Here is a 114094-nt window from a genome sequence, read left to right on the forward strand (position 1 = left end):
GACGCCTTCGGAACCAACCTTCTGCATGGCAGAAGCGATCATCTCGCCGATTTCGGTCTCGCCGTTGGCGGAAATCGTTCCGACCTGAGCGATCTCTTCTGGAGACGTAATCTTCTTGGTGTTGTTCTTCAGCTCTTCAACAACAACGCCGACAGCCTTGTCGATGCCGCGCTTGAGATCCATCGGGTTCATGCCAGCAGCAACAGCCTTGGCGCCCTCACGGATGATGGCCTGGGCCAGCACGGTTGCGGTCGTGGTGCCGTCGCCTGCGATGTCGTTCGTCTTGGACGCGACTTCGCGGACCATCTGGGCGCCCATGTTCTCGAACTTGTCAGCCAGTTCGATTTCCTTGGCAACCGACACACCGTCCTTGGTGATGCGCGGTGCGCCAAAGCTCTTGTCGAGAACAACATTACGACCCTTCGGGCCGAGCGTGACCTTGACGGCATTTGCGAGGATATCAACGCCACGCAGCATACGCTCGCGGGCATCAGCGCCGAACTTTACGTCCTTGGCAGCCATAATTCTTACTCCTGAATGAGGTTTTTACGAGAGGAAACGGGGACGGCTGATCAGCCGATCACACCCATAATGTCGCTCTCTTTCATGATCAGCAGCTCTTCGCCGTCGATCTTGACCTCGGTGCCGGACCACTTGCCGAACAGCACCTTGTCACCAGCCTTGACGTCCAGAGCCACGATCTGGCCCTGCTCGTTGCGGGCACCCGGGCCGACGGAAACGACTTCGCCTTCGGTCGGCTTGTCCTTGGCGGTGTCAGGAATGATGATGCCGCCGGCGGTCTTCTCTTCGCCCGTCAGGCGACGGACCACCACGCGGTCGTGAAGGGGACGAAACTTCGTCATGGATCGCTCCATTATTGGTCACACCCTTGTAAAAAGCAGCATGACCGGGTTGCTGCACTCAATGACTGCAGTGCATTTGGCACTCTCGTATGGAGAGTGCCAATGACATAGGCGCCCAACCCGTTTCCGTCAAGGATTCTCGCTGTCACTCCCAGACGGTCCAGAAGAAAGTTTCCGCCCGTCGAGCAGGCTTTTCAGCCGCTGTTTTTCCATGTTTTCCGTCAGTTTCTGGCGCTTGGTCCGTCCATACAAACGACGATTGGCATCCGCAACCTTGGCATCCTCAACGCCCTTGCGGCGTTTGCGTTCCCGGCGGAGATTGATGACGTCGCTCATGATTCATGGCCTTTCGGGCATGACAAGACTGGATAGACAGACATGAAACACAGCCCATCGGACAAGAAAACCCCCGCATCAGGCCAGATGGTCAAGCTGACAGCCACGGACGGACACAGCTTCGACGCGTGGGAATCCGGCTCGGCGGAGTCGCCTCTCGCCCTTATTGTCGTGCAGGAAATTTTCGGCCTCACCGACCATATCCGCAATGTCTGCAACGACTTCGCAGCAGAAGACTTCCACGTCATTGCCCCGGCCGTTTTCGACCGTGCAAAAGCCAATGTGGCCCTGCCTTACTCACAGGCTGGCGTGACGGAAGGCCTCGAACTTCGCAGCCAGATCCCATCCGACAAGACGCTTGCCGATATTGCTGCCTGCGCGAAGGTCCTGCGTGATGCCGGACACAGGAAAGTCGGCATCATCGGCTTTTGCTGGGGTGGTCTGCTTGCCTGGCTGACGGCAACCCAGACCCATGACGTGGACGCGGCCGTCAGCTGGTATGGTGGTAGCATCGGCAACCATGTCGATACCGCACCGCATTGTCCGGTCGAGCTGCATTTTGGCGGCGAGGATTCCTCCATCCCCCACACCGAAATCCAGAAGATCCGCGACGCTCGTCCCGAGGTCGAGGAATATGTCTATGACGACGCCGGTCACGGGTTCGGCTGCCCCGAACGCCCGAGCTTCAACAAGGACGCCCGTGACCTCGCATGGTCCCGCAGCGTCGATTTTCTGAAAACACATCTCGCGTGAAGCGCGTCCCTTCCACGGTGACACAGACTGTCGCAAAACCGTGGAAGGGGTCTATAATGATTGTAACCCCGGCGAATACCGCACCGGATCAGACAGGAGTTTCAAGATGAGCACCAATCCGCTCAAAGACGACCCCAAGCACGACGCCGCGATCCGTCACGAAGCGCGTCTTCTGTGGGAAGCCGATGGCAAGCCGGACTGTGGCCCCGAAGGTTATCTCGAAAAAGCCGCCGACCTGATCGCAATCAAGGGAGTGCCGCAGGGCACTCCGGTTAAGGACCTGCCGCCGGTGGAACTGGACGGCGTGGAAATTGATGATGCACGGGCAGGCATCGACCTGAACGCAGACCCGAACCATAATTTCGATTGATTATGGTTTCCGCCGCGCTCGTTTTACGCAGGCGCGGCGTTCAGGGCTTCAGCCCTGTTTCAGAACACGTCCGGCTACCGTATCGAGCTTGGCCAGCAGCTTCGGATCGCGTGCAGCCGGAGCCGTGATGATTGCATGATCCAGAGCGCGCTCTGCACTGGCGTCGACCGGACGCTTCTTACCCAGCACCGGAATGACAGCCTTCACAAGGCGACGCGCATTCTCCGCATTGCCCGTCATGACCTTCACGACAGCCTCAACCGTCACGCTGTCATGCTCGCTGTGCCAGCAGTCGAAATCCGTGACCATCGCAACGGTCGCGTAGTTCATCTCCGCTTCGCGGGCGAGCTTGGCTTCCGGCATGTTCGTCATGCCCACGACCGAACAGCCCCAGGACCGGTACAGCTCGCTCTCGGCACGCGTGGAGAACTGCGGACCTTCCATCACCAGATATGTCCCGCCCCGCGTGAACGGAATACCGAGCGAAGCCGCTTCACCCTGCACCACATCCAGCACGCGCGCCGAAACCGGGTCCGCCATCCCGACATGCGCCACGCAGCCGGTGTCGAAGAAGCTCTTCTCACGCGCAAAGCTGCGGTCGATGAACTGGTCCACCAGCACGAAATGCCCCGGGGGCAATTCTTCCTTGAGCGACCCCACAGCCGAAAGCGACAGAATATCTGTCACGCCAGCGCGCTTGAGCGCATCGATATTGGCGCGGAAATTCAGGCGTGACGGCGGAATGGGATGACCCCGCCCGTGACGCGGCAGGAATACGCACTGCACGCCCTCGAACGTCCCGAACAGCAGTTCGTCGGACGGCTCACCCCAAGGCGTTTCAACCTTGCGCCATTCCTTGTTTTCGAGTCCGTCGATATCGTACAGCCCCGAACCACCGATCACACCGATGACGGGCTGGATTTCCTGTTCCGAAGACATGTCTGTTCCTGACTGTTGTTTGGTCCGCTCGCCCGTTCTGGACCACGAGAACGCCCGGCGCGCAAGCCTCCTGCGCCGGACATGCCCCTTTCCCGCGTTCAGCAAAATATTTTCACAAAACCCAGCGTTTTTACGAAATGAAAACGTCTTTGCGCCATCGTCCCGCCACGGATGCCCGCCACCAATGAGCGTCAGTCATGCATCAGCCAACTGTTCGACGACGGCACGATTTGCTAGGACACTGCGCGTAACGAAGTTTTGTCCTGTATAGACGGGGGAAGAAAAAATGGACCAGATCAGCCCCGGTTTCGCCGAAACCGTTCGTCCAGACGTACCTCACGACGCCCTCAAGCAGGACGCCAAAGCCTGGTTCGAAACCCTCCGTGACCGCATCTGCGCGTCCTACGAAAAGCTCGAAGACGAAGCATCCGAAGGTGGTTCGCAGGTCCTGCGCGACCGCACCGCCCCCGGCCGCTTCGAACGCACGGCCTGGAGCCGCCCGGAAGGCGGTTCAGGTGTCATGTCCGTCATGCGCGGCCGCGTATTCGAGAAAGTCGGCGTCAATGTCTCGACCGTCTGGGGTGAGTTCTCCCCCGAATTCCGCAAAAACATCCAAGGTGCCGAAGAAGACCCGCGTTTCTTTGCAACCGGCGTCTCCCTCGTCGCCCATCCGTGCAATCCGCATGTCAGTGCCGCGCATTTCAACACGCGCATGATCATCACGACGAAAGGCTGGTTCGGCGGCGGCGGGGACATCACGCCCATGTTCCCTGACAGCGCAGAAGCGCGGTCGGACGCGGACTATTTCCACAAATCGTTCGAAGATGCCTGCAACCGGCACGATCCGGAGCATTACCCCCGCTTCAAGGAATGGTGCGACCGGTACTTCCACCTGTCCCACCGCAATGAGCCACGCGGTCTGGGTGGCATTTTCTACGACCAGTTCTCTACCGGAAATGTGGATCAGGACTTCGCCTTCACGAAGGATGTCGGCATGGCCTTCCATGATGCCTACCCCGCTGTCGTGCGCCGCCGGATGTTCACCCCATGGACCGAAGCGGACCGCGATGCCCAGCTCATCCGCCGTGGCCGGTATGTGGAGTTCAACCTGCTGCATGACCGTGGCACGCTGTTCGGTCTCAAGACAGGGGGCAACACCGAAGCGATCCTCATGAGCATGCCGCCGGAAGTCCGCTGGCCGTGAGACTCACCCGACGTGCCGCCCTGAAAGGGCTGGCGGCCCTTGGCGGAACCGCTCCCTTCCTGAACACCCCGGCCCGCGCCGGGACGCTGACGGATGTTCAGCTCCTTCTGGGCGGCACGCTCGCCTCCATCCCCGGCCAGTTCGCAGAACTGGCAAGTGGCGCCATTTCCCGCACACTGGGTCTGGCGACGCCTCTCGAACTGACCCCCGATATCGGACAGGACGGCGTTCGCGCCGCAAATCTGTTCGATGCCAACAGCGCGCCTGACGGCAATACGGCGCTGGCCTTTCCCGGCGCCACACTTCTGGCATCCCTGACAGGCGATTCCCGCGTCCATTACGATTTCGGACGCTGGACTCCCGTTTTGGTGGCTTCCACCACAACCGTCGTCATTGCCCGCGCCGAACTGCACAAAACCCTGCGCAGCCGCCTGACGGGTTTCTTCCACGATCATCCCGTCCGCCTTGCCGTCTCCCGCATTGGCGGCCCGGAACTGAATGCCCTGATGGGCCTCTCGCTGCTAGGTCTGCGCCCTATTCCCGTGCCCGGTTATGTGGACTCATCAAACGCCCTGACCGCCCTGCACGAAGGCACCGTCGATGCCGTGCAGATTTCTCCCTACACGCTCGACCGACCGCTTGATGACGTCCTCGCCAACCTGCCGGAAGGCACGAGCGCGATCTATTACACCGGCGACCTGACCGACACGCATTCGACGAGCATCCCCATTTTCATGGAAGCCTATCAGCAGGCCCGGCACCGCGCGCCCGAAGGGCCGTTCTATCACGCCTGGCAGGCCGTCTCCGCCGCCGCAGATACGGCCATGGCCATTGCCCTCCCCATGCTGACCCCGCCTGAGATCGTCGCGCAATGGAACCGCGCCTGCACGGCTGCCACGGCGGATACCGGTGTGAGGCGCTGGGCCGAGACGCATCATTTCAAGCTGGTCACGGGCGACAACGCGGCCCCGTTCCTCTCACGTGCCGTTCCCGATCTGGGCGCCACGCTGGCCCTGCGCCGCTGGCTCTCCGTCAATACACCGCGCTGGCGCGAGGGGCAGGAAACACGCCATCTCTGACAGCGTCAGCGACGGCGTGTTTTCAGCAAAATCCGGACCGATCCGTGATTGGCCGCATGGGGATGCACAACGGCCAGAACCATCGACCGCAGATCCCCGCGCTGAAGCCACATTGGAAGCTCACGACGGATCAACCCGCTGGTCTGTCCACTTCCAAGCCCCGTCACCACTTCTACGCAGCGCCAATTCCGCACTCGCGCGCGCTGCATGAAATCATACAGCCGCTCGAAGGCCTCCTGCACGACATAGCCATGCAGATCGAGCCGCGCATCCACCTTCATCTGCCCGCGTGACAGACGCTTCCAGCTCGTATCATCCAGCCCCGGCGCACGGACACCTACCGAAAGCTCCACAGGACGCGGTTTCGTCTTCTCAGACTGTACAGGCAGGAAAGAGCGTCCCGTCACGACGGGCATGGAGCGCGGTGCCTCCGATATGGACGCAGGAGGCTCGACCTTGGCCGCAGGCACCAGACGACGCGGGGAGCGTGGAGACCGCAACGGCTTGATATCGCGAACAACCATCCACCACAACGTCGCTTCCTCCTTCCTCAGATCCCGCTTCGCCACACTATCCTCACTTCCTGTCCGGCCACCCTTGTCCATCAGACAGTTCAGGCCCCGAGCATGTAACGGCTTCGGGCATCATTGAACAATGTTCTTTCGGGACTTTCCGCCTGCGGATGCGTTTACGCCTCACGTTCCATTTTCCGAAAGAACAGGGCCATGAGCCATCTGACACAGGAAGAGCGCGACAACCTCCCCGACAGCGCCTTCGCCCTGCCTGAAAAACGCGCCTATCCGATCGATACCCGCGCTCGCGCCAGCAACGCCAAGGCCCGCGCCACACAGGAATACGAACGCGGCCTGCTGACGGCGGAAGAGCGTGAACGGATCGACAAGGCCGCTGACCGCCGCCTCGCGCAGGACGATTGAACTGCCCACATCACTTCAGGCGCCGTCTCTTACATAAAGCCATTTTAAATTCACTTGACGTTAAGGACCATGCCGTCAGTCTCGCTTGCAACGCCAGACCGGCCCAAGACCGACTTAGGATCTTCCATGCCCCTGCCTCTCCTGCGCAAATTCGCCCCCCTTCTCGCCAGCACCGCCCTTTGTTTCAGCGCGGCACAGGCCGCAGCCCCATCCGGCGCCCAGAAACCCGGAACCATCACAGCCTCGGCGCCGCTGGCCGCAGCCCTCAGCCTGCCGGATGCCGGACGCGCCCTGCGTATCACCTATCTTTCGACGAACGGCATTACCGGCAAGGGCCTCGTTCCCGTCACGGCCGAAATCATCCTTCCCCCCGGCCCTGCGCCAAAAGGCGGCTGGCCGATCGTCGCCTGGGCACACGGCACTGTCGGCGTGGACGATAGCTGCGCGCCCTCTCTCAATCCCTATAACGATCGCAACAGCACCTATCTTTCAACATGGATGAAACGCGGTTTCGCCATCGTCGCAACGGACTATCAGGGCCTCGGCGGCCCCGGCACGCATGCCTATCTGGACACCCGCGTCGAAGCCTATAGCGTCCTCGACAGCATCCGCGCCGCACTGGCCAACGTGCCGGACCTGCAAAACAAAATCATGATTGTCGGCCAGTCTCAGGGCGGTGGCGCCGCCGTCGCTACGGCGGCCTATGCGCCGACCTACGCCCCCGAACTGGACATCCGCGGCACCGTGGCCACCGGAGCCCCCTACGTCACGCCCGAACTTCTTGGGGATCTGCTCAAGAATGCCGCCCATCCCGACGCAGGCTACAGCCCGCTCGTCGATTATGTCCTCTACCTTGCCACCGGACTGGCAGGATACGACCCGCATTTCCGTCCCGAAGAAGCCTTCACCCCCAAAGCGCTGCCCTTCTATCGCAAGGCGGCGCATGAATGCCTGACGTCCCTGTCCCAGCAGACGCAGGCCGCTGGCCTGACATTGCACAACACGCTCCAGCCGACCTTTCTCAAGGCTATCAGCCCGGCTCTGAAGGGCATGGAGTTCCCAACCCTCAAGCTGGCCCAGCCTCTTTTCACCGGGACAGGCACAGAAGACCGTGACGTCCCTCCTGCACTCCAGCTCGGACTGGTCAAAGCGGCCTGCGCCGCCGGATCGCTTGTTCAGGCACATCTCTACAAGGGTCTGAACCACAGTGAGACGGTCAACGGCTCTCTGGCCGATTCCGCGATCTTCACCAACGAAGTCATGACCGGCCAGCCCGTCCCGCCGCAGTGCAACCCCGTGTCGCAGCAATAAGCCCTTACAGACACAGCCCATAAGAAAACGGCCCCGGATGATCCGGGGCCGTTTTTTATTTCCGCAGGTTCCGCAGACTTTAGTTCGAAGCCGGAGCCTGTAGCGGCTGATCAGCGGGCACATCCTTCAGAGGAATGCCTTCATATTTGCCTGTCAGCGTCTTGAGGAACGCCACGATATCCGTGACATCCTGATCGGCAATGTCCCGATCCGGTGTCTCGTAACGCGCCATTTCCCGTACGACCTGCTCCAGCGTGGTGGCCGAGCCATCATGCAGCCACGGTCCGGTCAGTTCGACATTGCGCAGGTTCGGAACCTTGAACCGCGCCCGATCGCCTTCCGCATGGGTCACAGACAGACGCCCTTCGTCGGCAGCTGTCAGCTTCGTGTGACGGTTTTCGAAATACGGGCCTTCCAACCCAAGAATCTCGTAAGCGTCACCGCCCACGGCAATACCGCTATGGCAGCCTGAGCAGCCGATTTCCTTGAAGCGCTCATAGCCGCGCTTTTCCTGCGCCGTGATCGCCTTCGCATCGCCCTTCAGATACAGATCGAAACGGCTGTCCGGCGTGATCAGCGTCTTTTCATATTCCGCAATCGCCCCCGTGATCGTGTCCTTGTCGATCTGATCGGAACCGAATGCCGCCTCGAACTGCCCGGCATAGGCGGGAGTGCTCCGAACATGCTCAGCCACTGTCGCCCAATCATGCGAACCCATTTCGAGCGGGTTCATGACCGGCCCTGCTGCCTGCTCCGCCAGATCCTTCGCACGACCGTTCCAGAACTGGGACATGCTGAACACGGAATTATAGACGCTGGGTACATTGATCGGCCCCTTTTGGCCCCCAATACCCGTCGCGGTCGTCAGATTGTCCACGCCACCCTTGTCCAGACCATGACAGCTTGCACAGTTGAGCGTTCCGTCACCCGACAAGCCCTTGTCGAAGAACAGCGCCCGGCCGAGTTCGGCCTTCTTCCAGTCCACTCCCACGCTCTCGGGAATTGGCTGGATCGGCTCGCCACGGAACTGCGCTGCCACGCCCGGCGTCGCATAATAACGCTCGCGCTGTTCACGCACCCAATTCAGGATGTCCACGCGCTGCTTTTCGTTCAGATGGGCATGCGGATGCATCAGCAAATAGGCCGCCGGCGGCATACGGTTTTGGGTGATGACTTCCTCGATGCGGGAAAGCTGCTCGACCGAAGGCGGCTTGCCCTGCTGCAACGCGGCCAGAACCGGTGCATATTCAAAATGACGCTGTCCCTGCACCAAGTCGCGCTTCATGATCTGGTTGGCCAGCGGCAGGCTGAAATAGAACGGCAGGTTCGCATTCTGCGTGTGGCAGTAATCGCAGCGCACTTCGCGCAGAGCCGCAAAAGCCGCCATGGCCGTCGGGTCCTGTCGCGTCGGGCTGCTGGCAGGAAGCTGCGGTGCTCCAGCATGATCGAAATGCTCGAGATAAGTGACAGTCCCGCCCCAAGCGACAACGCCCAGCGCCACCAGACCGGCAATTCCCTTTGTAATCGTGCTGGAACGCACCACTTTTCTCCTCATACTCACGGTGTCGTGATAATGTCGAAAAGTGACACGCAAAGTCAAAGTGATTGAACCTGTCAGAAAAACAGGTGTCGTCGATTAATCTTCGTCCTCGTGATCGATCGCAGCCCGCACCCTCTTGCGCGCCACGTTCACATAAGACGTATCGGTATCAATCCCGATCCCCACACACCCCATCCGCTCCGCCGCCACCAGCGTCGTCCCGGAGCCCATAAACGGGTCCAGCAACACGCCACCGGGCCGCAGCCCGTGCAGCCGGATGCAGGCTTCGGGAAGCGCCACCGGGAACGTCCCCGGATGGCTGAACTTCTCCTTGCGGCTGCGCACGGTCTCGTAGGGAATAAACCATGTATCGCCCCGGCAACGCCGGTCCGTAATGTGCTGCCGCCGCACGATATTGCTCTTGTCCGTAAACGGCACACCCGCATCCAGCCGCTGCACAGGCACGTTTCCCGTCTTGGTCAGATGGAACACATGCTCATGGTTGCGGTTGACGAAACGCGCAGAATTCAGTGGCTTGAAATGTCCGTAGGTGATCTCACCGACCGAAATCGACTTGATCCAGGTGATGTGGTTCTGGAGCACGAACAGCTTGCGCAGCCGCGTCATCAGCTCGAACGGCAGCCAGGGCTGGGACGACGATCCTGCAATATTCAGGAAAAACGACCCATCATCTTTCATCACACGACACAAACTGGTGCAGACATCCTCCAGCCAGTCCAGATACGCGTCTTCCGGCAGCCGGTCCTGATATGTCCGGTACGACACACCCAGATTATAGGGCGGCGACGTCACCACCACGTCCACGCTCTGCGACGGCATCCGCTTGAGAACCGTCGTGCAGTCTCCCCGGATCAGCGTATGAACACCGAGTTTTTCCCGGCGACTGCGGATCATTGCGCCCCGGAATCCGCAGGTGGGCGCGGCAGAAACAGCACCATCCGGCCATGTGCATGCAGGTTCCCAGCGATGGACTGCGCGCTCGCACCCCACCCTGTGAACAGATCGGCGCGTCCCGCACCTTTGATATCCGTCCCGATATCCTGCGCGAACACCAGATGATCCCAGGTCGCGGGCTGGCCCGCGCCATAGGGCAACTTCGTTTCGATCCAGAGCGGCATCGCAAATGGCACCAGAGACCGGTCAATCGCCACGGAACGTCCAGCCGTCAGCGGCGTCCCAAACGCGCCTTTCGGCCCCTGCGCCAGATTACCGTCGTCACGACGGAAAAAGACATAGTTCGGATTGCGCTCCAGCACAGACATCATCTGGTCCGGGTGGGTTTCCAGCCAGTTCCGGATGCTGTCCATGCTGACACCATCCGCAGGCAGTTCGCCCTGCTGCACAAGCACACGCCCCAGCGGCACATAAGCCTGCCCGTTGCGCCCGTCATAGCTCACACGCACCTGTCCGCCATCCGGCAGGATCAACCGCCCTGAGCCCTGAATCTGCAAAAACGACAGATCGATCGGGTTTTTCAGCCAGGCGACCTCAAGCCCCTGCCCTTCCAGTGCGCCGCCATCAATCGCGGCCCGGTCGTAATAGGGTGCGAACTGTCCGTTCACCCATCGACCGCTGACCATCTGGCCATTGGTCGCCTTCGCCCGGACGAGATCATGCGGACGGCCATAGACCGGCGTCTGATACTCCCCGCCACGTGTCAGGGACGCAGGGATCTGTGGCTCGAAATAACCGGTATAGAAAGCTTCAGTGCCGGTCTCGTAAGGCTGGAACCATGTTTCGAGATATGTTCTGGCGTCCGTTGCCGTCGCCAGCGCCGTACAGGCATTGCTCCAATCGGCAGCATGGCGCCCGTAACTGATGGCGTCGCTTCCGCCAAGAAGCGTCTCAGGCGGCAACTGTGCCAGTCGATGGCACTCCTCCCGAAGCAGCGGCATCAGCGATGCAAAATCCTCCTGCCCCCATCCGGCAAGCGAATCATATCCTACGGGAGAAAGCGAAAATGACGACGGCACCTCTTGCGGCGTACAGCCGCACAACACACCGAGAGTCAGCAGAGTCAGCAGTTTTTTCATCGGACAGGCAGAAAACTCGAACAGAAAAAATAACGATCAGGCCGGGCAGGACGCTGCGAGACGCCATTGTGCATCGGATTGTCCTGCCACACGCTCGAACAGCCACAGATCATGGAACTCGGTGACGGCTTCGGTTCCGACCACGGGCTCGCCCTGACGATCGGTCAGGATATTTACCTGCCGTGATACGATCCGCACCTCGATTCGGCCTGTCCGCTGCCCGTCGTCCGCAGACACCAGCATCGCATCCAGAATGGAGAGGCTTTCAACGCCGCGAAGATCACTCCGCTGTGTCTCACCAGCCTGCGTCCGCGCGTCGATCGCAGCCGAAAAGCTCTCCAGCGCAGCGGGCGTCAGTAGTTTTTCAAGCGCGGCACGGTCCCCGACTGCGAAGGCTGGAACGACCTGCCGGAACGTGTCTTCAGCGTCTTTCAGAAAACCTGAGGGTGAGAAGCCGGGGAAAGTCGTTCCAATTTCAGCCAGAACGCCACCGACACGGGTTACGGGTGCGGGAATTTCATAGTCCACATCCGGCACTGTGGCGGCGAACGCACCGTTATCGCCCTTGCCCGAAGCCTGTCCCGGGAGCGGAGGCGGCGCGCCTGGACGCGTTGCATCAGGAGCAGCGCCCTTCTGCGGTCCGAAACCGAACCGGCCACCGCCCGGACGTTCCTGCCGCACACCCTGCATTCCGACGCGACGGCCGAGCACACGGTACAGCCTCACACCCAGCACTACTGCGAGCACGAACAAGACCACGAGGTCCCAGGGGAAAGAATGGCCAGCATGTGCCATGAGGCCTGCGGGGAGGTGAATGTCGTCAGAAGACATGAAGCTCTGTTTCTCACTGTCCGGACTTTGCAGTGCCCGGTTTAAAGATCCGTTGCCCTACAGATAGGGTGCAATCCCTCTGATCTCAACCATCTGTCGGCCAGAAGCGTGTCTTGGCGTTCAGCAGACATCATGCTACCGCCGAGGGATCGCAATCGTTTCAATCGATGTCCGCCATGGGGTTTGCCCCTGCGGAACCGGAGACCGCATGTCAGAGAACACCGCCGACAACACCGTGATGGGTCAGGAAAACGTGCCGGCAATGCCGCTCGCCATCAACCTGCAATATACGAAGGATCTTTCCTTCGAAGTTCCGGCTGGCGCGTCCATTTTCGCAACGCTGCGCTCTGCCCCGCAGATTTCCGTCAACATCGACGTCCAGGCCAACCGCCTGGAAGAAGACCAGGCTGTCTATGAAGTCGCTCTGGCCGTCCGCGCCGAAGCCGCTGAACCGCCTGCACAGGAAGGTGGGCAGGCCGGTCGTACGGTGTTCATCGCCGAACTGACCTATGCTGCCGTTGTGACACTGACCAACCCGCCGCAGGAGCTGGTCGAGCCGATCCTGCTGGTTGAAGTTCCGCGCCTGATTTTCCCGTATGTCCGCGCCATCGTCAGCGATGTCACGCGTGACGGCGGCTTCCCGCCCGTCGTGCTTCAGCCGATCGACTTCGTGGCCCTGTGGCAGGCCAAGCGCGCCCAGCAGTTCCCGGAGCCCGCCGGCGAAGCCTGATCTCAGGTAACTGGCCCGAGCTGCTTTAGCGGATCGGGCCACATCACCGCGCGCCATTCCTTATGGTTCAGGCGCGCAGCTATGGCCTCTGACAGACAGAGCGCCCGCACGGCAGACAGTGCCGTCACGTCTTCGGCCCCAAGTGCTCCTCGAAACGCTTCCGCCGTTTTCCCGGAATACAGCAGCACAGCTTCGACTCGTCGCTCCCGCAGAGCCGCCGCCGCATCATCCGGCAACGTCATACACTTGCTGACTGCGTAAACTTCCGCCCGCTGCACCTCCAGATCTCTCGCCAGATCCAGACCGTAGCCTTCGCCGCTAGCCAAAAGCACATCCGCGCCCGTAATGCCCCGCATCCGGCAGAATGCGGTCAAAGCCCGGGCATCTCCGTCTGCCGCTTCAACATGGATGAACCCGGCCTGACGCGCCCGCGCCGCCGTCTGTGCACCCACGGCAAAGAGCGGCCGATCCCTCGGCCAGTCCCGCAACGCAGGCAGCGCATTCGCGCTTGTCACCAGAACTGCGCGGAAGTTTTCAGGAGCAACCGGCGCCAGCGCAGTGATGTCCAGCATCGGACACGCTATCGCCTGCCAGCCCAGCGCCCCGACTTCCGCCATGGTAGCGGGTAGTCCGGGCTCCGGCCGGGTCACCAGAACGACGCGGTCCGAGAGAAGCGTCAGGGACGCCTCATGTCTTCGAAAATGTTGGACGGCGTATCACGACGCAGTTCGTCCGCAAGTTCCGTTCCCATACGGGCGGCTTCGAGCGGCGCGCCTTCGATGTGGCGCTGCAACAGGAACGTCCCGTCCTCGCTTGCAATCATGCCCGTCAGCTTCAACACGCCCTTCTCGATGCGGGCATAGCCGCCGATCGGCGTCCGGCAGGAGCCATCAAGCTCCGCCAGAAGCGCGCGCTCTGCTGTCGAAACGGCCCGGGCTTCCGGATCTTCGATCGCGGACAGCAGTTCGCGCAGTTCCAGATCGCTCTCACGAACCGTCACGCCCACGATGCCCTGACCCGAGGCCGGGAGCATCTGATGCGGCTCGAACACCACATCCACACGATCTTCCATGCCCAGACGACGCAGCCCTGCCAGCGCCAGAAGCGTCGCATCGCACGCTCCGGCCCGCAGCTTGTCCAGTCGCGTCTGCACGTTGCCCCGCAGCAGCCCGAACCGCAGATCGGGACGGACATGCAGCATCTGCGCCTGACGCCGCACGGACGCACATCCGATCAGCGCGCCTTCGGGCAAGCAGTCATACGGGCGTTCGGGATCGATCTTTACGGTCCGGTCCCGCAGGATCAGCGCATCGCGCGCGTCCTCACGCTTGAGCGTGCAGGCCAGCACGAGGCCCGGCGGCAGATTGGTTTCCAGATCCTTGAGGCTGTGCACGGCAAAATCAATCCGCCCTGCCACCAGTGCCTCGTGGATTTCCTTAGCGAACAGTCCCTTACCGCCAATTTCTGCCAGACGCTGAACCTGATTGCGGTCGCCTTCTGTGCTGATCTGGTATTCCTGAAACGCGCCCATGTCGCGCAGGACCGGGCAGAAGCGCGTCAGACGCGTCAGAAAATTGCGCGTCTGGACCAGCGCCAGCGGCGATGCCCGCGACCCGACACGAAGAGGGAGCTTGCGGCCAGTCGGCGGCTCAGCGGCATGGGAACGGCGGACGGCTTCCGCTGCAACTCGCTGGAGCGCATCGGAAGGCAGGACGGGAGCATTCATGAACGGCAGCTTTAGCCCATTCACACGGGACTGTCATGATATGACAGACTCGGCCATAATAAGGGGATGTCAGCCCCCGTTACTCATTCTCCCACACCTGCGCGTCCCCTTCTCGCAATCGAGACGTCCTGCGACGATACGGCCTGCGCCATTCTCGCTTATGACGGCACCATTCTGGCCGAAAGCGTGCTGTCCCAGATCGATCATGCCATTCTTGGTGGCGTCGTCCCGGAAATCGCGGCCCGTGCGCATCTGGACGCGCTGCCCGCTCTGGTGGCGGAAGTCCTGAAAAAAGCCTCTCTGACGCTCGCAGAGATTGATATTTTCGCTGGCACGACCGGTCCGGGCCTGATTGGCGGCCTGATTGTTGGCAGTTCCTACGCCAAGGGACTGGCCATGGCGCTGAAGCGTCCTTTCATGGCCGTGAACCATATCGAAGCCCATATTCTCACGCCCCGACTCCCCAGTCTCGGAGCGGAGCTTCACTTTCCCTACCTGACGATGCTCGTCTCAGGTGGTCATTGCCAGTGCGTGTCGGTCGAACAGACGGGCCACTATGTCCGCCTAGGCGGTACGATCGACGATGCCGCCGGTGAAGCCTTCGACAAGGTGGCCAAGATGCTTGGTCTTGGCTGGCCCGGCGGCCCTGCGCTGGAAAAACTTGCCACCGAAGGCCGGGACGATGCCTATGCACTTCCCCGTCCGCTCAAAGGCCGCGAAGGCTGCGATTTCTCTTTTTCGGGCCTGAAAACCGCTGTCAGCCGCCTGATCGACACGCAGGATCCGACCGGAACGCGCAATGCCCTTCCGCGCCAGTTCGCCGCAGACGTCGCCGCCTCCTTCCAGCGCGCCGTCGCGGATGTGATGGCTGATCGTGCCGAGCATGCTCTTGCCCTCAGCCCGAATGCCACGGCGCTCGTCGTAGCAGGTGGCGTGGCGGCCAACAAAACCCTGCGTCATGCGCTCGAACAGGTCGCCGCCAATCACGGCATCCCTTTCTTCGCTCCGCCCCTGCGGCTGTGTACGGATAATGCGGTGATGGTTGCGTGGGCTGCGCTTGAGCGTCTTCATGCAGGCGAAACACCCAACGACATCGACACCGCCGCCCGCCCCCGCTGGCCGCTCTCTGAACGCACTCCCGCTCACGCCTGAACAGGAAGCCTCATGACCGCCATCCTCATCCGCGACGAGACCGGAACCGGCATCAGCAGACCCGCCCTGCGCTTTGACTGGAAAGCCCGCAGACATCTGCGCGTGCGGGACCTGATCGCAGAACGCGTCCGTCTCGAATGGGACAACGGCGGCAAAACAGAGAACGAAGAAACCGCCCTCGTTCCGCAGGGCGCACCCTGTATCGAAACCGTGGAAGCCGCCATCGACCATGCCCTGAAGGCTTTTGAACGCCGGGCCTATCTGGTCATCATCAATGACCATCAGATCCCGCATCTGGATGACGGCATCACCCTCAGCCCGGACATGACCATCACCTTTATGCGCCTCATCCCGCTGGTCGGAGGCTGAGATGCAGCAGCGTGATCCAGTGCTTGTCGCCTCCCTGCCCGGTGGTCCGCTCTATCGCCTCCTGTCAAAAGTCGGCGACATGGAACAGGCCTTCATTGAGTGGCGCGCCCTGATGCGTTCCCGCTGCCCTACGGTTTTCGAAGACGCCAGAAAAAAATGGGTCGAACTCTACGAACAGCAGAGATGCGACTACAAAGGCTACGCCTTTAGGGAGCATGCCAACCAGTACCAGAGCGATAACATCCCTCTCGCCGCCTATTTCCTACCCGAGACGATGGGCACAGCACCGCGCCCTGCATCTCCAAAATGGCTCGAGCGTCTCTCTCGTGAAACCCTTGATCCCGACGCCCCCATTCCACTGGTGAAACGCCATTCCTACTGGACCCGATTCGAAATATTCGGCTCGGGTCCAGCCCCGTCCGTGAATACCGAATCACAGCGCATCATAGATCTGAAATGGCTAGCCCAGGCCCGAGCAGATTATGTCCGGGTTCCGGTCGAACGCCCTGGGGCGTTCCGCCTCATCCGCCAGTACATCATTCGCCTGACCCTGTATCCGAGCAATGTGGACGATCCCGTCTTTGATCGCCTCTCCACCCCCGATAATGTTACACCCTCGGTCAGAACCCTGCACGACCGAGCTGCCATTCTCGCCGCCCCTGACGGACAGGACGTTTTGACCCTGGCCCGTACTATTCTTCGCGATTTCGATACGGCGGACGGTCGCTGGATCGACGGTCCGCTCTATCGGGCAACCATTCTTCCCATCCTCATCCTGCATGCAAACAACCGCATCAAGGCCACAGGCTCCGTTCGGGAAGCGGCCTACGAACTAATCGCCAAGCCAGACGCTTTCATACCGGAACAAGAGACCCTCTGGCGAATGGACACTGCGGCACTGGGACTACAAAACCTTGGCAAACGCCCTCCAACGGAACTGCTCAAGCTCAATAAAATCCTGTGCGGCTGCCTCTGGCTCGTCGCTGTCAGTGGCAAGCCTGAAGATGTGCAACTCCTCAGCACACTGGCAAAAAACTGCCAGAAGAACGAGAAAGTCTTCGAGTTCAATCGCATCATCCGCGCCCTGGGCATTACCGCAGACCGCGACGCCATCAACGAACAAATCGCCCTGCGCCAGAAGACCCGTCATTCCATGATGCTCGGTCAGATTAACGCTGCCCTCGCCGACTCCGCCCGCAAATCCGGCACTAGCATCACCGAACTCGAAGAACGCTCCGCCTACACTCACGACCTCGACGACCATCATGAACGGACCGTCCCGCTTCCCAACAACCTGACCACAACGCTGTCCCTCAAAACCAACGGGGCCGGGACGGTCACACTGTTCTACGCCGACGGCACCGAACTGCGCCCGGTCCCTTCTGCTATCCGCACAGAACTCAAAACCATTCGCGTCTATGAAAAACTCAAAGAAGAAGCCCGCGACCTGACAAAGGAAATGCAGGCCCACCGCCTGCGCCTCGAACGCTCCTGGATCACACAGGAACGCTGGACCACCGAACGCTTCCGCACGAACTATCTGGCCCATCCCGTCCTGTCTTGGCTTGCCCATCGCCAGATCTGGACCCTCACCGCGCCTGACGGCGCCCAGCGTACCGTCCTCTTTCCAAACGGCGTACCCACCGCCCCAGACGGCACCCCGACCGCTCCCCTGCGCGACGACGAAACCATTACTCTCTGGCACCCGCTGGACGCCGATATGGCCCTCGTCAACCAGTGGCGCGACACGCTGGAAGCCATCGCCCTCATCCAGCCCATCCGTCAGGCCTGGCGCGAAACATATGTCCTGACCGATGCCGAACGCGCCACATCCCCGGCCTCCCTCCGCTACGCAAGGCAGGTCCTGCGTCAGGCACAGTCCGTCGAACTCGGCCGCCAGCGTGGCTGGCGCGTGCGCACCTTGAGCATGCACATGCCCTCAAGCGAGGGCGCCCCCACCAGCCTGACTATTCCCTCCGCTGGTCTGCATGCCGAAATCTGGACTGCCGGCGTCGATGGTCAGGCCGCTTTCCATCACGGAACGTTCACCCATATCCTCACCGACCGTGTCCAGTTTCGCACCGTCACGGACAACGGCTCCTGGCGCCAGGACGGCGGTAAGAAACTCACCATTGGCAAGGACACCGTAGCGCTCGAAGACGTCCCATCGCTGATCTTTTCGGAAGTCATGCGGGATCTGGATCTCTTCGTCAGCGTGGCCTCCATCGGCCTCGAAGTCACCTATCTTGACGGAGCGGAGGGCCGTTCTATCGGCGAATGGCGCCGCCTGAGTGATCTCGCCATATGGAAGCAGGACGAAACCACATCCCTCAACGGCCGCGCCCGCATCCGCTACGAGACGCTCGAACGGCTCCTCCCCCGTCTTACCATCGCGGACCGCCTCGAACTTACCGACACGCATGTTCACGTCCGCGGCGTCCTGCACAGTTATAAGATCCATATCGGAACGGGAAACATCTTCCTCGATCCCGACCAGCGCTATATCTGCATCGTACCTGACATTCGCAAAAAGAAATCCAGCATCGCCCTGCCTTTCGACGACGACCAAACCCTCTCGGTCATCCTATCGAAACTCTTCCTTCTTGCCACCGATGACAAAATTACCGATCCCGTCATCCTCCGGCAGTTCCCCGCATCCACCCCGGAACAAACATCTTGAACTACCGTCACATCTATCACGCCGGAAACTTCGCCGACTGCATGAAGCATGCTCTGCTTCTGGCGCTCATCAAGGCGCTCAAGCGGAAACCCGCAGGTTTTCTCGTCCTCGACACCCATGCCGGATGCGGCCGGTACGATCTGACGTCCGAAGAAGCTGAAAAAACTGGCGAATGGCGCGCAGGCATCGGCCAGCTTCTGAACAGTCCGACCGCAGCACCACTTGCGGATTATCTCAACGCCGTCCGCCCCAACGTGCAGGACCGGCATCGCTACCCCGGCTCCCCGGCCTTCGCTCGTGCCGAACTGCGTCCGCAAGACCAGCTCATCGCCTGCGAACTGCACCCCGAAGACGTCCGGCCCCTTCGCCGCCTCTTCCATGCGGACCCGCAGGCCGCCGTTCATCACCGTGACGGTTACGAGGCCCTGCGCGCGCTCCTGCCGCCAAAGGATTTCAAGCGCGGCCTCATTCTCATTGATCCGCCGTTTGAAAAACCGGACGATTTCGCGCGCTGTGCAGAGGCCATCGCCCTGATCCGCAATCGTTTCCGCGCCGGCATCGTCGCCGTCTGGTACCCGATCAAGCACCGTACACCTGTCCGCGCCTTCTATACGGCCCTTCAGGACGCGGGCATCCGGGATATGCTCGCCTGCGAGTTTCTGCTGCATCCGCCTGTCGATCCGTCCCGCCTGAACGGTTGTGGTCTGCTGGTCGTCAACGCCCCGTTCGGCTTCGAGGACGAGGCGCGCAATATTCTTGAAGCCCTTGCTGTCAGCCTGCATTCTCCGGACGCAGAAGATATCAAGATCACGATCGAACGGCTGGCAGAGGAATAATGATGAGCAGACGTCCGCATATCGCCGTCATCGGCGCTGGAGCCTGGGGAACCGCGCTCGCCTGCGCCATGGCGGCTACCGGCGCGGACGTCACGCTCTGGATGCGAAACCCGGTCCCGCCCGGAACCCGCACCCTGCCGCGTTTGCCTGACATCACCCTGCCCGACACCGTCACCATTACCGGTGATTTCCCGCGCACCGCCGATGTCGTGTTGCTCGTAACCCCGATGCAGACCGCCCGCGATGTCTCAACGCGGCTTCAGACCGTGCTCGACCCGGCCGTTCCGGTCGTGACCTGCTGCAAGGGGCTGGAACAGGCCACCGCCCTCCTGCCGCTCGATGTACTGGCCCAGACCATGCCGAACCGTCCGACAGGTGTCCTTTCCGGTCCGAATTTCGCCATCGAAATCGCCAGGGGCCTCCCTGCCGCCGCAACGCTGGCCTGCGCGGACCTTGCGCTTGCACAGACCCTCACGGCGCTCCTCAACACATCCAGCTTTCGTCTTTATGCCAGCGATGACGCCGCCGGCGTTCAGCTTGCAGGAGCCGCCAAGAACGTCATTGCTATCGGCGCAGGCATCACGATCGGCGCTGGACTGGGCGAAAACGCCCGCGCTGCTCTTATCACCCGCGCGGTGGCTGAAATCGGCCGCCTCGCCGAAGCCATTGGAGGGCGTGCCAGCACGCTTGCGGGCCTCTCGGGCATGGGGGATCTTATTCTGACCTGCACTGGTCGCGGTTCACGCAACTACAGTGTTGGGCTCGAACTCGGTGAAGGTCGTCCGCTCGCGGATATTCTCGCTTCACGCACGACAGTTGCGGAAGGCGTTCTGACCGCGCCCGCCATGCTCGCGCTCGCCCGCAAACACAACGTGCGGGTGCCGATTATCGAGACCGTCACCCGTCTCCTCAACGAAGGCGTTTCGATCGAGGAAGCGCGTCATCTTCTGCTGGACCGCCCCCCGACCCGGGAATAACGCCGCGCCTTAGTGAAGAACGGCGCAGGCTACCCGGTCTCCCGAACCGCCAATCGGCTGGGTCTGATAATCATCCGGCTTGGCATGCACCACCACAGATGCGCCGTCGGCATCCATCAGCGCAGGCAGGGCTTTGCCACCCTTCAGCGAAACCAGTGTGGAATAAAGCTCTACCGTCGCGGTCCCGTCTGGTGCGACATACAGATTCGGCAGATCACCGGCGTCATTCGCATCCGCTTTCAGCAGACCATGCACCACCGGCGTTGTCGCATGAACATGCGCGCCTGCACTGGTGAATTTCGGGGCCGCGCAATTGCCCTTTTCATGAAAATGGATGCCGTGCCATCCCGGCGTCAGCCCCTGCACCTGAAGGCGCAGCAGAACGCCCTTTGGCGCATCCGTCACGGTCACGATTCCATGAGACGCGCCATCCGTCCCTTTCAGTTCTCCCGAAACACTGTCTGCCGCACAGGCCAGAGAAGGGATGGCTATGGCGGAGGCCAGAAGAAGGGTCAGAAATCCGGAACGACGCATGGGCACTCACAGTCTTTGTAAAGTCAGATGATAACTATTCTCATCTTAACTCAGGTAAGGCAAATCTTCCGATCAGAGATTCGTGATCTGCCGAAAATCAGACGAACAGCCCTGCAATGACCGCGCTCATCGCATTGGACAGCGTTCCCGCCACAACGGCTCGCACCGCAAGCGACGCCACATCCGTCCGCCGACGCGGCTCCGCACTTCCGAACGCACCAATAAGAATGCCGATCGTCGAAATATTCGCAAATCCGCACAGGGCAAAGGACAGGATCGTGATTGTCCGCTGAGACAGCGCATGGGCATGGATCAGCGGCGACAGGTTCACATAGGCCACGAACTCATTGAATGCGATCTTCTGCCCCAACAGCCCCCCCGCCACGACACACTCGCTCCACGGCACGCCAAGCAGCCAGGCAAAGGGCGCAAAGACCATGCCCAGAATCCACGACAACGACAGCCCGACCGCACCGAGAAGCCCATTTGCCAACGCAATCAGCCCCACGAAGGCAATCAGAACAGACCCCACCGCCACCGCGATCTTCGCACCATTCATCGCACCATCGGCGATGGCCTCAAACATGCTGTGATGCCCGTGATCCGCCCCCGCAATCTGCGCGCCAGAGCGGCGCGGCCCCGGAAACAGAATGCGTGAAAACAGCAAGCCGCCCGGGATAGCCATGAAAGACGCCGCCAGCAGGTTCTCCATCGGCACACCCAATGACGCATATCCCGCCAGCACCGACCCCGCGATGGACGACGTTCCACTGCACAGAACCGTCGCCAGTTCTCCCTCCGACATTTCTGCAAGACAGGTCTGAAGCGCGATCGGTATCTCGCTCTGCCCCAGAAAGATCGTCAGCACCGCTGCAAACGATTCCAGCCCTGTCGTTCCCAGGATCCGCGAGAGCGCTCCACCAATCAGCTTCGAGAGGAACTGCAACACGCCCCAGTGCTGTAAAAGCCCGAGAAGTGCAGCGACATAGACGATCTCCGGCAGCACCTTCAGCGCAAAAACGAAGCCGCCATTGCCGAACAATCCATCCATTTTCGGGCCAACAAGACCACCAAACAGAAACGCACTGCCCACATCCCCGAAGGACAGAACCTTCGTCACCGCATCGGACACGACATGCAGTCCATGTGCGCCTGCCGGAATCCACAGCACGACCGCCGCAATCAGCACCTGCAACAGCAGGGCCCGCCCCACCAGAGCCCAGTCGATGGCCCGGCGGTTGGTAGACAGGAGCGCCCCCAGAAACAGAAGCCCGGCCATGCCGAAAAGGACGCGCAGGATCACTCAGGCAAACTCCTCATGAAAAACAGGTAGAACTGAACCTGAAACGATCTGAACCTGTCCATCATGTCACGTTCTGTCCACCCCTCCTCTCTCGCCTGCACGCGCCTGACCCGCTAGGATGCCGCCCGACTGATAGGGAAACGCCCCATGACCTGTGCCTATGATTTCAGCCTCCCCGGCCTGTCCGGCGATACGATCGACCTTTCGACCTATCGCGGACGACCACTGCTGATTGTCAACACGGCTTCAAAATGCGGCTTCACCCCGCAATATGAAGACCTCCAGCATGTCTGGTCCCGTTATGGCCGCGACACATCGGATGGTCTGATGGTCATTGGTATTCCGTCAAACGATTTCGGCGAGCAGGAACCCGGCTCTGCGGCAGATATCAAGACTTTCTGTTACCGCAACTACGGCGTTTCTTTTCCCATGACAGCCAAACAGCATGTCCGCGGCCCTGAAATTACGCCGATTTTTCAGTGGCTTGATAAGCAGGGCGGCTTCCTCGCCCGCCCACGCTGGAATTTCTACAAATACCTGATCGACCGCGACGGCAATCTTGCGAACTGGTTCACCCCGCTGGCCAAACCGGCCTCCAACCGGGTCGAGGAAGCCATCCGCAGGGTTATCCTGAGCAACTGACGGGCTGCCCTCACACAGGAGAGATGTGGGCTATCGTCTTTTTTCCTTGAATATCCGTATCGAAATCCGTCACAGTTCAAGTCAGAAATGTGACAGGAGATTCGTTATGAAGGACTCAGTACTCCGTCCGATCCTGCCTCTTCTGGTGGTTGCGGCTCTTGGCGCCCTGACCCCGGCCGTGGCCCATCACGTCACGACTTTCCTTGGCCTGTCCGGTATTTTCTGGGCCAGCGCCATGCTGATGCTGGAAGTCACGCTTCTCTGCATCGGTCTTGCTGCCGTCCGCCCGAGCATGGCCCCCTCGCAGCGCACCACGACGACCCCGTACAACCGCGAAACGATCCTGCGCTGAGGCCGATCCGCCACGGCGTGTTTTTCCTGTCACGGAGCATATGTCGCGGCGCTGAATGATAGGCTAGGATCAGGAAATGCTTCGCAATTTCCTGACAGTCGGCAGCTGGACCATGCTTTCGCGTGTCCTCGGCCTCGTTCGTGACCAGCTTCTCGCCGCGTTCCTTGGTGCCGGCCCCGTTCAGGACGCCTACCTGATCGCGCTGAGGCTGCCCAACATGTTCCGGCGTCTTTTCGGCGAAGGCGCGTTCAACGCGGCGTTCGTGCCGATGTTCACCGAGCGTTACGAAACAAAAGGCCCGCAGCCCGCGCTGCGCTTCGCCGGTCAGGCGCTTTCCGGCCTGATGCTGTGGCTTGCGCTGCTGACGATCCTTGCCGAAATTTTCATGCCGCTGGTTGTGAGCTTCATCGGTTCGGGCCTCACCGGCACCCGTTTCGAAATCGCGGTGCACCTTTCACGAATCACTTTCCCTTACATGCTCCTGATCTGCGGCGCGGCTCTCGTTTCGGGCATTCTCAACGGGCTTGGGAAATTCACTGCCGCAGCCGCTGCGTACGTCACCTTCAACATCATCGGCATCGCGGCGATTCTCCTCGGCGCTCTGGTCTGGCACAATACGGCCGTCGTGAGTGCCTGGGGCGTGACGCTCTCAGGCATCGTGCAGTTTGGCGCTCTCTACTGGGCTGCCCATCGCGCAGGGATGGGACCACATCTGACATGGCCCAGCCTGTCGGCAGACATGCGGGCGCTTTTGCGCCGCATGGGGCCGGGCCTTGTCGGCTCCGGCGTCACGCAGATCAACCTGACCGTGGACATGATCATCGCAACCCACCTGCCTGTGGGAACGCCTTCGATCCTGTATTTCGCGGACCGTATCAACCAGCTTCCCCTCGGCGTTCTGGGCTCGGCGGCGGGAACAGCCCTCCTGCCGCTCCTGACCCGCCATATCGCCAATAACGACCGTGCCGCCGTTCATTCCAGCGTCAACCGCGCCATCGACTACACGCTGCTGCTGACCCTGCCGGCCATGATTGGCATGATCGTCCTCGCCTTCCCCATCATGGCCGCTCTTTTCAGTTACGGTCATTTCACCGTCGCAGATGCTCTCCTTTCCGGCCAGTGCCTTCAGGCCTATGCGCTCGGCCTGCCTGCCTTCGTTCTCATCAAGGTTCTCTCCCCGGCCTTTTTCGCGGAAGGCGACACCGTCACGCCCGTCCGTATCGGTTTCTTCACACTGGGGCTGAACCTTGTCCTCAACCTGCTGCTGTATCGCCCGCTGGGCCATATCGGGCCGCCGCTGGCCAGCACGATTGCCGCTTTCGCCAACTGCACCCTCCTCGCCATCATTCTGCACCGGCGCGGACTGTTCATCGCAGACCCGCTCCTCAAAGGCCGCGCGCTCCGCATTATGGGGGCCGCCGTCATGATGGCGCTCTGGGTCGCGGCTTCAGAAAAACTCGCAGCGCCCGACCTGCCTTCCTGGCATGGCGTGTGGCGCTTCAGCATGCTCATGGCTCTGATTATCTTCGGCATGCTGGTCTATGTCATGACGCTCGATGCCTTGAAGGTGGTGCGCCTGCGTGACGTCGCCGTGGCTTTCCAGTCACGCCTGAACCGCAGACGCACCCGCTGACCCCGCCCTGCCGGTTCACACACCGGCAGGAAGACGGTATTGCCAAGGCATTGTTTTCCCCTTCCCCGACCTGACAACCCGGAGACCGGACCCATCGGCACCTTCATGCCCCTGCCTACCGCCGAAAACGCCAGCCCTGCGATGGCCCAGTGGTTCGATCTCAAACACCGCGAACCCGATGCCCTGCTGTTTTTCCGCATGGGCGATTTCTACGAGCTGTTCTTTGCCGACGCACAGGCGGCCGCCATGGCGCTCGACATCGCACTGACAGCCCGCGGCACACATCAGGGCGAGCCGATCCCCATGTGTGGCGTCCCGGTCGCGGCTGCCCCGGCCTATCTCTCGCGGCTGATCCGCCGCGGCTTTCGCGTCGCTGTCGCCGAGCAGACGCAAACCCCGCCGAAAAAGGGCGAAAAGCCTCAGAAAGGCCCGCTGGCCCGTGCCATCGTTCGCGTCGTCACCCCCGGCACCCTGACCGAAGACGAACTGCTCGAAGCCGGACGCGCCAATCTCCTGCTCGCCCTCGCCCGCAGTCCTGAAAAACGCGCGAAAACGATCGGCGCGGCCTGGATCGATATTTCCACTGGCGCCTTCGAAACGGCTTCGGTCAGCGATGCCGCTTTGCCGGAACTTCTGGCGCGGCTGGACCCCGCCGAAATCCTGTCCGAACCCAACCTCATCCCGCCCGACTATGCGAACCGACTGGCCCCCGTCGCCGTCCCGCCCACGCTCGACAGCGCCCGCACCCTCGTCGCCCGCGCCTATGGCGTTGCCCAGATCGATGCCCTCGGGGACTTTCCGCCCGAACAGGCCGTTGCCTGCGCCATTGCCCTGAACTACGTCCAACGCAGTCAGGCCGGAGCGCTCCCGCGCCTGTCGCGTCCCATTCCGCAAGGCACGGACGGTGTGCTGGGCATTGATCCCGCCACCCGCGCCAGCCTCGATATTCTCCGCACCCGTGACGGCGAAACGAAACACAGCCTTCTCGGCGCTGTCACCCGCACCGCTACAGCCGCAGGTTCGCGCCTTCTGGCCCAGTGGCTCGCCTCTCCGCTGACGGATGCCACCACCATCACGGATCGCCAGAATGGCTGGCTCTGGCTCCAGTCTATTCCCGACCTGTCCAGTGCGTTAGGCGATATTCTGCGCCGCACGCCCGATCCTGCCCGTGCCCTTGGCCGCATCTCCGCTGGGCGCGGGCAGCCGCGCGATCTCGCCGCGATCCGCGACACGCTGATCGCCGCCAACGACATAACGGCCCTGTTCCAGCCCGTCTGCGATGCGTCAACGCCCACGCTGATCCGTACACTCACCGCTGGTCTGTACGGCCGCGCCGATACCTTACTGGAGCAGCTTCAGGCTGCTGTCGCCGACACCCTGCCCGCCCGCATCGAAGACGGCGGCTTCATCGCACCCGGCTACAATACGGAACTGGACCGTTATCGTGGCCTGCGTGACGAAAGCCGCCGCATCATCGCCGCCATGCAGGGCGAACTGTCCGAAAAATTCGGCGTCACGACGTTGAAAATCAAACACCACGCCCAGCTTGGCTACGTCATCGAAGTCCCGTCCGCGGCTGGCGCGAAACTGCGCGACAACCCCGAACTCTCGTTCCGCCAAGGGACTGCCAGTCTCGCCCGCTTCTCCACCGAAGAGCTTGCCGGTCTGGATCGTGCGATCCTCGAAGCCGCCGACAGAGCCTCTGCGCTGGAACGCCGCATCTTCTCCGAACTCTGCGCCCGCATTCTCCAAACCCCGGCCCTTGATGAGGTGGCGGAGTTCCTCGCCCTCGCCGACGTGTTGCGCTCCTGCGGTCTGCTCGCCGAAGGTGGATCATGGTGCCGCCCCGTTGTCACGGATGGCACGGAGTTCAGTCTTGTCGCCTGCCGACATCCGGTTGTGGAAGCTGCGCTGGCCGAGTCGGGAAGCGCGGACGCCCGCTTCATCCCCAATGACTGTGCCCTGCCCCCCGAACACCGCGCCATGTTGCTGACGGGGCCGAACATGGCGGGTAAATCGACCTTCCTGCGCCAGACGGCACTGGCCGTGATCCTGGCTCAGGCGGGGTTGCCTGTCCCGGCAAAATCCGCGCAGATCGGTGTCGTGGACCGTCTGTTCTCCCGCGTTGGCGGAGCGGATGATCTTGCCCGGGGCCGCTCCACCTTCATGGTCGAAATGACCGAGACGGCCGCGATTCTCAATCAGGCCGGACCGAAATCGCTTGTCGTCGTGGACGAGATCGGACGGGGCACCGCAACCCTCGACGGTCTGTCCATCGCATGGGCCACGCTCGAAGCCCTGCACACACAGCTTGGCTCGCGGACAATCTTTGCCACACATTTCCATGAACTCGGCGCGCTGACCGACTTCCTGCCCCGCCTCGCGCCTTACACGATGGCCGTGAAGGAATGGCGCGGCGAGGTCATCTTCCAGCACGAAGTCCGCCCCGGTGCCGCTCGCAAGAGCTGGGGCCTGCATGTCGCAAAACTGGCGGGAATCCCGCCCTCCGTCATCACACGTGCCAACCGTCTTCTGACCCAGTTCGAGCGCGAACAGGCCGATTCCCGCTCGTCTCTGCCGCTGTTTGAAGCCGTTGCGGAGCCAGAGTCGGCGGCACCTGCCACACCTCCCGCCTCCACTCCGCTGGAGGACGCACTCTACGCCCTGAACCCCGACGATCTCTCTCCCCGGGACGCGCTGGATGCGTTATACTCTTTGAAACGCCTTGCCTCAGGAAACGGCACTTGAAAGAAAACTCTTTCTGGGGCGAAACTCTCCCTCTTTCCTTCGCTGACGATACGGATAAGCCCCTGTCTGACCGAACCGCCCCCCTCCCGTATGACCCGGCCTCCTCCCTGCAGAGCGCTCTCGATACGGCTGCGGAACAGGGCCAGACAAGCCGCGAAGCCGTGCTCTCCATCCTGCGGCGGCATCTCGGCAGCGGAAACGCTTCCGTCCGCTATCAGTTTGAAAAGCGCCGGATCTCGGGAATCGATGCCGCCCGTGCGCTCGCCCGTCAGGCCGACGACATGGTCTGCGCTCTGGCCGATCTCGCAGCGCAGAAACACGGTGCTCCCGGCGAAACGCTCTGTCTTTGCGCCACCGGCGGCTACGGCGCGGGCCTACTCGCCCCCTTCAGCGACATCGACATCCTGTTTCTGATCCCCGGCGATCCCTCAGCCGCCATGACGGCCCGGATCGAGTTCATTCTTTACGCCCTGTGGGATCTCGGTCTGCGCGTCGGTCATGCCACGCGCTCCATCACAGAATGCGTCCGCGACGCCGATACCGACCTGACGATCCGCACGGCTCTGCTGGACCTGCGCTTCCTCCACGGCGACCGCGCCCTCGCCCGCAATCTGCGATGCGCCTTGGGTGCTGACCTCCAAAACGATCGTCTGTGCGACTTCGTCATGGGCAAGATCGGCGAGCGCGAACAGCGTCACCGCCGCTTCGGCGACAATCCCTACATGGTTGAGCCGAACATCAAGGAGGGCCGCGGTGGCCTGCGGGACCTGCAAACCCTGAACTGGATGGGTCGTGCAGCTCTAGGCTGTGCCGTCTCGACACCGGACCGCAACGGTGCACCCGCCGAAGCACCCCAGACCCCCTCCTTCGCGTCTTTCGGCCTGCTGACGGAACGTGAAGCACACCGTGCTCGCCGCTCGTGGGACTTCCTGTGGACCGTTCGTCTGCATCTGCACTACATCACCGGCCGCGCAGAAGAACGCCTGACCTTCGATGTCCAGCCCGTCATCGGCGGTCGTATGGGGTATGCAACGCACGGCCGACAGCGCGGTGTTGAACGCTTCATGCGGCATTACTTCCTGACCGCCCGCGACGTCATGCGCCTGACCAGCGTGCTGCAACCCGTTGTGCTGATGCATCTTCAGGATCAGACCACCGGCGAGCCGCCCAAAATCGTTCCCGGACCCGAAGAGTTCCAGACCATCGCCGGGCGCATCTGTCCGATCGAGCCCGTCACTTTCGCAGACGAGCCCCGCGAGATGTTTCGCCTGCTCGATTGCGGGCGTCGTCACGACCTGCCGCTGCATCCCATCGCAATGCAGCAGATCATCCGCAACGAACGCCATGCCGTGACCCTGCGTGACGATCCCGAGACTGCAAAAATCTTTCTGGATCTGCTCTGCGAGCCGAGTGCGGACGACACCAAAGCCGTACCGTTCTGGCTCCCGATCCTGAATGAAACCGGCCTTCTCGGTCGTCTTCTACCGGACTGGTCCCGCGTTGTCGGGCAGATGCAGTTCGACAGCTATCATATCTATACGGTCGATGAGCACATCGTCGAAGCTGTGCGGATGATGGGTCAGATCGAAGCCGGTCGCATGGCGGACGAGATCCCGCTGGCCTATACGCTGGCCAGCGACCTCCGCTCCCGCCGCGCGCTCTACGTCGCGGTTCTGCTCCACGATATTGGCAAGGGACGCGGCGGCGACCATTCCGAAATCGGTGCCGATCTTGCGTTGACGATCTGTCCACAACTCGGACTCGACCCTGAAGAAACCGACACCGTCTCCTGGCTGGTCCTGCACCACCTTCTGCTTTCCCAGACCGCCTTCACCCGCGACATCGACGATCCTCGCACGATTCTCGACCTCGCCGACACCATTCAGTCTCCCGAACGCCTGCGCCTGCTGCTTCTGCTGACCATCGCCGACATGCGCGCCGTCAGCCCAAAAGTCTGGAACGCCTGGAAAGCAACGCTTCTGCGCGAGCTTTTCTCCCGCGTTGCCGAGGTTCTGGAAGGCGGACTGGCTGCCACCGAACGCGACAGCCGCGTCAACCATGCCCGGGACCTGGCCCGGGATGGCCTCACTGGCACGCTGCCTGAAAGTAGCATCGAACGCTTTCTGGAACTCGGCTACCCGAGCTACTGGCTCGGCTTCGACACCGATACCCAGATGCGCCACGCCCGCATGGTCCACGATTCGGACCGATATCGCTCTCCTGTGACGGTCGAAGCCTTCCCGATCCCCGAACGCGGCGTTACCGAACTCACCGTCCTCTGCGCCGACCATCCGGGCCTGTTCTCACAGATTGCGGGAGCCCTCGCGGTCGCCGGGGCCTCCATCGTGGACGCCCGTATTCACACGCTGAGCGATGGTATGGCGCTCGACACATTCTGGGTGCAGGACGGCGAAGGCTGTTCCTTCGAGGAGCCCCATCAACTCGGGCGCCTCAACCATCTCGTGGAACAGGCACTGTCGGGCCGCCTCGACATCCGCAAGGGCATTGAAGACGCCAGCCATCACAGCACTTCGCGCCGGATGCGCGCGATTCACGTCCCACCCCGCGTCGTCATCGACAACACGGCTTCGGACCGTCATACCGTCATCGAGGTCAACGGACGCGACCGCCCCGGCCTGCTGCACGACATCACATCAACGCTTAGCAGCCAGTCCCTCCAGATTTCCTCGGCCCATATCACGACCTACGGCATGCGCGCCGTGGACGTCTTCTATGTGCGGGACCTGCTGGGCCTGAAAATTACCGATCCGGTCCGTCTTGCCCGTCTGCGCGAAACCCTGCTGGCATCCCTCACAAGTCCTCCGGTCACCGCTTCCGCAAACTGAGCGCCGCTGTCACGTCCTCCAGCACAACCGACCATCCTTCAGCGATGCCCGCTCCAGCGGGCGGGCGGAACTGACGGACATCGCGGTACCAGTTTACGTCTTTCCAGCGCCAGTCCCCGCCTTCACGGTTCAGCAGCCAGAGCGGACGCCCCAATGCTCCTGCCATATGCGCCACCAGCGTATCCACACTGATCACCAGCGCACACCGCCCCACTTCCCGCGCCAGATCTTCAGAAGTTTCAAGTGATACGCGCTCCATCCATTCCGGTGCATCGCCGGGCTGAAGCGCCACAAACCGTATCCCGGGAACCTGTCGCAAAATTTCCAGACATCCGATGGGAACCGAGCGTCTGCGATCAAAGCGATAAGACGGATTTCCCGACCAGCAGAGTCCGATCCGCCCCGCCTCAGACTTTTCTTCAACCGCAAGATAGGGCTCAATAGAAGGTGGCGCTTCAAGCCCCAGAACAGCCGGTAGACTTAACAGGCTGATCTCCGCCGCCACAGGCCCTTCCGCTGGCAAAATCCGCTCCTGTTCCAGCTCTGGCATCAGTCCCACCAGCGCGGCCGTGCGGAACCGCAGACGCAACGGACGGAGCCGCGCCGCCTGTCTCAAAAACCGCAGGAACTGAACCTCATCGCCCAGTCCCTGCTCTCCCACGACTGCAACAGGCTCCTCTCCCGCCGAGCCATCCCACTGCGGGCTGTCCGAAACCAGTCCCAGAAGCAAGCGACGGCTTTCAAAGCACGGCCAGCCCTCCGCAAACCGTCCCTGCCCCAATAAAACGGTCGCCCGGTTGAAGCGCGCCCGCTCGGCTTCTTCTCCCGCTTCACGGACCATGATTATTTGGAACAGAGCCTCCGCATCCTCCACGCGCCCGATTTCCATTAGAATCGTGCCAAGATTGTTGGCAATCCGCGCATCCGAAGGACGTAACTCCAACGCCCGGCCTAATGTGCCACACGCCGCCGCAAGCTCGCCCCGCGCCATCTGCACAAGACCCAGACTGTTGAGCGTCTCCGCAGTCCCAGCACCGAGTTCACAGGCCTGCAACAGAACGTCTCCTGCTTCATCGAGAGCATTTCCAGCGAAAAGAGCGGCACCCAGATTGGCCAGCGCTGCGCCGTCACCGGGCCTGTCGCGCACGACCTGCCGGAACTCTTCGACCGCCTGCATCACCAAACCGTCATCGAGAAAAAGTTCCCCGATTCGGGTTCTCACATTACTTTTATCTGCCAGCAGAGCAGCTGCTTTCTGCAAAGCCTTCCGCGCTTCGCCTCGACGCCCCAGCCCTGCAAGGGCCTCCGCAAGCGCAGCGTGGGCACGCGGATCGGCAGGCTGTAATAGTACGGACACATGCAATGCTGCCCGCGCCGCCTCAGTATGACCCTGTTCAAGCAAGGCCAGGCCCAGCGTTATGTGCATCCTTGCCCTACGATCGGGAGAAACAGCCGATTTCTGCAAGGCACGCCCCACCAAGGCGACTGCTGTAGCACTTTGCCCGCGGGCTCGGGCGAGACACGCCATACCGTGCAGAGCATCCGGCTGTCCCGGTTCGACGATCAGAATGGCGCGAAAGCCCTCCTCCGCGCCTGAGAGGTCTCCTGCGTCGAAACAAGCGAAAGCGGTTTCTGTGGGATCAGGAGAAAATAGCACTGTCATCAATTCTTCGTGCTCCGGAAAATCCTAAAAATTCCCAAAGATAGTGTTAACGAAGTTTTCACGATTCTCTGGTCAATATTGTAAGTCCGAGACAGAAGCAGAGGTTTTTCAGCAATGCATCTTGAGCAACGAACCGGTCCTGTGCCGGGCTTGGTGTACGCGACTGTCCGGCAGGGAATGACCACCCGCACATTCCCCATCGAAGTACGCCGTACAGCTTCCGGCCACTATATCTCCCGTATGCCAGACAATCGCTGGTCCATCGAATGCCTGACCGTCGAAGCCGCGCTGCTCATGCATGCCGCAGTCCTGTTCCCGATTGAACAGGAACTCTCTCCCTGGCTCTCCAATCCCAAGCCCGCCCCGTCCGCACTTAGCAATGCTGCTGGACCGATAAAGAGCCCGATTTCTGATGGTCAGGGGCCCCTTCCGACGCCTCAGAAAACTCTCAAACAAAAAACCGAAGCGAACTCCTGAGTCCACTTCATCCTTGCCAAATGCGTCCGGCAAGGCAATGTCAGTCCTATGAAAACCCGTCTCCTGCACGTCGCCGCCGCAACAGGGCTGGCGGCACTGGCCTTGAGCGCCTCTCCCGCCAGAGCGGATCACCCCTGGCAGGCTTCTCCCACTCAGGCTTCCATCACAGCCGACGCAGCACTCCCCGGCCTTCGATCCACCGTGCTGCTTGCAGGTAAGAACGGAACCTATCTCGCGCTTGATGCCAGCGGACATCCCGTTCGGATCGATGCCACCAACACGCCGGCTCCCTTGTCCGGCCCCGACGTTCCCACCGAACCACTGAGCGCACTTACGACCTCAGGCGACGATTTGTGGGGTCTTTCGACAGAGAAAACTCCCACCCTAATCCGCATGTCCCCGGATGGAGCGGCCCAGTCCCGCCTCCCACTGACAGGTGCCGCGATTGCGGGCAGCAATCTTGTCGCGCTTCAGGTTCACGGTACGCAGGCCTATCTGGCCGACGAAGGCAAACCTGCTCTCGTCGCGGTTGATCTCAAGACTGGCAACGCAAAGCGTTTCCTGTCCTATGATCCTTCTCTCACCGGGCGTCATCCGCTCCTGCGCGCCGGTCAGCCCCGGATGGGACCAGACGGACGCCCCATTGCGGGTGGCAATGTGCGCTTCCTGCTTCTGGATGCAAAAGGCCAATGGCTGTTCTATCAGCCCGCCTGCGGCCCGATGTCCCGCATCGACACCGCTCTGCTGACCGACACGGAATTCACGCCCGTCGAGCAGCTTGACGGCATTACTGAATGGCGGACAACCCCTGGCATTGGCGGCGAAACCCTGACGCCGGACAACATATTTTACCTCTCCGACATTACCGTCGGCAGCATCCTGAAATTCGGCACTGACCGTATTCCTCTGCGGATCCTCACAGACCCTCGTCTTTATGATGCAGGCGCGCCCGCAGTCTCCGACAGCCACCAGATGGCCGTGCTCGCCACGGAAGATGGCAAAACGCACATTCTTCGCATCGCCTTGCCCTGACAGGACGTGATATAAAATCCCCCATGCGCTACCGATCGACCCGCGGCGAGCTGACCGCCGACGCCCCGAATTTCTCTGACATCCTTCTCGCTGGCCTTGCGGGAGACGGCGGTCTCTACATGCCGGAGAGCTGGCCAAAGATCAGCCCGCAGACCCTGCGTGAATGGCGCGCGCTCTCCTATCCGGACCTCGCAGCCGAAGTCATCGCCCTCTTCACGGAAGGCGCAATCGACGTCGACACCCTGCGCGACATGACACGGGACGCCTATGCCGGTTTCGACCATGCCGCTGTCGTCCCGCTGGTCGAAGTTGAGCAGGACCTCTACTCCCTCGAACTGTTCCACGGTCCCACGCTCGCCTTTAAAGACATGGCGATGCAGATGCTCGGCCGTCTATTCGATCACGTCCTGACCCAGCGCAACCGCCATGTTACGATCGTCGGCGCGACCTCCGGCGACACGGGCTCGGCCGCCATCGAAGCCTGCCGTGGCCGCGAACGCCTCTCCGTCGTCATCCTGCATCCCAAGGGCCGCACCTCGGACGTCCAGCGGCGCCAGATGACGACCGTTCAGGACGACAACATCCTCAATATTGCCGTCGAAGGCGATTTCGATACCTGTCAGGATCTGGTCAAGGCGATGTTCGCCGACCACGCTTTCCGTGACGAAGTCTCGCTCTCAGCGGTTAATTCGATTAACTGGGCCCGTATCGCCGCCCAGATCCCGTATTATGTCCGCGCAGCTCTCGCGCTTGGCGCTCCGGACCGCGAAGTCTCCTTCTCGGTCCCGACCGGCAATTTCGGCAATGTCCTCGCCGCATGGGCCGCAAAGCAGATGGGCATTCCCATCAAAAAGCTCTGCATCGGCTCCAACCGCAACGACATTCTGACGCGCTTCGTCATCGACAACGATATGAGCGTGCGTAGTGTCGAACCAAGCCTGTCACCATCGATGGACATTCAGGTCTCGTCCAATTTCGAGCGCCTGCTGTTCGAACTGCTGGACCGCAATTCCACGCGTTGCGCCGCCATCATGCGCGAGTTCCGCGAGACTGGTCGCATGGCCGTCCCGCACGACGCCTGGACCCGTATGAAGGACGTCTTCGAGGGCATGACCCTCACTGACGAACAGACCAGCGAGGCCATGCGACTATTCTACAACGAGAGCCTCTATCTCGCAGACCCACATAGTGCGATCGGCCTCGCCGTCGGCAAGCGCTTTCAGGAGCCCGGCATCCCCATGGTGGCGGCTGCCACGGCTCATCCTGCCAAGTTCCCGGATGCCGTCACTGCTGCTACCGGCATTCATCCCAAACTGCCGCCGCACCTGTCCGACCTGTTCGAGCGCACCGAGCGTTACGAGTGCATGGACAGTCAGATCGCTGGTCTTCAGGACGCTGTCCGCGCTCACATCAAACGCGCCTGATCTTCAGAAAAACACAGGCTCTCCATCCGGGGAGCCTGCCTTCCTTCGACATTACGGAACCTCATGCCCGATACGATTGAAGTCACCAGACTCGATAACGGCCTGACCATCATCACCGAACGGATGGACCGCGTTGAAACCGTGTCTTTCGGAGCCTATGTCTCCATCGGCACACGCGACGAGACCGCTGCCAATAACGGCGTCTCCCACTTCCTCGAACATATGGCCTTCAAGGGCACCGAGCGTCGTTCCGCCGCGCAGATCGCAGAAGATATCGAGAACGTGGGCGGCTACATCAACGCCTACACGGCCCGCGAAACCACGGCCTATTACGTCAAGCTGCTCAAGAACGATCTGGCTCTGGGCGTGGACATCATCGGTGACATCCTGACCCACAGCACGTTCCTCGATGCCGAAATCGAGCGCGAACGCGGCGTGATCCTTCAGGAAATCGGTCAGGCCAACGACACCCCCGACGACATTATTTTCGACCAGTTTCAGGAACGCGCCTTCCCCGAACAGCCCATGGGCCGCCCCACACTGGGCTCGGAAGAGCTCGTGTCGAGCATGACGCGCGACACGCTCATGTCCTACATGCGCGAGCACTACACGACCCACAACATCACGATTGCTGCTGCCGGAAACCTGCACCATCAGGACGTTGTGGACTTAGTGAAGGAGCATTTCCGCGACCTGCCATCCCATCAGACGCCCCGCCCCCGCGCCGCGGCCTATGAGGGCGGCGAACTCCGCACGACGCGAGAACTGGATCAGGCCCATCTCGTCATGGGCTTCCCCTCGGTCAGCTACCTGCACCCCGACCATTACGCGGTCATGATCCTCTCGACCCTGCTTGGCGGCGGTATGTCTTCTCGCCTGTTTCAGGAAATCCGCGAGCGCCGCGGGCTGGTTTACAGCGTCTATTCCTTCGCCTCCCCTTTCAGCGACAGCGGCCTGTTCGGCCTCTATGCTGGCACGGGCGAGGATCAGGCTGCCGAACTCGTCCCCGTCATGATCGACGAACTCAAGCGCCTTCAGGACGGCCTGAGCGAAGCGGAACTCTCCCGCGCCCGCGCCCAGCTCAAATCCTCGCTTCTGATGTCGCTGGAAAGCACCGGCAGCCGCTGCGAACAGCTTGCCCGCCAGATCCAGGTCCATAACCGCCCGGTTCCGACTTCCGAGACCGTTGCGAAAATCGACGCTGTAACAGAAGCCGACATCCTGCGCGTCGCCCAGACCATTTTCTCCGGCACGCCGACCTTTACCGCAATCGGCCCCGTCGGCACCATGCCCTCCCTGGAGGACATCACAGCAAGGCTTGCCGCATGACCACAACGCCCGTCGAAGCCCTCCTCGCCGCGGCCCGCCGCCACGGCGCAGATCACGCGGATGCCATTTTCATCCGTGATGAATCTGAATCCGCCCTGATCCGCAAAGGCGTTCCCGAAGGCATCGAGCGCTCCGAAAGCGTCGCGCTCGGGCTGCGCGTCTTTCGCGGCAAACGGGCTGCCACGGTTTCGACAAGCGTTCTGAACGAGGCTGAATTTGACCGTCTGGCCGAACAGGCCTGCGCCATGGCTCTCGTCATCCCCGAAGACCAGTATGCCGGACTGGCCGAATCCGCCCTTCAGGGCCGTTTCGATGCCGCCGGACTGGATCTGGAATGCAGTTCCTCGCCCAGCATGGACGACCTCCTCGTCCGCGCCCGTGAAGCCGAGGACACTGCACTGTCCTTTGAGGGGATTACCAACACCAACGGCGCCTCCGCCGGACATGGTCGCACTTCGGTCGCACTCGGCACTTCGGCAGGGTTCTTCGGCGCTTACAGCCGCACTGCTCATTCCACCAGCGCCAGCGTTCTTGCTGGCGAAGGGGCAACGATGCAGCGCGACTATGCTTATCGCAGTGCCGTACATCTGGAAGACCTCGAAAGCCCGACCATCATCGGCCGCGAAGCTGCCGAGCGGGTTCTGGCTCGCATCAATCCCGGCCGCCCCCGTACAGGCACTTACAGCGTCATCTACGACCCGCGCGTCTCCGCATCACTGCTTGGTCATCTGGTTGGCGCCATCAACGGCGCGGCCATCGCTCGCGGAACGTCCTTCCTCAAGGACAGCCTTGGCAAGCAGATCCTCTCCGCTGGCCTCATTGTGCATGACGATCCGCGCCGCATCCGGGGTGCGGCGTCCCGTCCGTTCGATGCTGAGGGCTGTGCCGCCCTGCCGCTGGACCTGATCGCAGATGGCGTCCTTCAGACGTGGCTGCTCGATTCCCGCAGCGGTCGCCAGCTCAACATGCCTACAAATGGCCGTGCCAGCCGTGGGGTCGCGTCTCCGCCTTCCCCGAGTGTGACAAATCTTCATCTCGCAGCCGGAACCCTTTCTTCCGAAGCCCTGCGTTCCGATATCAGTGAAGGGATCCTGATCACCGAACTCATGGGCTCATCGGTCAACGTGCTGACCGGCGATTACAGCCGAGGGGCTTCGGGTTTCATGATCCGCAACGGCGAGATTGCCGAACCCGTCGCCGAACTCACGGTTGCGGGCAATCTGAAAGACATGTTTGCCCGCATGGTTCCGGGCAGTGACCTGATGTTCCGGCAAAGCGTGAATGCGCCGAGTATCCGGATCGACGGCATGAACATTGCAGGACTTTGATGCGTAATTTTCGACTTCTCCCTATCGCCTTCGCGGTCTTCTGCCTTTTCGGAACGGCAGATGCGCGCCCGGGCGGCGGCAGTTCTATCGGAAGCCGCGGCTCCCATACCTGGAGCGCCCCGCCGCGCACCTCCATCACGCCCGGCTGGGCGCGCCCGATGGATCAGTCCGCAACCCCGCGTCCCTCGCCCAATTACGGCGGCGCACCCGGCTATGCTGCTCCGGCCCGTCCGATGCCGGGTTACGGTGCTCCGGCCTACAGACCGTCCTATCCGGTCCGGCATCCGTTCCTGAGCGGCTTTGCGGGCGGTTTTCTGGGTGCGGGGCTTTTCGGTCTCCTGAGCGGCCACGGCATGATGGGCGGCATGACAGGCGGAACATCGTTCTTCGGCTTCCTGTTTCAGGTCCTGATCATCGGCGGCCTGATTGCTTTTGTGCTGCGTCTGTTCGGCAATCGCCGTCAGAACCAGATGAGCGCCAGTTCCACAGGAATGCCCGCAGGGGCCTCGCCTTTCGGCAATAACGGCGGCAGCACACCCGTGACGCTCACGAATGACGACTATACGAGCTTCCAGAGGCTTCTGCTCGACATTCAGGCGGCCTGGAGCGCACAGAACATGCGCGCGCTTGCCAGCATGGCCACTCCGGAAATGACGGGCTATTTCAACGCACAGCTTTCCGAACTCGCCAGCCGTGGCGCACGGAACATCGTGTCCAACGTCCAGTTCCAGCGCGGTGACCTCTCCGAAGCCTGGCGTGAAGGCAATCTGACCTACGCCACCGTTGCCATGCGTTACGCCATGACGGATGTTACGACGGACTCCATGGGCAATGTCATTGACGGCAGTTCCACCGAACCCGTGATCGTAACGGAGCTCTGGACCTTCGTCCGGGCTGATGGACGGGGCAACTGGATCCTCTCCGCTATCCAGCAGGCGGGCTGAAAAAGCTCCTCAAACAAAAAAGGCCCGGAGCAAAACTCCGGGCCTTTTTATTGCCTGAACGCTTCTTAAAGCCGTGTCAGCGTAATCACGTAAAAAATCACGGCCAGCAGCACCACGCCGCTGACAATCCCCGTAATCCGGCTGAGCCGGCGCTTGCGGGCAAGATCAACATCCGTCGTCATGGTCATCCGATCAGAACCCGGTCAACAAGAAGTCCGCAGAACAGCAGGAACAGATAAGCCAGCGAGTAACGGAATGCGAAGCGCGCGGGCTTGTCCTTCGTCAGGCTCACGCCTGTTGCATCCTGCTTGTCCATCAGCACGCGAAACGCGCAGAGAATGAAGCCCAGATCCAGCAGGCTGGTCACGATCGTATAGGTCAGCCCGACTTCATGAACGAACGTCGGCACTAACGATACCGCCGTAAGAATGAACGTATAGATCAGGATCTGCCACCGCGTATGGCGCGCGCCCTTCACGACCGGCAGCATCGGAATGCCAGCCTTGTCGTAATCCTTGCAGGCATAAAGCGACAGCGACCAGAAATGCGGCGGCGTCCACAGGAACACGATCGCAAACATTGCGACCGGCAGAACCGCCATGGAATTCATGCTTGCAGCCCAGCCGATCATCGGCGGGAACGCGCCCGCAGCCCCACCGATTACGATGTTCTGCGGCGTGCTCCGCTTGAGCCACATCGTATAAATGACGCTGTAGAAAAAGATCGAAAACGCCAGAATACCGGCTGCCAGCGCATTCGTCGCGAGCCAGAGCACAACGACAGACAGAACCGACAGCACGATCCCGTAAACCAGCGCCGCCTGTTCCGGCATCCGCCCGTCCGGGATAGGCCGCACGACCGTCCGCTTCATGATCGCGTCGATGTCGCGGTCGTACCACATGTTGATGGCGCCTGCGGCCCCTGCCCCGATGCAAATGCACAGGATGGTAATCAGTCCGATGGGAATGGACGGCCAACGCGGCGCCACGGCCATACCCGCGGCCCCGGTAAACACCACCAGAGAAATCACACGCGGTTTAAGAAGTGCCAGCCACTCGCGCAGGGACGGATCATTATCCTTCCCCGGAACGGAAAAAACCCCCGAAGGGGCCAGAGGTGTTGTCGTATCGCTCATGCCGAGACCCGGGCACGCCCGGTCTCCCTCAGCAAGAACAGCCCCACCAGCCCAAAGGCCAGGAGACTGAGCCCCATCAGAACCTCACCATAAATCATCACGCTCGGCACGATTGAACAAAACGCGCCCACAAGCATGAGACCCGCATGACCTCGGCTGAGCAGCGTAGGCACCCGACCGGGGAGAAGCCCCTCAACCCAGGCATAGAACCCGCCACACAGCGCCATGATCCCACCAAATGCCACGGCCGTATGGTCGCCTGAATGACCCGGCAGAGCGTCAGACAGCCATCCCGCCGCAAACAGAAGAATGCTGCCAATCGCCCACAGCGCAGTTCCATCCAGATCACGCTTCTGCTGCCACACATCCCGGCACAGCGCCCCGATCAGCACCACTGACGGCACGATCTGCGTCACCAGAACAAGACTGGCCCCTAGTCCGGATGCCAAAGACCCATACAGCCCATCCATCCAGAACAGCGGTCCGCCAATCCCCATCACGCCGAACACATAAGGTGCAACCGTCCATGATGCCCCGCCACGGGCAGAACGTGACAGAAGGGCTGACGTAACCAGCCCGAGTGCCGGGGTCAGCATCAGTGCCATTTCAGGCAGATGAAGGGTCTCGATCAAGGCGTCGGTAGTCAGCCCGTCCGTCATGCCGCGCGTTACGACAGCCGCCAGAACCGGTGCCACCAGAACGACACTGCATGCCGTTGCAAGAAGCGACCACGCCAGGGGGGCCATGTCCCTGAAGCGGCAGATCCGTCCTTCGAGGCAGGTTGTAATCACATCAATCGCTACGGCCAGAATACCGGCAGACCAGAGCAGCATCGCGACGAACGGCAGGAGGGGCAGAAGGACAACGCCTGCCGAAAGAAAACCGAATCCCGCCAGCGTCAGTCCGCGAAGTACCGTTCGGTCAGTCCCGAGCGCTGCCGGGAGAAGCCACTGCCCAAACCCGCCCAGCGCGGCAGGACACATGACGAAAAACGTCATGAGAATACCGTGGCAGAAAGCCTGTCCGCTTGTGGGGTGTGTCTGGAGAATTGGCAGGGCCAGGGACCCACCCAGCAGGCCTGCAAACAGGGCCAGCAGAATGAAGGATGTTCCGACTCGGCGGCTTGAGCGGTCCGAGCCAGTATCCGGAGCAGTATCGACGGCCTGATAAGTCATGATCGCGTAGTCGGTCCCTGAACTTAGGAATACCGCAGCGAGCGTCGGAATACTCGGCGCCGACACACATGCGGAACCAAACGCCGATCAGGCGACCAGGGCTGCTGTGTCGCTTTTACTCTCGCATTGCGGCAATGTCACGAGTGTAAACAGCCCCGCAGGCGGAACCGGCGTCAGCGTTGCACGACGCAGATCTTCCGGCGGCAGGAGCGACTCAATGGCGAAATCCGGATGCCAGCCCAGCGACCGCGACGCCCGGGCCATGCCACGCTCCACCGACAGACGCACCCCACCTGTTGCCAGAAAATGGTTCACGAAAAGAATGTGCCCACCTGGCTTCACGACGCGCTTGAGTTCGGCCAGCAGCCGGTCAGGGTGCGGGACAACGGAGGCCACGAACATCGCCACCGCAATATCGAAGCTGTCATCTTCGAACGTTGTGGCTTCCGCATCCATTTCCAGCAGATCGTCCACATTCGTCAGATGCTCCTGAAGCACCCGCATCCGTGCACGCTCAAGCATGTCTTCGGAAAGATCGATTCCCGTGATGCGTTTGCTCTGGGAGTAGGACGGCAGGGCCAGCCCCGTTCCGACACCGACTTCCAGAACCCTCTCGCCTGGCAGAGCATTGACCGCAGCCACTGCTCTCTTGCGCCCGTAACCCGAAATACCGCCAAAAACAGTATCATAAACACGGGCCCAACGACGATAAGCCGTCTTGACGGCTTCCGCGTCCAGTGCCGAACGCGGGGAAAGGGTTGAGGACATCGTAATATGCGACCTTCTTTGTCCGCCCGGCCTTCGCAGACCAGAGCTATCCGGAACATGTTCAATTCGCACCTTCTTGCCCTCCCCGATAGGCATCTGGCAAGACACGCAGTGTGCATGACCCTTCAAACCCGTGCCATGAACAAGACCAGGGAGGACAAACGTGCTGATCTATTTCCTTGTGGCGTTCACTTGCGTGGCCTGGGGCAGCATCTTTTTCATGTATTTCCGCAAACATCTTGAGGAGTGGTTCGGCAACCGTTTCGGCCGGGACCAGCCACCCAAGGTGAAAGAACTTCCGCCGGAGGAACCGCGGACGTCTTTCGCTCACAGGCTTCCTTCAGAGGACGGACAGCCCTGACCGGCAGCCCGTCCCCGACAGACTTCACGCCAGAACGCGTCTCTCGATCGCATCCCAGATCAGCCCCGCACTGTTGATGCCATCAAAGCGGTCCAGTTCCTGCAAACCGGTTGGGGACGTGACGTTGATTTCCGTCAGCCAGTTCCCGATCACGTCGATTCCTGTAAAAATCAGCCCATGGTCGCGCAGATATGGCCCGATCGACTCACAGATTTCCCGATCACGCGCCGTCAGTTCCACACTCATGGCCCGGCCGCCGACATGCATGTTCGAGCGCGCCTCTCCCGTTGCCGGAACCCGGTTGATCGCACCGATCGGCTCGCCATCCACCAGAATGATGCGCTTGTCTCCCTGACGCACGGCCGGCTCGTAACGCTGGATCATGAGCGGTTCACGCGAACGTGCGAAATGCATCTCCAGTAGCGCGCCCAGATTTTCATCATCCGGCTTGATCCGGAAAATCCCGGCCCCACCATTGCCGAACAGCGGCTTTACGATCAGGTCGTGATATTTTTCGCGGAACGCCAGAATCTCGCGCGTATCCCATGTCACGAGGGTCGGGGGCATCAGATGCGGAAAATGAGTCACCAGCAGCTTCTCCGGCGCGTTCCGCACCGCTACCGGATCGTTCACCACGAGCGAGCGTCCCTCCCCCACACCATGCACATGCTCCAGCATATGCGTAGCCGTGATGTAGCCCATGTCGAACGGCGGATCCTGACGCATCAGGATCACATCCGTCTGCCCCAGATCCAGAACCTGCTCTTCGCCGAACGTCGCATGATTGCCACGTTCGCGCCGCACTTCAACTCGCCGTGCCCGCGCCTGAACACGCCCGCCCCGTCCCTGTCCTTCGACAAGGCTCAGCGTCGTCACCGGATAGACCCACAGTTCATAGCCGCGCGCCTGAGCCTCAAGCATCATCGCAAACGTGGAGTCGCCGTCAATATTGACGGACTCCAGGGGGTCCATCTGAACAGCAACGCGAAGAGAACGGGACATCAGGAAACTCCGGTCCGGGGAAATGGGAGTGGAACAGTCTGTGTAAACGCAGGTCGTACTTTTTCAAAGCCACACCCCTGCCGCGCGTTCATACGTCAGGCCGCTACCGCCACGGGATAGGCGATCTTCAGGATTTCGATCTCGACCGGCCCGCGCGGCGTCTGTAACATCGCCACGTCCCCGACCCGCGTCCGCATCAGTGCCCGCGCCACCGGCGAGACCAGACTGACCTCGCCACGCGCCAGATCGGACTCGTCCACACCGAGGATCGTCACCGTGTGCTCGACGTCATCCTCGTCCACATAGGTCACAGTCGCGCCGAAAAACACACGATCTCGCGTCGTCTGGGCCGCAGGATCGACAATCACCGCGTTTTCCAGCCGCTTACCCAGAAACCGCATCCGCCGGTCGATTTCCCGCAGTCGGCGTTTACCATATTGGTAATCTGCGTTCTCCGAACGATCGCCATTGCTGGCCGCCCAGGATACGATTTCCACTATGCGTGGCCGTTCCTTCTGAGCCAGTTCCTTCAGTTCAGCCCGCATGACAGCCGCGCCTTTCGGCGACAGATAATGCGACAACGGCGTTTTCTCAGCCATCTCAGCGACCTCCCCGACCGCGTTTTTTCTTGGCCGGATCATACCCTCCCCCGCCCGGTCCCAGAGGAACAGGCGTCTTCGGAGCCTTTCGGGCACCCGGACGTCCAGCAGTCGAGTTGGCAATCGGCGGCGGCTCCAGCCCCATATCGATCGCTTCCAGACGCTTGACCTCGTCGCGCAACCGGGCTGCCTGTTCGAAGTCCAGATTGGCCGCAGCCTCGCGCATCCGTTTTTCCAGATCCTGAATCGTCGCGGGCAGCGATTTGCCAACAAACTGCTCCGTATCGCCAGAGCCGTCTGGTGCTACCGTCACATAATCCTGCTCGAACACCGAGGACAGCGCATCGCCGATCTTCGACCGCACCGTCATCGGCGTAATTCCGTGCGCCTCGTTCCATTCCGTTTGCTTGGCCCGGCGCCGCGCCGTCTCCTCGATCGCGTATTTCAGACTGTCCGTCATCTTGTCCGCATAAAGCAGCACACGCCCATCGACGTTACGCGCCGCACGCCCGATCGTCTGGATCAGCGATGTTTTGGACCGTAGGAATCCTTCCTTATCGGCGTCGAGAATGGCCACAACCGAACATTCCGGAATATCCAGCCCCTCACGCAGCAGGTTAATCCCCACCAGCACATCGAAGGCCCCAAGACGCAGATCACGGATGATCTCGATCCGCTCCAGCGTATCCACGTCCGAGTGCAGATACCGGACCTTGACGCCCGCCTCACCCAGATAATCCGTCAAATCCTCGGCCATCCGCTTGGTCAGCGTCGTGACCAGAACCCGCCCGCCCTTGCTGATCGCGTCCCGACATTCATGCAGCAGATCATCGACCTGCCCCTCGACCGGACGCACAACCGTCACCGGATCGATCAGTCCCGTCGGACGAATGATCTGCTCGGCAAACACGCCGCCAGTCTGTTCCATTTCCCACGGCCCCGGCGTCGCGGAGACGAAAATCGACTGCGGTCGGAATGCGTTCCATTCCCCGAAAGCCAGTGGGCGGTTGTCGATACAGGACGGCAGACGGAACCCGTAATCTGACAGCACGCTTTTCCGCGCCCTGTCCCCACGCTCCATCCCGCCGATCTGCGGCACCGTGACATGACTTTCATCCACGATCAGCAGCGCATCTTCCGGCAGATATTCGAACAATGTCGGCGGAGGATCGCCCGGACCACGCCCGGACAGATAGCGCGAGTAGTTCTCGATCCCCTTACACGCACCCGTCGTCTCGATCATTTCCAGATCGAACGTGGTGCGCTGCGACAGACGCTCCGCCTCCAGCAGCTTTCCGTCCTCGGTGAACTGCTGGAGACGCCCGCGAAGTTCGTTCTTGATCCCGATCATCGCCTGATTGAGCGTGGGACGCGGCGTTACGTAATGCGAGTTCGCATAGACGCTGATTTCCGCCAGATCCGCCGTCTTGTTTCCCGTCAGCGGATCGAACTCCACGATCTGATCGATCTCGTCGCCAAAAAGCGACACGCGCCAGGCCCGGTCCTCGTTCTGCACCGGAAAAATGTCGATCTGCTCACCCCGCACCCGGAACGTCCCGCGCTCGAACGCCGCATCATTGCGCCGGTACTGCAACTCCACCAATGCCTTGATCAGCCGCTCGCGATCGATAGAACCGCCAACCTCAAGCCGCACCACCATTTTCGAATATGTCTCGACCGACCCGATACCGTAAATACAGGACACAGACGCCACGATGATAACGTCATTGCGCTCCAGCAGCGCCTGCGTGGCCGCATGGCGCATCCGGTCGATCTGCTCATTAATCTGGCTGTCTTTTTCAATATACGTATCCGACCGCGGCACGTAGGCCTCCGGCTGATAGTAATCGTAGTACGACACGAAATATTCGACCGCATTATCCGGAAAGAACTGCTTCATCTCCCCATAAAGCTGCGCCGCGAGCGTCTTATTCGGAGCCAGAATAAGCGTCGGCTTCTGCGTCGCCTCAATGACTTTCGCCATGCTGAACGTCTTGCCCGAGCCCGTGACACCCAGCAGGACCTGATCCCGCTCGCCGCCCTCAACGCCCTGCACAAGCTCCGAAATCGCCGTCGGCTGATCGCCCGCGGGCTCGTAATCCGACTTAACGACAAGCCTGCGCGTTTTGGGTTTGACGGGCTGCCTCTCAGGGAGAAACTGCGTCAGAGGCATGGAGGCAGCATTGCGAATGGAAGAGGTCGGTTTTTTGGCCATCATCGCAAGATGGGAAACCGCGCGACACAGGGCAAGGGGCATCTGCACAGAGGCCTCTCCGGACAACATTTCGCCCGCATATCTTTATGACATTTTATTGCTGAAAGGGATGGAGAGACTCGCCGTCCGGCGTTATCAACGCCCATGTCTCTTTGAAGGAAAAGCCGTCATGGACGTCCAAACGATCGAACAGACCTATATCCAGCTCCAGCAGCAGGCCCAGCAGACCGCGCAGGCACTTCAGGCTCTCGGGTCCAAGATGCAGACTGCTGTCCAGAGCGGTGACATGCAGGCCCGGGAATGGTCTCTCGACCTGCGTGAACTCGCCCTCGCCTTTCAGGCGGAACAGCAGCAGGTCACGAATCTTCTGCAGCAGCTTCACGCAGCCCTGTCCAACGCGCAGCCCGATGACGGCACATCAACGACCTATCAAGCCCCGACGCAGCAGATCCCCGTCCAACCGGTTCAGGCCCTGCCCGACAACAATTTCATTTCCGATATCCTCAATTCCGGCTTTGCCCGCTCGGTCGAAGCTGGCGCAGGGTTCAGCATTGGCAACGACCTTATCAAGGAAATCTTCTGATTTTCCGTACATTCTGACACGCTCTATTGCGCAAAGTCATGATCAGGCCCGACTTGCTAACGGGCCAGACTCTAGCAATCTTTAAAACGAAAAGCTTTTTACCGACCGCTCCAACATATAATGAGTGAAAAATATCCAATAAGCTAATAATATAATTTGTCTCTTACGATATTTGATAATTATATTCCGAATTGTTTTTTATTTATAAAATTCTCTCCGGAATCTTCGGCGCAACAATTCGTTTCATATGTGATGTATTTGCCAGCCCCACTGGAATTATGACTTATTGTTTAATAAACATATTGCAGTGTTTCAATTCGATGACATAGCGTGAATTCCAGAATTTTCATGAACAGGAACTGGAACCCGCTCGTGCAGTCAGCCTTGGGACGATATCTTTTATCCGGTGTCGCATTGATCGGCCTTCTGGTCAGCCCGACGCGGGCCGCCAGCACTACGCACAAAACACATCCGCATCATGCAAACCACGCCAGGACCACGACGCCTGCACACCGCGCACTCCCGACGCATAAACATGCAACAGTGGCATCCGGCACTGAAGACATGACGGTTCATGCACAGCGCAGAGGCTCGCATAGTGCGGTGGAAGTCGTCACACGTGAGACAATGGATCATTTCGTCGCCGGCACAAGCCCGATGCAGATCCTTGCTCTGACGACACCTGGCGCAAACTTTGCCTCCGATGATGCTTTCGGACTCGATACAGTCGCCAATACCCTCTATGTCCGGGGCTTCAATCAAACCCAGCTCGGTGTCTCGCTCGACGGGATCCCGATGGGTGGACAGGGCTTCCACAACTGGAACGGCCTCGGTGTCGACCAGATGGAAATTCAGGAAAACATCACCAGCCTGACCATGTCTCAGGGCGCAGGCGCACTGGACACGCCATCAGCCCAGACGCTTGGCGGTGCCATTACCTTTACTTCTGCAGACCCTTCCGACAAGGCAGGCGGTCAGATCAGCCAGCTTTTCGGCAGTTATAACGGCTTCAGAACTTTCGGGCGTGTAGATAGTGGCAAGCTGAATTCCAGCGGCACCAAATTTTACGCTGCCTATGCCCGAACCGATCAGGATCTCTGGAAAGGATATGGCGATCAGCAGGAACAGCAGGCCAATTTCAAACTGGTCCAGCCCGTTGGCGATCGCGGCAAAATTACGGCAGTTTTCGACTATTCAAACTTTGAACAGTACAATTATCTCAGCCTGACCAAGAACATGTGGCAGAAGATGGGGCGCAATACGACCTATCTGAAACCCAACTATGCTCTTGCCAAAGAATACGCCTATTATGCCCAGAATGGCGGCGTCCCGGCTGGTCTTGAAGGCGTTCTGTCCAACGATGAAATTGGCGATTACGCTTACGACGGCACCCAGACCCAGCGGAACTATCTCTCTGCCATCACGGGTGAGTTCCAGCTGTTCCCCAACGTCACATCCAAGACAATCGCTTACGCCCACGTCTCGAACGGCGATTACAGCGCCACGAACCCGTTCCTGACCTCCCCGACCTCACAGGTTCCCATGGCGATGGAAACCGGCCATCCCGACGTTCGACGTCTCGGTTTTGTCCAGAATTTTGATATCCATGCCGGTCATAACAACGATATCAAAACCGGCATCTGGTACGAAAACGACCGCTTTAACTACCCGATGATGATGTATGAAGACGGCGTCGATACACCGCATTCCTCCATCTCCAACTTCAAGAACGGAACAACCTGGTGGGCAGACTCCTTTAACACCAATACATTTCAGTTCTATTTGCAGGATACATACCACATCATCCCGGGCATGACCGTTGAGGCAGGCTTCCGCTCCCTGCTGCAAACGACGCATGGCGGAACCAGCGTCGACAACACAAGCACGCTGTCCTCATGGGGCGTCTATTACAGCCATCCTGCTTCCGGTAATCTGACGGCAGCGAATGCGTTCCTTCCGCATTTCAACTTCGACTATCATTTCCTGAATCAGCACGAAGTCTATTTCGATATTGCTGAAAACATGCGCGCTTATGATTACTCCGCCCAGAGTTCCAGCGGATCGCCCTGGTCCGGTCTTGGAAGCGCGGCCAACCCGGCACAGACCGTCTTTGACGAGAACAAGAAATCCCTGCGTCCGGAGCGGACCTGGAACTATGTGGTCGGCTACCGTTTCAACTCCCACTTCTTCTCCGGAAGTGCCGATTTCTACCACACCGATTATTATAACCGCCTTGCCGCCATCACCAGCGGATCAACCGGCAACACCTACAGCGCATTCATGAATGTGGGTCGTGAAACCATGAATGGCGCAGACGTCGCAGGTACGTTCCGCCCGCTGCCCGGTCTGGCCATCACCAACAGCTTCAGCTGGAACGATGCCACCTACGAAGACACGCATCTGCCGTATAATGGCGGTTATGTCAGCATCAAGGGCAAGCAGCAGGTCTATTACCCGAAGTTCATGTACAAGGCTGACGTGAGCTACACATGGCATCACGCAACCTTCAACTTCAACACGACGTACACCAGCGCACGTCAGATGACCTACACCAACGACGAGCAGATCCCTGCTTACTGGACATCAAACCTCAACGTTGCCTACGATTTCGGAAAGGTGGGCTTTGCCCAGAACCTGAAAACGTCGTTTGGCATCACCAATCTCTACAATCAGAACTATATCGGCGGCGTGTACGGCGCAGCCTCGGTTGCTGGCGATGACAACGCAAACCTGTTTGTCGCAGCGCCGCGCGAATTCTTCGGAACGATTGCAGCCCAGTTCTGAACCGTTATCAGCACTCCAGAAACAGAAAGGGCGCTTCCTGCAAAGGAAGCGCCCTTTCTGTTGGCTGAACCCCTTAAAGTGAAGACAATGCCGGGGGCACCTTCGCTTTTTCCAGAGCTTCTTTCTGACGCGCGGCCAGAACATTCACATCGAAGCCCTCAATCAGTTCCTCAAACATATTGTGCCAGTTCAACCGTGCCTCCAGACGCAGGAACGCGCTGCCTAGCCCGATCGCGGACCGGTCCATCAGCACGAACTCACGCGGCAGCTTCACACCGCCCGTGCGCTTGAGACCATCATAGACTTTCTCAAGAACCTGACGCGCTTCCGCCGGATCGTTGCTTTCCTGCATGGAGCAGACACGGTCTGTCATGAGTGGACGGTAGAAGAACCGTGCCCATTCATTCAGAATACCCGCCGTCTCACGCGAGATCCCGACGAAGCCCCACTTGCTGTAAGCATGGAACGCCAGCTCTTCGTTGTTCTCACGCAGCGCCGTGAACAGGTCGATGATCCCTTCCACAAAGCGCGGCGAGAAAATCCGAACGGCTCCGAAATCCAGCAGGTTCAGACCATAATCATCCCGCACGGTGAAATTGCCCATATGCGGATCGCCATGAATGACACCGTAGCGATACACCGGCGTGTACCAGGCCTTGAACAGCGCCGTGGCCATCGCATTGCGATCTTCCAACGGCAGGTTCTCGCCCAGAACAGTCCGCATACTCCGGCCGCTTACCCAGTCCATCGTCAGCAACCGCCCGGTGGACAGTTCCTCTACCGGAGCGGGAACCGTGACTTCGGGCGTTTCCGAGAGCATGTCCCGATAGAGCCGCAAGTGGCTCGCTTCCCGCCGGTAATCCAGCTCTTCGCGCAGTCGGTCCGCAAGTTCGGTGTAAACCTCGTCCTGCCGGATCGTCGTCTCGAACTGCTTGTAGATACCCAGTGCGGCGCGGAACTGCCGCAAATCTGAATCCACAGCCGCCTGCATGTCCGGATACTGCAATTTGCACGCCACTTCGCGCCCATCAACCAGACGCGCCCGGTGCACCTGCCCGAGCGACGCCGCTGCCACGGCTTCATGGCTGAAGGAGCGGAAATGCTTTTCCCAACCCGCACCCAGTTCCGCCTGCATCCGACGGCGCACAAAGCTCCAGCCCATCGGCGGCGCGTTGGACTGCAAATGCGCCAGCTCTTCCGCATATTCGTCCGGCAGCGCGCCGGGAATGGTGGAGAGAAGCTGGGCCGCCTTCATCAGCGGCCCTTTGAGGTTCCCCAACGCCGACTTCAGGCCCTCTGCATGAACGCCCTTGTCTGTCTTGAAGCCCAGACGGTTACCCGCCATCCGCGCTGCAATACCGCCGACCGCGCCGGAAGTCCGCGCCATGCGACGCAGTTCCCCCATAAGGCCGGTGTTGTCGAGATCCCTCGCCATGATGCTCCTCAGTCCTCCTGCTCGAGCTGATCGATCAGCCCCGAGATCACATCCAGTCCTTTACGCCAGAAACCCGGATCTGTCGCATCAAGTCCGAACGGCGCGAGCAAGTCCTTGTGCCGTAGCGTTCCGCCGGCTTCGAGCATGGTGCGATATTTCGCAGCAAAACCCTCGGGTTTTTCCTGATAAACGCCATACAGCGCATTCACCAGACAATCCCCGAAAGCATACGCATAAACATAGAACGGGGAATGCACGAAATGCGGAATGTAAGACCAGTACAGGTCATAATCTGGTGTGAAGTGGAACACGGGCCCCAGACTCCGCACCTGAACCTCACGCCAGATTTCTCCCAGACGCTCCGACGAAAGCTCACCCTTCGCCCGCTCGTCATGGACCTTCACTTCGAACTGATAGAACGCGATCTGCCTGACGACCGTGTTCAGCATGTCCTCGACCTTCGCCGCCAGCATATGACGACGACGCTTCGGATCACTCTCCGCATCCAGCAGGGACTGGAACGTCAGCATTTCGCCAAATACCGATGCCGTCTCGGCCAGCGTTAGAGGCGTATCGGCATTCAGATAACCCTGTTTTTTCCCGGCCAGCGTCTGATGCACGCCATGCCCCAGTTCATGCGCCAGCGTCATGACATCACGCGGCTGCCCGCGATAATTCATCAGAATATACGGATGCACGGACGGGACGCAGGAATGGGAGAACGCCCCCGAAGACTTCCCGGCCACGGGTGCGGCATCAATCCACGGATTGGTCAGGAAGTTCTGGACGATCTCGCCCAGAGCCGGATCGAACCCGGCATAGGCCGTCCGCACGATCTCCTTGCCCTGCTCCCAGTCGATCTGGCGCGTCTCCACACCTGGCAGCGGGGCATTGCGGTCCCAGTGCTCCAGCTTTTCCAGCCCGAGCCACTTCGCCTTGAGCGCATAATACCGGTGCGCCAGACGCGGATAAGCCTCGTCCACCGCGCCCACCAGCGCATCGACAACCTCGTCCTCGACCATATTTGCCAGATTGCGCGAACTCGTCGGGCGCGGATAGCCGCGCAGTTTGTCCCCGATCGCCTTATCCTTGGCGAGCGTGTTGGTAATCATCGTCAGCAGACGCGAATTCTCGCCCAGAACCGCACTGATCTGCTGCGCCGCAGCCTCGCGCTTCGTACGATCCGCATTCGTCAGCAGGTTGAACGCCTCGCCCAGCGGCTTTTCCTCGCCGTCGATCGTGACACTCAGCGTCGCCATGGTCTCATCGAACAGCCGGTTCCAGGCATTGCGCCCCGTCACCGACTTGTCCATCAGCACCTGCTCGACCTCGTCAGAAAGCTGATAGGGCCGGTACATCCGCAGATCCCGCAGATACGCATCCCATTTTCGCATCTCCGGCGCCTCGCAGATCCGTGCCAGATCCGCATCCGCAATCCGGTTCAGTTCCAGCGTGAAGAACATCAGATCGGAGGCCACCTCCGTCATGCGCTCCTGCACGCCCTGCGCGAACCGCCCCCAGACCGGATCAGTCGTATGCGCCGCAAAGCCAAGGCTGGAGAAAGACCCGATCTTCCCGAGACCTTCTTCAATCGCTTCATATTCGGCAAAGGCCGCTGCGAGTCCGACACCATTCAGGCTGCCCAGACGCCCTTTGTACGTCTCACAGAAACGGCGCGCCTCCCCCGCCCAGCGATCAAAATCCGCCGCCAGCACCGGATCTTCCGGCGAGGCATAGAGATCGGACAGGTCCCAGCGGGGCGGCATCTGCTCCCCGGAGGATGAATTGGGCGTGCCGTCAGCGGCAGAAAAGAGCATGGTCATACCTTGACCTTAGAGCCACAATCCGCGCCGTCAAACGGGATGTTGATGACAAATCTGTAGTATAAAATCGCCTCTCGGAGCCTAATGGAGCCACACTCCGGGATCTTCCGCCATTTCATGAAAAAATACCCCCCCCAGGCATTAATTACTCTGACATCCTTTGAAAATCTGCAGCAGCGAATCGCAGGCCCCGATCTGCTGCGTTCGGTCGCCATCCTCGATGTCCTGATCTGCCATGACGGAAGCCTGTTTCTGGACTGGTGGCACCGCGTGCTTCCGTTCCATCTGGTGATCCTCGGCTTTTATGGCGTGATGCTGTTCTTCGTCCTCAGCGGCTTTCTGATCGGCACGATCATGCTGGATCTGCTGGAACGCGGAACCTCCCTCAAAGGCTGGGGAATTTTTCTCGTCCGCCGATGGATGCGCACCCTCCCGGCCTATTATGTCTGGCTGTTCGCACTGCTGATCCCGCTCGCCCGTTTCGGCCCCTACGGCGTGACATGGGATGAAGCCCGACGCGTCCTGCCGTGGTTCCTGACCCTGACGCAAAATCTCGGCTGGCCCATGGTTTCGAACTGGTATGGCGTTACATGGTCGCTTTGCGTGGAAGAATGGTTCTACATCACCTTTCCCGCCCTGCTACTCACGCTTCTTGCCTGCCGGATCAGACCCACTCGGGCTCTCGGACTCACACTTGCGGCTTTCTTCATCGTTCCGGTCTGCTGGCGCCTGTCGCTGCCCACAGACCTCAACTGGGAGGAAGCCATCAGCAAAATCGTACCCTGCCGCCTTGACTCCATCGCATGGGGCGTCGTCGCCGCATACCTGAACCGATATTCGAAAAGCATCCCCTGCCTGTACAGACCACTGGCCATTCTTGGCACAGTGATCGTCCTCACGACATGGCTGGGGGATCTTTTGCCCATCCCGCTCTGGCCGCCACGATTTAGCGCCATCATTTCATTTGATACTGTAGGCTTCGGTTATGCGCTCTGCATGCCTGCGATGATGCGCCTGCGAACCCTGCCGCGTGTGATCGGCCCGGCGGTCCGTAGCCTCAGCACCCATAGTTACGGGCTTTATCTGTGCCATCTCCCGCTGGTGATGATGGCCGGAGACCTTCACATCCGCTACGGCCTCAGCCGCCGAAACGCCGTACTTCTCACGATCCTCACCACGATCGTCGGCGCAATCCTGTCATGGCGCCTCGTGGAGCGCCCCTGCCTGAAACTCCGTCCCAGGCAGGGATAACGTGCTTCAAGCCGAAAGCTGCGACAGGTCTTCCTGCACGTAGCCAATGATCCGCGCATAATCGCGCGGCACGACATGCCAGAAGCGCTCCAGCGTCCGCTCCCAGCAATGCAGCAGATCTTCGGCATAGGTGCTGCCCGTCTCCGCCACATGCCGCTCCACCAACGCCCGAAGCTCCTGATCCCAGCGGCTGCCAGCCTGCACACGGCTCCAGATCACCGTATCGGGATTAATCTGCGCCTCGAACCGTCCCTTCACGTCCAGCACATAAGCCATGCCCCCCGTGAAACCGGCGCCGAAATTATCGCCTGTCTCTCCAAGGATCACGACCGTGCCGCCGGTCATGTATTCGCAGGCATTCGAACCGCAGCCCTCGACCACCGCCGTCGCCCCCGAATTCCGGACCGCAAAGCGCTCACCGGCCTGTCCAGCCGCAAACAGCGTGCCTGCCGTCGCGCCGTACAGAACGGTGTTGCCGATGATCGCGCTCTGCTCGGACGCCCACTGCGCGGCCGGTGACTTGCGGACAACGATCGTCGCGCCCGAAAGTCCCTTACCGACATAGTCGTTAGCATCGCCCTCGACCTCGATCTTGAGCCCCTGCACACCGAACGCACCCAGAGACTGCCCGGCAGACCCACGAAGCGACAGCGTGAGCTGGCCTTCCGGAAGCTCCTTCATGCCGAACTTGCGCGTAATCAGCCCCGAAACCCGCGTGCCGATCGCACGATGGGTATTCTGCACCGTGTAATGCAGGTGCAGCTTTTCGCGACGCTCGAACAGCGCGGTCGCATCCGGGATAATCTGCCCGTCCAGCGTCTCCGGTACTTCGTTACGCCCTTCACGGGTGCAGTAACGCGCATGCTCGCCCGGATCGGCCTGAACCAGCAGGGAATTCAGATCCAGATCATCCAGATAATCCGCACCACGCGACACCTGACGCAACATATCCGTCCGCCCGATCACTTCTTCAAGCGACCGCACACCCAGCTCTGCGAGAATATGCCGAATGTCTTCCGCAATCAGCGTGAACAGGTTGATGACCTTCTCCGGCGATCCCCCGAACTTCTCGCGCAGCTTCTCGTCCTGCACACACACGCCCACCGGACAGGTGTTGGAATGGCACTGGCGCACCATGATGCAACCCATCGCCACAAGTGCGGCCGTACCAATGCCGAACTCTTCCGCACCCAGCATCGCCGCCATAACAACGTCGCGGCCAGTCTTGATGCCGCCATCCGTCCGCAGCACCAGACGATGACGTAGCCGGTTCAGCATCAGCACCTGATGCGCCTCCGACAACCCCATTTCCCACGGCAGACCCGCATAATGGATCGAAGACTGCGGGCTTGCCCCCGTGCCGCCCGAATGGCCGGAAATCAGGATCGCATCTGCCTTGGCCTTCGCCACACCGGCCGCAATCGTGCCAATGCCCGTCCGCGCCACCAGTTTGACCGTCACGGTCGCCGTCGGGTTGATCTGCTTGAGATCGTAAATGAGCTGCGCCAGATCCTCGATCGAATAGATGTCGTGATGCGGCGGCGGCGAAATCAGTGTGACCCCCGGCGTCGCATGACGCAGACGCCCGATCAGTTCAGTCACCTTGAAGCCCGGAAGCTGCCCGCCCTCGCCGGGCTTCGCGCCCTGCGCCATCTTGATTTCGATCTCGCGGCAGTCATTCAGATACTGCGCGGTCACGCCAAAACGCCCGGACGCCACCTGCTTGATGGCCGAAGACGCATTGTCCCCGTTCGGACGCGGCTTGGACCGCTCGGCATCCTCGCCACCCTCGCCAGAATCGGACTTCGCCCCGATCCGGTTCATGGCAATCGCCAGCGTCTCATGCGCCTCAGGGCTCAGAGCGCCGAGCGAAATTCCCGGCGCCACCAGACGACGACGGATCTGCGTGATGCTCTCGACCTCATCCACCGGAACCGGCGCATGAAGCGGCTTGAAATCCAGCAGATCCCGCAGCGCCACAGGCGGCATCTGACGCACCGCATCCGCATAACGCCGGTACAGCGTGAAGCTGTTCGCCGTCACTGCGCTCTGGAGCATGTGTACAAGCTGCCCCGAGAACGCATGCGTCTCACCCTGACGGCGCAGCTTGTAACGCCCACCGACCGGAAGTGCCTCGACCTTCCGGTTCCACGCGGCCGCATGCGCGCCAAGAATGTTGCGCGCAATACCCGGCAGACCAATCCCCGAAATCCGCGAGGGCATACCGGGGAAGAACTCCGCCACCAGTGCGCGAGACAGTCCGATCGCCTCGAAATTATACCCGCCACGATAAGCCGAGATGATCGAAATGCCCGACTTGGACATGATCTTGAGCAGACCCTTGTCCACGGCCTTACGATAGCGCTCCATCGCCTCACGCAGCGACATCTTGCCGAACAGACCGCGCCGCAGCCGGTCCGCCACACAATGCTGCGCCAGAGCCGGGTTCACCGTCGTCGCACCCACCCCAATCGTGACGGCAATCGCATGAACATCAATCGCCCCAGACGTCCGCACGTTCAGCGACGTGAACGTCCGCAGCGAATTGCGCACCAGATGGATATGCACGGCTGCTGTGGCGAGGATCATCGGGATCGCAACCCGCGCCGCATCCGTATTGTCGTCCGTCAGGAATAGATGCGTGCATCCGCCGCGAACATGATCTTCCGCCTGCACGCGGATGGACGCAATCGCCGCCCGTAGACCTTCCTCGCCCTCTTCAGCAGGGAAGGTGCAGTCGATCACGCCCGCGTTCTCGCCGCAGACTTTTCGCAGTTCGTCGAACTCACCAATCGTCAGGACGGGGCTCGGCAGTTGCAACAGATCGCACTGCTCCGGCGCCTGATCGAGAATATTCCCCAGATTGCCCAGCCGCGTGATCAGACTCATCACCCGCGTCTCACGCAGGGAATCGATCGGCGGATTCGTGACCTGACTGAACCCCTGACGGAAATAATGCGCCAGCCCACGATAAATCTTCGACAGCACCTGAAGCGGCGTATCATCGCCCATGGAGCCCAGAGCCTCAGCCGCCGTCTCCACCATCGGATGCAGGATCGTCTCCAGCTCCTCATGCGTCAGACTGACCGCCACCTGATGCCGCCGCAGCACATCCGGGTCCAGCGCCTCGGGTTCCACCACATCGCGCACGATCGGCTCGATATCGCGGATCCGCTTCACCCAGCCCTGAAAATCCTGACGCGAGGCCAGCATTTCCAGTAGTTCTTCAGACTGGTAGAGCCGCCCTTCCTTCAGATCGAGCGCCAGCGTCTGCCCCGGACCAAGCCGCCCACGGCTTTTGACGCGCGCATCCGGCACCCGGACCATCCCGGTCTCAGACCCTACGATGAGCAGCCCGTCCTGCGTGATGCTGTAGCGCAGCGGCCGTAGCCCGGCGCGATCCAGACCCGCCACAACCCAGCGCCCATCCGTCGCGCACAAAGCTGCCGGACCATCCCACGGCTCGATCACCGCATTGCAGTACCGGAACAGCGCACGCGCCGCGTCGGACATTGCCGAGTTCGCACCGCCAGAGGCCGGTACCAGCATCGTCTTCGCCATCGGCGCGTCACGCCCGGCGAAGGTCAGCAGTTCGAATACATTGTCCAGAACCGCCGTGTCCGAACCCGCAGCCTGCACGACAGGCTTCAGATCCGCCATATACGGGTCCAGATCCGGATGGGCGAGCCGCGTTTCATGCGAACGCATCCAGTTCGTATTGCCCGAAATCGTATTGATCTCGCCGTTATGCGCCACCTTGCGGAACGGCTGGGCGAGTTTCCAGGTCGGGAACGTATTGGTCGAATAGCGCTGATGATAGATCGCAAACCGCGAGACGAACCGTTCATCCAGCAGATCCGGATAGAAATCCGTCAGGTTCTCTGCAAGGAACATGCCCTTGTAGATCACCGAGCGGCAGGACATCGAACACACATACAGATCGACCTGCTGCGCCGTCGCCTGCTTCTCGATCCGCCGACGCAACACATACAGGTCGCGCTCGAACGCGTCCTCGGACCGGCCAAGCCGGTTGCGGATCATGATCTGCTCGATTTCCGGGCGCGTCTGGTTGGCCTTCTCGCCAATGCACGCCGTATCGATCGGCACCTGACGCCAGCCATAGATCCCGTACCCGAAGTTCAGGATCTCCGTTTCGATGATCTGTCGGCCCCGCTCCTGCGATCCCAGATCGGTCTTGGGCAGGAACACCATGCCGACCGCAATGCGCCCATCAATCGTATCGTCGCTGGAACTGTTATGGATCGCCTCGGCAAAGAAATCCTGCGGGATCTCAACATGGATGCCCGCGCCATCGCCGGTCTTGCCATCGGCATCGACCGCACCGCGATGCCAGATATTGCCCAGCGCCTCGATGCTCGCCAGAACCACGCTGCGCGACGGCTTGCCATCCAGCGACGCGACCAGACCCACACCGCAGGAATCGCGCTCCTGCGACGGGTCATACAGCCCCTTCAGCCGTTCGACGTTCTCAGCATACTCGCGGATGAAATCGTTATTGTGTGTCATTCCGCGGCCTCCAGAGAACCGGTTACTGTTTCAGTCAGATGGTGATGGATCGCATCGGCCGCATCCCGGCCATCCTTGATCGCCCAGACGACAAGGCTCGCCCCGCGCACGATGTCGCCACCGGCGAACACGCCCGGCAGACTCGTCTCAAAACCGCCCGGCGGCACGGTCAGCGTGCCCCAGCGCGTCACGGCCAGATCGGGGGCCGCGAACTGCTCCGGCAGATCCTCGGGATCGAAGCCCAGAGCCTTGATGACCAGATCGCCCTCAATCACGTCATGCTGCCCCGTACCCTCGATGGACCGGCGCCCCGACGCATCCGGAGACCCCAAACGCATCTTCAGCACCCGCACGCCCGACACACTGCCATCGCCCAGAAACGCTTCCGGTGAGCCCAGCCATTCGAACTGCGCGCCTTCTTCCTCGGCATTGTAAACTTCCTGTCGCGATCCCGGCATATTCGCCCGGTCCCGACGGTAAACGCAGGTCACACGCTCGGCCCCCTGACGGATCGACGTGCGTACGCAGTCCATGGCCGTGTCACCACCACCAATGACCACGACCCGACGCCCCTTCGCATGAAGTGCCGCATCCTCGCCCGGATCTTCATCGTAACCGCGGCGGTTCGACGCCGTCAGGAAGTCAATCGCATCGACCACGCCCTCAAGCCCGGCTCCCGGCACCTTCACATCGCGCGAGCGGTACACACCCGTCGCCAGAAAAACCGCATCATGCCGCGCCCGCAGATCCTCAAGCGCCGTCTCGCCTTGGCCCGAACCAACAGGCGTGGAGAGATGGAACACGATCCCCTGCTCCTCCAGCAGCGCATGACGCCGCGCCACCACATGCTTTTCCAACTTGAAGCTCGGAATCCCGTAAGTCAGCAGCCCGCCCACACGATCCTGACGCTCATAGACATGAACCTCATAACCCTGCGCCCGCAGCCGCTCCGCACAGGCCAGACCCGCCGGACCGGACCCCACGATCCCGACACTCAGCCCAAGCTCCCGGTCCGGAAGCGATGGCTTCACCCAGCCCTGCTCAAACGCATTTTCGGTAATGAAGCGCTCGACAGCGCCGATCGTGACGCTTTCGAAGCCCTTATTGATGACGCAGTTGCCTTCGCACAGCCGGTCCTGCGGACAGATTCGACCGCAGATCTCCGGAAACGTATTCGTCGCGGACGACATCTCATACGCTTCCTCAAGCCGGTCTTCCGCCGTCAGCTTCAGCCAGTCGGGAATGTTGTTCCCCAGAGGACAATGCACGGAGCAGAACGGAATCCCGCACTGCGAACACCGCGACGCCTGTTCTTCCGCCCGGCTGCGCGCGAACCCACGATAAATCTCCCCGAAATCCTGACGGCGTTCGGCCGCGTCGCGCTTCTCCGGAAGCACCTGGGGGTGGGTGACGAACTGCAACATCCGTTCGGCCATGCGTCGTGTCTCCTGCAAACATGCGAGTAGGAATGCAGCTATTCCGTCATTTTATCCAATAACAGTCAGCAATGCTGACCTTTCGTGCGAAATGGCCCATCTTCTTATCGTATGAGCCATTTTTCACACAGATTTTTAGGTCCGAAACGGATCAATCACTTCCGGAACCGCCGCCAGCTCTCACAAACACTCCCCTTCAGATAGTCTGGCACGATACTCCGCATCGCCGCAGGCCTGATCCCAAGCGCTTGAAGATCGACCGCTCCCTGCTGCACCACATTATCCACGCCCATCATCGCAACCTGATCGCGCGTCAGCAGATGTCCCGGCAGCGTCTCAAGAATATCGGCTTCCAGTTTCGCCGCCCATCCCGGCACAGACACCAGAATCCGATGACGCCCCGACGCCTCCAGAACGAACGCCATCAAGTCCTTCATACTCAGAACATCCGGTCCACCTGCTTCGACAGTCAGACCTTCGTGCCCCGGCTCAGTCAGTGTGACGATCGCCCGCGCCACATCACCAACATAGACCGGCTGAAACCGCGTCTTTGGCGCAAACACCGGCAGAACCAGGGAGAGCTTCGCAATCAGCGCGAACATGTTGAAGAAACTATCCTGCGGCCCGAAAATCACCGAAGGTCGCAACAGCACCGCTTCGGGAAAGACCTCCCGTACCATCCTTTCGGCCAGTCCCTTGCTGCGCCCGTAATTCCCCGGCGACGTCAGCAACGCGCCGATGGCAGACATATGCAGGTATTGCCCCACGCCCTCACGCCGCGCCACGAGCGCCGCCAGCCGCGCACCTACCACATTGACCCGATGCATCGCCTGCACGTCCGGCGACATGATGGACACCAGATTGATCCCCACATCCGCCCCGGCAAACACACGCTCCAGCGCAGCCACGTCATTCACGGATGCCTTAATGAACTCCACACGCCCGTCACCCGGAAACCGCGCCAGTCCCTGATCGTCTTCGGGGTTTCGGCTCCCCACCCGCACGACGTGCCCCAAGGCCACGAGCCGGCCGACAAGTTCGCGCCCGACAAAGCCTCCTCCCCCCAGAACCGCCACAACCCTTGGACTGCGGCCTGTTCCCTCTCCACTCGACATCCCGTCCACGGAAAAATTTCTACGCATTTGCATTTTTCTTTCAGTTGGCTGTTGACGCCCCATACGTGGAGGGGTAAACGCCTCTTCACCGAGCCGGGATGCTTCAGGAAACTGAAAAAACTCCGGTGCTTTCTGAGCCCAGATGGCGGAATTGGTAGACGCGCAGGTTTCAGGTACCTGTGTCCGAAAGGACGTGGAAGTTCGAGTCTTCTTCTGGGCACCACAGACGATCAGGCGATAAATCGCCTCGATCCTCTGGTGATCAAAAAAATTTGGTGACGACAAATGAGTTCGCAAGACGCCATCCATCTTCATGACGGCGATCTGCCGGATGACTTTGATCTTGGCCCTGTCGTTGCCATCGATACCGAGACCATGGGTCTCAATCCCCATCGTGACCGCCTCTGCCTCATCCAGCTCTCAGCCGGCGATGGCGAAGCCCATCTTGTGCAGATCAAACCGGTCTCCATGGGCGGCCGGGGCTATGACTGCCCAAACCTTAAAGCGCTCCTGACAGACGATTCCGTCACCAAGCTGATGCATTACGCACGCTTTGACGTCGCAGTCCTGCAGAACGCCTTCAATATTACGATCCCATCTGTCATCTGCACCAAAATCGCCGCCCGGCTGGTCTATACCTTCACGGACCGTCATGGCTTGGCCTATCTGTGCCGGGACCTCCTTGGCGTCGAAATCTCCAAACACCAGCAGAGCTCTGACTGGGGTGCCGAGACCCTCACCCCCGATCAGCTTCGCTATGCTGCATCGGACGTGCTGCATCTTCACGCATTGTGGGATAAGCTCGAAGCCATGCTGATCCGTGAAAACCGACGCGACCTCGCGCAATCCTGCTACGATTTCCTCCCGGCCCGCTGCCGCCTCGACCTGCTGGGCTACGACGAGTCCGACATTTTCTCGCACCGCGCCTGAATTCCGGCCCGACTGATCATGCACCGCCCGTCGCCCGGTTTTTCCCGCACCGCTCTGGAATCGGCCCGTCAGACCGTCTCCATCGAACGCAAAGGGCTGGAAGCGCTCGAACAGGCCCTCTCTGGCCCGCTCGGAGTTGCGTTCAGCGAAGCCGTTGACCGCATCGCAGAAAGTCGCGCGCGTCTGATCGTGACCGGAATCGGGAAATCCGGCCATATTGCCCGCAAAATTCAGGCAACCCTCGCCTCTACCGGCACACCGTCGTTGTTTCTGCACCCCGCTGAAGCCGCACATGGCGACCTTGGGATGGTAGCGCCCGGCGATCTGATCCTCGCTTTCTCCAATTCGGGCGAAACCGCAGAACTTGCCGCGATTCTGGCCTATGCCACCCGACAGAATCACTGCGTGATCGCTGTGACCGCCGTCGGCACCTCGGCCCTCGCCCGCGCCGCACAGATCCCGCTGGTCCTGCCCACCAGCGCAGAAGCCTGCCCGATGGGGCTGGCGCCAACGACGAGCACCCTGCTGCAACTGGCTCTGGGCGACGCGCTCGCCATCGCACTGTTGGAAAAGCGCGGTTTCACCGCCCGCGATTTCGGCGCTTTTCACCCCGGAGGGCTTCTCGGGGCGCGCCTGCGCCCGATCAGCGACCTCATGCATACCGGCGACGCCCTGCCCCTCGGACAGGGCAGCCTCCCGCTCCGCTCCGTCATTCTCGAGATGACACGCAAGTCATTCGGGTGCATGGGTGTCATTGATGACAATGGTGAACTTCAGGGCCTCATCACAGACGCCGATCTGCGCCGCGCCCTCTCCGGCGACCTCGACGCGACCACGGCCGCGGACGTCATGAATCCCGCCCCCATCACTGCACGTGCCGACACGCTGGCACAGGACGTGCTGCATCTTATGAATCAGCGCGAACGCCCCATCACCAGCCTCTTCATCGTGGACACGGCACACCGCCCTGCGGGAATCGTCCATATTCACGACCTCCTGCGAAGCGGCCTGTCATGAGCGACCCCACGCCCGATAATGGCGAACACCGCATCCGCCGGGAAGATTTCGACCCGAACCGGACAGAGAGTCTCGCCCGTCTCGACAACCTGCGCCGCGCCGCCTTCCAGCGGATCCGCCAAGCCCCCAATGCGCAGGAACTCGCCCGACGCCGCTCGCTTCTGGGATTTGCCAAATGGGCACTGCCAGGGCTCGCTCTCGTCCTCCTCAGTTCCATCGCGGCCTGGCCCGAGATTTCCCATCTCATGAACCAGAACCGCGCCGCCCTGAAGGAAATGGCCCGCCTGCGCGTGGAAAGCGGCAATATGGAACAGGCCACCTATCGCGGCCTCGACGCCCATGACCATCTCTACATGATCACGGCCCGCACCACCCACCAGCAGGGCCCGGACCGCGTGGACCTGGTCGATCCGGTTGCCGACATCCAGCTTTCGGGCAATTCCTGGGCACATATCAAGGCTGATCGCGGCGTCTATATGCAGCACGAACAGACGCTCGATCTTGACGACAACGTCGTGCTCTACCGCGACGATGGTTTTCTCCTGAATGGCCCCTCCGCCGATCTGGACCTCAAGGCGGACGTCATCGCCTCGCGGGACTGGGTCCATGCGGAAGGTCCGTTCGGCACGCAGGATGCCCAAGGCTATTTTCTGGACCAGCATGCGGGTATCATGCAGTTTACGGGACCCGGACTGACGGTCCGCAACGATGACAACGGCCCTCCGAGTGCGGCGGCCCGCCTGCACCTGCAAGGACTGAAGACAGAGAAATGACCCGCCGTTCCGCAGCCTTCCTTCCCCTCCTGATTGCCCTTCCTCTGGCTCTCCCCTCCGCTCCTGCCTATGCAGACGGGCTGGACATGTCTCACGGTGAAGCCGTGCAGCTTTTCTGGAAAAAGGAAGAAGTCTACGACCGCAATGCCCAGACCGTGACGCTCACGGGCGGAGCGCGGGCCGTACGCGGGGATACGACGGTCGATGCGGACACGCTGATCGGATATCTGCGCAAGAAAGCACCTACTCCCGGTCAGCCCGCACCTGCGCCCACACCGGCCGACGGCAAAAGCGCCAACAGCAATGATCCGATGGGCGGTTCGCTTGAACTGTATCGGATCGAGGCGCGCGGCAACGTCCATATCTACAACCAGACCGATCAGGGCTGGGGCGATCATGCGCTGTACGACATGGATCAGGGCGTCATGGTCATGACCGGCAAACATCTGAAACTGACGACGCCTCAGGACGTTCTGACGGCCCGCGACGTCATGGAATATCATTCTAAAACGCGCATGTCGGTTGGCCGGGGCGATGCGACCGTCACGACCAATGACGGCAAGCAGGTCAAGGCGGATGTGCTGGTCTCGTTCAGCAAACCTAACGACGCGCCTGCTCCGGGACAGTCTGCAAAACCGGGACAGGCGGCCGCAGATTCGTCCAACCCGATGGGTGGCGGTTCCTCGAAGCTCGACCGGGCCTATGGCTGGGGGCATGTCGTTCTGCGGACACCGACCCAGACCGCCACGGGCGATCGTGGCGTCTATGTTTTCGATACCCAGATCGCCCGCCTGATCGGCCATGTGCATGTCACGCAGGGGCAGAACCAGAACAATGGCTCGCAGGCCATCGTGAACATGAAGACCGGCATCGCAACCATGCTGCCGGGCACGGATTCTCCCATTCAGGGGCTCGTCGTGCCAAACGAGGCCAACAGCAGCCAGGCACCCAAGTGACAGACAGCCATATCCCCTCTCAGCCGCCCGCAACCGGTCTGGTCGCAAGCGGTATCGGCAAGTCCTACAAGAAGCGCGCCGTCGTCAAAAACGTTTCGCTTCAAGTGCAGCGCGGCGAGGCAGTCGGCCTCCTCGGCCCAAACGGCGCGGGTAAAACGACCAGCTTTTACATGATCGTCGGTCTCGTTCAGCCCGATACCGGCACCATCACGCTGGACGGCGCGGACATCACGCAGCTTCCGATGTATCGCCGCGCGCGCCTCGGCGTTGGCTATCTGCCCCAGGAAGCCAGTATTTTCCGTGGCCTGAATGTCGAGCAGAACATCATGGCCGCCCTTGAGGTCGTCGAGCCCGATCCGGAAAAGCGGGACCTGATGCTCAACGGCCTTCTGGCTGAATTCGGTATCACCCATCTGCGCCGCTCCCCTTCGCTGGCCCTGTCCGGTGGTGAGCGCCGTCGTCTGGAAATCGCCCGTGCGCTGGCCAGTCAGCCGAACTACATCCTGCTCGACGAACCGCTCGCCGGTATCGATCCGATCGCAGTCGGTGAAATCCGCGATCTTGTTTCGCATCTGAAGGATCGTGGCATCGGTGTGCTGATTACGGACCATAACGTCCGCGAAACGCTCGAAGTTATCGACCGCGCCTATATCATGCACGGTGGACAGGTGCTAATGGAAGGTACGCCGGAAGCCATCGTTGCGAACGAAGATGTCCGCCGGGTCTATCTCGGAGAGAATTTCTCGCTGTAACATGCCGGGATGCTTGTCCCGGGTCTGATCCAGCGTCAGTCGCAGTCTCTCGTCATGACGCCCCAGCTGCGTCAGGCGATTGCCCTGCTGCAATACACGCAGATCGATCTCGCCCAGCATCTGCGACAGGTCTGCGAAACCAATCCGCTCCTCATTCTGGAGCGCGGCGACACAGCGCCCGAACCTGCACCGTCTTCGGAAGAGTTTCACGACGACGACCCGGACCGCTTCACCACGGCCTCTGATCGCCCGGAAGCCGCAGCCCCGCTTCCATCTGCCCGGGACGATCTGATCCTCCAGATTCGCCTCTCTTTTCCTGCGGACGAACAGGATGCGGCACTGCATCTTCTGGACAGTCTGGATGAAAGTGGTCGCCTTCCCGTTTCGGTAGCGGATCTTGCAGGCGACCTTCGCATGGAGGCGACAAGGCTCGAAGCCATCCGTCAGAGTCTCATGCATTTTGAACCTGTCGGGCTTTTCGCCAGATCGCTTGAAGAATGTCTGGCGGCGCAGCTCCGCGTCCGCAATCGCCTTGATCCCGCGATGCAGGTTTTGCTCGATAATCTGGACCTCCTCGCACGGCGGGACTGGCGCAGGCTGCGCGAGAAATGCGCTCTTGAGCAGGACGATCTGCTGGAGATGCTCACCGAGATTCAGGCGCTCGACCCGCGTCCCGGCCTGACCCTGCCACCGCCCGAGCCCCCCATCGAACCCGATCTGATCGTCCGGCCTAACGGCGCTGGCTTCCGTCTGACCCTCAACACGCGCCTGCTGCCGAAACTCCGCTTTGATGACACGATGCGCGCGCAGCTCGACGGGCGTACGGACGCTGGTAAGACGCTCCTTGCCTGTGCGGCAGAGGCCACGGCCCTGATCCGCGCGCTGGACAGCCGCAAGCAGTCCTTGCTTACGGTTGGCCGCGCCATTGTGCAGCATCAGGCCGATTTCCTGCGCGATGGTCCCAGCGCTCTGCGCCCGCTGACCATGCGCGACATCGCCGAGCGCACGGATCTGCACGAAAGCACCATCAGCCGCATCGTGAGCAGCAAATATATCGACACGCCACAGGGCACCGTCCCGCTCAAGCTATTTTTTTCTACAGCCCTGACGTCCGAAGACGGCACGTCCCAGAGCGCCCATGCGATCCAGCATCGTCTTCAGGCTCTAGTCTCGGCGGAAGGGGACAATGTTCTGTCCGACGATGCCCTGACGACCCTTCTGCAAAAAGAAGGCTTCTCCATTCAACGCCGCACCGTTGCGAAATATCGTGAGGGGCTTGGCATTGCGAAGTCCAGCCAGCGCAAGCGACTGCGACGCACGTCCTGACACTTCAAGCAGAACTGCAAGGCTTTGACAGGCTGGCAGGACTTCCCTTACGGAGCCTGAATGTCTCGCGTTTCGCTGCCGCTCACTGAAATCCCCTGGAGACCTCCCGAACAGGCGCTTTCTGCCATGAAGGCTGCCCCCTGGGCCGCGTTTCTCGATAGCGGAGGCCCGGACACGGACGAACGGGCGCGTTGGTCCTTTCTGTGTCTGTCCCCTGCCGAGACCCTCGACTGGCAGGGGGAAAACCTGTGCAGGAACGGCGTGTCCGTAGAGGACGATGTCTGGACACATCTGCGCAGTATGGCCGCTGCCGCGCCCCGTTACCCAAAAGCGGAGGGCATCATTCCCTTTACGGGGGGGATGATCGGGATGGTAAGCTACGAAACAGGCATGGCACTTGAAAACGTCCCGTCCCGTCATGTTTCTTCTGCGCCCAGACTGGTTGCGGCCTCCTTTACGGACGTACTGGCTTTCGATCGATATGAAGAACGCTGCTGGTGGATCAGCCAGACTGGAAACCCGGTCCCTGATCTGACCCAACCCGTTGTCCGCCCCACAGCACCCTCCCTGCACTTTGCGCCTGAACAGGCTCGGGATGTCTGGACGGATGCGGTTCGCAGTATCGTCGGCTTCATTCGGGCCGGGGATATTTTTCAGGCCAATCTGACAATGCGCTGGGTTGCGAACTGTGCGGACGATTTCGATGAACTGGCTGCCTATCGGACACTGCGCCAGACCTCCCCGGCTCCCTTCGGGGCGTATCTGAAAACACCGGATTTTTCGCTGCTCAGTGCGTCTGTGGAACGGTTCATTTCACTCTCACAAAGTGGCCTGATCGAGACGCGCCCTATTAAGGGCACCATTGCCCTCGGACAAACTCTGGAAGACACAGCCTGGAACAGCCGGATACTGGCTGCGGACGAAAAGGAACGCGCCGAAAACCTGATGATTACGGATCTGATGCGGAACGACATTGGTCGTGTCTCGCAGATCGGCTCCGTCCGTGTTCCGCAACTCTCGAAGGTTGAGCAGTTTCCCCACGTCCTGCATTTGGTCTCGGCCGTTCAGGGACAGCTTCGACCCGAGCTGGACGCCATTGATCTGCTTCAGGCCACGCTTCCGCCGGGTTCCGTCACGGGGGCACCGAAAAAACGGGCCATGGAGATCATCGACCTGCTGGAATCCTCGGCCCGTGAGGCCTATTGCGGCAGCCTGTTCCGTATCGGGAATGACGGTGCGATGGACAGTTCCGTCATTATCCGCAGTCTGGCGAGATCGGGCGATACCGTCTCCGTCGGCGCAGGCGGCGGTATTACCGTGCTGTCAGATCCGATGCGGGAATATGAGGAAATGCTTCTGAAAGTCGCCCCGATCCTGAAGGCGTTTGAAGCATGAGTGCTATAGTCTGGCTCAACGGGCGCCTTCTGGACATTGCAGATGCCCATATTGCCCCGAATGACCGGGGTTTTCTGCTCTCTGATGGTCTGTTTGAAACAATCCGCGTTGCTAGCGGGCAGACGCCTCATCTGGCACAGCATCTGGCACGACTTGAAGAAGGGTGCGCAATTCTTCGCCTGTCTGCGCCGGATCGGACGCTGCTGGCACAGGCCATATCCGACCTGCTCCGTGCTACGAATCTGTCAGACGGATCGCTGCGCCTGACGGTCACGCGCGGCACCGGACCGCGTGGCCTTGTGCCACCCGCCACGCCGCATCCGACAGTTCTCATTCAGGGCACGGCTTCTACAATGAGTGTGCCTGCTCCGGTCCGGCTGGGTCTCAGCCGCTACCGGCGGGACGGGGCTTCTCAACTGGCGCGTGTCAAATCGCTGGCCTGCCTGCCCTCCGTCATGAGCCGCATGGAAGCCGCCGCAGCAGGACTGGACGATGCGCTTCTTCTGGGAACGACAGGGGCTGTTGCAGAAGCCAGTGCTGCGAACGTCCTGTTCTTGCGGAAGGGATGCTTGCAAACGCCCCCCATCACTGACGGCGCCCTGCCCGGAACGTCCCGTGCCCGACTTCTGGACGGCGGCTTCTGCATGGAGGCCCGGCTTCTGCCGCAGGACCTCAAAACGGTGACGGGGGCTTGGCTGGTCAATGCGTTGTCACTAACCGCCGTTTCGAGCATCGACGGCCATGATCTGCCCCTGCACGCAGAACTGGACCGTCGATTGAGAGCGTTTCTGTTTCCTGCCTGAACCGCCCCCGCTGATTGCTCTTATTTCAGCGCAGCAATCGCCGTCATTTCCACGCGCCATTCCGGAACGGCCAGCTTTGCTTCAACCGTGGCACGGGCTGGTTTGCTGTCCGTGTCTAGCCACGCATCCCAAGCGCGGTTCATCGCCCCGATTTCCGAAATATCCGTCAGGAAGATCTGCACCGACAGGATCCGGCTCTTATCCGTTCCCAGCGAGGCCAGAAGCGCGTCGATTTGGCGCAGGATATCAACCGTCTGCCCTTCCGTATCGAGCGTGGCATCGTCCGCGACCTGACCGGCCAGATAGGCCAGCCCGTTATGGACGACGACGCCTGCAAGGCGCTGTTCTTCAAGGTGACGGGAAATATCGGCGTTTTTGCTCATGGGTGCGGATCTTCTGAAAGAGGTTACTGAAGAAGTGTCGGGATCATTTCATGCTCAAGGATGGCGTCGAGTGCGCTTTCCTCGTCTTCCGCAACGGCCATGGGTGTGCCGTCGGCAGCATGGATGGCCACGAGCATTTCACCCTCATGCATGACGGATCTGACATAGGCGAGACGGGACATACCCAGCGTCAGAAGCTGCGGCCCCGTGATGCGGCGCAGATCCGCAGGGAGTTTTTCGTCCGAACGATCACCGTTTTCGAAGGGATTGTTCAATTCAGGTTCCTTTTGGAGCCGCAGCGGCTTCTGCCACTCGGCCTTGGGTTCAGTCTGTAAAAATTGTAAGCGCGCGGCCGGTCCTATTCGTCGTCGATATCGCGCGCAGGACGCGTTGCGCGCCGGGTTTTCACGACAGGCGGCACCACTTCGTGGTGAACCGTCGGAGCAGGTGCCGGACTCCTCCGCCCCTGCGAAATCGCAATCCGCTTGACCCGAACTTCGGGCTCGGGACGCAGAAGATCGATATGCAACAGGCCATTATCAAGCCATGCCCCGCCAATTTCGATGCCTTCTGCCAGCACGAAGGCTTTATGGAACTGCCGCGCCGCAATGCCACGATGCAGGAAAATGCGCCCCTGACTGTCATCCGTCTGACGCCCACGGATCACGAGCTGGTTGTCTTCCTGCGTGATCTGAAGATCGTCCATGACGAAGCCCGCAACCGCCAGCGTAATCCGCAGGGCCGTGGAGCTGAGCTGCTCGATATTGTAGGGGGGATAGCCATCCGACGTCGACTTGGCAGCACGCTCAAGCATCTGCTCGAGGTGATCGAAGCCGAGGAACATCGGGGACGTGAACAGGCGACCGGACATAGGGCGAGAGCCTCCTCCATGAGCGAGACGTAAAACAGAGCCAGTCCCATTCTGCGGCAACTGGCTGGTCCTACGATATGGTGACCACCCCTACGGATGCAAGCTCTGCTCTCAACCAAGCACGTGCAAAACCGACGTTAATGACATGTTGCTCTGCATGTTGCACTGGCATTTGACGCCCGTGCTCGCTACATCGCAGGGCATGAGCGAATTCGATTTCCTGTCCGGCATCGACGATGTGCCGCCCACCCCGATCCTGATCGCCCCCCAGCCCGTGCTGCGGGAGGTCGCCCGTGAGGTCCGCCCCGAGGATATGGCCTTCATCCGCGATCAACTTCCGGGCATGTTTTCCGCCATGTACAAAGCTCCCGGCATCGGCCTCGCCGCACCGCAGGTCGGTCTTGGCATGCGCTTTGCTCTGGTGGACGTGGCCGAAGAAGACGCGCCGCGTGAGCCCATGCTGCTCATCAATCCGGAAATCGTTACGGATTCAGAGCAGATGGCGGCTCGCGAGGAAGGCTGCCTTTCGTTGCCGAACCAGTATGCCGAAGTCGTCCGCCCCGAATCGATCCGCGTGCGCTATCGCAACCTCGCGGGAGAGACGATCGAGCGTGATGCATCCGGCCTGCTCGCCACCTGCATCCAGCATGAGATGGACCATCTCGATGGCATCCTGTTCGTCGATCACCTCTCGACGCTCAAGCGCAACATGATCATGCGTCGCCTGGCCAAAGAGCAGAAACTCGGAAGGCGCTGACCCACAATGCGGCTGATTTTCATGGGAACGCCGGACTTCTCGGTCCCGGCGCTGCATGCTCTGCTCGACGCTGGTCACGAGGTGGTTGCGGTCTACACACAACCACCTCGTCCGGCAGGTCGTGGCAAGGCACTGCGTCGCTCGCCGGTTCATGAAGCCGCTGAAGCCGCCGGGATCGACGTGCGGACACCCGCTCGCGTTCGTCGGGACGCGACGGAGCACGCCGCTTTTGCTGCCCTGAATGCCGACGCCGCCGTGGTCGCCGCCTACGGCCTCATTCTACCCAAGGAAATGCTGGACGCCCCGCGTCTGGGGTGTCTGAACATCCATGCCAGCCTTCTGCCGCGCTGGCGTGGGGCCTCGCCCATCCAGTCCTCCATCCTCGCAGGCGACACCCAAAGCGGCGTTTCCATCATGCAGATGGATGAAGGCCTCGACACCGGCGCGGTCCTGCTGGAAGAGGCCACGCCCATCAGCGCGACCGATACGGCCAGCACGTTGCATGACCGTTTGTCCGAAATCGGGGGACGTCTGGTCGTCCGTGCGCTTGCCGAGCGGCCGACACCCGTGCCACAGCCCGCAGACGGCGTCACCTATGCCGAACGCCTGACCCGCGACGATGGCCGTATCGACTGGACGCGCACGGCAGCCGAGATCGACCGCCAGATTCGCGGCCTCACGCCTTGGCCCGGCGCGTTTACGACGCTCGATGGTGTTGTGCTAAAAATCGGCACGGCCACTCCGCTGCCGGACACAGCCCACAACGCCTCCCCCGGCACTACGCTCGACGACGCTCTGACGATCGCCTGTGGCACCAGTGCGATTCGCATCGACCGCCTTCAGAAACCGGGCCGCAGCATGATGTCTGCCGCCGATTTTCTGCGCGGTCAGCCCGTGCCGAAAGGGACGGGACTTGTCTGACGCACAGGCTCAGGAGCATGAGCCTTCCGGCCTGAACCGCTGGGCCTTACGCATCGAATATGACGGCACCGGCTATCTGGGCTGGCAGAAGCAGAATGACGGCGTCTCCATTCAGAGCCTGATCGAAGCTGCCGCGTCGAAACTGGTCCGCAATCGTCCCGTGCCCAGCATCACTGCCGGTCGCACAGATGCCGGGGTCCATGCCGCAGGCATGGTCATCCATCTCGACTTCCCGGATGACGCCCCGATCGACGCCCGCCAGATCCGTGACGGCATGGGATATCATCTCAAGCCCCACCGCGTTGTCGTACTCGAAGCCGCGCAAGTCGGGCCGGAGTGGAATGCGCGTTTCTCCGCCACATGGCGCAGCTATCGCTACACGATCCTCAACCGCCCTGCCCGTCCGGGTCTGATGGAAAACCGGGTGTGGCACATCAAACGTCCGCTGGATGTGAGTCTCATGCAGCAGGCCGCAAACCATCTTCTCGGCCCGCATGATTTCACATCCTTTCGTGCGGTCGCCTGTCAGGCCAGAAGTCCCGTCCGAACGCTGGACGTTCTGACCATCCGTCGCGATGGCGAACTGGTCATGATCGACACGAAGGCGCGCTCCTTTCTGCATCATCAGGTCCGCAACATGGCCGGCACCCTGATGATGATCGGCGCGGGGCTGTGGCCGGTCGAAAAAATGATTGAGATTCTGGAAGCGAAAGACCGCTGCGCCGCAGGGCAGACGGCGCCGCCGGAAGGGCTTTGTCTGATGGATGTCGGCTATCCCGACAATCCGTTCAGCAGGACCTAAAGCGAGATCCCGAGCAGGTCCACCACCGCATTGTAATGCGGCGGCAGAAGCCACAAAACCCAGAGAAATGCGGCAACCGGCAGGGTCTGAAGAAGCGTCATGACAAAGGCCTGCCATCCCGTCGTCACAAGCCCGACTTTCGTGACATACCAGGTCAGCCACAGCGTATAAAGCTGTGCCCCGAAGGCGAGGCCCGCCAGCGCCTGACCGGAGGCCGCAGCCCCCGGGAACACGAGATGCAGCACGCCTTGGGCCACGATGAGCATGACCAGCGGCAGCCAGCCACACCATAAAGAGGCTGTTGCATAGCGTGTCCACAGCCCCTTACGGCTCAGGAAACCCGCATAAAGCTCCGACACCACAAGCTGCAGAAGCGTGCAGGCCAGTGGCACAACAGCCCTCACCAGACCCATGATCTGTTCGGCAGGAGGCAGCATGAAGGCCATCCACACCCCGATAAGCGCCAGCGCGATCGTGGGCGCCAGAGCCGCGAACAGCGCCCCGGCTCCCGGAGCGAAGCAGTTGATCCCTTCGGAACGCCCACGCCCCAGCAACCACACGCCCAGCGGGATGGCCATGTTTCCGGAGGGAGGAAACGAACCCTGCCGTCCGGAATTCACAGCCCGTATCCTTCCATAAACGCCAGATAGATCCGCGTCAGATCCTCCAGAGTTTCAAGCTCCACATGCTCGTCCCGTTTGTGCATGGTCGCCCCTACGAGACCGAATTCCGCAACCGCGCAGTAGCGCGAAATGAAGCGCGCATCGGACGTGCCGCCGCCAGTATCGAGCCGAGGTGTACGACCCGTCACATGACGCACGGCATCCGAAAGACACGTTACGGCCTCTCCGGGCTGCGTCAGAAAAGCCTCGCCACTGATGGACACCTGCACCTCTGCTGAAGGCGCGTGACACCGGACGACATCCTCGATCCACGCGGTCAGTTCAGCCCCCGTGTGAAGGTCATTGAAACGAATGTTCAGCCGCCCGATGGCCTGTGCCGGAATAACATTGGTCGCGGGATTGCCGACGTCTATGCTCGTGACCTGAAGCAAAGACGGACCAAACCATTTGCTGCCCGCGTCCAGCTCACGCGCCGTCAGTTCGGAAAAAGCTGCCAGAAGACGATGAACCGGGTTATCCGCCAGATGCGGATACGCCACATGCCCCTGAATGCCATGAATAGTCACGACGGCATTCATGCTGCCACGTCGGCCGATCTTGATGACATCGCCCAGAACCTCGGGATTCGTGGGTTCACCCAGCAGACAGAAATCCGGAAGCTCTTTGCGTTCCGCCAGCCATTCGATGACTGGCTTCGTCCCGAAATGCGCGGGGCCCTCCTCATCTCCCGTAATCAGCAGGGAGATGGAGCCGTTCAGCGGCCCCTGCTCCAGACGCCGGGCTACGGCAGCCACGAAACAGGCCACGCCGCCCTTCATGTCCGCAATGCCGCGCCCATAAAGCCGATCGTCCTGAACCACGGCCGCAAACGGATCATGCGCCCAGCCTTCGCCGGGAGGCACGACATCGGTATGGCCTGCAAAACAGAGCGCGGGATGTCCCGACCCCAGCCGCGCATACAGATTGGGCGTCGGCGCCTCAGCAGGGCCGAAAGGAAGATGGACTGTCTCAAAACCCATCCCTTCCAGCACACCTGCCAGAAGCGCCTGTGCGCCCCCATCGGCCGGGGTCACGGACGGGCAACGCAGCAGATCCCGCGCCAGTGTCACGGGATCTGTCGGCAGGTGTGATCCGCTCACGACACTCAGTCGCGCAAAAGATCGTTGATGGAGGTCTTGGAGCGCGTCCGCTCATCCACGCGCTTGACGATCACCGCGCAGGCCAAAGACGGCATGCTCGGCTCTTTCGGCGGCAGCGTACCCGGAATGACGACGGAATAGGCCGGGACGCGGCCCATGAAAATCTCACCTGTCGCACGGTCCACAATCTTGGTGGACGCACCAAGGAACACGCCCATGGACAGGACGGAACCCTTCTCGACCACGACTCCTTCGGCGACTTCAGAGCGTGCACCGATGAAGCAGTCGTCCTCGATGATAACCGGAGCAGCCTGCAACGGCTCCAGAACGCCGCCGATCCCCGCACCACCGCTGATGTGGCAGTTCTTGCCGATCTGGGCACAGGAGCCGACTGTGGCCCAGGTGTCGATCATCGTGCCACTATCGACGCGTGCGCCTACGTTTACGAAACTCGGCATCAGCACCACATTCGGTGCGATGAAGGCGGAGCGGCGCACGATCGCACCTGGAACGGCGCGGAAACCGGCTTCTGCGAAACGGAACTGGTCCCAGCCGTCAAACTTCAGTGGAACCTTGTCGAAGGCCGGCTCACCACCGCAACCGCGTTCCATGACGCGGCTGTCGTTCAGACGGAACGACAAAAGAACGGCTTTCTTCAGCCATTCGTGAACGACCCAGCCGTTTTCGGAAGGCTCGGCGACACGCAGGGTTCCGGCATCAAGCCCGGACAGGGCTTTTTCCACGACGTCGCGGTCTTCGCCTTCCGTACGGGCGCTGAGAGTCGTACGACGCTCCCACAGGGCTTCGATGGCAGTACGAAGGGGTGCATTCGGCATCAGGTCGTTCCGGTCAGAAAAGCAGAAAATCCGCCGGACCATGCGGTTCCCGACGGTGCATGTCAACGGATCTTTACCCCGGAGTTCACCTTACACACATTCGCGCGTTGTTCATGAATCCTTAATCCGTCAAGCTTATGAAAGCGAGGGGCTTTGACTGGCTGGCCCGACCTAGAGCTTTCTGCGGGATATGTCACTCTTGCCTGATATACGTTCCTTGATGTCCCAGTTCGTGAATCCATCTGCGGCAGGCAAAACGCAGCAGGATCTGCGGAACATGCTGGCGTCCACGCTGGAAAGCCGCGAACGATGGCGCTCCCTGCTTTATCAGGCGGTAGATCTGGTCTTCGAGACAGACAGCCGCGGTCGGATCATTCTCATTTCCCCGGACACATGGCTCGGGCAGCCGACCACTCCTCTGATCGGGCATCCTTTCAGCGCATTATGCGATTCTGTAGATATTCTTCAGCCCCATACGGGCACGCCCGCTTCCATCACGCCCCCGCAAGGGCCGCCTCTGACCGCGATCTTGTCTTCCTGCCCATTTCATGACAGCGAAGGACGCATTACAGGAACACGCGGCACACTCACAGCCGTTTCCGCGCCCCTTTCCAGCCTTACAAACGAATCCGTCCCTGTTCCCGAACACGATGGAATCGCCATCCTTGCTGCCGTGACGACAGCTTTGCGCAAGGCGATCGTACCCCGACTGGCCGCTGCTTCCGCCATGGAGGCTCTGCTGGAGCCACTCGCCGCCGAGGGCGCCCTGCTGGATACGGCAGCTCCCGAAACACTTCTGTTCAGTTCCTCAAGTCTGACAGACGACATTCAGGCCGTTCTCTCCGCCACTCCCGCACAGACAGGGACAATCGTTTTCAGAGCTGGTACCCGCTATGCCATGATCTGTCGCGAAAACATCCGCAGTCTCGAACAGATGTGTCTGGTTGTCTGGCGCGCGACCTCATGGTCACTGCCGGAACAACAACTCTGTCAGGCCGTCTGTTCCCTGCTGGCTGGTTTTTGGGAACTGGACAGCATTCATCGCCGGATCCTGCTCGATTCCGACTATGATGTTTCCTCCAATCTGCTGAACTGGCAGGGTTTGAAAGCGGAAATAGACCGCCGCACCCGCCGCCTGGATCAGGAGGTTATGCCCGCCACCCTGATCATCGCGCGCGTTCCCGGCCTGACGGAACTCTCAAAAACACGGGGGTTTGAAGCAGGCGAAGAAGCCCTCAGGCAATGCGTCGCACTGCTCCGCAAAGCGGTTCGTCCCACGGACGCAATAGGCCGCATCAGTAATAATATTTTCGGGCTCTGGATGGATGGCGGCGATCGTTTCGCAGCGGCCGAACGGGCCGAACGCATGACGGCGCACGGCATTCCCATCCTGATCGACCCTCCCGTTCATCTTCCACTACAACTCGGGCTCGTCTCCCGTGAGGCCAATGCTGAGGAAACGCCGGAAAGCCTGCTGGAGCGCGGGATGCTGGCTTTACAGGAAGGACTGGCCGAAAACAGAAAATGGCGCTTCTCACACGAAGCGCCATAATCTCCAGGCCAATTTAAACGTCAGGCCGCTTATGCCTTGATGAGCGTTCCCGGGCCTGCCCGTGTGAAAAGCTCCAGAAGACAGCTATGCGGCACACGGCCGTCAAGAATGACAGCCGCCTTAGCCCCCTGACGAACGGCTTCAAGGCAGGTTTCGACCTTCGGAATCATGCCTCCCGAAATCGAACCATCTGCAATCCGGCGCAGGGCCTCTTCCGCGCTCAGTTCCTCAATAAGCTTGCCGTTCTCATCCAGCACACCCGGAACATCCGTCAGCATCAGCAGACGCGAGGCATGGACCGCACCGGCAATCGCACCCGCTGCCGTATCGGCGTTGATGTTATAGGTTTCGCCGTCCGCACCCACGCCAACCGGAGCAATCACAGGGATCAGCCCGGCCCCGAGCAGCGCATAGAGGACCCGCGGATCAATCTTTTCCGGCTGCCCGACGAAACCAAGATCAATGACCTTTTCGATCTCACTGTCCGGATCGCGCTTTGTCCGTGTCAGGCGGCGCGCCTGCAGCAGACCACCATCCTTGCCGGAAATACCGACAGCCAGTGCGCCAGCCCGGTTAATCAGTTCGGCGACCTGTTTGTTGACGCTGCCTGACAGAACCATCTCGATCACGTCAACCATCGACTGGTCCGTAACCCGAAGGCCGTCAATGAATTCGGAGCGGATTTTGAGACGGTCCAGCATTGCGCTGATCTGCGGTCCGCCACCATGAACCACGATCGGATTGATCCCGACCAGCTTGAGCAGAGCGATATCATAACCGAACGCATGCGCCAGCTTGCCCTCACCCATGGCATGGCCGCCATATTTGACGACAATCGTGTCCCCGGCATAACGCCGCAGGAACGGCAGGGCACTCGACAGGATGGCTGCCTGTGCCTGCGCTTCTTCCGCATTCACAACCGGAGGCACATCCGGCAGTTTGTCGCTGTGGGTCTTGCTGGTCATGATCCGGACTGTCCTTCCCCTGACGTCTCGAGTGGCACGGCAAAACGGGCGATTTCCGCCCGCAGATCCTCGATCCCGAAACCGGTCTCGCTGCTTGTGGAGATGATCCGCGGATAGGCGGCGGCATGCTTGAGCGCCAGCGCTTCGACTTCAGCGGTCTTCGCTGCGAGCGCTTTGGGGCGTACCTGATCGCATTTGGTCAGCACGATCTGGAACACCACGGCAGCACGATCCAGCAATTCCATGACATCCTTGTCGGACGCCTTGAGCTCGATCCGCGCATCCAGAAGCAGAATGACCCGCTCCAACGTGGTGCGTCCCCGAAGATAGGCGAACATCATGTCCTGCCAGTCTTCCTTGACCGATTTCGCAGCCTTGGCAAACCCGTAGCCCGGCATATCCACAAGAGATATCCGGTCAGCTAGATTGAAGAAGTTGAGCTGCTTGGTCCGCCCCGGCTCGGAAGAGGCCCGTGCCAGCGCACGACGCCCCGTCAGCGCATTGATGAGGCTCGATTTACCGACATTGGAGCGGCCCGCAAAAGCCACTTCAGGTCGACCGATGGGAGGAAGCTGGTCGATCTTCTGCGAGCCGAAGAAGAATTCACATTCTCCCGCGAACAGAAGCCGCCCATCCTCGATCTGGGCCTCGGTCGGAGGCCCGGGTATTTCTTTCATCATGTCTCAGGCCCGGGATACCGGAACGGGAAGAGCAGTCCGGCGCTGGATGAACATCTGCTGCGCGACAGTCAGCAGGTTGTTCCATGTGTAATAGACCAGAAGGCTGGCCGGGAAGCCGGACATGAAGAACACATAGGCCAACGGCATGAACTGCATCACGCGTGCCTGTGCCGGATCAAGACTCGCCGTCGAGCTGGTCTGACGCTGCAACAGCCAGAACGTCAGGCCGAGCGCCGCTCCCCAGATGCTAACATGCAGAAATGAGGAATAATGCGTCGGATCGAAGGGCAGCAGTCCGAACAGGTTAAAGACGTTCGTCGGGTCCGGCATCGACAGATCGCGGATCCAGCCGAAGAACGGCGCATGACGGGCGTCAATACTGATGTTCAGAATTTTGTAGAGGCAGAAGAAGATCGGAGCCTGGATCAGCATCGGCAGACAGCCGCTAGCCGGGCTGACCTTCTCTTCACGATACAACGCCATGACCTTCTGGTTCATGGCCATCGGATCGTCCTTGTTCTTCTCCCGGATTTCCTTGACCTTGGGTGCCAGCAGACGCATCCGCGCCGAAGACTGGGCCGCCTTGGAGGCCAGCGGGAAGAGAACGATCTTGACGATCAGCGTCAGCGCCATCAGCGCGAGACCGAAATTGCCGATATGCAGATACAACCAGTGCAGAAGCGTCAGCAGCGGACGGGTCAGGAAGCTGAACCAGCCGAAGTCGATCGCCTTGTCCAGATCAGGAATCCCAAGCTGTTTGCTATAAGCCTGTAACAGGCTGAGAACCTTGGCCCCGGCGAAAACATGGCTTTTCTCGGTAATGGAGCCGTTCGGCATGATCTGCTGGGGAGCCTGTGTGGACATCCCAACCTGATAAGATGCCGGCGCTCCCGGGACGTAAGCAAAGCTCGCCGTAACGGGCGTACCGTCCGCAGGTGCCACGGCCGTCAGCCAGAACTTGTCACTGATACCATCCCAGCCGCTCGTTCCCGTCGAAGACCAGGAGACATGGTCCGGGTGGTCAGCACCCTTGCGGAGGTTCTTATAGCTCTCGTCCTGCATCCGGCCACCGACGACCGCGATCGGACCTTCATGCGCGGTGAAAGCCCCTTCCGGCGCGTCATAGTCCCGCTGCACGCGCTGGAACGGCACAAGCGCCACGGGCTGCCCGGAATGGTTCTCGACCGTCTGGTTGATCGCGAACATGTAATGGTCGTCCAGCCCGATCTGGATGGAGAACACCAGCCCCTGCCCGTTATCCCAGTGCAGCGTCACCGGATGGTCCGGCGTCAGCGTTTCGTCCGCGCTGTCCCAGACCGTGTTCAGGTTCGGCACATGGGCGTTGGAGCCGGGAGCATTCGTCCAGCCGATCATAACGAAATTTGGATGCGCGCTTCCCGCTTTGTCCAGCAACCGCACGAGCGGGCTGTTTTTGGCAAGCGTCTCGCGATATTTCGTGAGGATCAGATCATCCAGAACAGCGCCCTTCAGATTGACGGATCCCTGCACGTCCGGCCCGGATAGTGGGATACGTCGTGCAGCAACCTGCGTCTCCGCAGATGTGGCAGACGTAGCAGCAGGCGTGCTGGACTGAACCTGCGCAGCGGGCGCATGAGGAACGGAATGGGGATCGTCCTGATGGGGCTTCGGCATGAAATAGTCGAAACCGATCAGGATAAGGGCCGAGAGAAGTGTGGCCGCAATAATGCGCTTGATGTCCATCGGGCGGATGCCGGTCTTTCGTCTCACTGAATGGGGCTTGCGCTTCAAGTGGCCGAAAACCGCATCCAAAACAATAGGTGGCGGGTGTTTTTAATGCCGGTGTGGCTTTGGAGGCAGATCCGTACCCCCTTCCGACCAGGGATGGCAGCGCCCGATCCGGCGCATGGCCAGCCAGCCACCACGAATGGGGCCATGCTCGCGGATCACCGTCAGCGCGTAAGTGCTGCATGTCGGATCGAACCGGCAGTTGGTGCCGATGAATGGACTGATGAAGAGCTTGTAGGCGTCAATGAGCGACAGCATCAGGGCCGTGACGGCTTTCCTGATGAGGGACGCAATCATTTCGTCCGATTCCGGGCATGATTGGGATTTCCAGAAGGTTTTTCCCGGAAATTGACATCCAGACCTTTGCGAAGGGCCTGCCGCAGATCGTCTTTGAGGAGGGAGAACTCGCGCCCCCGGGTCTTGTCACGCCCGATGAGGACGAAATCGCCGGAAGGCAGACCGTCTTCCCGAGCAACGAGGCGAAGAGCCTCGCGGAGACGACGGCGGGTGCGGTTACGGATGACAGAATTACCGACTTTTTTCGTGACCGTGAAACCAACGCGGGTTTCGGTCGCTGTGTCATCCGGCAGGATCTGCACAACCATACCGGGAGTGGCGACCTTGCGCCCTTTCCCGGCTACACGCAGAAACTGCGGCCGTTTTTTAAGACGGCTCGGTGTATGGGTCGTACCGATCTGGGTCGAACTCAGGCGGAGAGCTTCTTGCGACCCTTGGTGCGACGGTTGGCCAGTACGCGGCGGCCGCCGACGGTTTCGCTACGCGTACGGAAACCGTGACGACGCTTGCGAACCAGCTTGGAGGGTTGATACGTGCGCTTCATGACGTTGATCCTTAAAAACCAGGCGGACGCCTCAACTGCTGGACATCCGCGTCGATCGGGCGCACGAAACGCCCGGTGATTGAGACCCGGGCTTGTAAGCACGCAGGCCCTTCATGTCAATGCCAGAGCTACAGGAACTTGACCCTATGACCGAGTCCAGTAACAACCCGTCTTCTGGCACAGCGCTTCAGGACGCCGCCACCTTTCGCCACGACCTGCGCAATGCTCTGGCCCCTGCCCTCCTCTGTGCCGATATTCTCAGCAGCCACAAGGACGGGACCGTCCAGCAGAACGCGCAAACCATCATCGAGGCACTGGAAAAAGCCCTAAAACTGCTTAAAAACTCTACTTTTTCTCGATAAGCTCGATTTTGTAGCCGTCGGGGTCTTCAACAAAGGCGATGATGATCGTTCCGAATTTCAACGGACCGGCTTCCCGTGTCACCTTGCCGCCACCAGTACGGACTGTTTCAACAAGAGCTGCCACGTCCGGAACACCAATCGCAAAATGTCCGAAGCCGGTTCCGACCTCGTAGTCGGATTCCTGATCCCAGTTATAGGTGAGTTCGATTTCGGCCTGACCGTGTTCGTTATCATCGAATCCGATGAAAACAAGCGTGTAGCGCCCTTCCCGGACTTCCTTGCGACGAAGCTCCTTCATGCCAAGGAGCTTGTAGAATGCCAGACTCCGGTCGATATCCCGGATTCTCACCATCGTATGCAGAAACGTACTCATCACTTGTCCTTCAGATCTTCCGGTGTCAGCCCATACAGAAACAGCCCGTAACGATCCGCCAGCTTCACGCAGCCGTCAGGGTCCGTCATGAGCGTTACTCCCGGCTGGAACGCAACGCCCCGCAATCCGTTCCGGGCTGCGTTTTCCAGTGTCTCCGGCCCGATCGTCGGCATATCCGCTCGAAGATCCTGTCCGGTTTTGGGCATCTTCACCAGAACGCCACCACTTCCTGCCTGCATCAGGCGCCCGCAACGACCCAACATGGCATCGGTGCCCTCCAGAGCCTCGACCGCCAAAACAAGTCCGTTCTGGACCACACATCCCTGACCGATATCAAGGACAGCCATCGCTTTGAGGACATCGACACCACGAGCAATGTCCTGTCTGGCCTGCGCGTCAGGCAAAACACGCCCCAATGTCCCTGAACGACCCGTAGCGTGTTCGAGAAATTCGTGCGCGCCCCGGACAAGAAAGCCCTCTTCGCCAAGGACACGGACGATTGCGCCGAGAAGCCCGTCATCGCCGGAAAAAATCGCCCGACCGAGACGTGCCAGAATGCGTGCTCCCTCAGCGTCGGGACGCAGATCCCGCCATGCGGGGCGACGGACCGGCCCAATCAGGACCAGTTCGCGGCAGTTGTTTTTCTTCAGAGCACCAAGGATGTCGCCGGCGGCTGCAAGGCGAATGATCTCGTGCGGGTAAGGGCCAAGAAGCGTACGATCGGCGAAATCACGGAAGCCAATGACGAAAACCTTGCGACCCTTGGCAATGGCGGCGGCGGCGACCTGCGCGGGAAGTGGTCCCGAACCAGCCAGAATACCGATGCAGCCCCGATCGCCCACGATCAGGCGCCTTCGGTTTCGGACTGCCCTTCCTGACGCGCAACACGTGTCAGGCCCCGACGGCTTGGCGCTTCCATGAAGTCCAGCATCTCGGCGATGCGCGGAAGATGCCCGTATTCCGCCCTGACTTCAGCGATGCGGCTTTCCAGAACGGCTTCCGTCGCACCATGACGCGGATAAAGCGTGCGGAACGCACGGCGCATGGCCTGCATTTCCTCCGGCCCAACCCCTGAACGTTTCAGGCCGATCCAGTTCAACCCGACCAGACGGGCACGATTGCCCAGAACGCTTCCGTAAGGAATAACGTCCATTTCCACACCGCAGACGCCACCGACGACAGCCCCGCGCCCGATGCGGACAAACTGGTGCAATGCTGCCGATCCCATAACCTTGGCATCATCATCGATCTCAACATGGCCGCCCATGACGACGTTGTTGACGATGATGACACGGTCACCGATGACGCAGTCATGCGCCACATGGGAGTTGGCCATGATCAAACAGTTCGCGCCGATGCGCGTAAGAGCATGACCCTGCGCCGTACCACGATGGATCGTCACATTTTCACGGATGACCGTATTGGCGCCCACTTCGCAGAGTGTGGGTTCGCCAGCATATTTCAGGTCCTGCGGAGCCAGCCCGATCGTCACGAACGGATAGACCTCCACGTTTTCACGCAGGGTCGTATAGCCGTCCACGATAACCGATGCGTGCAGACAGACCCCGTCACCAATCGTGACGTTGGGGCCAACCAGACACCAGGGCCCGATGCGCACGTTTTCGCCGATGCGCGCACGCGGATCAACGAGAGCGGTCGCATGGATTTCGGCGGTTTCGGGACGCTTCCCTGCCATCTGCATCAACGTCAACCCATGATCATTGCACTGAAGGTCGCTTCGGCCACGGCCACGCCATCAACGCGGGCCACCCCCTTAAACTTCCAGACATTGGCGCGGGAACGCTCCTTGTCCACATGAATGCGGAGCTGGTCTCCGGGGCCAACAGGGCGGCGGAATTTCGCGTTTTCGATCGTCATGAAATAGACCAGCTTACCTTCAAAGGCTTCCCCCAAAGTCATCACAACCAGCGTAGCTGCGGTCTGGGCCATGGCTTCCACGATGAGGACGCCCGGCATGACGGGATGAGAAGGGAAATGCCCCTGAAAGAACGGCTCGTTGACCGTCACGTTCTTGATGCCGATGGCGGACTGCCCGGCATGGATCTCGACCATCTTGTCGATCAGCAGGAACGGATACCGATGTGGGATCGACTGCATGATCTTGAGAATGTCGATGCTCTGCGGAAGCTGATGGCCTGCAGCGGCGGCGTCTGTCGCGGGAGTCATCTGTTCGGCTGGAGCGTCCACTCGGTCCATCGTTTCACCATGCCCTTCAAGCGGTGTTGTCTGTCAATTGCTGCTCTATGGCAGCGCGAATGGCTTCCCTTAGCAAACCTGAGGGGGAGTTACCATCTGCGCCACAGGGCGGCTAGTCACTGCTTTTGCGAGAAAGCTTCCGCAAGGTGGCGACATTCCGGAAAAACTCGCGGAACGGCATGGCAGGGCTGCCAATGACATCGGCCCCAGCATCCACGTCCGACATGACACCACACTGGGCGCCAATCCGGGCCTTGGAACCAATCTTGATATGTCCGATCAGACCAGCCTGCGCGGCAATAGTGACAAAATCACCCAGTTCCGTGGAACCGGAAATCCCCGCCTGCGACACCACGATGCAGCACCGTCCCAGACGGGCATTATGTCCAATCTGCACAAGATTATCGATGCGGGTGCCTGCACCGATCAGCGTATCCCGCATGGAGCCACGGTCAATCGTGGAGTTGGCGCCGACTTCCACGCCGTCTTCGAGAACAACCAGACCGAGCTGTGGAACGGTTTCAAACCCTTCCGGCCCGACGGCGAACCCGAAACCATCCTGTCCAATACGGACGCCGGGATAGAGCGTAACGCGATCGCCGATACGCGCATGAGAAATGGCGGCATGCGCACCGATACGGCACCGAGAGCCAATTTCAACGCTCTGACCAATGCTGACATGGCTGGCCACGATGGTGTCACGACCAATACGGGCTCCGCTTCCGATAACGGCAAAGGGACCGATTTCAACATTGTCGCCAATGTCTGCATCATCTGCGATGCAAGCTGTCGGATGGCGGATTCCGGTAGATTGCGGATTGGGATGGAACAGCGTGGCGACACGAGCCCAGGCGAGATAGGGCGCTTTGCAGACCAATCCAGCCGTATCCGGCGGCAGCTTGTCGGAAAACGCAGGCGACAGAATGACAGCGCCCGCTTTCGTTTCGGCCAGAAGCGGCAGGTACCGACGATTATCGAGAAAGCTGACCTCGTCAGGTCCAGCTACATGCAGGGGAGCCACGCCCCGAAACGCTGCTACATTTTTGCCTGAGGCTGACGCAACGATCTCGCTACCAGAGGCCTCAGCCAGTTGTTCCAGACCAAAAGGTCCAGAACGCTGGAAAAAACGGCTATCGCCGGGACGGGTCTCGTTTGCTGTCATCTCAGACACGGTCACTCGCTTCAGTGATGCTGACGAAGAACGGACTCGCTCGGTGCAGAGGCCGGAGCCTGCTGGGCTTGCGCGCCCTGAGCCTGTGGCCCTTGAGCCTGCCGCTGTTCGTCAGCGGTTGTCGGCATTTTGCCGGAACGAGCGAGTTGTTCCGGATCCACACCGTCGTCGGGAATGAAAACATGCGGCAGCGTCTTGTTAAGCTGCGCACCGACTTCCTCGGTAATGTCCTGACCACCCACATGCAACACGACCTGCTCGGCATGCAGGATCAGGTTCATGTTATGCGCAGCGGCAACGGCAGCGATAATGCCGTTGGGCTCCTCCAGTTCACGCTCGATCTGGTGCATGGCGACTTGAGCCGCTTCCTGAATAATCCGGGCCTGACCGCCGAAATCATGCTGGTCCTTGGCGCGACGTTCCTGAAGGTGACGCTCCCGCAGCTGGATCTGGTCGGATGTCAGGGTCCGAGCCTGAGCCTGCAGTTTTTGCTGCTCACCACGCCACGCAGCCTCTTCACGCTGGACAGCCTGCGCCAGACGATCCCGACGCGCACCCAGAACCTGCTGGATTTCCTGCCATGCACTGGAAATCTGCATGACGGCCTGAACATTGATCACACCGATAATGGCAGCCGGAGGCGGAGCGCCCTTGGCAATGCTCGGAGGAGCCGGGATTGGAGGCAGAGGCAGGACGGGAGGAGCCTGCTGCTGATCGGAAGGAGCGGCTTCTTCTTCCTCTTCAGGAGCGGCTTCGGGAACGCGACGCTGAACGGGGCGCGGCGGCGGAGCATCAGGATGAGCGGCTTTGGGAACGAACCAGCCACCATTGCCGCTAGCAGCCTGAGCGTGGGCGCCCGGAGTAGAGACAAAAAGGGACGCGGCCAGAAGCGCGCCGGCCGAAACCGTGCGCATCAGGGAATTGAGGGTCATGACCACCTCTTGGCAAGGGGTTGGAAAACAGGATGGCAAAAGGTTTAGGCAGATCAGAACTGCTGGCCAAAACCAAAACGCAGCGGATACAGACGGTCGCCATGTTCTTTACGGATCGGCACGGCGCCATCAATGTTGACGAGGCCAAATGGGCTCTTCCACGACACACCAAGACCGCCAGAAACGCGCGGGATCAGATTGTCACCGGTGATCGGGGTATAGTTGTCCCCGTCATTCGTACGGTTCGTGTAAAGATGCTTGACGCGCACACCCGCGAGACTACCGGCATCAATGAAGCCACGACCGGAAATCCCGAGATCGTCCCCCATGGGCAGCGGGAAGTTAAGCTGTGCGGAGGCCGTATACATGAAACGACCACCCAGAAGATCTTCCTGTCCCTGAGCCGGAATATAAACGCCGTTGATTTTAAGATGGCCTGAACGCGGCCCAACACCACCCTGAAGGAAGCCTCGCAGGTTTTCACCACCAAGATAGAAGTTATCAATGATGTTGCGGTTTCCGCTGGAGCTCCAGTCTCCCATGTAACCGACGCCACCTTTGAACTGGAAGGTCCAGTCATGGTTTCCGGTCAGGTCATCAAGCGGCAGGTAATAGGCGCCGTCAGCCTTAACGCGGGCATATTTGGAGTTACCGCCTAGACCCGCAAAGTCACCACCAACCTTAAACATATAACCGGAGTGCGGCTTTGCCCGCTGGTCACGACGATCATAGGTTATGGACGTGCTGAGCTGCGACAGCAACGACCAGCCAGCAGATTGCTGGACATAGATCGAGGGGACCCACTGGATCAGGCTCGGATCAGAAGCAACCGCAGAAGCATCGTAGAAATTACCGACCTGACGATCAACGAGGGTATAGTTCCACGACTGCGACAGATAGCGGTTATAGGCATAACCCAGACGCAGGCTCATGCCGTACTGGGATTCCTTATAGCTCTGATACGTCTGGTAGTTGTTCTGGATGAAGTAGAAATCCGCGCCCGCCACAAGATTGCGGTTCAGGAAGTACGGATCCGTGATCGAGATGTCGGCCTGTTTTTCGTAATAGGCGACCGTACCGGAAATACCGGCATCCACACCCGTTCCGAGCAGATTGTGCTGCTTGATCGAGGCGTTACCAAGGATACCAACGTCCGTCGAATAACCACCACCCAGCGAGAATTCGCCAGTCGGTTTTTCGACCACGTTTGCGGAAACGTTGACGCGGTCGGGCGCGGAGCCCTGCGTCTGATCAACGGAAACGGAGCTGAAATATCCCAGATCCTGAAGACCCAGCTTGGAATATTTGCGATCGAACGGGGTGTACGGGTCCCCTTCCGCCATCGGCAGGTTCCGGCGGATTACGTCGTCATGTGTGATGGTGTTGCCATTGATATCAATGCGCTCGACATAGACATGCGGGCCCTCGGTCACATCGAACAGCAGATCGACAACACGCTTTTCCGGGTTCCGGGCGATTTCCGAACGGACCATGGCAAACGGATGACCCGTAGCCTGCAGCCATTCCTGCATGTTCTTGGTGTTGTTCTGGATCGCCGTGCCGTCATAAATCTGGTGCTGGAACAGCTCGATATGCGGGCGGAGCATTTCCGGCGTCACATGGCGCACGCTGGAACGGACGTCCATCTTGCCCAGACGATACCGGTCACCTTCATGGACAGTGAAGGTGATGTAAAAAGATTTGTGATCGGGAGAAAGCTCACCCGTTGCATCGACCATGTGGAAATCCACAAAGCCGTTATGCAGATAGAAACGACGCAGCAGCTCGGCATCGTACTTGATGCGCTCGGGATTGTATTCATCCGAAGACGAGAAGAAGCGGTACCAGATCGATTCTTTGGACGAGATGACCTGTGCCAGACGCGCTTCGCTGAAGGCGTGATTGCCGACAAAGACAATCTTCTTGATCAACGTCTGCTGGGCTTCGTTGATGTTGAACACCACATCGACGCGATTATGAGACAGCTTGACGATCTGCGGCGTGACAGTCGCGCCAAAGCGGGCTTTGCCGGCATACTGGTTCAGGATCTTCTGACGGTCGGCCGCCGTGGTTTCCGCCGAAAACACCGCGCGAGGACGCAGGCTGATTTCCTTGCGGAGATCCTCGTCCTTCAGCGCATGATTGCCTTCGAAAACGATGCGATTGACGATCGGGTTCTCGACGAGATCCACGAGCAGCGTGTTGCCGTCGCGGTGCAGCGTGACGTCCTTGAACAGACCAGTGGCGTAAAGCGTCTTCAGAGAACGGTCGAGGTCGTCCTGATTGAACGTGTCACCCGGCTGGGCGACCATGTAGGACAGCACCGTGCTCGTCTCGATCCGGGTGTTTCCCTTGACCGAGATCGCCTGGATGATGTTTCCGCCGGGGGCTGATGCCGGGGCCTGATGACGAACGGAACGCGCCTGAGCTGTTCCGAGGACGACCGGCAGCAGACAGGCTGATGCAAGAAGCATCAGACGCGTGTTCGAAGACCGGGAACCTCTTGACCGTGATCCTGACAAACCGGCTTTCCTTGTAACATATTTTTTGCAGGCGACTGACACGTTACGCCACTGGCCGAGGTATCCGATAACCCCTGCCCCGCGCAAGATGCCCTGACGTGTTCAACTGTATCACAAGTCTTTTCAGAATATTTAGCTTACTGCGTGAAAGATCCAGTGAAACAGTCCGATGTTGGTCAGATCGTTGAATGTCGAAAAGAGGAAAAGAGCGCCGATCAGCGCCATTCCGACCTGCATGCTGATCTCCTGGACACGGCGCGAAACCGGGCGACCGCGGACGAGTTCGCAAGCATAAAAGACCAGACGCCCCCCATCGAGCACGGGAATTGGAAAGAGATTGATCAGGCCAAGATTGATCGAAAGCAGGGCCATAAAGGAGATGATGCTGGCCAGACCGTAGCTGGCGACCTGTCCTGAGAGCTGTGCGATGCGAATCGTACCTCCCAGTTCCTTGGCGCTCCGCTGGCCGCTGACGATCTGCCAGACGCCCTGCAAGGTCATGATCGATTTGTCCCAGGTTTCCTCAATGCCCATAATGAAAGCTGAGGGAAGCGAGACCGGACGTCCGCGGGAAATGGCAAAAGCAACCCCGAGGCTACCCATCTCATGACCCCCATTTTTCACGGTATCAAATGTGACAGGTAAACTGAGATTCTCAGCACCACGATGGATCCCGAGAACTGTCTGCTGACCTGGATGGGAAGAGACGGTGTTCATCACATCCTCGGCGCCGAGGATGTGGGTCTCTCCAATCCGGGTAATCACGTCGCCCGGCTTGATTCCGGCACGGTCCGCAGGACTTCCCACGACAACCTGTGAGATATCGCCATGAAGCTCCGGCTTGCCCACGACTGCGAACAGCACCGTGAACGCCAGAATGGCGAAGAGGAAATTGAAGACCGGCCCCATAAGAATGACGATCGCCCGCGATCCCACGGGTTTGTCATGGAATGTTCGCCCTGGAATCCACGCAGCTTTCTGTTCTTCGGTCGCATCTTCCGGACCTTCAAAGCCGTGCGGCTTGACGAAACCGCCCAGAGGAATGGCGCTGACCCGCCACTCGGTCCCGGACTTGTCATGCCAACGATAGAGTGCGGGGCCGAAGCCGATCGAAAATGTATCGACCTTCACACCACGCCAGCGCGCCGCCAGATAATGCCCGAGTTCGTGGATGAAAACGAGAATGCCCAGAATCAGGACATAGGCCAGAATGGTCCGCAGAAGATCATGCATTCAGAGCGGCCTCGCTGAGGTGGTTTCGCAGATGTCCGCTGGTTCGCAGGATATGAGCCTCGGCAAGCTCCCGGCCTCGCGCGTCCCAGTGCAGGACATCATCCAGACTTTTGAGTTCGGGATTTTCAGTCATGGCCTGAAGGGCAGCGTCGATCGTCTCACCAATACCGAGGAACCCGATACGGCGGTTCAGAAAGGCCTCGACGGCGATTTCGTTGGCAGCAGAGAACACGGCTGGGGCCGCACCGCCTGCCCGCAGAACCTGCCGGGCAAGGCGAAGCGGGGCAAACCGCACTTCATCCGGCGCTTCAAACTCCAGACGGCCATAGGCGGCCAGATCCAGACGTCCGCAAGGCGTCTCCATCCGCTTGGGCCAGGCGAGCGTGTGGGCAATGGGAATACGCATATCGGCAGAGCCCATCTGCGAGACGAGGCTGCCGTCCCGGAACTGCACGAGACCATGCACGACAGACTGCGGATGAACCAGAACATCGATCCGGTCTTCAGTCAGGCCGAACAGGCGTGCAGCTTCAATGACTTCCAGACCTTTGTTGGCCATGGACGCCGAATCGATCGTGATTTTGGCGCCCATCGACCATGTCGGATGCTTCAGAGCTTTTTCCGGCGTGGCTGCACGCATGTCTTCAAGCGTCGATTGACGAAACGGACCACCGGACGCCGTCAGGATAATCTTTTCAACGGTTTCCATATCGCAGCCGCCCAGAGACTGGGCGATGGCGTTATGTTCCGAATCGACGGGCAGAAGGGTGGCTCCGGCTTCAGACACGGCACGCAGCATGACATCGCCCGCGCAAACGAGCGCTTCCTTGTTGGCCAGAGCCACAGCATGTCCGTTGCGAACGGAAGCCAGTGTGGGCTCCAGACCCGCAGCACCCGTAATCGCAGCCATGGTCCAGTCGGCTTCCATGGCCCCCGCTTCGATCACAGCCTGACGACCGGCGGCCGTCCGGATGCCAGTGCCTGCCAGCAGCGATTTCAGTTCGTCGTGACGGCTTTCGTCATGCAGAACAGCCACTTCGGCATTCAAAAGACGGGCCTGTTCTGCCAGAAGCGACGCGTTGCAGCCTCCAACCAGCGCCCGCACTTCGATCTCATCCGGAATTCGGGCGAGGAGATCGACCGTGGAGGTTCCGATACTGCCGGTGCTGCCCAGCACTGTGATGCGACGGCGTGTGGACCGTGCAGAACCGTCAGTCATGCGAAGAACTCCCGTAAGAAGTAGGTAAATGTGCAGGAAGGATGGACCAGAAAGGCTGCGTTGCCACCGCAAGAGATAACAGGGCCGCCGCAGGAGCCGCTGCGAGAAGACCGTCGAAGCGATCCAGAAGGCCGCCATGTCCGGGGATGAGGCGTCCTGAATCTTTCACGCCCAACCGACGTTTGGCCGCGCTTTCCAGAAGATCCCCGCTTTGGGAAAAAATTCCCAAGACCGCACCGCAGATCAGACCACCGATCTGCGTCCCCGGTACGGCCAGCCAAGCGACAAGACCGCCCGCCAGAGACGCTCCAAGAAGCCCTCCGATCGCGCCGGAGCGGGTTTTGCCCGGAGAAATGGACGGAGCGAGCTTCGGGCCACCAAAAACACGACCTGTCAGATACGCAAAGCTGTCGCTGGCAATCACGACAGACAGAACGAAAAGAACGGAGGCCATCCCGAAAGGCAGATGACGCAGCCACAAAAGCGACAGGCCACCAACAATGGAAGTTATGACAGGAACGCTGGCAGGAAAGCCAAAAAGCAGCGTGGGCCAGATCATCCAGAAGGCGGCGCTCCACTCCCCTTTCAGGGCAGCAAGGCCAGCAATTACGGGCCAGGCGAGCAGCAGACCGCCACGCCACGTCTTCAGAGGTTGGCGAATAAGCGTCTCGCCCTCCCAGACCAGACCGAACATCGCCAGCAGGATCAGGGCATCATAGACCAGACCACCGCGCCAAATGCAGAAAGCCGCAACCGGCACGAGGACCGCGGCCGATAGAAGACGCAATCTCAGATCGGACCAGCGTGCTGAAGCACTGCTCATGCGGGACGTCCACCAAATCTGCGCTGACGACCGGCAAAGCGTGACAGGGCATCCAGAAATTCTGACTCACCAAAATCGGGCCAGAGCACGTCCATGAAAATCAGCTCGGCATACGCACTCTGCCAGAGCAGGAAATTGGACAGCCGACATTCGCCACTGGTCCGGATTACCAGATCGGGATCAGGCATATCGGCTGTCTGAAGCGCGTCATGAAGCGTGTTTTCAGTGATGCTGTCAGGTGTAATCCGGCCTGCAACAGCATCTTCAGCGAGACGGCGGGCGGCCTGTACGATTTCCGCACGTCCTCCATAGGACAACGCGAGCGTGAGGGTCAGCGTCGTGTTGTGAAGCGTGAGGGTTTCAGCGCGACGAAGCTCTTCACGCAGAGGGCCTTCGAACCGCTCCGGTTCGCCGATGATCCGCAGTCGGACACCCTGCGCATGAAGTTCGTTGATCTTGTGGCGCAGATAAAAGCGCAGCAGAGACGTCAGATCCCCGACTTCTTTCGTCGAACGCCGCCAGTTCTCGGAAGAAAATGCATAGAGCGTGAGGTACCGCACACCCTGCTGGATAGCCGCACGGACGCATTTCTGCACGGATTCCGCACCCTGACGGTGTCCTGCGATGACCGGGAGTCTGCGCGCACGTGCCCAGCGGCCATTTCCATCCATGATCACAGCGACATGGACGGGAACGGCGTTCGCCCCTCCCCCGGCGGGAGAGGAGACCGTACCTTCAGAGCGGGGAAAAGATCCTAAGGGCAAATGCGCAATCAGACCTGTTTGATCTCGCGTTCTTTGTCCGCGAAAATATCGTCCACTTTCTTGATGTACTGGTCCGTCAGCTTCTGGATGGCATCCGTCCAGGTTTTCATATCGTCCTGGCTGATCTCGCTCTTCTTTTCCAGAGCCTTGGTCTGCTCCATACCGTCGCGACGTACGCCACGGACGGAAATCTTGCCGTTCTCGGTATAGCGGGCGGCGGCACGGGCGAGTTCGTTACGACGCTCTTCGGTCAGGGCCGGAATGGGCACGCGGACTGTCTGGCCGTCCGTGGACGGGTTGAGGCCGAGACCACTGTCGCGGATGGCGCGTTCGACGGCGCCCACGACCGTGCGGTCCCAGACGGAAACCGTCAGCATCCGAGCCTCAGGAACGGCGATGGAGCCGACCTGTGACAGCGGCACCTCGGACCCGTAGGCTTCGACGCGGACCGGCTCCAGAAGGTTCGGACTGGCACGGCCCGAACGCAGGCCGGAAAGGTCCCGGCGCAGACTTTCGATCGCGCCGTCCATACGGCGGGTCAGATCGGCAAGAAGGTCATTCAGGTCAGCAGGCATGAGCTGTTCCTTTCAGTTCGACGTTGGTCTCAGGACAAAGCCTGAAGATTTCGTTGAAAATGCGAAGATCAGTCCGCTTCGATAATCTTGGTAAAACGCCCTTCCCCACGCATGACCGCGCTGAAAGAGCCGGGAGCATGCATGTTGAAAACCACGATGGGCAATCTGTTTTCGCGGGCCAGACTGATGGCCGCAGCGTCCATGACGTTCAGATCGCGGGCGAGGACTTCAAGATAGGTCAGGCGGTCGTAACGCTGGGCGTCCGGATTACGGCGCGGGTCGGCGGAATAAACACCATCCACCTGCGTTCCCTTGAAGAGCGCGTCGCATTCCATCTCGTTGGCACGCAGGGCGGCCGCCGTATCCGTTGTGAAGAACGGATTGCCCGTACCGGCGGCGAAAATGACGACGCGGCCCTTTTCCATGTGGCGCACGGCGCGACGACGGATATAGGGCTCGGCAATCGAGGCCATCTGGATCGCGGTCATGACGCGCGTTTCCATGCCACGGCGCTCCAGCGCATTCTGTAGCATCAGCGCATTGATGACGGTTGCCAGCATGCCGGCATAATCACCCTGAGCACGATCCATACCCTTGGCGGCCGCGGCCAGACCGCGGAAAATGTTACCACCGCCGACGACGAGGCAGACTTCCACACCCGAAGCCCGCACTTCAGCGATATCGGCGGCAACCATGTCCACCATCGCGGGATCGACTCCTGACGGTCCATCGCCCATCAGCGCCTCGCCGGACACCTTGAGCAGGACACGTTTGTAGGAGGAGCTCTGTTCTGGGTTTTCGATCGTCATGCCCGTCTCCGGCTGGATGTGGTGTCTTGATTTGCGCCCGTCATACAGACGCAACGGGATTGGAACAAGCGATGTCAGGATGCCGGATTTCAAACGCTCCGGCACCTGTGTTTTTCAGTCGTCCAGACCAATGGCGCGAAGCCGGGCCTTTTCCTCGTCCCATCCTGCACGCTCCTTGACGTTCAGGAAGAGATGGCACTTGCGGTCGAGAAGCTCCTGAAGCTCCATTCGCGCCCGTGCCCCGAGGGATTTGATCTTGTGACCGCCCTCGCCAATCAGAATGGCCTTATGTCCGGGACGGGACACATAGATCGTCACCTCGATCCGCACTGAGCCATCGGGACGTTCCTTGAAGCTCTCGGTCTCGACCGTGGCCTGATAGGGAATTTCCTCATGCGTCTGCATGAAGATCTGCTCACGAACCAGTTCGGCAGCCAGAAGGCGATCCGGCAGGTCGGTCAGGTCGTCTTCAGGATACAGGAACGGACCTTCCGGCAGTTCGGTCGCCAGACGGGCCATGAGATCGTTCACGCCCTCGCCCGAACGCGCGCTCAGCATAAAGACATGCTCCACGCTGATCAGACCGCCGATTTCCTGCGTGAGAGGAAGCAGTTCGCCACGCTCCACGAGGTCCGTCTTGTTAAGAACGAGCCAGATGCGGCCCTTGCTCTCCGCGAGTTTCGCAATGATTTCGCGGACGTCCTCGCGCAGACCCGACTTCGCATCCACCAGAAGCAGCGTCAGATCCGCGTCCTGCGATCCCGACCAGGCAGCGTTGACCATGGCCCGGTCGAGACGGCGGCGTGGCTTGAAGATACCCGGCAGATCCACGAGGATAATCTGGGCGTTTTCCTGCATGACGATGCCCAGCGTCCTAAAACGGGTCGTCTGCGCCTTGGGGCTGACGATGGACAGCTTGGCTCCGGCAATCCGGTTGAGCAGGGTGGATTTCCCCGCGTTCGGAGCCCCGACGAGAGCCACGAAACCGCAGCGCGTGGTCATGTTCTGATCCTTTGTTGATGACATCTCAGGACGCCACATTCTGACCGAGACGTTTCAGCAGGGCGGTTGCCGCTGCCGTTTCTGCCAGCCTCTTGCTGCCGGCCTCTCCCGTTCCCGTCTGCCCGAGCGTCGTCACACTGACACGGAAAACGGGCGCATGGGAGGGTCCATCCGAAGACAGGAGTTCATAATTCGGAAGCGGCAGACCCTGCGACAGCATATATTCCTGTAGCAAGGTCTTGGGCTCCTTGTGCGGCCGGTCGGCAGTATCGAGCCGGTGCTGCCAGTACTGGCGGACCACACGACGCGCCGGTTGCAGACCGCCATCCAGATACAGCGCCCCCAGCAGAGCCTCCATCGCATCAGCCCGGATGCTGGACAGACGCCGGATCCCGGCATCTTCCTCATGCGGAGAGATCTGGAGGCAGCCGGAAAGCCCGACCTGATCGGCGATTTCAGCCAGAACCGTGCGGGACACCAGATGGGCATGGCGCGGCCCGAGCGCACCTTCCTGCTCGTCCGGATAGCGTTCTAAAAGCCATTCCGCCATCAGCAGACCCAGAACGCGGTCTCCGATGAACTCAAGACGCTCGTTCGAACCCGTGCCTTTGGGGCGCTGGCTACGACGCGCGCGACGCGGATCACGGCCGGACACGGCAGACCGGTGGGTCAGCGCTTCGCTCAGCAGTTCAGGCTTTGCAAAATCATGCCCGAGCGCTGACTGCATCGACGCTAGGGCGTCTGTTGAGGAGAGCTTCATGTGACGAGATGCAGGAAGCGGTTCCAGCGGATTTCGGTCGGCCAGTACCAGAACTGCCATGCGGGATGGCGCATATCCATTGAAAACAGGACGATCGGCGCACGACCAACAAGATTCTGCATGGGCACGAACCCGAGATCGTCCGGGCCATCACCCTGAAAACGGCTGTCGGCACTGTCGTCACGGTCATCGCCCATGGCGAAGAACGATCCCTCCGGAACCACATATTCCGGTGTGTCGTTTGCGAAACCGTCATCCGTCAGCTTGAGAATATCATGCTCAACCGGAGGACGTCCGCCGCTTCCGGGGAGGCTTTCGCGATAGAGCTCACCACTGAGGAGGCGGTTGTTCTCGTCGAGTACCTCGTAATGACCAAGCGCCGTCCGGGGAACTTCGATTCCGTTGAGAATCAGATGCCCTCCCGTGACCTGGATATGGTCGCCGGGCAGACCGATGATGCGCTTGATGTAATCCACGGACGTATCACGCGTGAAACGGAAGACCGCAACATCGCCACGATGGGGCTCGGAACCAAAAATCCGGCCACTGAAGACGTTTGGCGAAAACGGAAAGGAAAAGCGGGAATATCCGTAGCTGAACTTCGAGACCAGAACGAAATCGCCGATCTGCAGTGTCGGAATCATCGAACCGGAAGGGATATTGAAAGGCTCCACCACAAGGGAGCGCACGGCAAACACCGCCAGCAACAGCACGCAGAAATAACGGATGCTTTCGCCAAGCGTCTCTTCGCGGCGTGCGGGCTTGTCACCCGTACTTTCTGAACCCTGCACGGGTCTGTTCTCCTTGATCATCAGACGCTCTTAACGCAGCTTGGCGGCGTTGGCGAGCGCTTCAATCGGCCCGGACTGTCCAGACAGCCCCGACGGAACAGATTGTATGATGACCTGCGCGAGTGCGAACGGAGGATCATCCGTCAGGCTGACCAGAAGCTGGGCGCTCTGTCCCGCAGGCGTCAACTGATGCAGGACTTCCTTTGCTCTTCCGGAGAGCTGCAATTCAGGAGCACCACTCGGGCCATTACAGACCCCGATATCCTGAAGCTGGACGCCATGGGCAAAGCCGGTTCCCAGTGCTTTGACGCAGGCTTCCTTGGCGGCCCAACGCTTGGCGTAGCTGCCCATGCGCGCCGCTCCCGAAAGGCGGTCGGCATAACTGCGTTCCGCTTCGGTGAAAACGCGGGTGAGAAAGCGGTCGCCAAAGCGGTCGACGCTTTTCTCAATGCGCGAGATCATGCACAGATCCGTCCCCATTCCGAGGATCATGAAATCACCCCTTGGCGCGCTCGACCTGCATGACGCCTACAGCCGTTCTGAAGGCCGCGATCATGGACGAGAGGTGACGCAGATCCTTTACCTCCAGATCCACCAGAATTTCCATGAAATCGAGCTGTCGGTTTACGATCTTGAGGTTGAGAACGCTGCCATTGTGCTTTGCAGCCACGTTTGTCAGGGTCGCGAGAACCTCCGGTTCGTTGGCAGCCACCACCGACAGTCGGGCCGTATAGGGCTCGGCGCCCTGACGGCGACCAAGGGCTTCGTAATCCCAGTCCACTTCCAGAAAACGCTCGGGCGTATCTGCGAAACTGGACAGGTTCTGACAGCCACGCCGATGAATGGTGACGCCCTTGCCCTGCGCGATAATGCCGACGATCGGATCTCCCGGCAGGGGCCGACAGCAGCCTGCAAAACTGATGGCGATCCCGGAACCAATCCCCTTGATCGTGCTCCCGGAATGCGCCGTCGTCTTCGGGGTACCATGCCCCGATCCGAGCATGAGAGACTGCCCGAAACGGGGCGAGAGGCCAGGAACCATCCGGGGCGCACGAACGCTCTGGCGCAGTTCAGGATAAGCGGTGTTGACGACATCCTTGGGGCCAAGCTGGCCATTGCCGACCGAGACGTACAGATCTTCAACCGAAGCCTGACGAAGTTCCTTGAGGATACCGTCGAGTACCTTTTCGGAACCGTCCACGCCTTCCTGACGGAAAGCCTTGGCGATGGCGGCACGACCGTTGTCGATATGGCCCTGCCGCTGCTGCTGCGTCACAAAACGCCGGATACGGGCGCGGGCCTTGCCCGTTGCGACGAAACGCTCCCAGGACGGCGACGGTGTACCGCCACGGGCGGTCATGATTTCGACCTGATCGCCATTCTGCAGTTCATGCCGCAGCGGCATCAGACGTCCGTTTACCTTGGCGCCAACACAGGTATCACCGACCTGACTGTGCACGGCATAGGCGAAGTCGACGGGAGTGGCACCGCGCGGCAGGGAAATCAGCTGCCCCTTGGGGGTGAAGCAGAAAACCTGATCCTGATAGAGTTCCAGCTTGGTGTTTTCGAGGAACTCGTCAGGAGCCTGACTGTCCTCAAGAATCTCCAGAAGATCCTGCACCCAACGCAGTTTGCGGGTCGGCGCGCCAAAGGCTGACGACAGGGCCGCGGCTTCGCGCTCGCTGGGGGTCGCATGTTCCTTGTAAGCCCAGTGAGACGCCACACCGTTTTCAGCCAGATCGTGCATTTCGGCAGTGCGGATCTGGACTTCGATTTTCTGGTTGCGCGGATGGCGCAGGGTCACGCCGGTATGAAGGCTCTGGTAGCCGTTGGCCTTGGGAGTGGAAATGTAGTCCTTGAAGCGCCCGGCGATCATCGGATAGGCGCCATGGATAGCCCCGAGCGCCATGTAACAGGCGTCACGCGTGGGAACGAGCAGGCGGAAGGCCATAATGTCCGAAAGCTGTTCGAACGCCACGTTCCGGCGCTGCATCTTTTCCCAGATCGAATAGGGCGATTTTTCGCGGCCCGTAACTTCGACCCTGTCAATCCCGGTTTCGGTACAGAGGCCCATCAGTTCCTGACGGACCTGTTCGATGACATCTGCCCCCTGCCCCCGCAGAAAGTTCAGACGCGCGCGGATCGTTGCATCGGCTTCGGGTTCAAGCTGGGCGAAAGAGAGGTTCTGAAGCTCCGTCTTGACGCGGTCCATACCGATGCGCTCGGCGAGCGGTGCATAGATATCCATTGTCTCGCGGGCGATACGCTGCCGGCGGTCCGTGCGCTGCACATAATGAAGTGTGCGCATGTTGTGCAGGCGATCGGCCAGCTTGACGATCAGAACGCGGATATCCCGCGACATGGCCAGAACAAGCTTACGGAAATTTTCGGCCTGCTTGGTGCGGTCGGACTGGAGTTCGAGCCGCGTCAGTTTCGTCACCCCGTCAACGAGCGCGGCAACATCCTCGCCAAAGCGGGCTTTCAGGGAGTCACAGGAAACACCGGTATCTTCGACAGTATCGTGAAGTAGCCCCACCATAATGGAGGTCGCATCCATGCGGAAACCCGCAAGGATATTGGCGACGGCAATAGGGTGCGTGATGTAGGCGTCGCCATTATCGCGACGCTGCTCGTTATGGGCGTTGGCCGCCACATCATAAGCAGCCTCGATCTGCGTGAGATCGGCCGACGGATCGTAGCTTTCGATTCGCCTCAGCAGTCCGGCGATGGACGGCTTGAAGTCCCCGCTTGCGACAGGCGGGGACGTAGTTGGAGGAGATGCATCAGGCATGAAGCATTCCTCCCTCAGTAAAGCCGGTCAGAGATCAGCGACGACCCCGACCACCCAGTTCGGCTTCAATGGCAGCAGCTTCGTCAGCAGACATGTTCTCAGCCATGTGAGCATGCTCTTCTTCGGCAGACACATCCTGCAGACCAAAAATGTTCTGGTCCGTCGGGATAAGATCCAGAACTTCTTCGTCCACGGGCTCCGGCTCAGGCGCACGGGCCAGCGAACGGATGATCCCTTCGCGCAGAACGGGCAGGCTCACCTTGTCTTCAGCGATCTCACGCAGGGCAACGACCGTGTTCTTGTCGTTTTCACGATCGAGACGGATTTCTTCACCGCGTGACAGGCCACGGGCACGCTGGGCGGCCAGCAGGACCAGTTCGAAACGGTTAGAAACCTTCTCGATGCAATCTTCGACGGTTACGCGCGCCATGCGACAGGCCCCCTTCGGGTAAGACAAAAGAATAAAATAAGAGAGAACGCTGGCAATAACATGCAGTTCATGCGAATGCAATCGGCGCCTGCCCCACCTCCGGAATTGAACGCGAGTGCCTCCATGCCTGGTCGCAGCTGGATGGCAGCCTCTGCCTCTCTCGCGTGGGGCGACATATTTTATATATCAGGATTACTCTACATGCTTTTGCGCCAGAACGAACGCACCGCCCTTTTCATTGACGGCGCCAGCCTCCATCACGCCGCCCGCAATCTGGGATTTGAAGTCGATTTCCGCAGCCTTCGCAAACTGTTTGAAAATGCCTGCCTTTTCCAGCGCGCCTTCTATTACGCCGCCATGCCCGAAACAGACGACTACTCTCCGCTCCGTCCGCTGACCGACTGGCTCTCCTATAATGGGTATCATCTCGTGCTAAAAACTGCGCGGGAGTTTACGGATCCTTCAGGAAGACGGCGTATCAAGGGAAACATGGATGTCGAACTGACAGTGGATCTTCTGGAACAGTCGGGCCGCCTTGATCACGCCGTGATCATCAGCGGTGATTCCGATCTGCGTCGCGCTGTTGAGGCTGCGCAGGCACGGGGGGTCCGGGTTACGGTCATTTCCTCGATGCGTTCGACCCCGCCCATGATCGGAGACGATCTGCGGCGCCAGGCGGATATGTTTGTGGAACTGGCTGACATCGCGCCGTCGTTCACACGGCGTCAGGCCGAACCACGCAATCCTCCCCGACAGGGGCCGGTTCGTCATCCTGCTGATATCAACAGTGACGAGACCAACGACTCATGACCCCTCGGGCTTCTACCGGAACGATCCCCGCCCCGCCTCCGCTCCCTGCCTTTGCAGAAGGCACGCGGTCAGGAACAGGGCCGCTCTCAGCCGAAATGCTGATTGTCTGCCTCGATCCGGAAGACGCCACGGCGACACTGGCGTCCTTTCTGGACGCCAACAACATCGTTTTCGACACAGCCCTTGCCGGACCAGAGGCCATTCTGGGACGGATCACCAGAGTCATGCAGCCCCTGTCGCCACAGCCGCTGGCACTTCCGTCCGAACTCGAGGCCTGTAGCGCCGCTCTCTGTACCGAGCTTCAGAGTATGCCCAAACTGAAACTGGTCCTCACACTTGGAATCAGCGCGCATATTGTGGTTTTGGGGGCATGCGGCATTCCGTTGTCTCGCCTTGATTTCCGCCCCGGCGAAATCACCCATCTTCCCGATGGCCTGCTTCTGGCCGATGGATGCCATTTCCCCAATACGCCATTCCCAGCCGAAATGATGACTCAGCGTCGTTCGGCCCTGACGGAGCTTTCTCCCAAAATCCGTGCAGCGTTGCGTCCAACTGTCTGAGAAACCGATGGGCTCTGGTTCAGGGCCCACTTATCTCCGTTTCTCAGGCAGGACACGACACAACAGAAGCAGTGCAAGACCAGCCAGATACGGCGCGGAGACAGCGTTCAGTGTCTTGAACGACAGAAAGAAGTGGATGCCCGCCAGAACTGCGGCCAGGTAGATCAGCCTGTGCAGCACCTTCCATCGCCGCTTCATCAGGCGCATGGAAAACGCATTCGAGGTCAGCGCGAGGGGGACCAGCAGAACCAGCGCGCTCATCCCGAGAATAATGAAGGGACGGTGCGTGATGTCAGTCCACAGGACGCCCCAGTCAAACCCGTGATCCAGACCGATATAGGCCAGCACATGCAGACTGGCATAGAAAAACGCCAGTAACCCTGTGAGGCGTCGGTATCGGAGCAGGTTGATGCCCGCAAAGCGTTTCAGCGGAGCCAGCATCAGACAGGCCAGCAGAAAGCGGAAGGCCCAGAGACCCAGTGACCGCTCGAACACATTGACCGGATCGGCACCAAGCGCCCCATGCTGCCCCTGCCAGACGAGCCATGCAGCCGGGATCATGCCGATCGGATACAGAATGACGCGCCAATGCCGTTTTACGGCTCTTAAGGCGGACACAGAATCTGATGGCATCAGAAGTTTTTCCGCAAATCCATGCCGCGATACAAATCCGCCACCTGCTCGCCATATCCGTTGAACATCAGCGTCGGCTGTCGTGTGGCGCCGAACAGGGAGTGTGCGCCTATGACGCGCTCTGTCGCCTGACTCCAGCGCGGGTGATCGATCTGCGGATTAACGTTGGCATAAAAGCCGTATTCATCGGAGGCGAGGCGGTTCCATGTCGTAGGCGGTTCGTGATCCAGCAGGCGAATGCGCTGGATGGACTTGATGCCCTTGAAACCATATTTCCACGGGACGACCAGACGAATGGGCGCGCCATTCTGGTTCGGAAGCGTTTCGCCATAAACGCCGAGTGCGAGCAACGTTAGCGGATTCATGGCCTCATCCAGACGCAGACCCTCCACATAAGGCCACTGAATCCCCGACAGACCATCGCTCTGTCCGGGCATCTCCGACGGGCGCAGAACGCTCTCGAAAGCGACATGGGTGGCGCGTGGATCGGGATCGGCATCCTTCAGCAGGCTCGCAAGCGGAATACCGTCCCACGGAATGACCATGGACCACGCCTCGACGCAGCGCATCCGGTAAATCCGCTCTTCCATCGCTGCAGAACGCAAAAGCTGCTCGACATCCAGACGGACGGGCTTGCGGACGAGGCCTGTAATTTCCAGCGTCCATGGGAGCGGATGGAAATCCTGGGAGCGGGCCGCAGGATCAGCCTTGCCCATCCCGAACTCATAAAAATTATTATAATGAGTCACGTCTTCGTGTGGCGTCGGCGTCAGATTACCGGAATACGGACCCGGATGTGTCTGGAGGGAGGCAGCCTTTGCCGTAGTGGCAAGCGCGCTCAGGGCTACGGCACCGCCGATCAGAGCGCGTCGGGAAAGATAGGCTTCTTTCGGCGTAATCTCGGACGGCTGGGGTCTGGGGTACTGAAAAAGTGCCATGATCAATTTCCGGACTTTGAGAAACTCTGGCACCTATGATGCGTGAGTCTGTCGTAACGCATCATAAGGAGCCAGTATCCATGCCCCGTCCTAAAATCGGTTTTATCGGCTACGGCGCGATGGCTCAGCGTATGGGCGCCAATCTGCGAAAGGCTGGCTACCCGGTTGTGGCGTTCGCGCCTTCAGGCGGCAAGGACGAGACGGAGATGCTGCCCTCACCCCGCGCAATTGCCGAAGCCGCTGAGATCATCATTTTCTGCGTGCCGAACGATGCAGCGGAAATTCAATCCCTGTCTGGCGAAAACGGTGCGCTTGCCGCTCTGACGGCTGACAAGCTTGTCCTCGATACCTCCACCGTCTCGCCGGATCAGGCGGACGCTTTTGCAAAACTTGCCGTCGAACATGGCTTTTCCCTGCTTGATGCGCCTATGTCCGGCAGTACGCCGGAAGCCGAAAGCGGCGATCTGGTCATGCTGGTGGGCGGTGACGAATCCGTGGTGAAGCGGGCCCAGCCGGTTCTGGACGTCATTGGCAAGCTGACGATCCATGCTGGTCCAGCGGGTTCTGCGGCGCGCCTGAAGCTGGTTGTGAATGGTGTGATGGGCGCGACGCTCAATATCGTGGCTGAAGGCGTGTCTTACGGCCTTGCCGCCGGACTGGACCGCGATGTCGTATTCGAAACACTTCAGCAGGTGGCCGTCGTCAGCCCGCATCACAAGCGCAAACTGAAGATGGGCCAGAACCGGGAGTTCCCGTCTCAGTTCCCCACGCGTCTCATGTCCAAAGACATGGGACTTCTGCTGGATGCCGGTCGCAAGGTCGGTGCGTTCATGCCGGGCATGGCTGTTGCCGATCAGGCACTGGCCCTTTCAAACCGCCTGCATGCGGATGAGGATTACTCGGCCCTCATCGGTGCGATGGAACACAGCGTTGCCAATCTTCCTCATAAATGAGAACGATACGCGGGAGCGACCGTTTCTGAGGGCGGTCACCTCGCCTTATTCTGCCAAGGAGTGACATCATGGCTTTCGAACTTCCCACCCTGCCCTACGCCGAAAATGCTCTCGCCGATGCTGGCATGTGCCAGGAAACGCTGGAACTGCACCACGGCAAGCACCATCAGGCCTATGTCACGGCTCTGAACGGTTTCGCGGAAAGCAAACCGGAACTGGCTGGCAAGACGCTTGAGGAGATCGTTACGTTCTCCTACGGCAAGCCTGACATCGCGCCGGTCTTCAACAATGCGGGCCAGCACTGGAACCACGTCCTGTTCTGGAAGAACCTCTCCCCGAAGGGCGGCAAGATTCCGGCTGGTCTGGAAAAGAAGATCGCTGAAGACTTCGGCTCCGTCGAAGAGTTCAAGAAGCTCTTCAAACAGGCTGCCACGACGCAGTTTGGTTCCGGCTGGGCCTGGCTGGTACTGGACAAGTCCGGCAAGCTTGCCGTGACGAAGACGGCAAATGGCTCCAACCCGCTGGCCGAAGGTCAGGGCAAGGCGCTGCTCGGTCTCGACGTCTGGGAACACGCCTACTACCTCGATTTCCGCAACCGTCGTCCGGACTATGTCACGAACTTTCTGGACAAGCTCGCCAACTACGAGTTTGCCGAAGCTGAACTGAAGTCTGCCTGATTTCTTTTCGGGTTCATCAGATCAAAAAAAGCCCCGTCCGGTTTTCCGGGCGGGGCTTTTTCGTGAACGGCTCTGCAAGTTCCAGTTCAGGAATCGTTGGCTGGCTTTTCACGCGACGTAATATTCGTGATCGTGCTGCGAACGATTTTCACGCGCACGCCCTGAGCGATCTCGACATCCACTTCGTCGCTGTCATCGCGGGTCGCCTGCACGACACCAACGATGCCGCCGGCCGTCACAATCCGGTCGCCGCGGCGCAGGGAGCCCTGCTCGTCACGCAGCTTGCGTGCGCGCTGCTGCTGGGGACGGATCAGCAGGAAATAGAACACCACGAAGATGAAAATCATCGGGGCGAACTGAAGCAGCTGCGGGTTGGAAAGCAGACCACCACCATCGGCGGCCTGGGCGGAAGAAATGAACAGACTGCTCATGGATATCAGGGTCCAGTCTTGAGTGAAGCTGGCGGGGACCATATCGTCCGGAGGCTGCCCGTCAAGCGTGGCGCCGATGTCTTTTGATCTCAACTCCTTTCAAACCGGAAACGTTTTCCATGACCGACCACGCCCTGCTCAGCGCTCTCGAACGTATTGCTGCCAGTCTGGAGCGCATGAGTCCGCCCCCGCCGAGCGCGGATATACTGCACAAACATGACGCTTTTCTCTGGCAGGCCGCACTGGGTATGCTGACGCCAGTCGAGAAAGTTTCTGGCGTTCCTCTATCTCTGCTTCAGGGCGTAAAGCGGCAGATGGATCAGGTCATGGCCAATACACGGCATTTTGCCGGAGGATTCAGCGCCAATAATGTCATGCTGTGGGGGGCGCGCGGGATGGGGAAATCTTCGCTCGTGAAAGCCTCCGTTGCGGCCGTGAACGAGGAACAACGGGCGAAGGGGGGCGGAACACTGGCCCTGATCGAGATCCAGCGTGATGAACTTTCATCCCTGCCAAAACTGCTGGCCGTTCTGCGGACTACAAAACGCCGCTGTATCCTGTTCTGTGATGATCTCTCATTCGAGAGTCAGGACGCGGATTACAAATCTCTCAAATCCGTACTCGATGGCGGTATCGGCGGTCGGCCCGAGAACGTCCTGATCTACGCGACGTCAAACCGGCGGCATCTGATGCCGCGGGACATGATCGAGAACGAGACGGGCAGCGCGATCAATCCATCCGAAGCGATTGAGGAAAAGGTCTCGCTTTCGGACCGGTTCGGCCTGTGGATAGGGCTGTATGGCGCAACACAGGACGATTATCTGGCGATCGTCGAGGCTTATGCGGCTTATTACAAGCTGCCGGTTCCGCGCGAGGAACTGCGGCGGAAGGCATTGCAATGGGCCATGGCGCGCGGGAGCCGCTCGGGTCGCGTGGCCTCGCAGTTCATCAGCGATTTGGCTGCGGAACTGGGTGTAACACCCGAACAGGATGCCTGAATTTTACGGCTGTTTTTACTCGCACAAAACATTGAACGTACGAGAGTAATAATATGATCATCCTGATGATAATCGCCGCATTCTTTCTGGCTTATGCCGCTCCAGACACATCCATCGGCAAAATCTGTCGTGATCGGCTCGTGACGCGACCCTTCCGATGGGTGAGAGAGTTTCCTTACACTTTAGGAATGCTCGCGTTGGTGACTATTCTATTTGTAGGCTGTGCCACATGGCTGCTGGGGCATGATGGTTTTGCCGCCAGCATGCGGATGGCTCCCGATTTTCTGGCCTTCGCGAGTAGTTTTGAAGTGACGTCTTTTATCGAAGCGGCATCCAGCATTGCATTCATGATGCTGACGGCGGGAGCAGGGAAAAACTTTTGCGTTCTACGGCAGTTGCTCCGACGCACAGCGGGACGCGGCAGACGGGCGGTGAGCGCAGCACGCGCATGCCTGACGGGCCGAAATACAGATGACCCTGACCCGGCACTTCTTTCAGCTTATGCCTAACGATGAAAGCAGGCGGACCGAATCGCCGCCTGCCTTGCCGTCGTTCAGAACGACGCGCTGACGGTACCGAAGAATTCGCGGACAGCACCGCGTTCCATGGACTGGTAATCACCCACGGCGGGGTTGTCGTTCTCACCCATCATAGAGATGTATTTGGTGTTGAACAGGTTATAGACATTGAAGCTCGCCGTGACATCCTTGAGAACACTGAGCTTGCCGAAACGATACTGCGCACCGGCATTAGCCAGCCAATAGCCGCCGATCGACGTGTCGTTCATGAAGCTGTAGTAACGACGGCTGTAGTAGTTCGCATCAAAGTGCGCCGTCATGCCCTTCCAGCTATAGGCAACCGATGTTTTGTACATCCATGCCGGATAGTTGACGATATTCTTGCCAGCCAGCGCGTAATAGCCGCCGACCGTATCGACGTTTCGGTCGTAGGTGCCTTTGTTGTAGCTCAGGTTGTTGCTGATGCTCAGACCGTCGATGGGGGTGATAGTGATGTCGCCATTCGCACCCGTCATGGAGATATGGCCGAAATCAATGACCTGCGAAACCGGATTGGTCAGAGAGCCCACAGCAGCGGCCAGAATCGGGTGGATCAGGCTGGCGTGATAGACGGTCGCATTCACCTGAAGGAGTTTGGACGAATAGCGATAGCCACCAAGATAGACCCAGGCCTTTGACGGCTCGAGAGACTTCTTCTGAGCCTGGAACGTCGCCTGATCCTGCACGGAATAGACCGAATTTGCCACGCCATAAGCCGAGACTTCATAGGCGCGCATGTTTTCGGCCACGTCCACATAGATCTCGTGATGGCGGTTGATATGCCAGTCCAGATTGATGTGTGGCAGGAAGGCCTGAGACGCTGTCAGCGATCCGTTCGGCAGGGCGTCCGCACCCGTCCAGTCAGCATTGTTATACTGTGCGCCGCCGGATGTGGTGGCTGTCATGGACTTGAAACCGGCATGCAGTGTCAGACCTTCGGCCAGCTGGATGCTGTCCTGAAGGTGAAACTGCATGACATTGGTGTTCCACTGGAAGTTGTAACCTTCCAGATAGGCCGGGCCGTAAACATCATAAGGTCCAACGGCCTTGAGCGGTGCGCCCTGCCCCAAGATCGGCTCGCGGTAATTGAAGAGCCCGGCCTGCTGGTTGTTGTTCTCGTACCAGACACCGCCTTCAATCGTATGGCGCCCCCATTTGTAGCGCAGGCTGGTATCGAAGCCGTAGCGTTCCTGACGGTTCTGCCAGACTTCCTCGGACAGAGGCGCACCGCCCTCGACCTGATCGTCGGGGTCGCTGTCGGTATAGCTGTAATAGCCGGTCTGGCTATGACCGTAGATCGTACTGTTCCAGGTTAGATGGTCAGTGAGGGCAAGGTCGAAATGCAGACCGCCCATGTAATTGGTTTCGGCCTGCCCGCCATCATACATGGCGATATTGGAGCCATCGATACCCGGAACACTATCATAACCCGCCGGATAGGGGCGCGTGCCGTTGGCAATACCGTAAGCCAGCGCGTAATTCGGATAAAGATGCGGGGTGCGCCAGCCGAGATTCTTCAGAATCCCGATGGACGTATCGGGATAGTTCCACTGGGCAAGGCTGGACCAGTTGAAGAAGGCTGACATGCGGCTGCGTTCGTTGATCGGCTGTACGAGCTTCGCATCGACCTGCTGCATGAACTGGTCGCCGCTGCCCATCCACATGCCTTCGTCGGTCCGGGCATAGGAGGTGTAGAGCTTCGTACCGGTCTGGTTCAGCTTGCCGGAATCCAAGCGGACATAGGTGCGGTAGGAGCCATAGCTGCCAAAGGACTGGCTCACCTTACCGCCGCGTTTGTCGTCGGGGTCCGAAGAGCCGATTTGGATCGTCCCGCCCAGCGTGTTCATGGAAGGCAGCTCAACAGACCCTGCGCCCTGCGACATCCGCATGGACTGGATGTCGTCTGGAATAATGGCCGAGGCAAGGCTCATGCCGCTGACGGACTGGTAAGTCTGATCGTTCAGGGGAACGCCATCCACCGTCACGCCCATCTGGTTCATGAAGAAGCCACGGACGTAGAGATTAGCGCCGAAACTGTCGATGCCGAACGGATCGGTGGAAGTGAAGCTCACGCCCGGCGTACGGTCCAGCATCTTGTAGGCGCTGGTTCCGGGAACATACTGGCGCATGATGGCTTTCGAGACAGCCTGCTCGGCATCACGGCCCGTCAGTTGCCGTCCCGTAACAGCGACGCTTTCGGTCGCGTGGGATTCCAGAGCCTCGGTCTTGCGACGGGCCGGTGCGGCACGTTCCGCGCTCTTCCGTGCAGATGCGCCAGAAACAGCTTTCGAAGCTGTTTTCGGGGCATGATGCTTCGCCGGGTGTGCAGACACCGACACCGGCGAAGCATCATCGGCTGCCGGAAGAGGCTGATGCCCTGCCGCCAGAGCAGACTGGCGGACTGCGAACAGTGCGATGGAGGACAACAGCAGGGATCTGGTTCGCACCGTGGACGAAACTCCGGAATCTGGGTTTTGTGAACTTTGGGAAGCGGTGTCCTAAACGTGCCTGCACACTGCGAAAAGCGCCAGCATTGCTAGATGATGTTTCAATGACACGAAAACGGTGGTTTTTGTGCCGCATGTTGCGGGAAAGACGCGCTCTGCGCGGATGAATGATCGCTTCCTGTCGGGGGGCTTTGCCTGTTAGGTTTGTCCTCAGCAAGACAATGTCGCGGTTTCATCACGGATCAGGATACTCATGTCGCAGACGCTTTCTGTCTCTTCTGCTGCCGAAAACTCTCCTTCGGACACGGATCGGGTGATCGACCCGAATATCGGCGAATATTCTCCCGTGGAGGATGTGGTCCGCAAGACAGGAGATCTGCGGCGCGTCCTGTCCAATCCCGATTATTGGTATCCGGTCGCATGGTCTCGTGAACTCAAGCGCGGCAAGACGATTGGCACGCGCTATGCCGGACAGCCGATCGCACTCGTGCGCCCGATGGATGGCAGCGTTTTTGCACTGGAGGACCGCTGCGCGCATCGTCAGGTGCCGCTCAGCCTCGGCAAGGTCAGCGGTGAAGCAGTTCAGTGCTGCTATCACGGCTGGGCTTATGGCCGTTCGGGGCGGTGCATCGATGTGCCGTATCTGGGCAAGGGCAAGCTGCCGAACGGCGTGCGGACCTATCCGTGCCGCGAGGAAGGCGGCCTAATCTTCATTTTCCCGGGCGATCCCGCAAAAGCCGAAAGCACACCATTCCCGCAGATGGGATCGGTTGGCAATCCCGAATACAAGACGCGCCGTTTCGGCGAGACGGTCGCGTGCCATTACAGTTTCATGCATGAAAACCTGATGGATATGAACCATCAGTTCATGCACATGAAACAGATGGGCCAGATGAAACCCCGCTTTCTGGGCGGTCGGGACGAACCCACACTGGTCGAGGCGCGGTACAGTTTCGCCCGGACCGGCGGCAAACAGCCTTGGGGCGAGACGTTCATTTTCGGCGAGCGCCGTGATGCGAGCGAGAAATACGCCCATAAAGACGTCATGACGATCCGGACGGAATATCCGTACCAGACACTCCGCATCGCGACAGGCGACGAACCGCCGGTCATGGATCTGTGGATCGTCTATGTCCCGCAGGATGCGGAACAGAAGACCTGTCGCGTCTTCGGACTGCTCTCGATCCGTCGCCCGAAGGCGAAGCTGGTTCTGGACATCGCGTGGCCGTTCCTCGTCGCATTCACGGAGCGGATCTTCAAGGAAGACCGGGACATCGTGGAGTTGGAACAGGCCGCGTGGAACGAGCAGGGCGGCGACCGCAATCAGGAAGTCTTCCCGGTCATCAACATGCTGCGTCGGCTTCTGGCCCGATGCGGCGTTCCAGCCGACAAACCCACAGACCAGCAGGTTCCACAATCCTGACATGACACCTGAACTCAAAGCAGGGGGCCTCGTTCTGCGCGCCCTGCAGCCGGAAGATGCCCCGGCCGTCCATCGTCTGATCAATGACTGGAGCGTCGTGCGGATGCTCAGTCGCCTGCCCTTTCCGTATCCGCGCGATCTCGCGGAACAGTGGATCGCCTCCACACGTCATGATAGCGCGCAGGGCAGCGCCCATCATTTCGCCATCACCCGTGATGGATCACTTCTGGGCGCAATCGGCCTTGTTCTGTCCGAAGACCGGCGGTCCGGCTCGTTGGGATACTGGCTTGCTCCGAGCGTCTGGGGACAGGGCCTGACCACTCAGGCGGCCCGGCGTGTGATCGAATGGGGCCTGACGGTTCTGCGTCTGGAGAAAATTACTGCCGACGCAGCGCAGGATAATGCTGCCTCTCTGGCGGTTCTGAGCAAAATTGGTTTCGCAAAAACGGGCACATCCAGCCGACGCTTCGTATCGCGCGGGCAGGAGTGTCCGATTGATCTGTTCGAATTGCTCCGGACGACATTTCTTTCTGAAGTGCCCGAGCCGGTTGAGGCTCCTGTGCAGCAGGCCGAAGTGACTCCTGCCGTTGTGGAAGTGTCCAAGCCGCGGACTCTGCTGGTCGTGGCAGCCGCACTTCTGGACGCACAGGGACGGATTCTTCTTGCCAAAAGACCGGAAGGCAAACGTCTGGCGGGACTATGGGAATTTCCCGGCGGCAAAGTCGAACGCGATGAGACGCCGGAACAGGCACTGATCCGGGAAATGCGCGAGGAGCTCGGGCTGGATCTGACCGGCTCCTGTCTGGCACCCTTCACCTTCGTCAGCGAAAATGCCGGGCCGTTTCACCTGTTGATGCCACTGTATGTGGTGCGGCGCTGGCGGGGCGTTCCCACCCCGCGTGAAGGTCAGACGCTAGACTGGGTTTCGGCATCGGATCTGGGGCGTTATCCCATGCCGGACCCGGACCTCCCGCTGATCCCGCTTTTGCAGGAGCTTCTGGGCTAGTTCAGACGGAAGACCTGCTGGGGCGCACCCGCAACATCCGTGCGGAACACGAACAGAGACCCGGCCTGTGGCTCCTTCGTCAGCGTTTCGGCATCCAGTCCCTTGCGGGCCGTTGTCACGAAGACAGTCTTCAGGTCGTCTCCTCCGAACGCAACCTTGGTCACGTTTGTAACAGGCATGGGAATGGATGGTAGTGCCGTCCCATCCGGCCTGAAACGCATCACACGCGAACCGCCCCACACGCCGCACCAGAGCGTGCCCTCGCTATCGGTCACAATCCCATCGGGATATCCCTGTTCCAGCCGCGCAAAAATCCGCTCGTTCGCGAGTTCGCCATCGGGCTGAATGTCAAAAGCATAAATCGTCTGTTCAGGGCTGTCGCAGACATAGAGCGTCTTTCCGCAGGGGGAGACGGCAGGGCCATTGGAGACAGTATAGCCTTCATCATGATGCGTCACGTTCAGGGCGTCCCCTTCATGCACAACGCGATAGATCGAGCCGGAAGGCTGTTCCTCGCCATCATCCATCGTCCCGAACCAAAGTCGCCCCTGCGGATCGACACAGCCGTCATTCAGACGATTGCCGGGTTTCTCAGGCTCGACCAGCTTGTGATCCGAAAAGGTGCCGTTCTTCGGATCGAAACGGCGCAGACCGTCAGGCATGCCCGCAAGGAATGTCCCATCTTCGACCGGCAGAAGAAAGGCCACACGGTCCGGCGCGCTCCAGCTTTCATGAGCTCCCGTCGCGGGTGTGAAACGGTGAATCCTCGCCTCGGGGATATCGACGAAATAAAGCGATTTTTCGCTGGGAATCCAGACCGGCCCTTCCCCCAGTGTTGCATGCAGATCCAGGAGGCATTCGGGCTGGTGAAGCGGGCTGCTGGTCATGGTTCCTCCTGATGAAAACCAAAATTCGGAATGGGTTTGTTCTCGACAACGCGGGACGACCCGTTACGTTCTGTGGCGAAGACTATCAGGAGCGGACACATGCTTCAAAAAACTGCCTGTTTTCTCGTTATTGGCAACGAGATCCTCTCGGGACGCACACAGGACGCGAATACGCGCGTTCTGGCCCAGGCGCTCAATGCGCAGGGCATCCGACTGATGGAAGTCCGTGTCATTCCCGACATTGCGGAACGGATCATTAGTACGGTTCGTGAATGCAGCGCGGCTTTCGATATCGTGTTTACGTCCGGCGGAATCGGGCCGACGCATGACGACATCACCGCCGAATGCGTGGCCACGGCCATGGGCGCCCCGCTGGTTCGTCATGAAGAAAGTTTCCGTCTGCTGGAAGCGGCGCTGGGGGCGGATCGCTTTAATGCCGCCCGTCAGCGCATGGCCTATCTGCCGGAAGGGTCAACGCCCATCCTCAACACGGTGTCCGTGGCGCCCGGTTTCAGCATCGGCAATGTGCATGTGATGGCCGGAGTGCCGTCGATCTTTGCATCCATGGTCGCATGGCTGGTGCCGCAGATGGAAAAGGGCGCCCCTCTCGTTTCCGCAAGCTGGCATGCAGCGGGATTGAAGGAAGGGGATTTCGCCTCTGATCTGGCGACGTTGCAGGAGAACTTTCCGACGATTGATCTGGGATCCTATCCCTATCACCTGCCAGACGGCGCAAGTGGCGTGGCCCTCGTGGCCAAGGGCTATGACAGCGCGATCGTCGGGAAAGCCGCACAGGCGATTCATGATCTCATCATGGCGCACGGACGCGAGCCGCTGGCGGGTGAACCGCCGCACAGGCAGACAGTCTGAAAACACAAAAGCCGCTGCGAAGGGGCAGCGGCTTTCAGGAAGACCTCAGTGCAGAGGAGTGCGGGTCATGGACAGGAACTTGTCCCGACGCTTCTGGATCAGCGCTGGCCCCGTCAGGCCTTTGAGGGTCTCGAGTTCTTCGGAAATCGCATTTCCGATTGCCATGACGGCTTCTTCCGGCGCACGCTGGGCACCACCAATAGGCTCGGGGACGATCCGGTCGATCAGGCCGAGGGACTGAAGATCCTGCGCGGTGAGCTTGAGGGCTTCGGCAGCGGCAGGGGCCAGCTTCGGATCACGCCACAGAATAGAGGCTGCGGCTTCCGGCGAGATCACGGAATAGATGGAGTGTTCGAGCATCAGGATGCGATCACCCGCACCGATGGCGATGGCACCACCCGAACCGCCCTCGCCGATCACAGTCGCGATCAGCGGTACGGGAGCCTTGAGGCACACGTCGATCGACTTCGCGATGGCCTGAGCCTGTCCGCGCGCTTCAGCATCGATTCCCGGCCATGCACCGGCAGTGTCGATGAAGCTCAGAACCGGCAGACCAAAACGTCCGGCCATTTCGATCAGGCGCTGCGCCTTGCGATAGCCTTCGGGACGGGCCATGCCGAAATTGTGCTTCAGGCGCGTCTCGGTGTCGTGACCACGCTCGGTCCCGACGATAACGACAGGCTCTCCACGGAAACGGGCCAGACCACCAATCATGGCGTCATCGTCACCAAAGGCGCGGTCGCCGGACAGGGGTGTGTAATCTGTCGTCAGCAGACGCACATAATCCAGAGCCTTGGGGCGCTGGGCGTGACGGGCCACCTGCACTTTCTGCAGCGGCGTCAGCTTGGAGTAAGTCGAGCGGAGCTGCTTGTCGGCCTTTTCGGACAGACGG

At 60.2% G+C, this 114094-nt stretch carries 111 protein-coding genes and 1 tRNA gene (2 of these 112 cut by a window edge); 50 read left to right on the top strand and 62 right to left on the bottom strand.

Features of this window, described 5'->3' with window-relative positions; genetic code table 11:
• The 3 genes from groL to HKD28_RS01040 form a co-directional block, all read right to left on the bottom strand.
• Positions 1–522, bottom strand: the start of a protein-coding gene (gene groL / locus HKD28_RS01030; RefSeq protein ID WP_194266523.1) for a chaperonin GroEL. 1119 nt of this gene lie to the left of the window's left edge; the window shows 522 of its 1641 coding nt (coding positions 1–522); it begins with the start codon at positions 520–522; the stop codon falls past the left edge of the window.
• A 50-nt stretch (positions 523–572) separates the two neighbouring features.
• The gene (gene groES / locus HKD28_RS01035; protein WP_062027127.1) at positions 573–863 is read right to left on the bottom strand and encodes a co-chaperone GroES; all 291 of its coding nucleotides are present in this window, start codon (positions 861–863) and stop codon (positions 573–575) included.
• A gap of 129 nt (positions 864–992) precedes the next feature.
• Positions 993–1199: a DUF4169 family protein gene (locus tag HKD28_RS01040; RefSeq protein WP_194266524.1), complete on the bottom strand. Its 207-nt coding sequence runs from the start codon at positions 1197–1199 to the stop codon at positions 993–995.
• Between the two features lie 42 nt (positions 1200–1241).
• Here HKD28_RS01040 and HKD28_RS01045 point away from each other — a divergent pair, with 42 nt between their 5' ends.
• Positions 1242–1952 (top strand): dienelactone hydrolase family protein, encoded by a 711-nt coding sequence (locus tag HKD28_RS01045; protein WP_235993232.1) that lies wholly within the window; start codon positions 1242–1244, stop codon positions 1950–1952.
• A gap of 106 nt (positions 1953–2058) precedes the next feature.
• Complete coding sequence (locus HKD28_RS01050; protein ID WP_228125344.1) at positions 2059–2322, top strand: hypothetical protein; 264 nt, start codon at positions 2059–2061, stop codon at positions 2320–2322.
• Between the two features lie 48 nt (positions 2323–2370).
• On the opposite strand, the gene HKD28_RS01055 is transcribed toward HKD28_RS01050, so the two are convergent.
• Positions 2371–3261 (bottom strand): S-methyl-5'-thioadenosine phosphorylase, encoded by an 891-nt coding sequence (locus tag HKD28_RS01055; RefSeq protein WP_194266525.1) that lies wholly within the window; start codon positions 3259–3261, stop codon positions 2371–2373.
• Positions 3262–3547: 286 nt separating this feature from the next.
• On the opposite strand from HKD28_RS01055, the gene hemF reads away from it, so the two are divergent.
• Positions 3548–4465 (top strand): oxygen-dependent coproporphyrinogen oxidase, encoded by a 918-nt coding sequence (gene hemF / locus HKD28_RS01060; protein WP_194266526.1) that lies wholly within the window; start codon positions 3548–3550, stop codon positions 4463–4465.
• Entirely contained in the window at positions 4462–5544 is a 1083-nt protein-coding gene (locus HKD28_RS01065; RefSeq protein ID WP_194266527.1) for a type 2 periplasmic-binding domain-containing protein, read from the top strand. Before hemF ends, HKD28_RS01065 begins: the two co-directional genes overlap by 4 nt.
• 5 nt (positions 5545–5549) lie before the next feature.
• Here the strand turns inward: HKD28_RS01065 and HKD28_RS01070 are convergent, their stop codons facing one another.
• The gene (locus tag HKD28_RS01070) at positions 5550–6149 is read right to left on the bottom strand and encodes a Smr/MutS family protein (protein WP_235993233.1); all 600 of its coding nucleotides are present in this window, start codon (positions 6147–6149) and stop codon (positions 5550–5552) included.
• A gap of 120 nt (positions 6150–6269) precedes the next feature.
• Between HKD28_RS01070 and HKD28_RS01075 the strand changes: the two genes are divergently transcribed.
• Positions 6270–6479: a hypothetical protein gene (locus HKD28_RS01075; RefSeq protein ID WP_194261511.1), complete on the top strand. Its 210-nt coding sequence runs from the start codon at positions 6270–6272 to the stop codon at positions 6477–6479.
• Positions 6480–6605: 126 nt separating this feature from the next.
• The gene (locus HKD28_RS01080; protein WP_194266528.1) at positions 6606–7790 is read left to right on the top strand and encodes a lipase family protein; all 1185 of its coding nucleotides are present in this window, start codon (positions 6606–6608) and stop codon (positions 7788–7790) included.
• A gap of 79 nt (positions 7791–7869) precedes the next feature.
• On the opposite strand, the gene HKD28_RS01085 is transcribed toward HKD28_RS01080, so the two are convergent.
• The 4 genes from HKD28_RS01085 to HKD28_RS01100 form a co-directional block, all read right to left on the bottom strand.
• A complete protein-coding gene (locus HKD28_RS01085) occupies positions 7870–9345 on the bottom strand; it encodes a cytochrome-c peroxidase (RefSeq protein ID WP_207728807.1) in 1476 nt (491 codons plus the stop codon).
• Positions 9346–9426: 81 nt separating this feature from the next.
• Complete coding sequence (locus tag HKD28_RS01090; protein WP_077802466.1) at positions 9427–10245, bottom strand: DNA-methyltransferase; 819 nt, start codon at positions 10243–10245, stop codon at positions 9427–9429.
• A complete protein-coding gene (mltA, locus tag HKD28_RS01095) occupies positions 10242–11384 on the bottom strand; it encodes a murein transglycosylase A (RefSeq protein WP_194266530.1) in 1143 nt (380 codons plus the stop codon). Before mltA ends, HKD28_RS01090 begins: the two co-directional genes overlap by 4 nt.
• A gap of 36 nt (positions 11385–11420) precedes the next feature.
• Complete coding sequence (locus HKD28_RS01100; protein WP_194266531.1) at positions 11421–12215, bottom strand: Tim44/TimA family putative adaptor protein; 795 nt, start codon at positions 12213–12215, stop codon at positions 11421–11423.
• A gap of 208 nt (positions 12216–12423) precedes the next feature.
• On the opposite strand from HKD28_RS01100, the gene secB reads away from it, so the two are divergent.
• A complete protein-coding gene (gene secB, locus HKD28_RS01105; protein ID WP_062033330.1) occupies positions 12424–12945 on the top strand; it encodes a protein-export chaperone SecB in 522 nt (173 codons plus the stop codon).
• A gap of 2 nt (positions 12946–12947) precedes the next feature.
• Here secB and HKD28_RS01110 read toward each other — a convergent pair whose 3' ends face one another.
• Entirely contained in the window at positions 12948–13595 is a 648-nt protein-coding gene (locus HKD28_RS01110) for a uroporphyrinogen-III synthase (protein WP_328748603.1), read from the bottom strand.
• Between the two features lie 26 nt (positions 13596–13621).
• Positions 13622–14671, bottom strand: coding sequence for a hydroxymethylbilane synthase (gene hemC / locus HKD28_RS01115; RefSeq protein ID WP_194261663.1), 1050 nt, complete (start codon positions 14669–14671; stop codon positions 13622–13624).
• A gap of 66 nt (positions 14672–14737) precedes the next feature.
• On the opposite strand from hemC, the gene tsaD reads away from it, so the two are divergent.
• The 5 genes from tsaD to HKD28_RS01140 are packed head-to-tail and all read left to right on the top strand — an operon-like array spanning position 14738 to position 20685.
• Positions 14738–15823, top strand: coding sequence for a tRNA (adenosine(37)-N6)-threonylcarbamoyltransferase complex transferase subunit TsaD (gene tsaD / locus HKD28_RS01120; protein ID WP_194266532.1), 1086 nt, complete (start codon positions 14738–14740; stop codon positions 15821–15823).
• Positions 15824–15835: 12 nt separating this feature from the next.
• The gene (locus HKD28_RS01125) at positions 15836–16192 is read left to right on the top strand and encodes a hypothetical protein (protein WP_194266533.1); all 357 of its coding nucleotides are present in this window, start codon (positions 15836–15838) and stop codon (positions 16190–16192) included.
• A gap of 1 nt (position 16193) precedes the next feature.
• Complete coding sequence (locus HKD28_RS01130; RefSeq protein ID WP_194266534.1) at positions 16194–18872, top strand: DUF4132 domain-containing protein; 2679 nt, start codon at positions 16194–16196, stop codon at positions 18870–18872.
• A complete protein-coding gene (locus HKD28_RS01135; RefSeq protein WP_194266535.1) occupies positions 18869–19708 on the top strand; it encodes a 23S rRNA (adenine(2030)-N(6))-methyltransferase RlmJ in 840 nt (279 codons plus the stop codon). The genes HKD28_RS01130 and HKD28_RS01135 overlap by 4 nt, the downstream gene beginning before the upstream one ends.
• A 2-nt stretch (positions 19709–19710) precedes the next feature.
• Positions 19711–20685, top strand: coding sequence for an NAD(P)H-dependent glycerol-3-phosphate dehydrogenase (locus HKD28_RS01140; protein ID WP_194266788.1), 975 nt, complete (start codon positions 19711–19713; stop codon positions 20683–20685).
• A 9-nt stretch (positions 20686–20694) separates the two neighbouring features.
• On the opposite strand, the gene sodC is transcribed toward HKD28_RS01140, so the two are convergent.
• Both sodC and HKD28_RS01150 read right to left on the bottom strand, forming a co-directional pair.
• Positions 20695–21219: a superoxide dismutase[Cu-Zn] gene (gene sodC, locus HKD28_RS01145; RefSeq protein WP_194266536.1), complete on the bottom strand. Its 525-nt coding sequence runs from the start codon at positions 21217–21219 to the stop codon at positions 20695–20697.
• 97 nt (positions 21220–21316) lie between these two features.
• Complete coding sequence (locus tag HKD28_RS01150) at positions 21317–22498, bottom strand: NupC/NupG family nucleoside CNT transporter (RefSeq protein WP_207728823.1); 1182 nt, start codon at positions 22496–22498, stop codon at positions 21317–21319.
• Positions 22499–22669: 171 nt separating this feature from the next.
• On the opposite strand from HKD28_RS01150, the gene HKD28_RS01155 reads away from it, so the two are divergent.
• From HKD28_RS01155 to HKD28_RS01175, 5 genes are all read left to right on the top strand, one after another.
• Positions 22670–23164: a glutathione peroxidase gene (locus HKD28_RS01155; RefSeq protein WP_194266538.1), complete on the top strand. Its 495-nt coding sequence runs from the start codon at positions 22670–22672 to the stop codon at positions 23162–23164.
• 106 nt (positions 23165–23270) lie between these two features.
• Positions 23271–23516: a hypothetical protein gene (locus HKD28_RS01160; protein ID WP_194266539.1), complete on the top strand. Its 246-nt coding sequence runs from the start codon at positions 23271–23273 to the stop codon at positions 23514–23516.
• 76 nt (positions 23517–23592) lie between these two features.
• Positions 23593–25149, top strand: a complete 1557-nt coding sequence (gene murJ / locus HKD28_RS01165) for a murein biosynthesis integral membrane protein MurJ (RefSeq protein ID WP_194266540.1) — start codon at positions 23593–23595, stop codon at positions 25147–25149.
• 105 nt (positions 25150–25254) lie between these two features.
• Positions 25255–27897 carry a DNA mismatch repair protein MutS gene (gene mutS, locus HKD28_RS01170; protein ID WP_194266541.1) on the top strand — a complete coding sequence of 881 codons (2643 nt, stop codon included), beginning with the start codon at positions 25255–25257 and terminating at the stop codon, positions 27895–27897.
• Positions 27894–30743, top strand: coding sequence for a [protein-PII] uridylyltransferase (locus HKD28_RS01175; protein WP_194266542.1), 2850 nt, complete (start codon positions 27894–27896; stop codon positions 30741–30743). Before mutS ends, HKD28_RS01175 begins: the two co-directional genes overlap by 4 nt.
• On the opposite strand, the gene HKD28_RS01180 is transcribed toward HKD28_RS01175, so the two are convergent.
• Positions 30724–32406 (bottom strand): tetratricopeptide repeat protein, encoded by a 1683-nt coding sequence (locus tag HKD28_RS01180; RefSeq protein WP_194266543.1) that lies wholly within the window; start codon positions 32404–32406, stop codon positions 30724–30726. The two genes, HKD28_RS01175 and HKD28_RS01180, sit on opposite strands and share 20 nt — an antisense overlap.
• Positions 32407–32583: 177 nt before the next feature.
• On the opposite strand from HKD28_RS01180, the gene HKD28_RS01185 reads away from it, so the two are divergent.
• The 6 genes from HKD28_RS01185 to HKD28_RS01210 all read left to right on the top strand — a co-directional run bounded on the left by HKD28_RS01185 (position 32584) and on the right by HKD28_RS01210 (position 38940).
• Positions 32584–32883 carry a hypothetical protein gene (locus HKD28_RS01185; RefSeq protein WP_235993234.1) on the top strand — a complete coding sequence of 100 codons (300 nt, stop codon included), beginning with the start codon at positions 32584–32586 and terminating at the stop codon, positions 32881–32883.
• A 48-nt stretch (positions 32884–32931) separates the two neighbouring features.
• On the top strand, positions 32932–33915 hold the full coding sequence (locus HKD28_RS01190) for a hypothetical protein (RefSeq protein ID WP_194266545.1): 984 nt from the start codon (positions 32932–32934) through the stop codon (positions 33913–33915).
• A gap of 23 nt (positions 33916–33938) precedes the next feature.
• Positions 33939–35339: a threonine synthase gene (gene thrC, locus HKD28_RS01195; protein WP_194266546.1), complete on the top strand. Its 1401-nt coding sequence runs from the start codon at positions 33939–33941 to the stop codon at positions 35337–35339.
• Positions 35340–35402: 63 nt separating this feature from the next.
• Positions 35403–36668, top strand: a complete 1266-nt coding sequence (locus HKD28_RS01200; RefSeq protein ID WP_194266547.1) for a M16 family metallopeptidase — start codon at positions 35403–35405, stop codon at positions 36666–36668.
• Positions 36665–37996 carry a TldD/PmbA family protein gene (locus HKD28_RS01205; protein WP_194266548.1) on the top strand — a complete coding sequence of 444 codons (1332 nt, stop codon included), beginning with the start codon at positions 36665–36667 and terminating at the stop codon, positions 37994–37996. The genes HKD28_RS01200 and HKD28_RS01205 overlap by 4 nt, the downstream gene beginning before the upstream one ends.
• Positions 37996–38940: a Tim44 domain-containing protein gene (locus HKD28_RS01210; protein ID WP_194266549.1), complete on the top strand. Its 945-nt coding sequence runs from the start codon at positions 37996–37998 to the stop codon at positions 38938–38940. The genes HKD28_RS01205 and HKD28_RS01210 overlap by 1 nt, the downstream gene beginning before the upstream one ends.
• A 184-nt stretch (positions 38941–39124) precedes the next feature.
• Here HKD28_RS01210 and HKD28_RS01215 read toward each other — a convergent pair whose 3' ends face one another.
• From HKD28_RS01215 to HKD28_RS01225, 3 genes are all read right to left on the bottom strand, one after another.
• Entirely contained in the window at positions 39125–40075 is a 951-nt protein-coding gene (locus tag HKD28_RS01215) for a heme o synthase (protein WP_194266550.1), read from the bottom strand.
• Positions 40072–41250 carry a cbb3-type cytochrome c oxidase subunit I gene (locus HKD28_RS01220; protein ID WP_194266551.1) on the bottom strand — a complete coding sequence of 393 codons (1179 nt, stop codon included), beginning with the start codon at positions 41248–41250 and terminating at the stop codon, positions 40072–40074. The genes HKD28_RS01215 and HKD28_RS01220 overlap by 4 nt, the downstream gene beginning before the upstream one ends.
• Before the next feature lie 87 nt (positions 41251–41337).
• Positions 41338–42018, bottom strand: a complete 681-nt coding sequence (locus HKD28_RS01225) for a class I SAM-dependent methyltransferase (RefSeq protein WP_194266552.1) — start codon at positions 42016–42018, stop codon at positions 41338–41340.
• Between the two features lie 163 nt (positions 42019–42181).
• Between HKD28_RS01225 and HKD28_RS01230 the strand changes: the two genes are divergently transcribed.
• The gene (locus tag HKD28_RS01230) at positions 42182–42379 is read left to right on the top strand and encodes a hypothetical protein (protein ID WP_194266553.1); all 198 of its coding nucleotides are present in this window, start codon (positions 42182–42184) and stop codon (positions 42377–42379) included.
• A gap of 24 nt (positions 42380–42403) precedes the next feature.
• On the opposite strand, the gene gshB is transcribed toward HKD28_RS01230, so the two are convergent.
• The 3 genes from gshB to uvrB form a co-directional block, all read right to left on the bottom strand.
• Positions 42404–43381, bottom strand: a complete 978-nt coding sequence (gshB, locus tag HKD28_RS01235; protein ID WP_194266554.1) for a glutathione synthase — start codon at positions 43379–43381, stop codon at positions 42404–42406.
• Between the two features lie 95 nt (positions 43382–43476).
• Positions 43477–43980 carry a transcription elongation factor GreB gene (greB, locus tag HKD28_RS01240; RefSeq protein ID WP_194266555.1) on the bottom strand — a complete coding sequence of 168 codons (504 nt, stop codon included), beginning with the start codon at positions 43978–43980 and terminating at the stop codon, positions 43477–43479.
• Position 43981: 1 nt separating this feature from the next.
• The gene (gene uvrB / locus HKD28_RS01245; RefSeq protein ID WP_328748844.1) at positions 43982–46195 is read right to left on the bottom strand and encodes an excinuclease ABC subunit UvrB; all 2214 of its coding nucleotides are present in this window, start codon (positions 46193–46195) and stop codon (positions 43982–43984) included.
• 169 nt (positions 46196–46364) lie between these two features.
• Between uvrB and HKD28_RS01250 the strand changes: the two genes are divergently transcribed.
• On the top strand, positions 46365–46778 hold the full coding sequence (locus HKD28_RS01250; RefSeq protein WP_194261540.1) for a hypothetical protein: 414 nt from the start codon (positions 46365–46367) through the stop codon (positions 46776–46778).
• 564 nt (positions 46779–47342) lie between these two features.
• A complete protein-coding gene (locus HKD28_RS01255; RefSeq protein ID WP_235993259.1) occupies positions 47343–49562 on the top strand; it encodes a TonB-dependent receptor family protein in 2220 nt (739 codons plus the stop codon).
• Positions 49563–49635: 73 nt separating this feature from the next.
• Here HKD28_RS01255 and HKD28_RS01260 read toward each other — a convergent pair whose 3' ends face one another.
• Both HKD28_RS01260 and HKD28_RS01265 read right to left on the bottom strand, forming a co-directional pair.
• Positions 49636–50997, bottom strand: coding sequence for an ABC1 kinase family protein (locus HKD28_RS01260; protein WP_194261541.1), 1362 nt, complete (start codon positions 50995–50997; stop codon positions 49636–49638).
• Between the two features lie 8 nt (positions 50998–51005).
• The gene (locus HKD28_RS01265; protein WP_194266791.1) at positions 51006–52814 is read right to left on the bottom strand and encodes a M3 family oligoendopeptidase; all 1809 of its coding nucleotides are present in this window, start codon (positions 52812–52814) and stop codon (positions 51006–51008) included.
• Between the two features lie 123 nt (positions 52815–52937).
• Between HKD28_RS01265 and HKD28_RS01270 the strand changes: the two genes are divergently transcribed.
• Entirely contained in the window at positions 52938–54071 is a 1134-nt protein-coding gene (locus HKD28_RS01270) for an acyltransferase family protein (RefSeq protein WP_194266556.1), read from the top strand.
• Positions 54072–54077: 6 nt separating this feature from the next.
• Here HKD28_RS01270 and gltB read toward each other — a convergent pair whose 3' ends face one another.
• From gltB to HKD28_RS01285, 3 genes are all read right to left on the bottom strand, one after another.
• Positions 54078–58598 carry a glutamate synthase large subunit gene (gene gltB, locus HKD28_RS01275; RefSeq protein ID WP_194266557.1) on the bottom strand — a complete coding sequence of 1507 codons (4521 nt, stop codon included), beginning with the start codon at positions 58596–58598 and terminating at the stop codon, positions 54078–54080.
• Positions 58595–60034: an NAD(P)-dependent oxidoreductase gene (locus HKD28_RS01280; RefSeq protein ID WP_194266558.1), complete on the bottom strand. Its 1440-nt coding sequence runs from the start codon at positions 60032–60034 to the stop codon at positions 58595–58597. The genes gltB and HKD28_RS01280 overlap by 4 nt, the downstream gene beginning before the upstream one ends.
• A gap of 155 nt (positions 60035–60189) precedes the next feature.
• A complete protein-coding gene (locus tag HKD28_RS01285; protein ID WP_235993235.1) occupies positions 60190–61176 on the bottom strand; it encodes a complex I NDUFA9 subunit family protein in 987 nt (328 codons plus the stop codon).
• Between the two features lie 109 nt (positions 61177–61285).
• Here HKD28_RS01285 and HKD28_RS01290 point away from each other — a divergent pair.
• The 9 genes from HKD28_RS01290 (at position 61286) to HKD28_RS01330 (ending at position 69101) form a co-directional block, all read left to right on the top strand.
• A tRNA-Leu gene (locus tag HKD28_RS01290) sits at positions 61286–61372 on the top strand.
• Positions 61373–61434: 62 nt separating this feature from the next.
• The gene (locus tag HKD28_RS01295) at positions 61435–62079 is read left to right on the top strand and encodes a ribonuclease D (RefSeq protein ID WP_194261545.1); all 645 of its coding nucleotides are present in this window, start codon (positions 61435–61437) and stop codon (positions 62077–62079) included.
• Between the two features lie 18 nt (positions 62080–62097).
• Positions 62098–63096: a KpsF/GutQ family sugar-phosphate isomerase gene (locus HKD28_RS01300; RefSeq protein ID WP_194266559.1), complete on the top strand. Its 999-nt coding sequence runs from the start codon at positions 62098–62100 to the stop codon at positions 63094–63096.
• On the top strand, positions 63093–63869 hold the full coding sequence (lptC, locus tag HKD28_RS01305; protein WP_099285337.1) for an LPS export ABC transporter periplasmic protein LptC: 777 nt from the start codon (positions 63093–63095) through the stop codon (positions 63867–63869). The genes HKD28_RS01300 and lptC overlap by 4 nt, the downstream gene beginning before the upstream one ends.
• A complete protein-coding gene (locus HKD28_RS01310; protein WP_194266560.1) occupies positions 63866–64825 on the top strand; it encodes an LptA/OstA family protein in 960 nt (319 codons plus the stop codon). The genes lptC and HKD28_RS01310 overlap by 4 nt, the downstream gene beginning before the upstream one ends.
• On the top strand, positions 64822–65577 hold the full coding sequence (gene lptB, locus HKD28_RS01315) for an LPS export ABC transporter ATP-binding protein (RefSeq protein WP_062033450.1): 756 nt from the start codon (positions 64822–64824) through the stop codon (positions 65575–65577). Before HKD28_RS01310 ends, lptB begins: the two co-directional genes overlap by 4 nt.
• Positions 65578–65586: 9 nt before the next feature.
• Positions 65587–66903, top strand: coding sequence for an RNA polymerase factor sigma-54 (gene rpoN / locus HKD28_RS01320; RefSeq protein WP_194266561.1), 1317 nt, complete (start codon positions 65587–65589; stop codon positions 66901–66903).
• Positions 66904–66963: 60 nt separating this feature from the next.
• Positions 66964–68298, top strand: coding sequence for an anthranilate synthase component I family protein (locus tag HKD28_RS01325; RefSeq protein ID WP_194266562.1), 1335 nt, complete (start codon positions 66964–66966; stop codon positions 68296–68298).
• Entirely contained in the window at positions 68295–69101 is an 807-nt protein-coding gene (locus HKD28_RS01330; RefSeq protein WP_194266563.1) for an aminotransferase class IV, read from the top strand. The genes HKD28_RS01325 and HKD28_RS01330 overlap by 4 nt, the downstream gene beginning before the upstream one ends.
• A 20-nt stretch (positions 69102–69121) precedes the next feature.
• On the opposite strand, the gene HKD28_RS01335 is transcribed toward HKD28_RS01330, so the two are convergent.
• The 3 genes from HKD28_RS01335 to HKD28_RS01345 all read right to left on the bottom strand — a co-directional run bounded on the left by HKD28_RS01335 (position 69122) and on the right by HKD28_RS01345 (position 70355).
• Complete coding sequence (locus HKD28_RS01335; RefSeq protein ID WP_194261553.1) at positions 69122–69484, bottom strand: RidA family protein; 363 nt, start codon at positions 69482–69484, stop codon at positions 69122–69124.
• A 23-nt stretch (positions 69485–69507) separates the two neighbouring features.
• Entirely contained in the window at positions 69508–69759 is a 252-nt protein-coding gene (locus HKD28_RS01340) for a DUF1150 family protein (protein ID WP_062033464.1), read from the bottom strand.
• 83 nt (positions 69760–69842) lie between these two features.
• Positions 69843–70355 carry an Hsp20 family protein gene (locus tag HKD28_RS01345; RefSeq protein WP_062033469.1) on the bottom strand — a complete coding sequence of 171 codons (513 nt, stop codon included), beginning with the start codon at positions 70353–70355 and terminating at the stop codon, positions 69843–69845.
• Between the two features lie 202 nt (positions 70356–70557).
• On the opposite strand from HKD28_RS01345, the gene def reads away from it, so the two are divergent.
• Genes def through truA form a run of 3 tightly spaced genes read left to right on the top strand, consistent with a single transcriptional unit; the run spans position 70558 to position 72835 of the window.
• A complete protein-coding gene (def, locus tag HKD28_RS01350) occupies positions 70558–71112 on the top strand; it encodes a peptide deformylase (protein WP_194266793.1) in 555 nt (184 codons plus the stop codon).
• Positions 71113–71118: 6 nt separating this feature from the next.
• A complete protein-coding gene (fmt, locus tag HKD28_RS01355; protein WP_194266564.1) occupies positions 71119–72033 on the top strand; it encodes a methionyl-tRNA formyltransferase in 915 nt (304 codons plus the stop codon).
• Entirely contained in the window at positions 72026–72835 is an 810-nt protein-coding gene (truA, locus tag HKD28_RS01360; RefSeq protein WP_194266565.1) for a tRNA pseudouridine(38-40) synthase TruA, read from the top strand. Before fmt ends, truA begins: the two co-directional genes overlap by 8 nt.
• On the opposite strand, the gene HKD28_RS01365 is transcribed toward truA, so the two are convergent.
• Genes HKD28_RS01365 through dapD form a run of 3 tightly spaced genes read right to left on the bottom strand, consistent with a single transcriptional unit; the run spans position 72832 to position 75433 of the window.
• Entirely contained in the window at positions 72832–73413 is a 582-nt protein-coding gene (locus tag HKD28_RS01365) for a hypothetical protein (protein ID WP_194266566.1), read from the bottom strand. The genes truA and HKD28_RS01365 overlap by 4 nt on opposite strands.
• A gap of 38 nt (positions 73414–73451) precedes the next feature.
• Complete coding sequence (gene dapE, locus HKD28_RS01370; RefSeq protein WP_194266567.1) at positions 73452–74597, bottom strand: succinyl-diaminopimelate desuccinylase; 1146 nt, start codon at positions 74595–74597, stop codon at positions 73452–73454.
• Between the two features lie 5 nt (positions 74598–74602).
• Positions 74603–75433 (bottom strand): 2,3,4,5-tetrahydropyridine-2,6-dicarboxylate N-succinyltransferase, encoded by an 831-nt coding sequence (gene dapD / locus HKD28_RS01375; protein ID WP_194266568.1) that lies wholly within the window; start codon positions 75431–75433, stop codon positions 74603–74605.
• Between the two features lie 220 nt (positions 75434–75653).
• On the opposite strand from dapD, the gene HKD28_RS01380 reads away from it, so the two are divergent.
• Complete coding sequence (locus HKD28_RS01380) at positions 75654–76985, top strand: sensor domain-containing diguanylate cyclase (protein WP_235993236.1); 1332 nt, start codon at positions 75654–75656, stop codon at positions 76983–76985.
• 29 nt (positions 76986–77014) lie between these two features.
• Here HKD28_RS01380 and argB read toward each other — a convergent pair whose 3' ends face one another.
• The 6 genes from argB to rpmH all read right to left on the bottom strand — a co-directional run bounded on the left by argB (position 77015) and on the right by rpmH (position 81238).
• Positions 77015–77950 carry an acetylglutamate kinase gene (gene argB, locus HKD28_RS01385; protein WP_194261559.1) on the bottom strand — a complete coding sequence of 312 codons (936 nt, stop codon included), beginning with the start codon at positions 77948–77950 and terminating at the stop codon, positions 77015–77017.
• Positions 77947–78627, bottom strand: coding sequence for a ribosome biogenesis GTP-binding protein YihA/YsxC (gene yihA / locus HKD28_RS01390; protein ID WP_194261669.1), 681 nt, complete (start codon positions 78625–78627; stop codon positions 77947–77949). Before yihA ends, argB begins: the two co-directional genes overlap by 4 nt.
• Before the next feature lie 6 nt (positions 78628–78633).
• Positions 78634–80352: a membrane protein insertase YidC gene (gene yidC, locus HKD28_RS01395; protein ID WP_194266794.1), complete on the bottom strand. Its 1719-nt coding sequence runs from the start codon at positions 80350–80352 to the stop codon at positions 78634–78636.
• Positions 80353–80442: 90 nt separating this feature from the next.
• The gene (gene yidD, locus HKD28_RS01400; RefSeq protein ID WP_194266570.1) at positions 80443–80694 is read right to left on the bottom strand and encodes a membrane protein insertion efficiency factor YidD; all 252 of its coding nucleotides are present in this window, start codon (positions 80692–80694) and stop codon (positions 80443–80445) included.
• On the bottom strand, positions 80691–81092 hold the full coding sequence (gene rnpA / locus HKD28_RS01405; RefSeq protein ID WP_194266795.1) for a ribonuclease P protein component: 402 nt from the start codon (positions 81090–81092) through the stop codon (positions 80691–80693). The genes yidD and rnpA overlap by 4 nt, the downstream gene beginning before the upstream one ends.
• A gap of 11 nt (positions 81093–81103) precedes the next feature.
• Entirely contained in the window at positions 81104–81238 is a 135-nt protein-coding gene (rpmH, locus tag HKD28_RS01410; protein WP_062033507.1) for a 50S ribosomal protein L34, read from the bottom strand.
• A gap of 146 nt (positions 81239–81384) precedes the next feature.
• Between rpmH and HKD28_RS01415 the strand changes: the two genes are divergently transcribed.
• Positions 81385–81600: a hypothetical protein gene (locus HKD28_RS01415; protein WP_228125349.1), complete on the top strand. Its 216-nt coding sequence runs from the start codon at positions 81385–81387 to the stop codon at positions 81598–81600.
• Here the strand turns inward: HKD28_RS01415 and gloA are convergent.
• From gloA to rpoZ, 19 genes are all read right to left on the bottom strand, one after another.
• Positions 81584–81973, bottom strand: coding sequence for a lactoylglutathione lyase (gene gloA, locus HKD28_RS01420; RefSeq protein ID WP_194261562.1), 390 nt, complete (start codon positions 81971–81973; stop codon positions 81584–81586). The genes HKD28_RS01415 and gloA overlap by 17 nt on opposite strands.
• Positions 81973–82815 (bottom strand): LpxI family protein, encoded by an 843-nt coding sequence (locus HKD28_RS01425; protein WP_194266571.1) that lies wholly within the window; start codon positions 82813–82815, stop codon positions 81973–81975. The genes gloA and HKD28_RS01425 overlap by 1 nt, the downstream gene beginning before the upstream one ends.
• Positions 82816–82817: 2 nt before the next feature.
• Complete coding sequence (lpxA, locus tag HKD28_RS01430) at positions 82818–83675, bottom strand: acyl-ACP--UDP-N-acetylglucosamine O-acyltransferase (RefSeq protein ID WP_194261672.1); 858 nt, start codon at positions 83673–83675, stop codon at positions 82818–82820.
• A gap of 5 nt (positions 83676–83680) precedes the next feature.
• Positions 83681–84160, bottom strand: coding sequence for a 3-hydroxyacyl-ACP dehydratase FabZ (gene fabZ / locus HKD28_RS01435; protein ID WP_086649100.1), 480 nt, complete (start codon positions 84158–84160; stop codon positions 83681–83683).
• A gap of 142 nt (positions 84161–84302) precedes the next feature.
• Positions 84303–85352 carry a UDP-3-O-(3-hydroxymyristoyl)glucosamine N-acyltransferase gene (gene lpxD / locus HKD28_RS01440; RefSeq protein ID WP_194266797.1) on the bottom strand — a complete coding sequence of 350 codons (1050 nt, stop codon included), beginning with the start codon at positions 85350–85352 and terminating at the stop codon, positions 84303–84305.
• A 20-nt stretch (positions 85353–85372) separates the two neighbouring features.
• Positions 85373–86293 (bottom strand): OmpH family outer membrane protein, encoded by a 921-nt coding sequence (locus tag HKD28_RS01445; protein ID WP_194266572.1) that lies wholly within the window; start codon positions 86291–86293, stop codon positions 85373–85375.
• A gap of 53 nt (positions 86294–86346) precedes the next feature.
• Entirely contained in the window at positions 86347–88767 is a 2421-nt protein-coding gene (bamA, locus tag HKD28_RS01450; protein ID WP_194266573.1) for an outer membrane protein assembly factor BamA, read from the bottom strand.
• A 180-nt stretch (positions 88768–88947) separates the two neighbouring features.
• Entirely contained in the window at positions 88948–90048 is a 1101-nt protein-coding gene (gene rseP / locus HKD28_RS01455) for an RIP metalloprotease RseP (RefSeq protein WP_194266574.1), read from the bottom strand.
• Positions 90041–91267, bottom strand: a complete 1227-nt coding sequence (gene dxr / locus HKD28_RS01460; RefSeq protein WP_194266575.1) for a 1-deoxy-D-xylulose-5-phosphate reductoisomerase — start codon at positions 91265–91267, stop codon at positions 90041–90043. Before dxr ends, rseP begins: the two co-directional genes overlap by 8 nt.
• Complete coding sequence (locus tag HKD28_RS01465) at positions 91260–92090, bottom strand: phosphatidate cytidylyltransferase (RefSeq protein WP_194266576.1); 831 nt, start codon at positions 92088–92090, stop codon at positions 91260–91262. The genes dxr and HKD28_RS01465 overlap by 8 nt, the downstream gene beginning before the upstream one ends.
• Positions 92087–92761 (bottom strand): polyprenyl diphosphate synthase, encoded by a 675-nt coding sequence (uppS, locus tag HKD28_RS01470; RefSeq protein ID WP_194266798.1) that lies wholly within the window; start codon positions 92759–92761, stop codon positions 92087–92089. The genes HKD28_RS01465 and uppS overlap by 4 nt, the downstream gene beginning before the upstream one ends.
• A 101-nt stretch (positions 92762–92862) precedes the next feature.
• Complete coding sequence (gene frr / locus HKD28_RS01475; RefSeq protein WP_194261570.1) at positions 92863–93429, bottom strand: ribosome recycling factor; 567 nt, start codon at positions 93427–93429, stop codon at positions 92863–92865.
• A gap of 68 nt (positions 93430–93497) precedes the next feature.
• Positions 93498–94238: a UMP kinase gene (gene pyrH / locus HKD28_RS01480; protein ID WP_099285561.1), complete on the bottom strand. Its 741-nt coding sequence runs from the start codon at positions 94236–94238 to the stop codon at positions 93498–93500.
• 114 nt (positions 94239–94352) lie between these two features.
• Complete coding sequence (gene era, locus HKD28_RS01485; RefSeq protein WP_194266577.1) at positions 94353–95240, bottom strand: GTPase Era; 888 nt, start codon at positions 95238–95240, stop codon at positions 94353–94355.
• A gap of 25 nt (positions 95241–95265) precedes the next feature.
• Complete coding sequence (gene rnc, locus HKD28_RS01490; protein WP_194266578.1) at positions 95266–96000, bottom strand: ribonuclease III; 735 nt, start codon at positions 95998–96000, stop codon at positions 95266–95268.
• Positions 95997–96812: a signal peptidase I gene (lepB, locus tag HKD28_RS01495; RefSeq protein WP_207728808.1), complete on the bottom strand. Its 816-nt coding sequence runs from the start codon at positions 96810–96812 to the stop codon at positions 95997–95999. The genes rnc and lepB overlap by 4 nt, the downstream gene beginning before the upstream one ends.
• Positions 96813–96821: 9 nt before the next feature.
• On the bottom strand, positions 96822–97283 hold the full coding sequence (acpS, locus tag HKD28_RS01500; protein WP_194266579.1) for a holo-ACP synthase: 462 nt from the start codon (positions 97281–97283) through the stop codon (positions 96822–96824).
• Between the two features lie 4 nt (positions 97284–97287).
• On the bottom strand, positions 97288–99582 hold the full coding sequence (locus tag HKD28_RS01505) for a RelA/SpoT family protein (protein ID WP_194266580.1): 2295 nt from the start codon (positions 99580–99582) through the stop codon (positions 97288–97290).
• Positions 99583–99616: 34 nt separating this feature from the next.
• Positions 99617–100012: a DNA-directed RNA polymerase subunit omega gene (gene rpoZ / locus HKD28_RS01510; RefSeq protein WP_062033888.1), complete on the bottom strand. Its 396-nt coding sequence runs from the start codon at positions 100010–100012 to the stop codon at positions 99617–99619.
• A 201-nt stretch (positions 100013–100213) separates the two neighbouring features.
• On the opposite strand from rpoZ, the gene HKD28_RS01515 reads away from it, so the two are divergent.
• Together HKD28_RS01515 and HKD28_RS01520 are read left to right on the top strand one after the other, a co-directional pair.
• A complete protein-coding gene (locus HKD28_RS01515; protein WP_194261575.1) occupies positions 100214–100822 on the top strand; it encodes a LabA-like NYN domain-containing protein in 609 nt (202 codons plus the stop codon).
• Entirely contained in the window at positions 100819–101382 is a 564-nt protein-coding gene (locus tag HKD28_RS01520) for a uracil-DNA glycosylase family protein (RefSeq protein WP_194266581.1), read from the top strand. Before HKD28_RS01515 ends, HKD28_RS01520 begins: the two co-directional genes overlap by 4 nt.
• A gap of 30 nt (positions 101383–101412) precedes the next feature.
• Here HKD28_RS01520 and msrQ read toward each other — a convergent pair whose 3' ends face one another.
• Positions 101413–102015: a protein-methionine-sulfoxide reductase heme-binding subunit MsrQ gene (msrQ, locus tag HKD28_RS01525; protein ID WP_194266582.1), complete on the bottom strand. Its 603-nt coding sequence runs from the start codon at positions 102013–102015 to the stop codon at positions 101413–101415.
• On the bottom strand, positions 102015–102953 hold the full coding sequence (msrP, locus tag HKD28_RS01530; RefSeq protein ID WP_194266583.1) for a protein-methionine-sulfoxide reductase catalytic subunit MsrP: 939 nt from the start codon (positions 102951–102953) through the stop codon (positions 102015–102017). The genes msrQ and msrP overlap by 1 nt, the downstream gene beginning before the upstream one ends.
• 80 nt (positions 102954–103033) lie before the next feature.
• Between msrP and HKD28_RS01535 the strand changes: the two genes are divergently transcribed.
• Together HKD28_RS01535 and HKD28_RS01540 are read left to right on the top strand one after the other, a co-directional pair.
• Positions 103034–103906, top strand: coding sequence for an NAD(P)-dependent oxidoreductase (locus HKD28_RS01535; protein ID WP_194261579.1), 873 nt, complete (start codon positions 103034–103036; stop codon positions 103904–103906).
• Between the two features lie 68 nt (positions 103907–103974).
• A complete protein-coding gene (locus HKD28_RS01540) occupies positions 103975–104583 on the top strand; it encodes a superoxide dismutase (RefSeq protein ID WP_194266584.1) in 609 nt (202 codons plus the stop codon).
• Positions 104584–104669: 86 nt separating this feature from the next.
• Here HKD28_RS01540 and yajC read toward each other — a convergent pair whose 3' ends face one another.
• A complete protein-coding gene (yajC, locus tag HKD28_RS01545) occupies positions 104670–105014 on the bottom strand; it encodes a preprotein translocase subunit YajC (RefSeq protein WP_194266585.1) in 345 nt (114 codons plus the stop codon).
• A gap of 119 nt (positions 105015–105133) precedes the next feature.
• On the opposite strand from yajC, the gene HKD28_RS01550 reads away from it, so the two are divergent.
• Positions 105134–106012 (top strand): ATP-binding protein, encoded by an 879-nt coding sequence (locus HKD28_RS01550; protein ID WP_194266586.1) that lies wholly within the window; start codon positions 105134–105136, stop codon positions 106010–106012.
• A gap of 53 nt (positions 106013–106065) precedes the next feature.
• Positions 106066–106521 (top strand): hypothetical protein, encoded by a 456-nt coding sequence (locus HKD28_RS01555; protein ID WP_194266587.1) that lies wholly within the window; start codon positions 106066–106068, stop codon positions 106519–106521.
• 44 nt (positions 106522–106565) lie between these two features.
• On the opposite strand, the gene HKD28_RS01560 is transcribed toward HKD28_RS01555, so the two are convergent.
• Positions 106566–109016, bottom strand: coding sequence for a TonB-dependent receptor domain-containing protein (locus HKD28_RS01560; RefSeq protein ID WP_194266588.1), 2451 nt, complete (start codon positions 109014–109016; stop codon positions 106566–106568).
• Between the two features lie 253 nt (positions 109017–109269).
• On the opposite strand from HKD28_RS01560, the gene HKD28_RS01565 reads away from it, so the two are divergent.
• Positions 109270–110439, top strand: coding sequence for an aromatic ring-hydroxylating oxygenase subunit alpha (locus tag HKD28_RS01565; protein WP_194266589.1), 1170 nt, complete (start codon positions 109270–109272; stop codon positions 110437–110439).
• Position 110440: 1 nt separating this feature from the next.
• On the top strand, positions 110441–111445 hold the full coding sequence (locus HKD28_RS01570) for a bifunctional GNAT family N-acetyltransferase/(deoxy)nucleoside triphosphate pyrophosphohydrolase (RefSeq protein WP_194266590.1): 1005 nt from the start codon (positions 110441–110443) through the stop codon (positions 111443–111445).
• On the opposite strand, the gene HKD28_RS01575 is transcribed toward HKD28_RS01570, so the two are convergent.
• A complete protein-coding gene (locus tag HKD28_RS01575) occupies positions 111442–112332 on the bottom strand; it encodes an SMP-30/gluconolactonase/LRE family protein (RefSeq protein ID WP_194266591.1) in 891 nt (296 codons plus the stop codon). The two genes, HKD28_RS01570 and HKD28_RS01575, sit on opposite strands and share 4 nt — an antisense overlap.
• 99 nt (positions 112333–112431) lie before the next feature.
• Between HKD28_RS01575 and HKD28_RS01580 the strand changes: the two genes are divergently transcribed.
• Positions 112432–113202 (top strand): competence/damage-inducible protein A, encoded by a 771-nt coding sequence (locus HKD28_RS01580; RefSeq protein WP_194266592.1) that lies wholly within the window; start codon positions 112432–112434, stop codon positions 113200–113202.
• 45 nt (positions 113203–113247) lie between these two features.
• Here HKD28_RS01580 and HKD28_RS01585 read toward each other — a convergent pair whose 3' ends face one another.
• On the bottom strand, positions 113248–114094 hold the 3' portion of the coding sequence (locus HKD28_RS01585) for an acetyl-CoA carboxylase carboxyltransferase subunit alpha (RefSeq protein WP_099285566.1). It continues 128 nt past the right edge of the window; the window shows 847 of its 975 coding nt (coding positions 129–975); its start codon lies beyond the right edge, outside the window; the stop codon is at positions 113248–113250.

It is taken from the genome of Gluconobacter cadivus (assembly GCF_015244745.1).
Lineage (GTDB): Bacteria > Pseudomonadota > Alphaproteobacteria > Acetobacterales > Acetobacteraceae > Gluconobacter > Gluconobacter cadivus.

Coding starts and splice junctions, on each gene's coding strand:
- rnc (WP_194266578.1), bottom strand. CDS start 96,000: ATGAAGCTCTCCTCAACAGACGCCCTAGCGTCGATGCAGTCAGCGCTC.
- pyrH (WP_099285561.1), bottom strand. CDS start 94,238: ATGACGATCGAAAACCCAGAACAGAGCTCCTCCTACAAACGTGTCCTG.
- HKD28_RS01200 (WP_194266547.1), top strand. CDS start 35,403: ATGCCCGATACGATTGAAGTCACCAGACTCGATAACGGCCTGACCATC.
- HKD28_RS01570 (WP_194266590.1), top strand. CDS start 110,441: ATGACACCTGAACTCAAAGCAGGGGGCCTCGTTCTGCGCGCCCTGCAG.
- HKD28_RS01085 (WP_207728807.1), bottom strand. CDS start 9,345: ATGAGGAGAAAAGTGGTGCGTTCCAGCACGATTACAAAGGGAATTGCC.
- HKD28_RS01300 (WP_194266559.1), top strand. CDS start 62,098: ATGCACCGCCCGTCGCCCGGTTTTTCCCGCACCGCTCTGGAATCGGCC.
- tsaD (WP_194266532.1), top strand. CDS start 14,738: ATGTCAGCCCCCGTTACTCATTCTCCCACACCTGCGCGTCCCCTTCTC.
- uvrB (WP_328748844.1), bottom strand. CDS start 46,195: ATGGCCAAAAAACCGACCTCTTCCATTCGCAATGCTGCCTCCATGCCT.
- lepB (WP_207728808.1), bottom strand. CDS start 96,812: ATGATCAAGGAGAACAGACCCGTGCAGGGTTCAGAAAGTACGGGTGAC.
- gshB (WP_194266554.1), bottom strand. CDS start 43,381: ATGTCCCGTTCTCTTCGCGTTGCTGTTCAGATGGACCCCCTGGAGTCC.
- HKD28_RS01150 (WP_207728823.1), bottom strand. CDS start 22,498: ATGGCCGGGCTTCTGTTTCTGGGGGCGCTCCTGTCTACCAACCGCCGG.
- HKD28_RS01250 (WP_194261540.1), top strand. CDS start 46,365: ATGGACGTCCAAACGATCGAACAGACCTATATCCAGCTCCAGCAGCAG.
- hemF (WP_194266526.1), top strand. CDS start 3,548: ATGGACCAGATCAGCCCCGGTTTCGCCGAAACCGTTCGTCCAGACGTA.
- HKD28_RS01160 (WP_194266539.1), top strand. CDS start 23,271: ATGAAGGACTCAGTACTCCGTCCGATCCTGCCTCTTCTGGTGGTTGCG.
- HKD28_RS01180 (WP_194266543.1), bottom strand. CDS start 32,406: ATGACAGTGCTATTTTCTCCTGATCCCACAGAAACCGCTTTCGCTTGT.
- HKD28_RS01055 (WP_194266525.1), bottom strand. CDS start 3,261: ATGTCTTCGGAACAGGAAATCCAGCCCGTCATCGGTGTGATCGGTGGT.
- mltA (WP_194266530.1), bottom strand. CDS start 11,384: ATGAAAAAACTGCTGACTCTGCTGACTCTCGGTGTGTTGTGCGGCTGT.
- fmt (WP_194266564.1), top strand. CDS start 71,119: ATGCGGCTGATTTTCATGGGAACGCCGGACTTCTCGGTCCCGGCGCTG.
- def (WP_194266793.1), top strand. CDS start 70,558: ATGAGCGAATTCGATTTCCTGTCCGGCATCGACGATGTGCCGCCCACC.
- HKD28_RS01365 (WP_194266566.1), bottom strand. CDS start 73,413: ATGGCCATCCCGCTGGGCGTGTGGTTGCTGGGGCGTGGGCGTTCCGAA.
- secB (WP_062033330.1), top strand. CDS start 12,424: ATGTCAGAGAACACCGCCGACAACACCGTGATGGGTCAGGAAAACGTG.
- HKD28_RS01100 (WP_194266531.1), bottom strand. CDS start 12,215: ATGTCTTCTGACGACATTCACCTCCCCGCAGGCCTCATGGCACATGCT.
- HKD28_RS01255 (WP_235993259.1), top strand. CDS start 47,343: ATGACGGTTCATGCACAGCGCAGAGGCTCGCATAGTGCGGTGGAAGTC.
- HKD28_RS01080 (WP_194266528.1), top strand. CDS start 6,606: ATGCCCCTGCCTCTCCTGCGCAAATTCGCCCCCCTTCTCGCCAGCACC.
- yidC (WP_194266794.1), bottom strand. CDS start 80,352: ATGGACATCAAGCGCATTATTGCGGCCACACTTCTCTCGGCCCTTATC.
- sodC (WP_194266536.1), bottom strand. CDS start 21,219: ATGCGTCGTTCCGGATTTCTGACCCTTCTTCTGGCCTCCGCCATAGCC.
- HKD28_RS01285 (WP_235993235.1), bottom strand. CDS start 61,176: ATGCGTAGAAATTTTTCCGTGGACGGGATGTCGAGTGGAGAGGGAACA.
- lpxD (WP_194266797.1), bottom strand. CDS start 85,352: ATGACAGCAAACGAGACCCGTCCCGGCGATAGCCGTTTTTTCCAGCGT.
- lpxA (WP_194261672.1), bottom strand. CDS start 83,675: ATGCAGATGGCAGGGAAGCGTCCCGAAACCGCCGAAATCCATGCGACC.
- yidD (WP_194266570.1), bottom strand. CDS start 80,694: ATGATTGCGTCCCTCATCAGGAAAGCCGTCACGGCCCTGATGCTGTCG.
- HKD28_RS01185 (WP_235993234.1), top strand. CDS start 32,584: ATGACCACCCGCACATTCCCCATCGAAGTACGCCGTACAGCTTCCGGC.
- HKD28_RS01535 (WP_194261579.1), top strand. CDS start 103,034: ATGCCCCGTCCTAAAATCGGTTTTATCGGCTACGGCGCGATGGCTCAG.
- argB (WP_194261559.1), bottom strand. CDS start 77,950: ATGACCAGCAAGACCCACAGCGACAAACTGCCGGATGTGCCTCCGGTT.
- yihA (WP_194261669.1), bottom strand. CDS start 78,627: ATGAAAGAAATACCCGGGCCTCCGACCGAGGCCCAGATCGAGGATGGG.
- HKD28_RS01295 (WP_194261545.1), top strand. CDS start 61,435: ATGAGTTCGCAAGACGCCATCCATCTTCATGACGGCGATCTGCCGGAT.
- HKD28_RS01565 (WP_194266589.1), top strand. CDS start 109,270: ATGTCGCAGACGCTTTCTGTCTCTTCTGCTGCCGAAAACTCTCCTTCG.
- HKD28_RS01330 (WP_194266563.1), top strand. CDS start 68,295: ATGAGTGCTATAGTCTGGCTCAACGGGCGCCTTCTGGACATTGCAGAT.
- groES (WP_062027127.1), bottom strand. CDS start 863: ATGACGAAGTTTCGTCCCCTTCACGACCGCGTGGTGGTCCGTCGCCTG.
- HKD28_RS01050 (WP_228125344.1), top strand. CDS start 2,059: ATGAGCACCAATCCGCTCAAAGACGACCCCAAGCACGACGCCGCGATC.
- msrP (WP_194266583.1), bottom strand. CDS start 102,953: ATGGCACTTTTTCAGTACCCCAGACCCCAGCCGTCCGAGATTACGCCG.
- HKD28_RS01265 (WP_194266791.1), bottom strand. CDS start 52,814: ATGCTCTTTTCTGCCGCTGACGGCACGCCCAATTCATCCTCCGGGGAG.
- HKD28_RS01445 (WP_194266572.1), bottom strand. CDS start 86,293: ATGACCCTCAATTCCCTGATGCGCACGGTTTCGGCCGGCGCGCTTCTG.
- msrQ (WP_194266582.1), bottom strand. CDS start 102,015: ATGCCATCAGATTCTGTGTCCGCCTTAAGAGCCGTAAAACGGCATTGG.
- HKD28_RS01205 (WP_194266548.1), top strand. CDS start 36,665: ATGACCACAACGCCCGTCGAAGCCCTCCTCGCCGCGGCCCGCCGCCAC.
- HKD28_RS01210 (WP_194266549.1), top strand. CDS start 37,996: ATGCGTAATTTTCGACTTCTCCCTATCGCCTTCGCGGTCTTCTGCCTT.
- hemC (WP_194261663.1), bottom strand. CDS start 14,671: ATGAATGCTCCCGTCCTGCCTTCCGATGCGCTCCAGCGAGTTGCAGCG.
- greB (WP_194266555.1), bottom strand. CDS start 43,980: ATGGCTGAGAAAACGCCGTTGTCGCATTATCTGTCGCCGAAAGGCGCG.
- fabZ (WP_086649100.1), bottom strand. CDS start 84,160: ATGACTCCCGCGACAGACGCCGCCGCTGCAGGCCATCAGCTTCCGCAG.
- HKD28_RS01040 (WP_194266524.1), bottom strand. CDS start 1,199: ATGAGCGACGTCATCAATCTCCGCCGGGAACGCAAACGCCGCAAGGGC.
- HKD28_RS01260 (WP_194261541.1), bottom strand. CDS start 50,997: ATGGCGAGGGATCTCGACAACACCGGCCTTATGGGGGAACTGCGTCGC.
- HKD28_RS01140 (WP_194266788.1), top strand. CDS start 19,711: ATGAGCAGACGTCCGCATATCGCCGTCATCGGCGCTGGAGCCTGGGGA.
- HKD28_RS01515 (WP_194261575.1), top strand. CDS start 100,214: ATGCTTTTGCGCCAGAACGAACGCACCGCCCTTTTCATTGACGGCGCC.
- HKD28_RS01280 (WP_194266558.1), bottom strand. CDS start 60,034: ATGGCCGAACGGATGTTGCAGTTCGTCACCCACCCCCAGGTGCTTCCG.
- HKD28_RS01220 (WP_194266551.1), bottom strand. CDS start 41,250: ATGACTTATCAGGCCGTCGATACTGCTCCGGATACTGGCTCGGACCGC.
- HKD28_RS01575 (WP_194266591.1), bottom strand. CDS start 112,332: ATGACCAGCAGCCCGCTTCACCAGCCCGAATGCCTCCTGGATCTGCAT.
- thrC (WP_194266546.1), top strand. CDS start 33,939: ATGCGCTACCGATCGACCCGCGGCGAGCTGACCGCCGACGCCCCGAAT.
- dxr (WP_194266575.1), bottom strand. CDS start 91,267: ATGACTGACGGTTCTGCACGGTCCACACGCCGTCGCATCACAGTGCTG.
- HKD28_RS01325 (WP_194266562.1), top strand. CDS start 66,964: ATGTCTCGCGTTTCGCTGCCGCTCACTGAAATCCCCTGGAGACCTCCC.
- era (WP_194266577.1), bottom strand. CDS start 95,240: ATGACCACGCGCTGCGGTTTCGTGGCTCTCGTCGGGGCTCCGAACGCG.
- HKD28_RS01310 (WP_194266560.1), top strand. CDS start 63,866: ATGACCCGCCGTTCCGCAGCCTTCCTTCCCCTCCTGATTGCCCTTCCT.
- HKD28_RS01130 (WP_194266534.1), top strand. CDS start 16,194: ATGCAGCAGCGTGATCCAGTGCTTGTCGCCTCCCTGCCCGGTGGTCCG.
- gltB (WP_194266557.1), bottom strand. CDS start 58,598: ATGACACACAATAACGATTTCATCCGCGAGTATGCTGAGAACGTCGAA.
- mutS (WP_194266541.1), top strand. CDS start 25,255: ATGCCCCTGCCTACCGCCGAAAACGCCAGCCCTGCGATGGCCCAGTGG.
- lptC (WP_099285337.1), top strand. CDS start 63,093: ATGAGCGACCCCACGCCCGATAATGGCGAACACCGCATCCGCCGGGAA.
- uppS (WP_194266798.1), bottom strand. CDS start 92,761: ATGGATGGAAATGGCCGCTGGGCACGTGCGCGCAGACTCCCGGTCATC.
- HKD28_RS01520 (WP_194266581.1), top strand. CDS start 100,819: ATGACCCCTCGGGCTTCTACCGGAACGATCCCCGCCCCGCCTCCGCTC.
- HKD28_RS01465 (WP_194266576.1), bottom strand. CDS start 92,090: ATGAGCAGTGCTTCAGCACGCTGGTCCGATCTGAGATTGCGTCTTCTA.
- HKD28_RS01550 (WP_194266586.1), top strand. CDS start 105,134: ATGACCGACCACGCCCTGCTCAGCGCTCTCGAACGTATTGCTGCCAGT.
- HKD28_RS01540 (WP_194266584.1), top strand. CDS start 103,975: ATGGCTTTCGAACTTCCCACCCTGCCCTACGCCGAAAATGCTCTCGCC.
- HKD28_RS01380 (WP_235993236.1), top strand. CDS start 75,654: ATGTCCCAGTTCGTGAATCCATCTGCGGCAGGCAAAACGCAGCAGGAT.
- HKD28_RS01125 (WP_194266533.1), top strand. CDS start 15,836: ATGACCGCCATCCTCATCCGCGACGAGACCGGAACCGGCATCAGCAGA.
- HKD28_RS01345 (WP_062033469.1), bottom strand. CDS start 70,355: ATGTCCGGTCGCCTGTTCACGTCCCCGATGTTCCTCGGCTTCGATCAC.
- HKD28_RS01555 (WP_194266587.1), top strand. CDS start 106,066: ATGATCATCCTGATGATAATCGCCGCATTCTTTCTGGCTTATGCCGCT.
- HKD28_RS01415 (WP_228125349.1), top strand. CDS start 81,385: ATGACCGAGTCCAGTAACAACCCGTCTTCTGGCACAGCGCTTCAGGAC.
- rpoN (WP_194266561.1), top strand. CDS start 65,587: ATGCTTGTCCCGGGTCTGATCCAGCGTCAGTCGCAGTCTCTCGTCATG.
- murJ (WP_194266540.1), top strand. CDS start 23,593: ATGCTTCGCAATTTCCTGACAGTCGGCAGCTGGACCATGCTTTCGCGT.
- HKD28_RS01045 (WP_235993232.1), top strand. CDS start 1,242: ATGAAACACAGCCCATCGGACAAGAAAACCCCCGCATCAGGCCAGATG.
- HKD28_RS01270 (WP_194266556.1), top strand. CDS start 52,938: ATGAAAAAATACCCCCCCCAGGCATTAATTACTCTGACATCCTTTGAA.
- HKD28_RS01090 (WP_077802466.1), bottom strand. CDS start 10,245: ATGATCCGCAGTCGCCGGGAAAAACTCGGTGTTCATACGCTGATCCGG.
- yajC (WP_194266585.1), bottom strand. CDS start 105,014: ATGAGCAGTCTGTTCATTTCTTCCGCCCAGGCCGCCGATGGTGGTGGT.
- HKD28_RS01070 (WP_235993233.1), bottom strand. CDS start 6,149: ATGGACAAGGGTGGCCGGACAGGAAGTGAGGATAGTGTGGCGAAGCGG.
- HKD28_RS01335 (WP_194261553.1), bottom strand. CDS start 69,484: ATGAGCAAAAACGCCGATATTTCCCGTCACCTTGAAGAACAGCGCCTT.
- HKD28_RS01155 (WP_194266538.1), top strand. CDS start 22,670: ATGACCTGTGCCTATGATTTCAGCCTCCCCGGCCTGTCCGGCGATACG.
- HKD28_RS01580 (WP_194266592.1), top strand. CDS start 112,432: ATGCTTCAAAAAACTGCCTGTTTTCTCGTTATTGGCAACGAGATCCTC.
- rseP (WP_194266574.1), bottom strand. CDS start 90,048: ATGCATGATCTTCTGCGGACCATTCTGGCCTATGTCCTGATTCTGGGC.
- gloA (WP_194261562.1), bottom strand. CDS start 81,973: ATGAGTACGTTTCTGCATACGATGGTGAGAATCCGGGATATCGACCGG.
- HKD28_RS01215 (WP_194266550.1), bottom strand. CDS start 40,075: ATGAGCGATACGACAACACCTCTGGCCCCTTCGGGGGTTTTTTCCGTT.
- acpS (WP_194266579.1), bottom strand. CDS start 97,283: ATGATCCTCGGAATGGGGACGGATCTGTGCATGATCTCGCGCATTGAG.
- bamA (WP_194266573.1), bottom strand. CDS start 88,767: ATGCTTCTTGCATCAGCCTGTCTGCTGCCGGTCGTCCTCGGAACAGCT.
- dapD (WP_194266568.1), bottom strand. CDS start 75,433: ATGCCGAATGCACCCCTTCGTACTGCCATCGAAGCCCTGTGGGAGCGT.
- HKD28_RS01075 (WP_194261511.1), top strand. CDS start 6,270: ATGAGCCATCTGACACAGGAAGAGCGCGACAACCTCCCCGACAGCGCC.
- rpmH (WP_062033507.1), bottom strand. CDS start 81,238: ATGAAGCGCACGTATCAACCCTCCAAGCTGGTTCGCAAGCGTCGTCAC.
- frr (WP_194261570.1), bottom strand. CDS start 93,429: ATGCCTGCTGACCTGAATGACCTTCTTGCCGATCTGACCCGCCGTATG.
- HKD28_RS01190 (WP_194266545.1), top strand. CDS start 32,932: ATGAAAACCCGTCTCCTGCACGTCGCCGCCGCAACAGGGCTGGCGGCA.
- HKD28_RS01505 (WP_194266580.1), bottom strand. CDS start 99,582: ATGCCTGATGCATCTCCTCCAACTACGTCCCCGCCTGTCGCAAGCGGG.
- HKD28_RS01225 (WP_194266552.1), bottom strand. CDS start 42,018: ATGTCCTCAACCCTTTCCCCGCGTTCGGCACTGGACGCGGAAGCCGTC.
- rpoZ (WP_062033888.1), bottom strand. CDS start 100,012: ATGGCGCGCGTAACCGTCGAAGATTGCATCGAGAAGGTTTCTAACCGT.